This window comes from Undibacterium parvum (genome assembly GCF_003955735.1).
Taxonomy (GTDB): Bacteria; Pseudomonadota; Gammaproteobacteria; order Burkholderiales; family Burkholderiaceae_D; genus Undibacterium; species Undibacterium parvum.
In genome coordinates this window covers 2,878,944-2,994,286 of the sequence record NZ_CP034464.1, presented here as the reverse complement: position 1 = coordinate 2,994,286, position 115,343 = coordinate 2,878,944, and the positions used below count along the sequence as shown (strand labels likewise).

The 115,343-nt window shown below is 50.1% G+C and carries 99 protein-coding genes and 1 other RNA gene (1 of these 100 only partly in view); 26 read left to right on the top strand and 74 right to left on the bottom strand.

The window, feature by feature from the left end:
* Positions 1-50 precede the first annotated feature (50 nt).
* Positions 51-506, top strand: coding sequence for a DUF2147 domain-containing protein (locus EJN92_RS13095; protein ID WP_126128238.1), 456 nt, complete (start codon positions 51-53; stop codon positions 504-506).
* A 433-nt stretch (positions 507-939) separates the two neighbouring features.
* Positions 940-1,188, top strand: a complete 249-nt coding sequence (locus EJN92_RS13090; RefSeq protein ID WP_126128237.1) for a YdcH family protein — start codon at positions 940-942, stop codon at positions 1,186-1,188.
* 86 nt (positions 1,189-1,274) lie between these two features.
* Here the strand turns inward: EJN92_RS13090 and EJN92_RS13085 are convergent, their stop codons facing one another.
* The 11 genes from EJN92_RS13085 to EJN92_RS13035 form a co-directional block, all read right to left on the bottom strand.
* A complete protein-coding gene (locus EJN92_RS13085) occupies positions 1,275-2,075 on the bottom strand; it encodes a DUF3025 domain-containing protein (RefSeq protein WP_126128236.1) in 801 nt (266 codons plus the stop codon).
* Between the two features lie 7 nt (positions 2,076-2,082).
* Entirely contained in the window at positions 2,083-3,144 is a 1,062-nt protein-coding gene (gene pyrC / locus EJN92_RS13080) for a dihydroorotase (protein WP_126128235.1), read from the bottom strand.
* A gap of 213 nt (positions 3,145-3,357) precedes the next feature.
* Positions 3,358-4,083: an amino acid ABC transporter ATP-binding protein gene (locus EJN92_RS13075; RefSeq protein WP_126128234.1), complete on the bottom strand. Its 726-nt coding sequence runs from the start codon at positions 4,081-4,083 to the stop codon at positions 3,358-3,360.
* A gap of 39 nt (positions 4,084-4,122) precedes the next feature.
* Positions 4,123-4,815 (bottom strand): amino acid ABC transporter permease, encoded by a 693-nt coding sequence (locus tag EJN92_RS13070; protein WP_126128233.1) that lies wholly within the window; start codon positions 4,813-4,815, stop codon positions 4,123-4,125.
* 2 nt (positions 4,816-4,817) lie between these two features.
* The gene (locus tag EJN92_RS13065) at positions 4,818-5,570 is read right to left on the bottom strand and encodes an amino acid ABC transporter permease (protein WP_126128232.1); all 753 of its coding nucleotides are present in this window, start codon (positions 5,568-5,570) and stop codon (positions 4,818-4,820) included.
* 150 nt (positions 5,571-5,720) lie between these two features.
* Complete coding sequence (locus EJN92_RS13060) at positions 5,721-6,668, bottom strand: amino acid ABC transporter substrate-binding protein (RefSeq protein WP_126128231.1); 948 nt, start codon at positions 6,666-6,668, stop codon at positions 5,721-5,723.
* A 163-nt stretch (positions 6,669-6,831) separates the two neighbouring features.
* Entirely contained in the window at positions 6,832-7,737 is a 906-nt protein-coding gene (locus tag EJN92_RS13055) for an amino acid ABC transporter substrate-binding protein (protein ID WP_126128230.1), read from the bottom strand.
* 324 nt (positions 7,738-8,061) lie between these two features.
* The gene (locus tag EJN92_RS13050) at positions 8,062-12,834 is read right to left on the bottom strand and encodes an NAD-glutamate dehydrogenase (protein WP_126128229.1); all 4,773 of its coding nucleotides are present in this window, start codon (positions 12,832-12,834) and stop codon (positions 8,062-8,064) included.
* A gap of 363 nt (positions 12,835-13,197) precedes the next feature.
* Complete coding sequence (locus EJN92_RS13045; protein WP_126128228.1) at positions 13,198-14,160, bottom strand: LysR family transcriptional regulator; 963 nt, start codon at positions 14,158-14,160, stop codon at positions 13,198-13,200.
* Between the two features lie 118 nt (positions 14,161-14,278).
* Entirely contained in the window at positions 14,279-15,403 is a 1,125-nt protein-coding gene (locus tag EJN92_RS13040; RefSeq protein WP_126128227.1) for a branched-chain amino acid ABC transporter substrate-binding protein, read from the bottom strand.
* Positions 15,404-15,525: 122 nt separating this feature from the next.
* On the bottom strand, positions 15,526-17,427 hold the full coding sequence (locus tag EJN92_RS13035) for an ABCB family ABC transporter ATP-binding protein/permease (protein WP_126128226.1): 1,902 nt from the start codon (positions 17,425-17,427) through the stop codon (positions 15,526-15,528).
* A gap of 115 nt (positions 17,428-17,542) precedes the next feature.
* Between EJN92_RS13035 and EJN92_RS13030 the strand changes: the two genes are divergently transcribed.
* Complete coding sequence (locus EJN92_RS13030; protein WP_126128225.1) at positions 17,543-17,968, top strand: acyl-CoA thioesterase; 426 nt, start codon at positions 17,543-17,545, stop codon at positions 17,966-17,968.
* Positions 17,969-18,051: 83 nt separating this feature from the next.
* On the opposite strand, the gene EJN92_RS13025 is transcribed toward EJN92_RS13030, so the two are convergent.
* The 7 genes from EJN92_RS13025 to EJN92_RS12995 form a co-directional block, all read right to left on the bottom strand.
* Positions 18,052-18,423: a hypothetical protein gene (locus EJN92_RS13025; RefSeq protein ID WP_126128224.1), complete on the bottom strand. Its 372-nt coding sequence runs from the start codon at positions 18,421-18,423 to the stop codon at positions 18,052-18,054.
* A gap of 163 nt (positions 18,424-18,586) precedes the next feature.
* Complete coding sequence (locus EJN92_RS13020; RefSeq protein WP_407701520.1) at positions 18,587-19,951, bottom strand: sigma-54-dependent transcriptional regulator; 1,365 nt, start codon at positions 19,949-19,951, stop codon at positions 18,587-18,589.
* 174 nt (positions 19,952-20,125) lie between these two features.
* Positions 20,126-21,949 carry a sensor histidine kinase gene (locus EJN92_RS13015; RefSeq protein WP_126128222.1) on the bottom strand — a complete coding sequence of 608 codons (1,824 nt, stop codon included), beginning with the start codon at positions 21,947-21,949 and terminating at the stop codon, positions 20,126-20,128.
* A gap of 40 nt (positions 21,950-21,989) precedes the next feature.
* Complete coding sequence (locus tag EJN92_RS13010; protein ID WP_126128221.1) at positions 21,990-22,811, bottom strand: ABC transporter ATP-binding protein; 822 nt, start codon at positions 22,809-22,811, stop codon at positions 21,990-21,992.
* A gap of 1 nt (position 22,812) precedes the next feature.
* Entirely contained in the window at positions 22,813-23,631 is an 819-nt protein-coding gene (locus tag EJN92_RS13005; RefSeq protein WP_126128220.1) for an ABC transporter permease, read from the bottom strand.
* Positions 23,632-23,708: 77 nt separating this feature from the next.
* Complete coding sequence (locus EJN92_RS13000; protein WP_194074936.1) at positions 23,709-24,677, bottom strand: ABC transporter substrate-binding protein; 969 nt, start codon at positions 24,675-24,677, stop codon at positions 23,709-23,711.
* A 236-nt stretch (positions 24,678-24,913) separates the two neighbouring features.
* Positions 24,914-26,074 (bottom strand): ABC transporter substrate-binding protein, encoded by a 1,161-nt coding sequence (locus tag EJN92_RS12995; RefSeq protein WP_126128219.1) that lies wholly within the window; start codon positions 26,072-26,074, stop codon positions 24,914-24,916.
* Positions 26,075-26,465: 391 nt separating this feature from the next.
* On the opposite strand from EJN92_RS12995, the gene ffh reads away from it, so the two are divergent.
* From ffh to EJN92_RS12980, 3 genes are all read left to right on the top strand, one after another.
* Positions 26,466-27,833 carry a signal recognition particle protein gene (ffh, locus tag EJN92_RS12990; RefSeq protein ID WP_126128218.1) on the top strand — a complete coding sequence of 456 codons (1,368 nt, stop codon included), beginning with the start codon at positions 26,466-26,468 and terminating at the stop codon, positions 27,831-27,833.
* A 199-nt stretch (positions 27,834-28,032) separates the two neighbouring features.
* Positions 28,033-28,416: an SWIB/MDM2 domain-containing protein gene (locus EJN92_RS12985; RefSeq protein ID WP_126128217.1), complete on the top strand. Its 384-nt coding sequence runs from the start codon at positions 28,033-28,035 to the stop codon at positions 28,414-28,416.
* A 345-nt stretch (positions 28,417-28,761) separates the two neighbouring features.
* Positions 28,762-29,517, top strand: a complete 756-nt coding sequence (locus EJN92_RS12980) for a substrate-binding periplasmic protein (RefSeq protein ID WP_126128216.1) — start codon at positions 28,762-28,764, stop codon at positions 29,515-29,517.
* 320 nt (positions 29,518-29,837) lie between these two features.
* On the opposite strand, the gene EJN92_RS12975 is transcribed toward EJN92_RS12980, so the two are convergent.
* Positions 29,838-30,521 (bottom strand): lytic transglycosylase domain-containing protein, encoded by a 684-nt coding sequence (locus EJN92_RS12975; protein ID WP_407701519.1) that lies wholly within the window; start codon positions 30,519-30,521, stop codon positions 29,838-29,840.
* Between the two features lie 24 nt (positions 30,522-30,545).
* On the bottom strand, positions 30,546-32,282 hold the full coding sequence (locus EJN92_RS12970) for a proline--tRNA ligase (RefSeq protein ID WP_126128215.1): 1,737 nt from the start codon (positions 32,280-32,282) through the stop codon (positions 30,546-30,548).
* Positions 32,283-32,510: 228 nt separating this feature from the next.
* Here EJN92_RS12970 and EJN92_RS12965 point away from each other — a divergent pair, with 228 nt between their 5' ends.
* Together EJN92_RS12965 and EJN92_RS12960 are read left to right on the top strand one after the other, a co-directional pair.
* The gene (locus EJN92_RS12965) at positions 32,511-33,143 is read left to right on the top strand and encodes an RNA pyrophosphohydrolase (protein ID WP_126128214.1); all 633 of its coding nucleotides are present in this window, start codon (positions 32,511-32,513) and stop codon (positions 33,141-33,143) included.
* Entirely contained in the window at positions 33,130-33,681 is a 552-nt protein-coding gene (locus tag EJN92_RS12960) for a CNP1-like family protein (RefSeq protein WP_227869532.1), read from the top strand. The genes EJN92_RS12965 and EJN92_RS12960 overlap by 14 nt, the downstream gene beginning before the upstream one ends.
* 100 nt (positions 33,682-33,781) lie before the next feature.
* Here the strand turns inward: EJN92_RS12960 and EJN92_RS12955 are convergent, their stop codons facing one another.
* The 4 genes from EJN92_RS12955 to EJN92_RS12940 all read right to left on the bottom strand — a co-directional run bounded on the left by EJN92_RS12955 (position 33,782) and on the right by EJN92_RS12940 (position 37,138).
* Entirely contained in the window at positions 33,782-35,227 is a 1,446-nt protein-coding gene (locus EJN92_RS12955) for an NAD(P)(+) transhydrogenase (Re/Si-specific) subunit beta (RefSeq protein WP_126128212.1), read from the bottom strand.
* Positions 35,227-35,541, bottom strand: coding sequence for an NAD(P) transhydrogenase subunit alpha part 2 (locus EJN92_RS12950; protein WP_126128211.1), 315 nt, complete (start codon positions 35,539-35,541; stop codon positions 35,227-35,229). The genes EJN92_RS12955 and EJN92_RS12950 overlap by 1 nt, the downstream gene beginning before the upstream one ends.
* A gap of 85 nt (positions 35,542-35,626) precedes the next feature.
* Entirely contained in the window at positions 35,627-35,989 is a 363-nt protein-coding gene (gene panD / locus EJN92_RS12945; RefSeq protein ID WP_126128210.1) for an aspartate 1-decarboxylase, read from the bottom strand.
* 33 nt (positions 35,990-36,022) lie between these two features.
* Entirely contained in the window at positions 36,023-37,138 is a 1,116-nt protein-coding gene (locus tag EJN92_RS12940) for a Re/Si-specific NAD(P)(+) transhydrogenase subunit alpha (protein WP_126128209.1), read from the bottom strand.
* Positions 37,139-37,512: 374 nt separating this feature from the next.
* Between EJN92_RS12940 and EJN92_RS12935 the strand changes: the two genes are divergently transcribed.
* The 3 genes from EJN92_RS12935 to EJN92_RS12925 all read left to right on the top strand — a co-directional run bounded on the left by EJN92_RS12935 (position 37,513) and on the right by EJN92_RS12925 (position 40,529).
* Positions 37,513-38,001, top strand: coding sequence for an NUDIX hydrolase (locus EJN92_RS12935; RefSeq protein WP_126128208.1), 489 nt, complete (start codon positions 37,513-37,515; stop codon positions 37,999-38,001).
* Between the two features lies 1 nt (position 38,002).
* Entirely contained in the window at positions 38,003-39,100 is a 1,098-nt protein-coding gene (mnmA, locus tag EJN92_RS12930) for a tRNA 2-thiouridine(34) synthase MnmA (protein WP_126128207.1), read from the top strand.
* Between the two features lie 499 nt (positions 39,101-39,599).
* On the top strand, positions 39,600-40,529 hold the full coding sequence (locus EJN92_RS12925) for a MurR/RpiR family transcriptional regulator (RefSeq protein ID WP_126128206.1): 930 nt from the start codon (positions 39,600-39,602) through the stop codon (positions 40,527-40,529).
* Positions 40,530-40,602: 73 nt separating this feature from the next.
* Here the strand turns inward: EJN92_RS12925 and EJN92_RS12920 are convergent, their stop codons facing one another.
* From EJN92_RS12920 to EJN92_RS12905, 4 genes are all read right to left on the bottom strand, one after another.
* Positions 40,603-41,121 carry a carboxymuconolactone decarboxylase family protein gene (locus tag EJN92_RS12920; RefSeq protein ID WP_126128205.1) on the bottom strand — a complete coding sequence of 173 codons (519 nt, stop codon included), beginning with the start codon at positions 41,119-41,121 and terminating at the stop codon, positions 40,603-40,605.
* A 110-nt stretch (positions 41,122-41,231) separates the two neighbouring features.
* Positions 41,232-41,780 carry a peroxiredoxin gene (locus EJN92_RS12915; RefSeq protein ID WP_126128204.1) on the bottom strand — a complete coding sequence of 183 codons (549 nt, stop codon included), beginning with the start codon at positions 41,778-41,780 and terminating at the stop codon, positions 41,232-41,234.
* Positions 41,781-41,986: 206 nt separating this feature from the next.
* Complete coding sequence (locus tag EJN92_RS12910; RefSeq protein WP_126128203.1) at positions 41,987-43,915, bottom strand: PAS domain-containing sensor histidine kinase; 1,929 nt, start codon at positions 43,913-43,915, stop codon at positions 41,987-41,989.
* A 2-nt stretch (positions 43,916-43,917) separates the two neighbouring features.
* Positions 43,918-45,213: an HD-GYP domain-containing protein gene (locus tag EJN92_RS12905; protein ID WP_126128202.1), complete on the bottom strand. Its 1,296-nt coding sequence runs from the start codon at positions 45,211-45,213 to the stop codon at positions 43,918-43,920.
* Positions 45,214-45,413: 200 nt separating this feature from the next.
* On the opposite strand from EJN92_RS12905, the gene asd reads away from it, so the two are divergent.
* The 6 genes from asd (at position 45,414) to bfr (ending at position 48,709) form a co-directional block, all read left to right on the top strand.
* Entirely contained in the window at positions 45,414-46,271 is an 858-nt protein-coding gene (asd, locus tag EJN92_RS12900) for an archaetidylserine decarboxylase (RefSeq protein ID WP_126128201.1), read from the top strand.
* 248 nt (positions 46,272-46,519) lie between these two features.
* A complete protein-coding gene (gene hemP / locus EJN92_RS12895) occupies positions 46,520-46,726 on the top strand; it encodes a hemin uptake protein HemP (RefSeq protein WP_126128200.1) in 207 nt (68 codons plus the stop codon).
* A 137-nt stretch (positions 46,727-46,863) separates the two neighbouring features.
* Entirely contained in the window at positions 46,864-47,175 is a 312-nt protein-coding gene (locus EJN92_RS12890; protein WP_126128199.1) for a hypothetical protein, read from the top strand.
* Between the two features lie 25 nt (positions 47,176-47,200).
* Entirely contained in the window at positions 47,201-47,440 is a 240-nt protein-coding gene (locus EJN92_RS12885) for a (2Fe-2S)-binding protein (protein WP_126128198.1), read from the top strand.
* A 20-nt stretch (positions 47,441-47,460) separates the two neighbouring features.
* The gene (locus tag EJN92_RS12880) at positions 47,461-48,138 is read left to right on the top strand and encodes an energy transducer TonB (protein WP_126128197.1); all 678 of its coding nucleotides are present in this window, start codon (positions 47,461-47,463) and stop codon (positions 48,136-48,138) included.
* Positions 48,139-48,232: 94 nt separating this feature from the next.
* The gene (bfr, locus tag EJN92_RS12875; protein WP_126128196.1) at positions 48,233-48,709 is read left to right on the top strand and encodes a bacterioferritin; all 477 of its coding nucleotides are present in this window, start codon (positions 48,233-48,235) and stop codon (positions 48,707-48,709) included.
* Positions 48,710-48,765: 56 nt separating this feature from the next.
* Here the strand turns inward: bfr and EJN92_RS12870 are convergent, their stop codons facing one another.
* Entirely contained in the window at positions 48,766-49,374 is a 609-nt protein-coding gene (locus EJN92_RS12870) for a glutathione S-transferase N-terminal domain-containing protein (RefSeq protein WP_126128195.1), read from the bottom strand.
* Between the two features lie 289 nt (positions 49,375-49,663).
* Between EJN92_RS12870 and purB the strand changes: the two genes are divergently transcribed.
* From purB to EJN92_RS12840, 6 genes are all read left to right on the top strand, one after another.
* Positions 49,664-51,091 (top strand): adenylosuccinate lyase, encoded by a 1,428-nt coding sequence (purB, locus tag EJN92_RS12865; protein WP_126128194.1) that lies wholly within the window; start codon positions 49,664-49,666, stop codon positions 51,089-51,091.
* Positions 51,092-51,390: 299 nt separating this feature from the next.
* Positions 51,391-53,571, top strand: a complete 2,181-nt coding sequence (locus EJN92_RS12860) for a TonB-dependent receptor plug domain-containing protein (protein WP_126128193.1) — start codon at positions 51,391-51,393, stop codon at positions 53,569-53,571.
* A gap of 94 nt (positions 53,572-53,665) precedes the next feature.
* The gene (locus EJN92_RS12855) at positions 53,666-54,193 is read left to right on the top strand and encodes a cytochrome b (protein WP_126128192.1); all 528 of its coding nucleotides are present in this window, start codon (positions 53,666-53,668) and stop codon (positions 54,191-54,193) included.
* 52 nt (positions 54,194-54,245) lie between these two features.
* Positions 54,246-54,821: a YceI family protein gene (locus EJN92_RS12850; RefSeq protein WP_126128191.1), complete on the top strand. Its 576-nt coding sequence runs from the start codon at positions 54,246-54,248 to the stop codon at positions 54,819-54,821.
* A 94-nt stretch (positions 54,822-54,915) separates the two neighbouring features.
* Positions 54,916-55,485: a YceI family protein gene (locus tag EJN92_RS12845; protein WP_126128190.1), complete on the top strand. Its 570-nt coding sequence runs from the start codon at positions 54,916-54,918 to the stop codon at positions 55,483-55,485.
* A 167-nt stretch (positions 55,486-55,652) separates the two neighbouring features.
* Entirely contained in the window at positions 55,653-56,084 is a 432-nt protein-coding gene (locus EJN92_RS12840; RefSeq protein WP_126128189.1) for a MarR family winged helix-turn-helix transcriptional regulator, read from the top strand.
* 158 nt (positions 56,085-56,242) lie between these two features.
* Here EJN92_RS12840 and EJN92_RS12835 read toward each other — a convergent pair whose 3' ends face one another.
* The 4 genes from EJN92_RS12835 to EJN92_RS12820 form a co-directional block, all read right to left on the bottom strand.
* On the bottom strand, positions 56,243-57,811 hold the full coding sequence (locus EJN92_RS12835; protein ID WP_170174902.1) for a CHASE domain-containing protein: 1,569 nt from the start codon (positions 57,809-57,811) through the stop codon (positions 56,243-56,245).
* A 1-nt stretch (position 57,812) separates the two neighbouring features.
* A complete protein-coding gene (locus EJN92_RS12830; RefSeq protein ID WP_126128187.1) occupies positions 57,813-58,604 on the bottom strand; it encodes a substrate-binding periplasmic protein in 792 nt (263 codons plus the stop codon).
* Between the two features lie 279 nt (positions 58,605-58,883).
* Positions 58,884-61,649, bottom strand: coding sequence for a preprotein translocase subunit SecA (gene secA / locus EJN92_RS12825; RefSeq protein WP_126128186.1), 2,766 nt, complete (start codon positions 61,647-61,649; stop codon positions 58,884-58,886).
* A 226-nt stretch (positions 61,650-61,875) separates the two neighbouring features.
* Positions 61,876-62,841 (bottom strand): M23 family metallopeptidase, encoded by a 966-nt coding sequence (locus EJN92_RS12820; protein WP_126128185.1) that lies wholly within the window; start codon positions 62,839-62,841, stop codon positions 61,876-61,878.
* A gap of 52 nt (positions 62,842-62,893) precedes the next feature.
* On the opposite strand from EJN92_RS12820, the gene EJN92_RS12815 reads away from it, so the two are divergent.
* Positions 62,894-63,391: a DciA family protein gene (locus EJN92_RS12815; RefSeq protein WP_126128184.1), complete on the top strand. Its 498-nt coding sequence runs from the start codon at positions 62,894-62,896 to the stop codon at positions 63,389-63,391.
* Between the two features lie 25 nt (positions 63,392-63,416).
* Here EJN92_RS12815 and lpxC read toward each other — a convergent pair whose 3' ends face one another.
* The 19 genes from lpxC to rnpB form a co-directional block, all read right to left on the bottom strand.
* Positions 63,417-64,352, bottom strand: a complete 936-nt coding sequence (gene lpxC / locus EJN92_RS12810) for a UDP-3-O-acyl-N-acetylglucosamine deacetylase (protein ID WP_126128183.1) — start codon at positions 64,350-64,352, stop codon at positions 63,417-63,419.
* Between the two features lie 121 nt (positions 64,353-64,473).
* Positions 64,474-64,980 carry a peroxiredoxin gene (locus EJN92_RS12805; RefSeq protein ID WP_126128182.1) on the bottom strand — a complete coding sequence of 169 codons (507 nt, stop codon included), beginning with the start codon at positions 64,978-64,980 and terminating at the stop codon, positions 64,474-64,476.
* A gap of 203 nt (positions 64,981-65,183) precedes the next feature.
* Positions 65,184-66,377 carry a cell division protein FtsZ gene (gene ftsZ / locus EJN92_RS12800; RefSeq protein ID WP_126129910.1) on the bottom strand — a complete coding sequence of 398 codons (1,194 nt, stop codon included), beginning with the start codon at positions 66,375-66,377 and terminating at the stop codon, positions 65,184-65,186.
* 144 nt (positions 66,378-66,521) lie between these two features.
* Positions 66,522-67,754, bottom strand: coding sequence for a cell division protein FtsA (gene ftsA / locus EJN92_RS12795; protein ID WP_126128181.1), 1,233 nt, complete (start codon positions 67,752-67,754; stop codon positions 66,522-66,524).
* 10 nt (positions 67,755-67,764) lie between these two features.
* Entirely contained in the window at positions 67,765-68,532 is a 768-nt protein-coding gene (locus EJN92_RS12790) for a cell division protein FtsQ/DivIB (RefSeq protein ID WP_126128180.1), read from the bottom strand.
* Between the two features lie 5 nt (positions 68,533-68,537).
* Entirely contained in the window at positions 68,538-69,509 is a 972-nt protein-coding gene (locus tag EJN92_RS12785; RefSeq protein WP_126128179.1) for a D-alanine--D-alanine ligase, read from the bottom strand.
* A gap of 10 nt (positions 69,510-69,519) precedes the next feature.
* Entirely contained in the window at positions 69,520-70,911 is a 1,392-nt protein-coding gene (gene murC / locus EJN92_RS12780; RefSeq protein ID WP_126128178.1) for a UDP-N-acetylmuramate--L-alanine ligase, read from the bottom strand.
* Positions 70,908-71,996, bottom strand: a complete 1,089-nt coding sequence (gene murG, locus EJN92_RS12775) for an undecaprenyldiphospho-muramoylpentapeptide beta-N-acetylglucosaminyltransferase (RefSeq protein ID WP_227869531.1) — start codon at positions 71,994-71,996, stop codon at positions 70,908-70,910. The genes murC and murG overlap by 4 nt, the downstream gene beginning before the upstream one ends.
* The gene (ftsW, locus tag EJN92_RS12770; protein ID WP_126128176.1) at positions 71,993-73,213 is read right to left on the bottom strand and encodes a putative lipid II flippase FtsW; all 1,221 of its coding nucleotides are present in this window, start codon (positions 73,211-73,213) and stop codon (positions 71,993-71,995) included. The genes murG and ftsW overlap by 4 nt, the downstream gene beginning before the upstream one ends.
* A gap of 2 nt (positions 73,214-73,215) precedes the next feature.
* Positions 73,216-74,727: a UDP-N-acetylmuramoyl-L-alanine--D-glutamate ligase gene (murD, locus tag EJN92_RS12765; RefSeq protein WP_126128175.1), complete on the bottom strand. Its 1,512-nt coding sequence runs from the start codon at positions 74,725-74,727 to the stop codon at positions 73,216-73,218.
* Between the two features lie 18 nt (positions 74,728-74,745).
* Positions 74,746-75,915: a phospho-N-acetylmuramoyl-pentapeptide-transferase gene (gene mraY / locus EJN92_RS12760; protein WP_126128174.1), complete on the bottom strand. Its 1,170-nt coding sequence runs from the start codon at positions 75,913-75,915 to the stop codon at positions 74,746-74,748.
* 1 nt (position 75,916) lies between these two features.
* Positions 75,917-77,302: a UDP-N-acetylmuramoyl-tripeptide--D-alanyl-D-alanine ligase gene (locus EJN92_RS12755; protein WP_126128173.1), complete on the bottom strand. Its 1,386-nt coding sequence runs from the start codon at positions 77,300-77,302 to the stop codon at positions 75,917-75,919.
* On the bottom strand, positions 77,302-78,852 hold the full coding sequence (locus EJN92_RS12750) for a UDP-N-acetylmuramoyl-L-alanyl-D-glutamate--2,6-diaminopimelate ligase (protein ID WP_126128172.1): 1,551 nt from the start codon (positions 78,850-78,852) through the stop codon (positions 77,302-77,304). The genes EJN92_RS12755 and EJN92_RS12750 overlap by 1 nt, the downstream gene beginning before the upstream one ends.
* Entirely contained in the window at positions 78,852-80,591 is a 1,740-nt protein-coding gene (locus tag EJN92_RS12745) for a peptidoglycan D,D-transpeptidase FtsI family protein (RefSeq protein WP_126128171.1), read from the bottom strand. Before EJN92_RS12745 ends, EJN92_RS12750 begins: the two co-directional genes overlap by 1 nt.
* On the bottom strand, positions 80,588-80,863 hold the full coding sequence (gene ftsL, locus EJN92_RS12740; RefSeq protein WP_126128170.1) for a cell division protein FtsL: 276 nt from the start codon (positions 80,861-80,863) through the stop codon (positions 80,588-80,590). The genes EJN92_RS12745 and ftsL overlap by 4 nt, the downstream gene beginning before the upstream one ends.
* Positions 80,860-81,816, bottom strand: a complete 957-nt coding sequence (rsmH, locus tag EJN92_RS12735) for a 16S rRNA (cytosine(1402)-N(4))-methyltransferase RsmH (protein WP_227869530.1) — start codon at positions 81,814-81,816, stop codon at positions 80,860-80,862. The genes ftsL and rsmH overlap by 4 nt, the downstream gene beginning before the upstream one ends.
* A gap of 12 nt (positions 81,817-81,828) precedes the next feature.
* The gene (mraZ, locus tag EJN92_RS12730) at positions 81,829-82,257 is read right to left on the bottom strand and encodes a division/cell wall cluster transcriptional repressor MraZ (protein ID WP_126128168.1); all 429 of its coding nucleotides are present in this window, start codon (positions 82,255-82,257) and stop codon (positions 81,829-81,831) included.
* Positions 82,258-82,570: 313 nt separating this feature from the next.
* Positions 82,571-85,765 (bottom strand): EAL domain-containing protein, encoded by a 3,195-nt coding sequence (locus EJN92_RS12725; RefSeq protein ID WP_126128167.1) that lies wholly within the window; start codon positions 85,763-85,765, stop codon positions 82,571-82,573.
* 276 nt (positions 85,766-86,041) lie between these two features.
* An RNA gene (rnpB, locus tag EJN92_RS12720) (RNase P RNA component class A) lies at positions 86,042-86,392 on the bottom strand.
* A 143-nt stretch (positions 86,393-86,535) separates the two neighbouring features.
* Here rnpB and EJN92_RS12715 point away from each other — a divergent pair.
* Complete coding sequence (locus EJN92_RS12715) at positions 86,536-88,230, top strand: thiamine pyrophosphate-binding protein (protein ID WP_126128166.1); 1,695 nt, start codon at positions 86,536-86,538, stop codon at positions 88,228-88,230.
* Between the two features lie 241 nt (positions 88,231-88,471).
* Here the strand turns inward: EJN92_RS12715 and EJN92_RS12710 are convergent, their stop codons facing one another.
* The 7 genes from EJN92_RS12710 to EJN92_RS12680 form a co-directional block, all read right to left on the bottom strand.
* A complete protein-coding gene (locus tag EJN92_RS12710) occupies positions 88,472-89,248 on the bottom strand; it encodes an enoyl-CoA hydratase (protein ID WP_126128165.1) in 777 nt (258 codons plus the stop codon).
* Positions 89,249-89,351: 103 nt separating this feature from the next.
* Positions 89,352-90,230, bottom strand: coding sequence for an alpha/beta hydrolase family protein (locus tag EJN92_RS12705; protein ID WP_227869529.1), 879 nt, complete (start codon positions 90,228-90,230; stop codon positions 89,352-89,354).
* A gap of 81 nt (positions 90,231-90,311) precedes the next feature.
* The gene (locus EJN92_RS12700) at positions 90,312-91,508 is read right to left on the bottom strand and encodes an acetyl-CoA C-acyltransferase (RefSeq protein WP_126128163.1); all 1,197 of its coding nucleotides are present in this window, start codon (positions 91,506-91,508) and stop codon (positions 90,312-90,314) included.
* Positions 91,509-91,534: 26 nt separating this feature from the next.
* Positions 91,535-93,934, bottom strand: a complete 2,400-nt coding sequence (locus tag EJN92_RS12695; protein ID WP_126128162.1) for a 3-hydroxyacyl-CoA dehydrogenase/enoyl-CoA hydratase family protein — start codon at positions 93,932-93,934, stop codon at positions 91,535-91,537.
* A 211-nt stretch (positions 93,935-94,145) separates the two neighbouring features.
* Positions 94,146-95,936, bottom strand: a complete 1,791-nt coding sequence (locus EJN92_RS12690; RefSeq protein ID WP_126128161.1) for an acyl-CoA dehydrogenase C-terminal domain-containing protein — start codon at positions 95,934-95,936, stop codon at positions 94,146-94,148.
* Positions 95,937-96,042: 106 nt separating this feature from the next.
* Positions 96,043-96,639: a TetR/AcrR family transcriptional regulator gene (locus EJN92_RS12685; protein WP_126129909.1), complete on the bottom strand. Its 597-nt coding sequence runs from the start codon at positions 96,637-96,639 to the stop codon at positions 96,043-96,045.
* A gap of 190 nt (positions 96,640-96,829) precedes the next feature.
* Positions 96,830-97,207, bottom strand: a complete 378-nt coding sequence (locus EJN92_RS12680) for an RNA-binding S4 domain-containing protein (protein WP_126128160.1) — start codon at positions 97,205-97,207, stop codon at positions 96,830-96,832.
* Positions 97,208-97,512: 305 nt separating this feature from the next.
* On the opposite strand from EJN92_RS12680, the gene EJN92_RS12675 reads away from it, so the two are divergent.
* The gene (locus EJN92_RS12675; protein WP_126128159.1) at positions 97,513-99,618 is read left to right on the top strand and encodes an ATP-binding protein; all 2,106 of its coding nucleotides are present in this window, start codon (positions 97,513-97,515) and stop codon (positions 99,616-99,618) included.
* 62 nt (positions 99,619-99,680) lie between these two features.
* Here the strand turns inward: EJN92_RS12675 and clsB are convergent, their stop codons facing one another.
* The 15 genes from clsB to EJN92_RS12600 form a co-directional block, all read right to left on the bottom strand.
* Entirely contained in the window at positions 99,681-100,844 is a 1,164-nt protein-coding gene (gene clsB / locus EJN92_RS12670; RefSeq protein WP_126128158.1) for a cardiolipin synthase ClsB, read from the bottom strand.
* A complete protein-coding gene (locus tag EJN92_RS12665; RefSeq protein ID WP_126128157.1) occupies positions 100,845-101,684 on the bottom strand; it encodes an endonuclease/exonuclease/phosphatase family protein in 840 nt (279 codons plus the stop codon).
* A gap of 30 nt (positions 101,685-101,714) precedes the next feature.
* Positions 101,715-102,164, bottom strand: a complete 450-nt coding sequence (nudB, locus tag EJN92_RS12660; RefSeq protein ID WP_126128156.1) for a dihydroneopterin triphosphate diphosphatase — start codon at positions 102,162-102,164, stop codon at positions 101,715-101,717.
* A 238-nt stretch (positions 102,165-102,402) separates the two neighbouring features.
* Positions 102,403-104,208: an aspartate--tRNA ligase gene (gene aspS, locus EJN92_RS12655; RefSeq protein WP_126128155.1), complete on the bottom strand. Its 1,806-nt coding sequence runs from the start codon at positions 104,206-104,208 to the stop codon at positions 102,403-102,405.
* Between the two features lie 81 nt (positions 104,209-104,289).
* Positions 104,290-104,901: a DUF502 domain-containing protein gene (locus EJN92_RS12650; RefSeq protein ID WP_126128154.1), complete on the bottom strand. Its 612-nt coding sequence runs from the start codon at positions 104,899-104,901 to the stop codon at positions 104,290-104,292.
* A gap of 38 nt (positions 104,902-104,939) precedes the next feature.
* Positions 104,940-105,305 carry an FmdB family zinc ribbon protein gene (locus tag EJN92_RS12645; protein WP_126128153.1) on the bottom strand — a complete coding sequence of 122 codons (366 nt, stop codon included), beginning with the start codon at positions 105,303-105,305 and terminating at the stop codon, positions 104,940-104,942.
* A 96-nt stretch (positions 105,306-105,401) separates the two neighbouring features.
* Positions 105,402-106,844: a high affinity choline transporter 1 gene (locus EJN92_RS12640; RefSeq protein ID WP_126128152.1), complete on the bottom strand. Its 1,443-nt coding sequence runs from the start codon at positions 106,842-106,844 to the stop codon at positions 105,402-105,404.
* A 148-nt stretch (positions 106,845-106,992) separates the two neighbouring features.
* Positions 106,993-109,053: a sensor histidine kinase gene (locus EJN92_RS12635; protein ID WP_126128151.1), complete on the bottom strand. Its 2,061-nt coding sequence runs from the start codon at positions 109,051-109,053 to the stop codon at positions 106,993-106,995.
* A 227-nt stretch (positions 109,054-109,280) separates the two neighbouring features.
* A complete protein-coding gene (gene pcp / locus EJN92_RS12630; protein WP_126128150.1) occupies positions 109,281-109,931 on the bottom strand; it encodes a pyroglutamyl-peptidase I in 651 nt (216 codons plus the stop codon).
* Between the two features lie 12 nt (positions 109,932-109,943).
* A complete protein-coding gene (locus EJN92_RS12625) occupies positions 109,944-110,939 on the bottom strand; it encodes a DUF979 domain-containing protein (protein WP_126128149.1) in 996 nt (331 codons plus the stop codon).
* Positions 110,936-111,676 (bottom strand): DUF969 domain-containing protein, encoded by a 741-nt coding sequence (locus tag EJN92_RS12620; RefSeq protein ID WP_126128148.1) that lies wholly within the window; start codon positions 111,674-111,676, stop codon positions 110,936-110,938. Before EJN92_RS12620 ends, EJN92_RS12625 begins: the two co-directional genes overlap by 4 nt.
* A 71-nt stretch (positions 111,677-111,747) precedes the next feature.
* Positions 111,748-112,545 carry a 5-oxoprolinase subunit PxpA gene (locus EJN92_RS12615; protein WP_126128147.1) on the bottom strand — a complete coding sequence of 266 codons (798 nt, stop codon included), beginning with the start codon at positions 112,543-112,545 and terminating at the stop codon, positions 111,748-111,750.
* Positions 112,535-113,515: a 5-oxoprolinase subunit C family protein gene (locus tag EJN92_RS12610; protein ID WP_126128146.1), complete on the bottom strand. Its 981-nt coding sequence runs from the start codon at positions 113,513-113,515 to the stop codon at positions 112,535-112,537. The genes EJN92_RS12615 and EJN92_RS12610 overlap by 11 nt, the downstream gene beginning before the upstream one ends.
* A complete protein-coding gene (gene pxpB, locus EJN92_RS12605) occupies positions 113,512-114,168 on the bottom strand; it encodes a 5-oxoprolinase subunit PxpB (protein ID WP_227869528.1) in 657 nt (218 codons plus the stop codon). The genes EJN92_RS12610 and pxpB overlap by 4 nt, the downstream gene beginning before the upstream one ends.
* 113 nt (positions 114,169-114,281) lie before the next feature.
* Positions 114,282-115,343: the 3' portion of a S41 family peptidase gene (locus EJN92_RS12600; protein WP_126128145.1), read on the bottom strand. 519 nt of this gene lie beyond the right edge of the window; 1,062 of the gene's 1,581 nt are visible here — the last part of the coding sequence; its start codon lies off the right edge, out of view; the stop codon is at positions 114,282-114,284.

The window sequence follows — 115,343 nt, the reverse complement described above, 5'->3', positions numbered from 1 at the left end:
CGCCACGTACAATCATTTAAGAAGTTTAAAACTTAAATAATGGAGACCTCATGAAAAAATTAACTAGCATTAGCGCCTTACTCGCAGTTCTTTTATCCATCTCTATCAGCCCATTGGTAGCGGCGCAAGAAGGCCCTACCGGTCTGTGGAAAAGCATAGACGACAAAACCGGCAAGCCGAAATCCTTGATACGCATCACCGAAGTGGGTGGCGAACTGACGGGCAAGATAGAAAAACTGTTCCGCGATCCGGACACCGATCAAAATCCTAAGTGCGATAAATGCGAAGGCACGAATAAAGCCCAACCTATACTCGGCATGACGATATTGACAGGTCTGAAAAAAGACGGTGATGAATACAATGGCGGCAAAATTCTGGATCCGGAAAACGGCAAACTCTACAGCAGCAAATTGAGCGTGACCGACAACAACAAAAAACTCAATGTGCGCGGTTATATAGGCATGGCCTTCATAGGTCGCAGCCAAGTCTGGATACGCGAGCAATAAGCACGCACTGAGCAAGCGCTGAGTAAGCGCTAACAGCACACACAAACGGGAGCCTAGGTTCCCGTTTTCTTTTGGCGCCCCAGTCAGCGTAATGCTGTTCAGTTAAGCTCCAATCCGTCTAGACGTCATCCCTGCGTAGGCAGGGATCCAGTGTCTTTAGGCTTTTACGCCGCTAGATTCCCGCCTTCGCGGGAATAACGATACATAGAACAAAGTTTAACTGAACGATATTACCTAACCCAGCGCGCATATTCCATGCGCCTTTACTAGGCACCTGGCCTGTAGGCCGCGCCGGATATGCGCCTTGGCGCTGCCTCAATTTTGCCCCGTTCATCACATGTGCCTGAGCTTGATCTAGATCAGTATCAAGAAAATTGAAGCTCTTAGGATAGGAATCAGAAAGACACTTTCTTAATCCCCAACAGGAGCCAGCATGCAAGTAGAACATCATCCATTGTCCGTAGAATTTCCTGAATACAAAGACGCAATCCACGCATTAAAACTAGGTAATGCGCATTTCTCTAAGCTGTTTGAGGAATATCACGATACCGACAAGGCGATTAACCGCGCTGAAAATGGCGTAGAACATCTGGCCGACGCAGCGCTAGATAGCCTGAAAAAAATACGCATCGCTTTAAAAGATCAGTTATTTCAAATACTGCAAAGCACAGCCAGCGCTTAAACTTAGTAAGCAGCGAGTATGCAAACGGACAGCAAGCTGTCCGTTTTTTATTGGTGCATCTTATTCCTATTATTTCTCTTGCTTACTTACCTACTACGCTTAGCCCTAAACACGCTGGTGTCGGCGTAAAACGCGGCGTCCTGGGTTGGCCACCAGCCTGGTATGCCTAGTACTGGCAAGGGGGTGTAGTCGGCGGTGCTGAGGTCGTGGGTCAGCAGTTTTTCTGCGATTTGATGGTCCAGCCATGCCCTCTTAGCATCCCACTCCAGAGTGAAAAAAGGAGCGTCAGCCCAGACTACCCAGGTGTGGGCGGTGATCGCCTTGTAGGGTTTGACCAATTTTTCCATCAGGGCGTGACCGAAACCCCAGACTTCTGCCTTGCTGCCAAACAGCTCGGCTTGTGCTACGAAGGCGGCTTGCCATTGATGCTGACGGAGATTTTCTAACAGGCTACGCCCTTCTTCACTGTCTTCGAGCACCAAAATCGCAGCGTTTTCGTCAAAGATGGTGGCGGCGTCGCGCGCCGGGCCGCGTGATTTACCTATGCCTAGCGTGGCGATCTGGGCCGACTGCAAGGCATTGAGTTGACGTTTAATTTTTGGGAAAGTCAGCCACACCAGCGCGTTAAAAAAATCATGCAAATTCTCACGCGTAGGCACTTTGCCAGTGGCGCTGATATGCGCTTCGTAGGCTGAGCCTTCGGGCAGTTCTTCCTGCGGTATGAATTGCAAAGGCAGGCCGCTATGATTCTGCAAATGCATCTGGCTGGCGCACTGGTTCAGATGGGCGCGCCAGTCATCGGCGGCGATCAGACTGGCGGCCTGCGGCCCTACCGCGGCGTACCAGGCTTGCGGCCAGTCTATGCCGTCATAAAAACGCATTGTCATGCTGCGCCTAGGCCGCCAGCATTTTCCAGCCTATCGTTTCGCCGCTATTCAGGGGCACCACGACGCTATCGACAAACGGCAACTCGGCAGGCAAAGTCCAGCTCTCGCGCTTGAGCCTGATGTGGCCGGTATTGCGGGGCAGATTGTAGAAGTCTGGTCCATTAAAGCTGGCGAAGGCTTCGAGCTTATCTAAGGCACCGGCCTGATCGAAGGCTTGCGTGTACAACTCCATCGCATGCAAGGCGGTGTAGCAACCGGCGCAACCACAGGCGTTTTCTTTGACGCCCTTAGCATGCGGGGCAGAATCGGTACCGAGGAAGAAACGCGGATTACCCGAAGTGGCGGCCTGCAGCAGAGCTAAGCGATGCGATTCACGCTTCAAGACCGGCAGACAGTAGTAATGCGGACGTATCCCGCCCTTAAAAATCTCATTGCGGTTGTACAGTAAATGATGGGCGGTAATGGTGGCGGCGATAGGGCCACTGGCGTCGCGCACATAGGCGGCTGCGTCGCTGGTGGTGATGTGTTCAAACACCACTTTAAGTTCAGGCATGTCGTGGCGCAGCGGTTGCAATACACGCTCGATGAACACCGCTTCGCGGTCAAACAGATCGATCTCAGGGTCAGTCACTTCGCCATGCACCAGAAATGGCAGGCCGACTTCCTGCATCACTTCCAGGGTCTTGTAGCACAGGCGCAGATCGGTCACGCCGGCGTCTGAGTTGGTGGTGGCACCGGCCGGATACAGTTTCACTGCATGGACAAAGCCACTGTCTTTAGCGCGACGAATTTCATCCGGATCAGTGTTATTGGTCAGGTACAAAGTCATCAGAGGCTCGAAACTCATGCCCGCTGGCAGAGCTGCCAAAATACGTTCGCGGTAAGCAGCGGCTTGCGCGGTGGTGGTGACTGGCGGCTTCAGATTCGGCATCACGATGGCGCGCGCGAACTGGGCAGCGGTATGCGGCAACACGCTGGCTAGCGCTGCGCCATCGCGTAAATGCAGGTGCCAGTCGTCGGGGCGGGTGATTTGGATTTCTTGAACGGAGGATGGGGCAGAAGTTGTCATGGCAGCTCGCTATTACAGAATGCCAGCATTTTACCTTTTCTCACTAGCTAAGCGCTGAAATACCTATACTCCTACTGGGTATAATTTTACCGCGCATATTCTATGCGGGCAAGAGACTATATTTATTAAATTTATAGGGGAGTATATTTAAAAGTAGATAAAAAAACGCCAAGCAAAAATCACTTGGCGTTGAATTTATTCTAGCGACAAAACTTAGTGAATGATCTTGGCTAGGAAATCACGTGCGCGCTCAGAGCGGGCTGCGGTGAAGAACTCATCCTTGGCGCAGTCTTCTACGATCAAGCCTCTATCCATGAAGACGATGCGGTTTGCCACTTTTTTGGCGAAACCCATCTCATGCGTGACCACCATCATGGTCATGCCTTCTTGTGCCAGGCCAACCATGACGTCCAAGACTTCATTGATCATCTCTGGATCGAGCGCGGAAGTCGGCTCATCGAACAGCATGGCAATCGGGTCCATCGACAAAGCACGCGCAATCGCCACGCGCTGCTGCTGACCGCCTGAGAGTTGACCTGGGAATTTATCCTTGTGCGCCAGCAGACCGACGCGGTCTAGATATTTCAGGCCGCGCTCGGTGGCTTCGTCTTCACTACGCCCCAATACTTTGACTTGAGCGATGGTCAGATTCTCACGTATCGATAGATGCGGAAACAATTCAAAGTTCTGAAACACCATGCCGATGCGGGCGCGCAGTTTAGACAGATTGGTCTTAGGGTCGCCGACCGAAACACCATCGACGATGATCTCGCCTTTTTGGAAAGGCTCGAGACCATTGACCGTTTTAATCAAGGTCGATTTGCCGGAACCGGAAGGGCCGCACACCACCACCACTTCGCCCTTGCTGACCTGGGTAGTGCAATCGGTCAGCACTTGAAATTGACCATACCATTTACTGACGTTATTGAGTTTTATCATCATTTGCTCCAAATTTTTTACAAGTTTTTCAAGGGTCGCTTAGCGTATGATCGCTACTTTTTTCTGTATCTTGGTCACCAGTTTCGACAAAGCAAAACACATGATGAAATAGACCAGGGCGACGAAGGAATACATCTCTACCAAACGGCCATCACGTTGTGCAACCTTGGATGCGGCACCGACGAAATCGGTAATCGACAACACATACACCAGCGACACGTCTTGAAACAAGACGATGGTTTGGGTCAGCAAGACCGGGATCATATTGCGAAACGCCTGTGGCAGTACGATGTGCGCCATGGTTTGCCAATAGCTCATGCCCATCGCATAACCGGCCCAGATCTGGCCGCGCGGTATCGACTGGATACCCGAACGCATAATCTCGCAATAGTAAGCAGCTTCAAACATCACGAAGGTGATCAGGCAAGATGAAAAGGCGCCCACTTGCACCGGCGTATCCGAACCTATGACCCAGGCACCGATATACGGCATCAGAAAGTAGAACCAGAAAATCACCATCACCAGCGGAATCGAGCGCATGATGTTGACATAGGTAGTAGCGGCGAAAGCGATTGCCTTACTGCTAGACAAACGCATCATCGCCAGCATGGTGCCGAGTACGGTACCGCCCACCATGGCAAACAAGGTCAACTTCAGGGTGAACACCATACCGGTGGTAAACAGGTAGACCCAGGAACGTTGAATGACATCAAAATCGAAATTAGCAAACATACTTATTTACCTCCTGCAGTGGCCGAACCGGACGTGATGTAACCAGGTACGGCAGTGGCCTTCTCCAGTAGATTCGACAAGATAATCGCGATCACCGAGACGCCCAGATAAATCAGAGTGGCGACCGTGAAGGCTTCAAACACCTGAAACGAAAACTCTTGCATAGAGCGCGCACTGGCGGTCAGTTCCATCAGACCGATAGTTAAGGCCACCGAGCTGTTTTTAATAATCGCCGCCACCTCATTGGTCAACGATGGGATGATGATGCGAAACGCCATCGGCAACAAGACATAGCGATAAGTTTGCGGCAAGGTCAGACCGAGTGCGGTGCCGGCCATTCTTTGGCCGCTAGGCAAGGCATTGATACCGGCCGAAACCTGTACCGCCACCCGCGCCGAGGTAAAGAAACCCAGACTCAAGACGGCAGTGATGAAGGGCGCATTCGGTAAGCTCTTGAGCCAATTACCCATCTCGCTAGGGACCAATTCTGGCATCACAAAATACCAGAGAAACATCTGCACCAGCAGCGGGATGTTTCTGAATAATTCTACGTAGCCATTGGCCAGACGCGCCGCCCATTTATTTGGTGCGGTACGGATAGTGCCTATGATAGCGCCCAGCACTAAGGCAATAATCCATGCCAGACCGGCGGTTGCCAGGGTCCATAACATGCCTGAGATCAGGCTATCTAAATAGGTGCCGCCGCCATCCGGGGCTGCATCCCAAAAGATATTCCAGTTCCAGTGATAATTCATATTTCTCTCCTTTTATTACGCCATACTTAATTTTGCTTTTATCGCGATTATCTTGCCGCTCAGCAAATCTAACCTTGAGAAAAACAAAACGGGAGGCGCTGCGCTCCCGTTTTGTGATTCTGTACTACACGAACCTGAGGTTCGCCGTGCTTATTTCTTCTTTTTTAAGACCGCTTTTTGCGCTTCAGGTACTGCAGCGTAGGCAGATGGCTCACCAGAATCGGTAGGCTTAGCCGCCACGACTTTGAATTGATCCGACATAGGCCAGTTCAAATTGATGCCTTTTGGCGGGATCGCTTGCATAAACCATTTTGCGTAAATGCGATTGATGTCACCCGAGGTTAAGACATTCGAGATCGCGGTATCCACTGCTTTTTTGAATGCAGGATCGTCTTTACGCATCATGATGCCGTACGGCTCTACCGACAAAGCTTCTTTGCTGATTTCATAGTCAGCTGGCGCTTTGGAATTGGCAGCCAGCGAGGCCAGCAAAATATCATCCATGACGAAAGCCACGGCACGGCCAGTTTCCACCATCAGGAAGGCTTCCGCATGATCTTTGGCTGGCAAGACATTGATACCCAGATTTTGATCGGCATTTAACTGCGTCAGTTGTTTCAAGTTAGCGGTACCGGAAGTGGAGACTACCGACTTGCCGCGTAGATCAGCCAGCGATTTAACGTTGGCTGATTTTTTAGCGAGGATACGGGTTGCAGTCACAAAAGTAGTCGGTGCAAACGCGACTTGCTTCTGGCGCTCCATATTATTGGTAGTCGATCCGCATTCCATATCGATGGTGCCGTTTGCCATCAGCGGAATACGCGTAGCAGAAGTGACAGGATTAAGTTTCACGTTCAGACTAGTCATGCCCAATTGCTTTTGGACTGCCGTCACGACTTTCAGACACAAATCGATAGAGTAACCCTGATACGATTGCTTATCATCAAGGTAGGAGAAAGGGATGGAAGAGTCACGCACACCCAGAGTGATGGTGCCGGTTTCTTTGATTTTTTTTAATGTTCCTGTTTCTTGTGCTTGAGCAGCACTTGCAATCACACCTGCACCTGCCAGAACAACCATTAGCTTCAACAATTTCATACTGTCTCCTAAAATTTTATATCAAGAAAATCAAAAAAATAAAGTCCCTCAGTCTAACAAAAGCCAGCAGCAAGTCCGTATGTTTTTTGCGCAGCCACATACGTAATACTACTTAAAAACAGAAAAAAAGCAGGGAAAAATTTCTTTTCACTGCTGTTTATTCTTAATCCGCCACTTTATCTGAGGGGAAGCGCAAATTATCGCGCATTAATGAATTCATCCCCATGTTTAAATTAATATTTTTTGGCGGTATCGTCGATTTAAACCATTTATCGTAGAGTTTGGTAATTTCTCCCTCCAACATCAGACGCGCCATCTCTTTATCAATAAAACTCTTAAATGCTGGCTCATCTTTACGCAAAATAATCGCATACGGTTCGGTAGAAAGTGCATCGCCCAATATGCTGAATTTGGCCGGATCTTTGCTATTCGCACGTAAGCCATACAACAGCACATCGTCCATAGGAAAAGCGGCCGCCTTACCACTGTCTACCATTTCAAACGAATTTTGATGGTCATTACCTTCGATCAATTGCAAATCCAGGGCGCGCACTTTATCCCTGTCGTTCAATAATTTAACGGTAGTGGTACCTTTGGTCGTGACCACGGTTTTGGTTTTCAGGTCGGTCCAATTTTTAATTCCGGAATCACTCCGTACCACCATGCGCGTAGTGGCAAAAAAATGCGGAATAGTAAACGCCACTTGTTTGCGCCGCTCAGCGTTATTCGTGGTCGAACCACATTCCATATCAGCCTTGCCCTCGACGATAGCGGGGATGCGGGTACTTGGCGTGACCAGCAAATAATTGACCGTCAACTTAGGCAATTTCAATTCTTTTTTAATCGCATCGACTAGCTTCAGACAAACATCGACAGAATAGCCTATCGGTTTTTTATCCTCGGACAAATAAGAAAACGGCACCGATGCTTCGCGGTGCGCGATGGTGATGCTTTGGGTTTCTTTAATCCGCGCGAGGGTATCGGCGGCATAAGCAGAAGATAAGTTAGCCAATAGCAGGCAGATCGTGCCGCTAAGTGTGACTAGCTTGAGGGGGCTAGAGAATTTCATAAATTTCCTTAGGATATTTTTGCAAATAATAACGGAAAGAAAGAAATAACTTCAACTGACATAGCAATTGTTACATAGGGCTTACACAAAATTGTTCCAGCTAGGCGTACCGCCGAAGACAGCACTTTAGTGCGGCAAGGTGGATACAAAGACGCTGGGGCGGTTTTGCGTAAGTCCTGTTACATTTGAAGCTAGAAATCTCTAGTACATCTAAAGCAAGTACATTCTTCAAGAGAGGGGAATTTCGAAAATTCCCCTCTCTCTTGTACAGAGTAGCTGATGCGGCTTTCCTTTTCAAACAGAAACCCGCATCAAAGGTGCAATTTACGCTAGGTGGCGTAGTTCGCGCAAAGCAACCGATACCGGTGCCAGATCGGCGCCTTGCGTGCTGATGGTTGCTAGCAGTTTGCACAAACGTGCGATTGCCGCAGTGTGTTGCTCACGCCATGCGCTTACTTCCTCGTTTCTAGACAGCAGACCCTTAGTGATTTGGCTGGCGATAGAATACACATCATCACGTGCACTGCCGCGAGCCTGGGTCTGCCACAAAGTTTCAGTAGGCAGACGATTGATTTGAGTACGCCATCCAGTCAAGCCCAATTCGGCATCGACACCAAAATAGGCACGGGCAGCTTCTTCTAAATCGACCTTGCAACCCTCTGCCAAATCGACCAAATCTAAAGCTGGGAAGATGAATTCCAATGCCGTCAAATCTTGTGCCAGATCGGTTTCCACCCCTGCGCTACTCAATAACTCTGCCGCTTGCTGCCAATTATCATACGCAGCCAATGGTAACCATACCGCCAGATGCTCACGCATTTCACGTGCTGCAGGTTGGTAGTGCTGTATCAAGGTTGGCAGATCCGTGCTTTGTGCACGGACTCTCAGCATCCAACGCGAGGCACGCTGTGCGATCGCAGTAAGACGTGTCAACAGATCTAATTGCAGCTTGGAATCAACACGGTAATCGAGTGCATCGATCTGATCCCACAATGGCTCCAGATCAAAGATCTCACGCGCCAGAGTGAAGGCACGGATGACATCCGCTGCACTAGCACCCGCTTCGCTAGCGATAAAATTAACGAAAGTCGCACCAGTACGATTCACCACGGTATTGGTGATGAAGGTAGCGATGATCTCGCGCTTAAGAGGGTGAGCCGCGATCGCCGATCCAAATTTCTCACTCAGTACTTGCGGGAAGTAAGCCTTTAAAGCACCACTAAAATAAGGATCATCCGGCAGATTACTCGCTAACAGTTCGTCAAACACCGACATTTTTGCGTAGGCTAAAACGACGGCGCCTTCTGGTGCGGTCAAGCCTTGTTTGTGCGCCTTGCGACGGGCGATTTCTTCATCATTTGGCAAAAATTCTATCGCACGATTCAGACGTCCTTGACTCTCCAGACTTTGCATCAAACGCTGCTGTCCATCCAAAACGTACATAGGGCGATGAGTCGCAATATCCAGGGCCTGGCTTTGATAGTAGTTATCGGTCAACACCAGCAAACCGACTTCGTCCGTCATGGAAGCCAACAAATCATTGCGTTGCTTGAGAGTCAGATCGCCCGCTTCGACGATACTACCCAGCAAAATCTTGATGTTAACTTCATGATCGGAGCAATCGACACCCGCCGAATTATCAATCGCATCGGTATAGATACGACCACCATGCTGTGCAAATTCGACCCGGCCGTTTTGGGTGCAGCCGAGATTGCCGCCTTCGGCCAAGACCTTGCAGCGCAACTCATTGCCGTTGACACGGAAGGCGTCGCTGGATTTATCACCGACTTGGGCATGCGTCTCAAACGCCGCTTTGACATAGGTGCCAATACCACCGTTGTATAACAAATCGACTGGCGCTTGCAGAATAGCTTTCAGCAATTCTACCGGTGTGATGTCGGTATTTTCGATACCGATCACGGCGCGCGCTTCTGGACTCAGACTAATCGATTTTGCACTGCGTGGATACACCCCGCCACCTACTGAAATCAGACTCTTATCGTAGTCATCCCAGCTAGAACGCGGCAAGGCAAACAGACGCTGACGCTCGGCAAATGAGCTTGCCACATCCGGAGTCGGATCAATGAAAATATGGCGGTGATCAAATGCGACAACCAGCTTGATCTGCTCTGACAACAGCATGCCGTTACCAAACACGTCACCCGACATGTCACCGATACCGGCCACGGTAAATGGCGTAGTTTGGGTATTGATGGACAGTGAACGGAAATGGCGTTTGACCGACTCCCATGCGCCGCGTGCGGTGATCCCCATTTTCTTATGGTCGTAACCTACTGAACCACCGGATGCAAAGGCGTCACCCAACCAAAACCCATAATCAGCCGATACGCCATTGGCGATATCCGAGAAGGTCGCAGTGCCCTTATCAGCAGCCACCACCAGATACGGATCATCGACGTCATGTCGCACCACATTCAGCGGAGGCACCACATTGCCCTTCACCACATTATCGGTAAGGTCGAGTAAGCCAGACAGGAACAGCTTGTAGCAAGCGATGCCTTCGGCCTGATACGCTTCTCTATCGCTCGCGGCTGGTGCGTTTTTAAGTACGAAACCACCTTTGGAGCCGACTGGTACGATCACCGTGTTCTTGACTTGCTGCGCCTTCACCAGACCGAGTATCTCGGTACGGAAGTCTTCTCTGCGATCCGACCAGCGCAAACCACCGCGCGCCACTTTGCCACCGCGCAAATGTACGCCTTCCACTCTAGGTGAATAGACCCAGATTTCAAACAGTGGTTTCGGTTCCGGCACGCCAGGTACTTCACGTGGGTTCAGCTTGAAGCTCATGTAAGGCTTATCACCACCGGTGGTGGCGGACTGCCAGACATTAGTGCGCAAGGTGGCCAATACGCTAGCGAAAAATTGACGCAAGATCCTATCTTCGTCCAGACTGGCGACGTTACCGAGATGGCTTTCTATTTGCTGTTTGAGTCGCAGCTGCTCAGCATCTCTATCCACACGGAGAGTCGGATTGAAACGCGCATCAAATAATTCGGCAATCGCCTGGGCGATGCTGGCATTTTTATTCAGCGTCGCCTCGATATAGCTTTGGCTAAAGGCAAAACCCAATTGCTTGAAATAACGGGTATAAGCCCGCAATACCGCAATCGCCCGCGCATCTAAGGCCGTGCTCAACACCAAGCGATTCAGGTCATCGCTCTCGACTTGGGCGCCCCATGCCAGCGCGAACAAGGCTTCAAAGCGCGCTTTTACGGTGGACAAATCGGTACTCGGCGGTAGTTGTAGACCGAGATCATGGATCCATAGCGATTCGCCTGCGTTGCCATTCGCACTAGCGATATGGTAAGGATGTTCATCTAAGACTCTGGCCCCCATGCGCTCCAGCACCGGCAATGAATCTGACAAGGCCACTTTGGAGGTGTTGTAAATCTTAAAACGCAGCATGCCAGGTGCCGCATCTAGTGGACGATACAGCTTGACGGCTAAAGGTGAATTGGCAGTTAAATTGGCCAGCATGTCGGCATCTTCTGCGGCTACCAAGGCCGAAAAATCTTCGCGATACGCGGTCGAGAAGGCATTGGCGAAACGATGTGCCAAGGCCAAGCCCTGACCTTCACCATGCGCGCGCAATAACTCAGTACTGCAATCGTCTTCCCAACGCTGTGCCAGTTTAGCGATACGCGCTTCCAGGGCTTGCAGATTGACATTGTGCGGAGCATGTTCTTTGGCGCGCACCAGATAATGTATCCGCGCCAGAGGGCTATCGGTCAACATAGGGGTGAACTCGATCGACTGACCATTCAGAGCGGCCATTAATTCTGTGCTGATTTTAACGCGCAATTCGGTGTTATACCGATCACGTGGCACGAACACTTGGGCCGATGTAAAACGTCCGAAAGGGTCGCGGCGTAAAAATAGGCGAGTGCGTTGGCGCTCTTGCAAACGTAAAATCCCAACGGCATGTTCAGTCAGTGTGGCGGTATCAATCTGAAACAACTCATCACGTGGATAATCATCCAAAATCGATTGCAGAGATTTAGCAGCATGACTATCTGGAACCACACCGGCATTACTCATCACATCAGCGGCACGTTGGCGTACTTGCGGAATATCCTCCACATTGCAAGAATAGGCGGTCGAGGTGTACAAGCCTAAAAAGCGCGACTCACCGATTACTTGACCTGCCTCATCAAAACGTTTTACGCCTATATAGTCGAGCCAGGCCGGACGATGTACGGTGGCGCGTGTCATGGTTTTAGTCACCAGCACCAACTCATCCGAATCTACCAGTGCGACCGCTTCTGGCGACAAGACAGTTTCTATCGTTTGCACGGCACCACGTAATATACCCAGGCCAGTATCAGGTCTGGCTACCATCGTCACGCTGTCACCATCGCGCTTCAGATCGTAGTCACGCGCGCCCAGAAAAGTAAAATGACGCGCTTCCATCCAATGCAAGAAAGCGATGCCTTCTTCGCGATTGGCAGGTGACAGGGGTGATTTTTCAGCGGCTTGCGTGACACTTTGCACGCGTGCCAACATGGCAGGCCAATCATCGACTGCGCCACGCACATCTGCCAACACCCGGCTCAATTCGTCCGCCAATGCCTGTTGCTCAGTCACCGCCACTATGCGATCACATTCAACCAAAATCAGGGACTCTATCTTGTCTTGCTTACCAGCCGCATTGGCAGTGGCGACCGTACTAACGGCGGCGATACCGCCTTGAGCATCCCTTGCCACACTCATTAAAGGATGGACTATCCAATGCGCAGTACGTCCGCTGCGGTTGATCGCCATGGTGACCGAATCAACCAGAAACGGCATATTGTCGTTGACGATCTGTATGACGGTGTGTTCGCTGACGAAACCGTCTTCTGCCAAAGTTGGGTTAAACACCCGCAATTTTGCGCTGTTTGCAGCACGCGGCGCATCCAGCAAACGCCAGTGCGCATTGGCGACCGCAAAAAGTGTGGCAGAACCACGTGCCTGCACTTCATCCGGATCAGTATTCTCGAAATAGGCTGCGACGAAACCGGCTTGGCGGTCGGCTGCGGAGCCTGTATGTTCTTGTGCGTAGGCTAAAAGTTCGGCCAGGTGGGACGTAGTCATGCATACTCCTTCTAGTTTGAGGGTATCAAGTAATCGAAGATATCAAGGCTTGCTAGCGGATACCTAGGCAAACCGGTCAGTCCAAGCACCCTCCAAAAATAACTTGTTCTGACGCAATTACCGATAAGCTGACGCATGGTAGAGCACCTGTTCTAATGACTGCCAATGCTTTGTTTGCATACAACTATGCAAAAAAAACATACATATTAAGATACTTGATTTGGCGCAAGCGGCAGCAAAAAAATCAGGCTTTCCCATCCAAATATTTCTTGGTCTTTAACAAAAACATACGAATAAAATTTGCAGGAACGAGGTGTCATTAAGAAAACCGCAAAAAACATAAGCAATCAACAGAAGGCGTGATTATTTGAGCTTGCGTGGCTTCTGGCTAAGTTTAGTACTCGTTGTGTTTTTTTGCTCTAAATATTCCCATAATTTTGACACCACCGCCTTACCCGGGCGTTGCAGCGATGGACGCTCGCGGTACAGGCGGATTTCCATCTCGACCTCCCATTGCTTGAGCCCGCCGTCGGCACGTGCCAATTGTTTTTGCTTGATCTCGCGACTCACTGCCGACTCAGGCAAAAAAGCCACTCCACGACCTTCCAGCGCCATCATCTTCAAACCCTCGGCCATATCGGTTTCATAGCATTTATCAAAATGCAGAGGTATACGCGCATCGTTCAAAATCAAATCGACCATGCGTCCCAGGTAGGCATTATTTGCATACGCCAAAAACGGCAACGGCGCATCCAAACTACCGGGTAACACAAAATCTGGCACACCGGCTTTGTCGCACCGGGTGTAGGCGCGCAAAGCTTCTGACCCCATATTGATCATGTCGTATTGAGCCGGATCGAGTAGCAGAGGTTGGCGTGGATGGTGGTAACACAGCAAAAGATCGCAGCCACCTTCGACCAGAGTCATCACTGCATCATGCACATTGAGCGCCAGCAGGCGTGTGTGCATTTCGCCAAAAGCTTGCTCCAGCTTGGTCAACCACTTAGGCACATAGGTCAGCGATAAAGTATGTGGCACCGCAAAATCTATGGTGGTCTGAGTCGAGGTGCGTTTACCACGTAGCAGCGCTCGGGCATTATTTATTTGCCCCAACATGGCAATCGCCTGCTCAAAAAACACATCGCCAGCGTGAGTGAGGCGCGTAGGATAAGAGGTGCGATCAATCAGATCCGTTCCTAACCAGGCCTCTAAAGATTGTATGCGTCGAGAAAATGCCGGTTGCGTCACGTGACGCAGCTCAGCGGAACGGCTGAAACTATTGGTTTCAGCCAAAGAGACGAAGTCTTCTAGCCATTTTGTTTCCATATCAGCATCTTAGTATAACTAAGCAAGTAAGTAAGCAAGTAAAAGCAAAAAAAGCCGCAACCTTAATTTAGGTTGCGGCTTTTTTAGAGATCAACGGCCTATGTTGACCGTTAATGTATCAATACAGACCAGATTTCTCAGTCAAAACACCACCTATGGTTTCGTAGATCACGATAGAACCATCTTTCAGATCGCCTTTGGCATCAAATTCGACGCTGCCCTGAATCTTGCCATCAAAAGAATTTTTCTTCAGTTCAGTGACGATAGCAGCAGGCTCAGTGGAACCGGCTTTTTGCATAGCCTGAGCATATACATGAATACCATCATAGGCGATGGGCGCCATGGCACCTGGCTCACCAAATTTAGCCTTATATTTTCGCAAGAATGCAGCGCCACCCGACAACCAGGAAGGCGGCACGCCAGCCACAGTACAGAAGTAATCACGATCCGCGGTACCGGCTGCAGCTTTAATAATACCGGCATCGCACATAGAATCACCGGTAATAAATTTCACGTCCGAGCCGCTGGCACGCAAGGCTTTTAACAGCGCGACGCCGACCGGATCATCACCACCATACACCACGACACTGGCCTGACTATCCGCAATTTTCTTGACCACGGCAGCGTAGTCCACCGCATTCGGCTTGAGCGACTCAGCGGTGGCAGTGACATTTTTTGCGGCAAGAACTTTATTCACTTCCAATACTAAACCGGTGCCGAACAAGGAAGCATCATCCACCACAAAAACCGATTTTGCCTTGAGTTTTTCAACCGCAATCCGGCCTAAAGTCGCACCTTGCTCAATATCATCAGCACCTATACGAAATACCGAGGCAATTCCCATACGGGTGTATTTAGGGTTGGTGGAAGCCGACATTTGCGGTATCCCCGCCTTAGCGTAAATCGGCGCGGCAGGTATTGTCACACCAGAATTAAAGTGTCCATACACTGCGACCACACCGGCATCGAGCAAGCGCTGTGCGGCAGCCTTACCTTCTTCTGGCGAGGCTTTATCGTCTTCCACGACTAAAGTGAAATTGGCGCGTTTTCCCTTAATGAAGAAACCTTCTTCATTTAACTCATCAATTGCAATTTGCGCGCCCTGCGCCATGCTTTTACCGTTATGCGCCAATGCACCAGTCATAGGGCCAACCAAGCCAATTTTCACATCAACTTGTCGGCTACACGCAGTAGCCAATACCAGCGTAGACAACACCGCAACACTACGTATAAATTTCGTCATAATTATTCCCGGAAGAGGACACGCACAAATAAGAATCTTAAATAATTTTAGCGCGATATTAGATTAAAACCGCACAAATTAAATTTTGAATAGGCAGAATATACCTTCGTTTGCATTTATTTTCAGAGTAATTTCCACTCTGCGCCTAGTTCAGCTAGCTCATCAGCATCGCTAGCAGCCTCTTGCTTATGCTGCTGATGCTGCTGCTGATGTTGTTGACGTTGCCACATCTGGGCATACGCACCTGCCATCGCCAGCAAAGTTTGATGGGTGCCGCGCTCTATGATGCGCCCCTTATCCATCACCAAAATTTGCTCGGCATCAACAATCGTCGAGAGCCTATGCGCGATCACCAGACTGGTTCTACTCTTGGCGATTTCTTTGAGTTGCGCCTGTATTATTTGCTCGGATTTAGAATCGAGCGCCGAAGTGGCTTCATCAAAAATCAGGATAGCCGGGTTTTTCAGTATGGTGCGCGCGATCGCCACCCTTTGTTTTTCACCGCCCGACAATTTCAGTCCGCGCTCGCCAACCATGGTGGCGTAGCCATCCGGTAAAGTCTCGATAAACTCATGTATGTAGGCAGCCTTGGCCACCGCAATGATTTCCTCCTTAGTGGCACCGGGTTTGCCGTAGGCGATATTGTATTCAATCGTGTCATTAAACAACACCGTATCTTGCGGCACGATACCGATCGCATTGCGCAAGGAGTGCTGATTCACATCCATGATGTTCTGGCCATCGATCGTGATACTGCCAGACTGCACATCGTAAAACCTGAACAGTAAGCGCGACAAGGTCGACTTACCGGAACCGCTATGACCGACTACCGCGGTAGTGGTGCCCGCTGCGATACTAAAATCGACATCAAACAAGATCTGCCGCTTAGTTTCGTAACTAAAATCGACATGCGAAAAGCGTATCGCCCCGCCGGAATGACGCGCTGCATGCTGCTGAATCAGTAAATCGGGCGCATCAGGTTTATCGGCGATTTCACGATTCTGGTCTAGCAAAGAAAATAGTCTTTCCATATCGGCCAGACTTTGCTTGATCTCGCGGTACAAGACCCCTAGAAAATTGAGCGGTATATACAGTTGTATCATGAAGGCATTCACCAACACCAGGTCACCTATACTCATGCTCTTGTCGATCACGCCCTGCGTGGCGCGCCACAAGATCAAGGTCACGGCGGTCGCGATAATCAGAGATTGTCCGGTATTGAGCATGGACAAGGTGGTCTGTGATTTGACCGCGGCGACCTCATAATGTTGCAAGCCAGCGTCATAGCGTTTAGCCTCATAATCTTCATTGCCAAAATACTTCACTGTCTCGTAATTGAGCAAAGAATCGATGGCCTTGGTGCTGGCCTTGGAATCGAGATCATTCATGGTGCGTCGGAAATGCGTGCGCCACTCAGTCATGCTGATGGTGAAAATAATATAGCTAAGCAAAGCGATCACAGTAATCAGGCTAAACCAGATATCGTAATGAGTCGCCAGATAAATCAAGACCAGTGAAATTTCTAGCAATGTGGGAAAAATACTGAACAAGGCATACGAGACCAGCGAGGATATACCACGGGTACCGCGCTCGATGTCGCGCGTCATGCCGCCGGTCTGGCGATTCAGATGAAAGCGCAGCGACAAGGCATGCAGATGCCGAAACACCTTCAAGGCGATATTCCGCACCGCTCTTTGGGTGACCTTGGCAAACACAAATTCGCGCAATTCGGTAAACAAGGTGGTCGACACCCGCAACACGCCGTAGGCCACCAGCAAACTAAGCGGCAGCACCATTAAGGCCAGCGGATCACTGGGGGCGATGGTCAAACTATCGATCAGGCGCTTGAGTATCAAAGGCACGCCTACATTGGCCAGCTTAGCCCCGACCAGGAATAGCAAAGCCAGCAAGACACGCCATTTATACGCCCATAGATACGGCAATAGGGTCTTGACGGTAGACCAGTCGCCACGAGCCGAGCTAGCCGAGGGCGCAGGTGCGGAAGAAGAGGAATTACGGCGCATGAAGAGGCTTATTCAAATAGGGAGTAAAAAAGCAAGACGCGATACCAGGCGAAAAAATGCGGAGTATCAATTTAGTTTATTATTCCAGCAATTGTAACGTCTTAAAGGCACGCTCATGTCTAATCCCATCAAAAACACCCTTCCGCCCGGCATGCCGCAATTGCGCGTAATGCCTATGCCAGCCGATGCCAACGTGCATGGCGACGTCTTCGGCGGCTGGATCATGGCGCAAGTCGATATCGCCGGCGCGATACCGGCGGCGCGGCGCGCCAATGGTCGCGTGGCCACCATCGCAGTGAATTCCTTCTTATTTAAGCAACCGGTGTTTGTCGGCGATTTACTCTCGTTTTATGCCGAAGTGACGCGGGTAGGCAATACTTCACTCACCGTTACCGTCGAAGTGTACGCAGAACGTAATCGCCTGCAAGCTGACACCGTGAAGGTCACGGAAGCGACACTGACCTACGTCGCCACTGGCGACGACCGTAAGCCACGCCAAATCCCACCACTGGACGCGATCGCCAGTCTGAGCGTGCGCTAAGCCTAGTTAATCGACCTAGTTAGAGCTAGTTCGAAGCTAGGCCAGTCTAGAGCAGCGTCAAAATGACGCTACTCTAGACTAGCTCAAAGACTCATCTGACTCCACACATTCAAGCTCAGCAAGACCGTCACCGCGATCAATACCGAAGGCAATTTCCAACTCGCGGGGAACTGCGGCTGATCCAAATGGTGAGGATCGAGCACCATGCTGCATGCCTTGGGCAAACTACGATGTGCCGTCAAATCGCTACGCCAAGCCACGGTGTAGTGCTGCTCTTGATACCAGTATTCTAGATCGGCATGCAAGTATCCGGTGCTCCAATGCGCCTCTTGCCCTGTCACTTCTTCCCAGGTGCGTAACACACGCACTTGCACCCGCGGCCAGCGATTAATCCTCAGCAGCCACAGCGCCCAGCAAAACGAGAGGATGGCGATCAGGAGTAATAGGAAGTTCATATTTTTGAAGCCTCGTAAACATAGATTGATTGATGGCGCGCGCCCGAATAGGCCAGCATTTCGCGCATAGAATTTACCATCATCAAAGCTGCTGTCAAGAATTTGCGCAGACCTATCGGTGCGGCGCTTAATCCTGGCAACAGCAAATAACCAGCCTGTGTCGCTATTCCTCAGTCAGTTTGCCATTCAATAGTTGATATTTTTTTAGCTTATCGTACAAAGTTTTTTTGGGTATGCCCAGACTCTCGGCGGTCAGGGCGACATTCGATTGATGGCTATTTAAAGCGTAGGCGATCAGGGTCGCTTCGTAATTATCCAGGCGTTTCGGTAAGCTATCCTCATCATCGCGCGCCAAAGCTAACACCGGGAATCGAGCAAACTGCCGGCTCATGGCCTCCGATTCGCTCACCCCCAGCACTAACTGATCGGCGAAATTACGTAGTTCACGCACATTGCCCGGCCATTCACGCTGCTGCCAAGTCTGCATCTGTAGCGCACTCCATTCCGGGATTTCTTTTTGATAGCGATGCGCTGAGGCATGCACGAAAGCCGCCAGCAATAAGGGAATATCGGTGCTGCGTTGTTTCAGGCTAGGTAATTGCAGGCTGACCACGGCCAGACGATAATACAAATCTTCCCTAAATTTACCTTCCGCACTCAGGCTAAGCAGATCCGATTTACTCGCCGCGATGATGCGACAGTCTAGCGCGATCAAGCTATTGCCGCCCAGCCTTTCGAGGCGGCGCTCTTGCAACACCCGCAGTAATTTTACTTGCAAGGCCAGCGGCATACTTTCTATTTCATCGAGAAAGACGGTGCCGCCATTGGCGTACTCAAGCTTACCGATACGGCGTTTTTGCGCGCTGGTGAAGGCGCCGGCCTCATGCCCGAAAATTTCACTCTCGAACATAGACTCAGGCAAAGCACCGCAATTAATCGCAACGAATTCGCCCTTGCGCCCACTGGCCAGATGCAGTTGGCGCGCCACCACTTCTTTGCCGGTACCGGTGGCACCGTGGATCAGCACATCGGCCTGACTAGGGCCAATATTGCGTATGAATTGACGGATTTTCTCAATTGCCGGGGTTTGCCCTATCAGCTCAGGCATACCAGCATGCACAGTCAGACTTTGTTTAAGCTGACGGTTTTCCAGTATCAGCCTACGTTTTTCCTGCGCCCGCAAGCAGCTGGCAAGCAGGCGCTCGCTGGCATACGGTTTTTCTATAAAATCATAGGCCCCGGCACGCATCGCTGCCACCGCCATACTGACGTCGCCATGGCCGGTAATCACCAGCACCGGCAAGTCGCTATCGATCAGCATCACCTGCGCCAGCAACTCTAAGCCGGACAGGCCAGGCAGGCGCACATCGGTGACGATGATGCCAGCAAAGCCGGCATGCAAAGAGGCTTGCGCCTGCTCGGCGCTGGCAAAGGCCTGCACCGTAAAGCCGCCCAGCTCCAGCGCCTGCGTGGTCGCCAGACGCACCGCCTGCTCATCTTCAATTAATACCGCGCTCAAACTAGACATAGGTTTTCTCATCAACTTTTACTGAGGCGCTCTGCTCTCACGGCAGCGCTCAGCAGTAGGCTTAAAAAATGCGTAAAAATCATATACTCCCCTTATTTTAAAATCAAATCACTGCATTCGCGCATATACCATCTGCGTGATTAAAAAATACCCTGGAGGAGTATATTGAAACAACTAACTAGCATGGCGGGGAATGTGCAACACAAACTCGGCCCCCCCCTGCTCGCGATTACTGGCTAATAATTGCCCGTTCATGGCCTGTACTATGCTGGCAGAAATCGACAAACCCAAGCCCAGACCAGAACCCGATGGCTTGGTGGTAAAGAAGGGTTCAAACAAATGTTGCAGCACCTGATCGGCCAAACCTATCCCATTATCCATGATGCGTATGCTGACCGTGTCGGCATCTTGCGCCAATACCACCGTGACTTTTTTTAGCTCAGCTGGCTCGACAGCGTCCAGTGCATCGAGCGCATTATGGATAAGATTAATCAAGACTTGTTCTAGCCGTATGCTGTCACCCAGCACTTGTGCGCTCTCGCCGTTCAAGCATATTTCCAGTTGTGCGCCTTGCCTTTCAAATTCGCTACGCAAGATGGCGGCCGCCGCATGAATCGATTGCGCCACATCGACCACGCTGAGCAGCTCAGAACTTTTGCGCGAATAGGATTTTAGCTGGGCGATCAGGGCACCCATACGCGCACTGGCATCGCTAATATGCTGTAAATTAGCGCTCGCTTGCTGCGCATTACCGCGCGCCAAAAACACTCCGGCATTGTCGGCAAAGGCGCGAATCGCCGTCAAAGGTTGATTCAATTCATGCGTGATACCGGCTGCCATCTGTCCCAACATGGCCAGTTTGCCAGCCTGCAGCATCTCGTTTTGCGTACTGCGCAACAGGCTCTCGGTGACTCGCAATTTTTGCAACTGCGCTTCCAGCTGCTCATTGCCGGCAGTCAGCTCCACGGTGCGCAAGGCGATTTTTCGATCCAAATCATCTGCTGCATTTCTTAAGGCCGATTGTGCGAGCAACCCCTCTGCCAGACGTCGCTGCCGCTGATAAAAAGCCCCCGCGACAGCCAGCAGCACGCCTGCCATCAGCGCAGCGATCATGGCAGCTTGCAACGCCGACTTTTGCACCTTGGCCTGATTCGGAAACAGCATCAATTGCCAGCCCAAACGACCGATAGGGCGTGCTAGATATTCGCCAAAATCGGCATGCTCGGCTTTTGGCAAACTGCGTATAGGGCTGATCTGCTTGTCCGCATATTGCAGGGTTGCCAGCAGACTCTGTTGCACAGACTGATCCAGCGCTTGCAAACTATGATATTGCCAGGCCGCGCGATTACTTAAAAACACCACGCCATTGCGGTCGGCCAGCGCGATCGGCTCTTCACTACTACGCCAGGCTTGCTCGAAGCCCCGCAAACTGATTTTGACTGCGATCACGCCTAAGGGTTTTGCAGCTGCCCTTTGGCTGCCCACCGGGTAGACCGCCTGCGCGATAAAGTAGCCGGGAATATTCGTGCTATTGCCTATGGCATAAAAATGCCCAGTCGTGCCGCCCACGCCATTGGCCTTGATTGCCTCGCTAAAATAGGGTCGGAAACCAAAATTTTTCCCTATGTAGCTGCTGGCACTCTCCCAATTACTACTGGCAATCGTGGTGCCAGTAGTATCCATCAGATAAATCGCCTCGACCTTGGCCTGCAGCTGCAAGTCTTGCAGCATCAGATTAAGCTCGCGCTGCACAGCCAGATCTTGCGGCCTGTTCAGTGCCTGCGCCGCCAACGGCAAATACGCCACCGCATACGGCAAAGTTTCGTAGCGTTCCAGCACCGACTCCAGATCCAGCGCAATCATCTGTAACTGGCGCTCACCAGCCTGGCGACTCTCGTCAGCCGCCTTACGCGCCGCCAGCAGATAGGTGGCAAACACCAATGCCAGGGCGATCACGATCGTCGTCGCCAGCCAAATAATGCGTTTGCCACCGCTCATAGATTTCACCTCTGCGCTCTCACTGCGTCATCACCTTCAGTTAATCCACCGCGGCCATTTTCAACTCGTCATTGTGATGGCGCTGCTGCTCTTCCATCACCAATTGTCCCAGTTCGCGTTTCAGCGCATTGAACTCGGCCGACGACGGATCGCGCTGGCGCGGCAAGTCCACCATGATGTCGCGCTTGACGGTACCCGGGCGGTAAGTCATGACCACTATCCGGTCAGCCAGATAAATCGCCTCTTCTATGCTGTGCGTGACAAAGATGATGGTTTTTTTCAAATCGGACCAGATGCGCAATAATTCATCTTGCAGATTGCGGCGGGTTAAGGCATCGAGTGCACCGAAAGGCTCGTCCATCAGCATAATTGGAGAGTCGAGCGCCAGCACCCGCGCAATCGCAACGCGCTGGCGCATGCCGCCCGACAGGTCTTTCGGAAAGCGATTTTTAAAATCAGCCAGCCCCAGCATGCCCAACAAACTGGCCACGCGCGGGGCAATTTCGGCCTTGCCCATGCCCTTAATTTCCAGGCCGAAAGCGATATTTTGCTCTACCGTCATCCACGGAAACAGCGCGTACTCCTGAAACACCATGCCACGCTCCGGCCCTGGTGCGCTAACCAATTTTTCATCGGTAGTAATGCTGCCTGAACTAGGTAAAGCAAAACCGGCGATGGCGTTAAGCAGGGTAGATTTGCCGCAACCGGAAGGCCCCAGCAGGCAGACGAACTGACCCTGGTTAATCTCCAGATTGATATCCTTGAGCGCGACCACTTCTTTATCGGCAGTTTTAAAAATTTTATTTACGCCGCTGACCTTGATTTGCGCGGCATTGCCTAGGCCATGTACTTGATTTGTCATCTTAGTTCTCCAGTCCACGGTGCCAGCGCAGTAAATGATTATTCAGTTTATTCATCGCCAGATCGATCGCCAAACCCAGCATACCTATGCTGAACATACCGGCGATGATTTTGTCTGACCAGAAATACTCACGCGCTTCCAGTATCCGGAAACCCAGGCCGTTATTCACGGCGATCATTTCCGACACGATCACCACGATAAAAGCGGTACCGATACCGATACGCACGCCGGACAGAATATAAGGAACCGAAGCTGGCAGCATCACGCGCAAAAACATGGTGGTCTGGCTCGCCCCGAGATTACGGGCGGCACGAATATAGATGCTGTCAACATGACGCACACCGGCAATGGTATTCATCAGCACAGGGAAAAACGCCCCAATCGCGATGAGGAAAATCGCCGGGGGATTACCCAGACCGAACCACAGGATAGACAAAGGGATATACGCAATCGGTGGGATAGGACGCAATACCTGCATCAAAGGATTGAGCCAGGCATACACGCGCTGACTGGCCCCCATCGCCAAACCTAAAGGCAAAGCCAGGCCGGCACCGACAATAAAACCTACCGCAACTCTATACATACTGCCCATGGTGTCGCGTATCAATTCGCCCGAAAACACCCAGCTCAGCCAACTCATATTGGCCGCATCGTAGGGCTCATAAGGTGCTGCATATTCCAACCATTTGATCACCACCGCCCACGGCGAAGGTAATACCTGTGCATTTACCCAGCCCATGCTCGTCACCAGCTGCCACAGCAGGATGAGCAGCGTGGGTACGATCAGACCCGCGCCCATTTCACGCCAATTCAATTTCATAGTTTGTCCTTGATGTTTTGGCGCGCACAGCTGATCCATAGTGGATACAAAGCTGCGCGCAGCCGGAATAAGCGGAATTATTTGATGTTCATGCTCTTTTTAGCTTGCTCTAGCAAATCGGTCTTGACCCAGTCTTTGGCGACCGGTGGCTTGCTCATTTTGCCGACGCCATATTTCTGCATCAGATCGGTGGTGATCTGGATATGCTCGGCTGTCACGTCATACGAATACGGCGAGTTTTCTATGGCGTTGACGAAATCTTCATGGCTGACCTGTCCCTTGAACATGTTTTCACGCACGTATTTTTCAGCCAGATCGCGGTTATCAATAAACGTCTTGGTGGCTTCGACGAAACAACGCATGAATTTTTCTGCTACCGGTCTGCGCTCTTTGTAGAATTTTTCTGTCATTACCATGGTACGTACCGGCTCACCGATAGGGGTGTCATAGGGCTTGATAATTTCATTGCCAAAACCCTTGCTGATGGCCTGCGAAGAATAAGGCTCGGACTGCATGATGGCATCGAGATTTTTACCCAGTAAAGCCTGATTCAAATCCGGGAAACCCAAATAAATAATTTGCACGTCTTTTCCTGGCTGATCCGAATACGTCAAACCGTTTTGCGACAACTCTGCCGCCAGCAAAATTTCTTGGATGCCGCCGCGCGTCACGCCGACCTTTTTGCCTTTAAGGTCTTTGACTGTCTTCATACCCAGATCGGCACGCCCCATCAGGCGCGCCCCGCCCTTGGCAAATCCAGCCACCAGATAGATAGGTGTACCGCTGGCACGCGCCGAGATCACAGCCTCAGAGGAAACGGCCGCGACATCGAGTTCGCCGGCAATCACTGCCTGCATCGCATCGAGGCCTTTGGCGAACACTTTTTCTTCGACTTTGATACCGCACTTAGGCGCGATTTCTTTGATATACGAGACCGCGCCATAATGGGCGAATTTGAGATTACCCAGACGTATGGTTTCCTGAGCTTGTGCCGACATGGCAAGCAAGGGCAATAATAGACTGGCAATTTTGATTTTTTTTAACATAGAGGTCTCCTGTATTTTGGTATGCGCTAGCATTCATGCCGAGGAAAAATTCCCAAGACTGACATAAATTCTATTCGCCTTAGCTATATAGCATGCTTCGTGCCAGGGCGAATAGACCAGGTCACCACAGGCACCCACTATGAAGAGAGAAAAATCTAGACGTTTGCAGTCTGAAAATTCCGACTGCTATCTGATTGACAGTCTGAATTTTCAGATCAAAGCAGGCCTACTCGGCATCAGCGAATAAACTTGCCGCTCTTATTAATCATGGTGAGCTCGACAAACTCGCTACCATTATGATCGCGTTCGCTGTAACTAAGTATCAGACCACCTATGTCGACTTTACGCATAGACTCCAAACCGCTAATCAGACTCTCACGTGTCAGACTACGGCCAGCGCGCTTTAAGCCTTCGACCAAGACCTTGGCAGACACAAAACCCTCCATTGCCGCATACGAAGGATTCACCCCATTTGCTTGCGCCATACTCTTAAATTCTTGACCCAGACCAGTCGCGAGTGAAGAGGCATCTGGCATAATTTGCGACATCATCACACCCTGGCCGAATTTACCTAGCTCATCGACGAAGGATTGCGAAGCATTATTCGATAAAGTCATCAATTGAATTAAGGGGTTCTGTGCGCGCAGTTTTTTAATGAGCTCAGCCGTACTGGCTGCCGAAGCAACGATAAGTATGCCTTGTGGCTCGGCCTTGACCGCGCTAGCCACTACTGCATCGAGTTCGGGTTTGGCGCGCTCAAATTTATTGATGCTGATAGGTTTGAGTTTTTGCTGAGCCATGACTTTTTCAAAACCTGCCAAACCGTCTTTGCCAAAACTGTCATCGACGTACATCAAAGAGATTTTTTTTATCCCTATCGTCGAAAATTGCTGGACCGCCTTGGACACCTCATCCTGATATTTGGCACGCACATTAAATAGATAGCGATTGGTGGTCTGATGAAATACCGTGGCACCGGTGCTAGGCGCAATCAAAGGAATTTTATGGCTGGCAAGCAAGGGCAGGATAGCCTCGGTATGCGGGGTGCCGCGAGATTGAAACAACGCCAGCACATGCTCTTTTTTAATTAAAGTTTCGGCATTGGCCGCGGCTAAGGCAGGATCGAATTTATCATCCAAAGTGAGTAACTCAATTTTGCGGCCGTTGATACCACCATTTTTATTCGTCGCATTGAAATAGGCATTGGCACCCGCCATCATTTCTTTCACCGGTCCGGCGATCTGACCAGTCACGCCTACCGTCTGCCCGATTAGGATGGTGCTGTCGCTCACGCCCTCCTCTGCAGCTACCGGTGCAGTCAAGCTCAAAAAGCTAGCGCACAATGCCAGCGTGCTTATCGCTCTAAATTTTCTAAAAAACAGCGTATTTAACCTCATTTCATCTCCTTTATTTTTCAATATAATTTCCATCTGGCAATTATCATGCCATCTTAGCGGTCTGCCTACATGCTCTTGGATTCGCCCGATTTAAGCCTGATTTGCCGCTAAGAACATCGGTAGAACTACTAGTTGAATCCGAAAATCCAGAATTTTTGCATTACTTTTCTGAATTTCCAGACAAAAGCCTTGTTCATCACAGCCTTTCATCATGCCGCAGCATGGCTTTCATCTTGCCTTCAGTCAGGCAAACTAGCTGTAAGTAATGGTAAGCACTGGTCAGGGCTGATACATCGGTTAAAATGGCGGGTTAATTTATGCTAAGCGCCCTATTTGGCTTAGCTGGCTTAGCTGGCTAGAACCCCCTACTTATTAAGAATCCAAATTCACCATGCTAGATAACCTTACCCAACGCCTCGCCAAAGTGGTCAAGACCATGCGTGGCGAAGCGCGCTTGACCGAAACCAATACCGCAGAGATGCTGCGCGAAGTACGTATGGCACTATTAGAGGCCGACGTTGCGTTGCCCGCAGTGCGCGACCTGATCGCCCGCGTCAAAGAAAGAGCGCTAGGTGAGGAAGTCATCAGCTCGCTGACACCGGGCCAGGCACTGGTCGGGGTGGTGCAGAAAGAACTGGCATCCTTAATGGGCGCCGATCTGGGCGAAGAAGCCTATCAACTGAGCTTTGCCACCCAGCCGCCAGCCATCATCCTGATGGCCGGTTTGCAAGGTGCCGGTAAAACCACCACGGTCGGTAAGCTGGCCAAGTATTTAAAAGAGCAAAAGAAGAAAAAGGTCTTAACCGTTTCTGCCGACGTGTATCGCCCTGCCGCGATCGGTCAGCTGCAAACCGTCACGGCGCAAGTCGGTGCCGACTTCTTCCCTACCCTGCCGACTGACAAACCTGTCGATATCGCGCTGGCAGCTTTAGATTACGCAAAAAAACATCATCACGATGTCTTGATCATTGATACCGCCGGTCGCCTCGGTATCGACGAAGCCATGATGCTAGAGATTACTGCGGTGCACGCTGCGGTAAATCCTATAGAAACCCTGTTTGTGGTCGATGCCATGCTGGGGCAAGATGCGGTCAATACCGCCAAGGCGTTTAACGATGCCTTGCCACTGACTGGTGTGGTGCTGACTAAGTTAGACGGTGATGCACGCGGTGGTGCCGCCCTGTCGGTACGCCACATCACCGGCAAACCAATTAAATTTGCCGGTATCTCAGAAAAGCTCGACGGTCTGGAAGCCTTTGACCCTACCCGCATGGCCAATCGTATTTTGGGAATGGGCGATATTCTGGCACTGGTTGAGTCCGCCCAAAAAGGCATGGACGTCGCCGCTGCGCAAGATCTGGCGCAAAAGCTCAAGGTCGGCGGCAAGTTCGACATGAACGATTTCCAGCTGCAACTGAGCCAGATGAAAAAAATGGGCGGCATGGCCAATCTGATGGATAAACTGCCAGCCCAATTACAGCAAGCCGCGAATGGTGCCAACATGGGTCAGGCCGACAAGCAAGTACGCCGCATGGAAGGCATGATTAACTCGATGACGCCGCTAGAAAGAGCCAAGCCCGATCTGATCAAGGCCTCGCGCAAACGCCGCATCGCGGCCGGTGCCGGAGTCCAGATTCAAGAAGTCAATCGCATGCTGGCGCAATTCGATCAAATGCAAACCATGATGAAAAAACTCAAAGGCGGCGGCATGATGAAGATGTTACGCGGCATGAAAGGCATGATGCCAGGCAAACGCTAAGCAGCGCCTAGCCGCTACCGGATCTCGCGAAAATACGCCAGATCCGGTTTTTTTTCGTCTTGAAGGGCGTCACGCTGCTAAATCCGTCACATTTTCTACAAAAAGTGACAAAAAAGACTTGCATCGCCCTGCAAAGCCCACCACTATAAGAGATGCGTGAAATGGCGCATTTTCAACGAATTTGTGAAGGAGCCTCAATATGGCAACAGCACCAAAAAAAGCAGCAGCAAAACCAGCAGCCGCAGTTAAAAAACCAGCAGCAGCCCCTAAGGCCGCAGCGAAGCCAGCAGTTAAAGCCGCACCAAAAGCAGCTAAAGCAGACGCCCCAGCGCGTAAGCCAAACGCAGCCTTCATGAAGCCAATGACTATTTCCCCAACATTGGCAGCAGTGATCGGTACAGCAGCAATTCCACGTACTGAAGTCACTAAAAAAGTATGGGAATACATCAAAAAGCATGATTTGCAAGATGCCGCGAATCGTCGCAACATCAACGCAGATGACAAGCTGAAAGCCGTTTTCGGCGGTAAAGCACAAGTGTCTATGTTTGAGATGACTAAACTGATTTCTGGCCACCTGTCCTGATATTTAGTGTAGCCGCAGTTTTTTGGGAAACTATTGGGTGTGCTTAGCCCAATCCCAAACAAAAACGCCCGCATCGCGCGGGCTTTTTTGTGCCTGGATTTTTATCAGTGTAGAGTTTTCAAATCGCGTGTCGGCAATGCGCAATGTAGCTGCGCCTCACAGAGCAAAAAGCGGCTGCGAGGCGCATGGAATATGCGCGGCCGATTCGGCGCCATCCCTCCCCTCACTACTTGATACTGGCGACCTAAGATACTCGAATAGTTTTGTGCAAATCCTATATGATGTGAATTACTACACATCAACCAGCTTTCACTGAGCAAATAAAATAGATTAAGAGGCGCTCTTATGAAAAAAAATTGTATCGGTCTCTTCTGTTTCGGTTTGATGATTTACGCCGTAACTGCAAAGGCCGCAACACTAGAGCTGGTAACTCTACAATACCCACCCTATCAATATGAAGAAAAAGGCCAGACTAATGGAATGGTGGTGGAAATTGTGAAGGAAGTTTTTCGCCGAATGCAGCAACCAATCAACATCACATTAATGCCGTGGGCGCGCTCAATCAAAATGATAGAAGCAGGCACGGCCGACGCCATTTTTACCGCATACAAAACAGCCGAAAGAGAAACCTTTGCTGATTACTCTAGAGTCGTACTGATGCCACAGACCGTGTCCCTTTTTGTTTTGAAAGGCACAGAAATTAAATTTGATGGCGATTTACAGAAGCTCGCTGGTTATAGCTTTGGGGTGGTGAATAAAGTCAGTTACGGCGATGTTTTTGATAATGCAGTTAAAAACAAATTGATTAAAGCGCCTGACACCACCTATACCGGGGAGCAAAATGTCGATAAATTACTAGCTAAACGATTCGATATTTTAGTGAGTAACAGGTATGGGGCATTGGATATTTTAAAGCACAAAGATGCGATGGATAAAGTCAGAGAACTAACTCCTGAAGTCCAGGCGATTCCTAGTTATATCGCGTTTTCAAAGAAAAAAAACCTCGATCTAGTGCGCGATAAATTTGATGAGATTTTATTAGAACTAAAAAAAGATGGTACGTATGAAAAAATCATACATGAGCACGGTAAATCTAATTGAGCAAAGTGAACGCTAAAATCATCGAAGTCTGAATCTGCACGACGCATAGAAATGACTAAGCGACAGAAAGCCACAAGCAGTGAGCTGCTTAAATAATTTCAACCTCTACAAAGCAAAATACTTGGCTCTACTTGTAGGCAGCATACAGACAGCGACATACAAATAAGAAAACCGCACGCAATATCGCTGCGCCTCACAGAGCCAAAAACGGCTGTGAGGCGCATGGAATATGCGTATAGGTTTTGGTATCAATGAAAACACAGGGAAAATTTCAGTGCGAGGCTAAGCAGCTCAGCCGCGCATGCGAGGTTTTTGTAGCGCTACTTTTTGTATTCCCAATTCTTCCAGTTCGCCAAAACTGCATTTGGATACTCAGGCCGACCCCGACTGCCGTTGTAACGTCCTAAGGCCAGATACAGGTTGCCCGCTTCCATATCGATGTACATGCGTAAAATCGCGCAGCCATAACGCAGGTTCGATTGCATCTGAAATAGCTTTTGCGCATCACGGTCGCCGATCACGCGCGACCAGAATGGCATCACCTGCATATAGCCGCGCGCGCCGACCACTGAAGTTGCGTATTTACGAAAGCCCGACTCTACCTGTATCAGGCCCAGCACCATGGCCGGATCGAGTCCGGCGCGTTTCGATTCGTACCAGACGGCTTCTATGAATTCGAGTCGGGTTTGCTTATCGGTCAGACGTCGCTTCAAGCGATCCGACATCTCGGCCAGCCAATGCAGATATTTGATACGCTCTTCGATCTGATCAAAACTAGGCTTAGGGGGACGCGGATCACTGACCAATTTGGATAAGGCCAGCCGCACCGAATCGGCCATCGCCTCTTCTTTTTGATTCCCGGCCAAGGCCAAGGGCGAACTAAAAAGCGCGCAGAGAAATGCAGAAATACTGAGTAAGCGTAGCTGCTGCCTGAACCAGCAATTAAGCGAAAACCCGGGGGTATCGCTTAATTTAGGCTCAACTCGCACGAAAGACGTGCGCATTAAAATATACTCCATCCCTGTATATTATTTCCCAGCCAATTTCGCCAGGATGAAGGACAGCATATCTGGCACGGCGACGGCAGTAGCTTCGGTATCGCGACGACCCTGATATTCGAGCATGCCATCCTTCAAGCCACGGTCACCAATCACGATGCGATGCGGTACCCCGATCAATTCCCAATCGGCGAACATGGCACCCGGACGTTGACCTCTATCGTCCAGAATCACATCGACACCGGCCGCCAGCAATGCTGCGTACAAGCTCTCGACTTGTTCTTTGACTGCTTCGCTCTTATCCATCCCCATAGGGCAAAGCACGACTTCAAACGGCGCGATCGCGGTAGGCCAGATGATGCCCTTATCATCAAAATTCTGTTCTATCGCCGCGCCCAAGATGCGTGTCACGCCTATGCCGTAACAACCCATTTGCAAGAATTGTGGCTTGCCGTTTTCATCCAGGAAAGTAGCTTTCATGGACTCGGAATAGCTAGTGCCGAGCTGGAACACGTGACCAACTTCTATCCCACGCTGTATCGCCAAGACGCCTTTGCCATCGGGTGAGGCATCACCCGCCACCACATTACGCAGATCAGCGACTTGCGCTTCGGGAAGATCGCGACCCCAGTTGGCACCGGTAAAATGGAAATCGGCCTCATTCGCGCCACACACAAAATCGCTCATCATGGCAACCGTACGGTCCGCCACGATCTTGACTGGCAAGCTGGTATTGATAGGACCGAGGTAACCTGGACGGGTACCAAAATGTTCGACGATTTCGTCTTCGGTGGCGAAGCGGTTATTTGCCAGACCAGGGATTTTGCTGACCTTGATTTCATTGAGTTCATGATCACCGCGTAGCAGCAATAACCAGACTTGTTTATGTAGGGCGCCCTTCTCTTCAGTTTCTACCGTCAGCACGATAGACTTCACGGTGGATGTCAAAGGAATCGCCAACAACTCAGCCACATCTTCACATTTGGCTTTGCCTGGGGTCGCCGTTTTAGTTAGCGCAGCGCTGGCAGCAGCGCGCTCACCACTTGGTGCCACGGCCTCGGCCGCTTCCATATTCGCAGCGTAATCCGAACTTGGGCAATACACGATCGCATCTTCGCCGGTATCGGCGATCACGTGAAACTCGTGCGAACCGGAACCACCGATAGCGCCATTGTCAGCCGCCACGGCACGGAACTCCAGGCCAAAGCGTGTAAAAATACGCGTGTAAGCATCAAACATCACTTGATAAGACTGCTTCAGACCATCTACATTGCGATCGAAAGAATAAGCATCCTTCATGGTGAACTCGCGCCCACGCATCAAGCCAAAACGTGGCCGGCGCTCATCACGAAACTTGGTCTGGATATGATAAAAATTCAGTGGCAACTGACGATAAGATTTGATCTCGGAGCGTACTACGTCGGTAATCACCTCTTCTGAGGTAGGCTGGATCGCGTATTCACGCCCGTGGCGGTCTTTAACACGCATCAGCTCCGGGCCCATCTTGTCCCAGCGGCCAGTCTCTTGCCATAACTCGGCAGGCTGCACCACTGGCATCAACATCTCGATCGCATTCGAACGATTCATCTCTTCGCGCACGATATTTTCCACTTTGCGAATCACGCGCAAGCCCATAGGCATGTAGTTGTAGATACCGGAACCGAGACGCTTAATCATGCCGGCACGCATCATCAATTTATGGCTGACGATTTCTGCATCGGCAGGAGCTTCTTTCAAAGTGGAAATAAAAAACCTTGTAGCACGCATGACAATGATTCTTTTCAAAAATAGAGGGTTATAATCATCTCAATTTTAAAGGATTAGTTGGCTAATGCGCCTACTCTTTGCATATTTGATGATGGAAACTGCGCCTTATTTGCATTTTTATGTGATGAACACCGTGTTCCATAGTGAAAATACACGATAAATCACGCACGACATCATTTGACATTTCAGGAGCACGCCGTTTAGCCGCAGAAAGTATTGAGGTTGAACATGCTAGATCGTGAAGGCTTTCGGCCTAACGTAGGCATCATATTGCTCAATGCGAGCAATGAAGTTTGGTGGGGCAAGCGGGTACGCGAACATTCTTGGCAGTTTCCTCAAGGTGGTATCAAGTACGGCGAATCTCCGGAACAGGCCATGTTTCGCGAACTGGAAGAAGAAACCGGTTTGCGGCCTGAACACGTCAAGATCATAGGTAGAACCCGTGACTGGCTGCGCTATGAGGTGCCGGATCATTTCATCAAGCGTGAAATTCGCGGGCATTATCGTGGCCAAAAACAGATCTGGTTTCTGTTGCGCATGGTAGGACGCGATTGCGACGTCAATCTGCGTGCCAGCAATCACCCTGAATTTGACGCCTGGCGTTGGCATGATTATTGGGTACCTTTAGATGTGGTGATAGAGTTTAAGCGTGGCGTGTATCAACTCGCCCTGCAAGAATTATCGCGCTTCATCCACAGAACCGATCATCCGGGCGCACAACGCAAACCTGCGCGCAGCGTGGAGGCAAGCTTAGAAGATGCCGCCGCAACTAGCCTGCAGTCGATACAGACTAGTGTCAGCATAAGCATAGACATCACAACGAGTGCAAGCAATGAAGATGGCAAAGATGAAGCAAAATAGACGATCTGAACTCCACCTAGCGCTGCCACTGCCAAAACGTATTTTGGCAGCGCTGGCTCTTAGCGGCTTGACGCAACTAGCCTTGGCAGCGACTAGTCGCGACATAGAAGAGGAAGTCAACAAAGAATGGCAGGAAATTGCGCTCACTTTGCCGGCCGCACCGGTGGCAGAAAATTTGCTGGCGTTTTATGACAGTGGCAGTCAGGCCTTTTTTATCGATGCCAAATCCCTGAGCGTGAATAGCGATGGCAGCGTACGCTACACCCTGGTCTCAAATAGCAGTGGTGGTGCCAAGAACATCAGCTATGAAGGGATACGCTGCCAGACTGGTGAAAAAAAACTATACGCCTTTGGCCGCAGTGACGGTAGCTGGTCAAACTCGCGTCGAGATCAATGGGAGAGAATTTCCGACGCTGGCGCGAATAAGCAACACAACACCCTGTTCTACGATTATTTCTGCGAAGGCAAAAGCACCGCAGGAAAAGCCGAACAGATCATCACGCGCATCAAACACAAGCAAGTGCTGAAGTCATTTTAAGTTCCGATTTTAAGTTTCACTTCAGAGCGACGAAAAAAATGCCCAAGAAATAAAAAAGCCCTCTCAAAATTTGAGAGGGCTTTTTATTGGGGCTTAAGACTTAATCGATCGCCTTGACCATGTCTTCAATGACCTTCTTGGCATCGCCAAACACCATCATGGTTTTATCCATGTAAAACAATTCATTGTCCAAACCGGCATAACCGGAGGCCATAGAACGTTTGTTGACGATCACCGTCTTCGCTTTGTAGGCTTCCAGAATTGGCATACCGGCAATCGCTGATTTTGGATCTTTAGCGGCAGGATTCACCACGTCATTGGCACCCAGCACCAGCACTACGTCGGCTTGCGCGAACTCGTTATTGATGTCTTCCATCTCAAACACCTGATCGTAAGGTACTTCCGCTTCTGCCAACAAAACGTTCATGTGGCCAGGCATACGACCCGCCACAGGATGGATCGCATACTTAACCGTGATACCTTTATGTGTCAGCTTCTCAGTCAATTCTTTCAGAGAATGCTGAGCACGGGCCACGGCTAAGCCATAACCAGGAACGATGATGACGGTCTCGGCATTGCCCAGTAAGAAAGCGACGTCATCGGCCGAACCAGATTTTACCGGACGCTGTACCTGTCCACCTGCCGCTGCCTCTACCGGAGCACCACCAAAGCCACCCAGTAAGACATTGAAGAAGGAGCGGTTCATCGCCTTACACATGATGTAAGAGAGAATTGCACCGGAAGATCCGACCAGCGAACCGGCAATGATCAACATCGAGTTATTCAAAGAAAAACCGATACCGGCCGCAGCCCAACCAGAGTAACTATTGAGCATAGACACCACCACCGGCATATCAGCACCGCCGATAGGGATGATGATCAATACACCCAGTACAAAGGCGATCGCGGCCATCAAGACAAACGGCAACCAGGCTGGCGCAGTACCAGGAGCGAAGCAAAACATCAGGCCGAAACCCAGCATCGCCAAAGCCAGCAATAGGTTCAACATATGCTGACCGGCAAAACTAACTGGCGCCCCCTGGAACAGGCGGAATTTATATTTACCCGATAATTTACCGAAAGCGATGACCGAACCTGAGAAAGTAATCGCACCGACAAAGGTACCGATAAACAACTCAAGACGATTACCAAACGGGATCGCCGCATCGCGTGCCGTGATATTGAAAATCCAAGGCTCAGCCACCACTGCCACCGCGATACAGACCGCTGCCAGACCGATCAGGGAATGCATCGCTGCCACCAGTTCAGGCATCTTGGTCATCTCTACCCGTTTCGCCAGCGTGGCACCGATACCGCCACCGACCACCACGCCTAGGATTACCAGGCCATAACCGAGGCCAGAGCCAGATGCTTCTGATTTGAGCTTCACGATCAAAGCGATCGTGGTGAACGCCGCCAGCGCCATACCCGCCATACCGAAGGCGTTACCACGTCTTGCGGTAGATGGATGCGACAAGCCCTTAAGCGCCTGAATAAAACACACTGAGGCGATCAGGTACAACATTGTGACCAAATTCATACTCATTATTTGATCTCCTTGGCGGCAACTTTAGGTTCTTTTTTCTTAAACATTTCCAGCATGCGCTGGGTCACCAAAAATCCACCAAACACGTTCACTGCGGCCAAAGCCACGGCAACCGTGCCCATTACCTGCGCCAGCAAGCCTTCAGTCAGACCGGCGGCCAACATGGCGCCGACAATGATGATGGCAGAAATGGCATTGGTCACCGCCATTAAAGGCGTATGTAAAGCTGGGGTAACGGTCCAAACCACGTGGTAACCGACGTAAATCGCCAACACAAAAATGATGAGGTTGGTAAGGGTATGACTAACTTCCATGATGTCCTCTCTGTTAAATTTATTGATAAGGCTTAGACATGCAATTTTAATTAACCCGCATTAATCTCTGCGAACATCTGCGAGATTAATAGGCTTTCAGACTAGTGATCTGATTCTTGCCATCCACAAACACCACTTTCGGCTTGAAGCTACTTGCTTCTTCATCCGTCATCGGTGCGTAAGTACAAATAATCATCAGATCGCCCAGTTGTACACGACGTGCTGCTGCACCGTTTAAGGAGATTTCACCGCTACCGCGTTTGCCTTTGATGACATAGGTGGAGAAGCGTTCGCCATTGTTAACGTTGTACAGCTCAATTTGCTCATGTTCCTTGATGTCGGCGGCATCGAGCAGATTTTCATCGATACCACACGAACCTTCGTAGTGGAGATCGCACTGGGTGACAGTTGCGCGATGAATTTTGGCGCGTAGCATATTTCTTTGCATGGTAATTCCTAATTCCGTATTTCTATTTCAGTATTATTTTTTAAGTACTTCGCCGCCGGCACAGACCAGTGTGGCAGCGATGATTTCATCTTCTTTATTGATCACCAGCGCCGCATCCTTATCGATGATCAGCTTGAGGAAATCAAGTACGTTGCGGGCATACAAGGCTGAGGCGTCGGCCGCCAGCAGGGTCGCCAGATTTGGCTCACCTATGATATGCACGCCGTACTTGGTGACCGTCTTGCCTAGTTCAGAGAGTGGGCAATTGCCGCCCTGCTCGACCGCCATATCGACGATCACCGAACCTGGTTTCATGGCCTTGACGGTTTCTTCCGAGATCAGGATCGGTGCTTTGCGCCCTGGGATCAAGGCGGTGGTGATGATGATGTCGGCTTGTTTGGCGCGCTCATGCACCAAGGCCGCTTGACGTGCCATCCACGCTGCTGGCATAGAGCGGGCGTAACCGCCTGCGCCTTTGGCGATCTCGCGCTCTTCATCGGTTTCGTAAGGCACGTCGATAAATTTCGCACCTAATGATTCGACTTGCTCTTTGACCGGAGGTCTTACATCCGAGGCTTCAATCACGGCCCCCAGACGTTTGGCCGTTGCGATCGCCTGCAAACCAGCTACGCCTACGCCCATGATCAGGACACGCGCGGCTTTAACGGTGCCGGCGGCAGTCATCAGCATAGGCATGAAACGTTGATAGGTATTGGCCGCCATTAACACGGCTTTGTAACCGGCGATATTGGCTTGGGATGACAAGACGTCGAGCGACTGCGCACGGGTAATACGCGGTGCCGCTTCGAGTGCAAAAGCAGAGATGCCGTGTGCGGCCATCGCTGCGATATTCTCAGCATCAAAAGGATTGAGCATACCAACCAGTACCGTACCGGACTTGATCAGGGCACGCTCTTCTGCCGATGGCGCTCTGACCTTGAGGATCAGTTCTGCAGCAAAAGCTTCAGCCGCAGTGCCGATTTGGGCACCGGCAGCTTGATAAGCTTCATCGGTAATGCTGGCAGCAATACCTGCACCGGCTTGCACGATCACGCTGTGCTTAGCTGCAACATATTTTTTTATGGTTTCTGGGGTCGCCGCTACACGCGTCTCGCCCGGCCGGCTCTCGGCGGGAATGCCGATTCTCATAGACTTACTCCTTGGTTTGCAATTTGAAAATTCTTACCCGAATCTTACATTTGATATTCGACAACAATATTACACGCAAAATGTTTTTTAGCACAACCGTTCGAATTTTTACTCATTTACCAATGTTTACTAACTTAGCGAGTAAATATGACTTTGGCATTAACTAGGGAAAACATCCGAGAGCCAATAAGCATAAGGCTTTCCAGCCGATTAACTAGTTTGGCTAGGCTAGTATTCTACAAATTCATGTGCTTCAACAAGAATAAAATCATCCAATATACAAATTTAGCATTAGCTAATTTTTCGTCAAATTTGCTAGTTTCGCACATATTATTTGATGTCAAAGTAAAATGTCGCACTATTCGAAAGCAGCTATGTCAATAATCTGGAAGCCCTCCGTCACGGTCGCGGCCATCATTGCCCGCAAAAATGGCAATACCCATGAGTTTTTCATGATAGAAGAACAGACCCCCGACGGCCTACGTATCAATCAGCCGGCAGGTCATCTTGATCCGAATGAAACCCTGGAACAAGCGGTGATCCGCGAAACTCTGGAAGAGACCGCCCATGATTTCGCACCGACCGCCTTAATTGGTAGCTATCTGTCGCGTTATGTTTCGGCCAGCACCGGCGAGCAAAATACGTATCTGCGTTTTGCGTTTACCGGTCAGCTAGGCGCGGCACATGCGCGGCCACTGGACACCGGCATACTGCGTACCCTGTGGATGACGCAGGAAGAATTAATCGCGTCGCAAGAACGCCATCGCAGCCCCCTGGTGATGCAGTGTGTGAATGATTACCTGCAAGGCCAGCGCGCGCCGCTGTCGCTCTTGTTTACGCACGCTAGTGCACTTGGAGTTTAAATTGAGTAAAAAAAGAGTAGTGATAGGCATGTCGGGCGGGGTCGATTCTTCGGTCTCGGCCTGGCTATTGAAAGAGCAAGGCTACGAAGTCATCGGCCTGTTCATGAAAAACTGGGAAGATGATGACGATTCCGAATACTGCTCGACCCGCGAAGACTGGATCGATGCGGTCAGCGTGGCCGACGTCATCGGTGTCGATATCGAGGCGGTGAATTTTGCCGCCGAATACAAAGACCGGGTGTTTGCCGAATTCTTACGCGAATATCAGGCTGGCCGCACACCGAATCCCGATGTGCTGTGCAATGCCGAGATCAAATTCAAGGCCTTCCTGGATCACGCCATGAAGCTGGGCGCAGACTACATCGCCACCGGCCATTACGCCCGCGTGCGCGAAGTGCAAGGCCAATTTCAATTGCTCAAAGCGCTCGATGCCAGCAAGGATCAAAGTTATTTCCTGCACCGCTTAAATCAGGCGCAACTGGCCAATACCCTGTTCCCTTTAGGTGAAATTCAAAAAACCGAAGTGCGTAAAATTGCCGAACAATTGCAATTGCCAAACGCCAAAAAGAAAGACTCAACCGGCATCTGCTTCATCGGTGAACGTCCTTTCCGCGACTTCCTGAACCGCTATCTGTCCTACACGCCGGGCGACATGAAGACGCCAGAAGGTCTGGTCATCGGTCAGCATGTCGGTCTGAGTTTCTACACTTTGGGGCAGCGCAAGGGCATAGGCATAGGCGGCATCAAATCGCATCAAAATGCCGATGGCAGCAGCGATGCCTGGTATGTGGCGCGCAAAGACATAGTCAGCAATACTCTGTACGTGGTGCAGGGACACGATCATCCGTGGCTACTTTCCTCCTCCTTAGAGGCGGCGCAAGTGAGCTGGGTGGCTGGACACGCGCCTGAGATCAGCGATTTATCTGCCAAAACCCGCTATCGCCAAGCCGACATGGCTTGCAGCTTTAGCGGTAACCAGCAAGAATTTCAGCTCGCTTTTGCACAGCCACAATGGGCCGTCACCCCCGGCCAATCGGCCGTGCTCTATGATGGCGACGTCTGCCTAGGCGGCGGCATCATCAATAGCTCGGCTGTCTAAAGACCAGAGCAATTGCAAAAACTACCAGGCTCAGCGCGCATACTCCATGCGCCCTGGCTTGGGCTGCTTTTAAAAATCTTAGCGCTCAGCCAGCCGCCAGATCAACAGCATTTCGCTAAGCACGCCAAATTGATTCAATTTAGGCAAAAATACATACTCCCCCGTTATTTTGAATAACCATAGCGATCGCACATACATTACGCGGGCAAAAAAATATACCCACTGGGAGTATATATAGGCACTGCAATTCGACTGAGAAAAAGCAGAATTATTAGTGGAAATGCTTGAAAAATTCAGAAGAAAATTTCTCCATTTAGGTTTACTCTACGGTGTTTTCTGCTCGCACAGGTGCGTGACTTGCTTTGTTGGCTGATAGAGCAACAAATGCACACTTCCCAAGAAAAATAGCGCGCAGATCGATTTGATGTACTTCATTTCTTTACAATTAATAGAGATGAAATTATATTTACATTTCCAATTCCATCGGTGCTTGCTCCTCATGATACATTTAGACACACCCACACCCGGCGGTACCGTTAACGCCCGCATAGGCAAGGTCTATTTAAGCCTGTCCAAGGCGCATAGAAAAACCGCTGATTACGTCTTGTCGAATGCGTTTCGCTCCGCCACCATGTCGATTGATGAACTTGCCAATTCGGTCGGGATTTCTATCGCCACCGCGAATCGCTTCGCACGCGCTTTGGGCTTCGATGGCTATCCGCAATTTCGTGCCGAACTGGTCTGCGGTTTTGAAGCGATGCTAGCCCCTATCGACAATCTGCGCACAGAAGTACAGCGGCCGGCCACTAGCACCGAGATTATCGGTGACTCGCTCAGTGAAGACATGGCCAATCTGGAAGCGACCCGACGCGGATTATCGCCAGACCTTTGCAACCAGGCCGTGCGCATGATCTTGAACGCCGAGCGCATTTACATCGTCGGTTATGGTGCCAGCGCATTTTTGGGCGGTTTGATGGCGCATGGCCTAGACCCGTTTTGCGACACCATTCAATGCACAGTAGGCTCAGGCGGACCTTCGCATGTGGCGCGTCAGTTATTTAAATATACGCCGCGTGATCTGGTGATCGGTATCTCCTTCCCGCGCTACGCCGAAGACGTCATCACCATGCTGCGCCAGGTCAGAGAAAAAGGCGTGCCTGTGCTGGCACTGACCGATGTCCCTAGCTCACCACTGGCTTCGCATGCCAATGTCACGCTGTACGCACAAACCCGACGTCAATTTTCACCCAACTCTGAAGGTGCCGCACTGTGTCTGATAGAAGCGATTTGCAGTGCGGTTGCGCATCAAGCCAAGTCGCCGGTACATTCGGCCTCGGAAATGACTAAATTTGTCATGCCCTGGCTCTATCAAGGCAGCACGCCAGCATCGCGCAAAACGTCTCTGGTTGATACCACAGAGCCGGAATAAACGAACCGAATTAGCGCTGGCGATAACAAAAAAGCTGACTAAAAAGTCAGCTTTTTTTATTTTCCGAGTGCGCTTATTCGGCCGCAATCACTTGTGCCGCCGCGTTAATCACGGCAGCGATACGCCCCACATCGCGCAATTGCACGGTAGACATACCTTCTTTTTTCAATAGCTCAAAGTGCGATTTCACGCAAAAATGGCATTTGCCGACCACAGAAGCGGCCAGCGCATACATTTCAAAACGACGCTTATCGACGCCGCCATTGGTGGCGTAGGCATTCATGCGCAACTGCGCTGCCTGGGTTTTCATATCGGCGTCGTCCGTCATTTCGACGAATGGATACCAGATATTATTCATGCCCATCAGTGCAGAAGCGGTCAGCGCTGCATGGACTTCTTCCGGGCTCATCGCGCCACTGGCTTTGATGATGTCGATGATGGGCTTACTCTTGGCGGCGAAGGCTGACGCCAGCGCCACACCAACTGCATCACTGCCCTCTAAGCTGGAGCGGGCTATCGTGCCATCGATATTCAAACGGATATCCTTGGCATAATCGGGAATCAAATTTTTAATTAAAGTCAAGAATTCCATAGTATTTTCCTATCAATAAGAGATTTTAAAACCCGCCTCAGCGGGTTTCATCGTAGCGCTAAGCACATTGCTGAGCTTAGCTTACTTTTTCACCAGCACTAGTCTAGCGATTACAGCGTTGCGCCGCCTACTGTACGATTGCATGGGCACAGTTCGTCAGTTTGCAGACCATCCAAAATACGCAGGATTTCTGTAGGGTTACGGCCAACATTCAGGTTGTTGACAGAAACGTGCTGAATGACATTGTCTGGATCAACGATGAAAGTTGCGCGCAAAGCCACGCCAGCGTTCACATCACGGACGCCTAACATGTCAACCAAAGAACCGGTTGCATCACCAAAAGCGTAGTGATTCAATTTATCCAGATCTTTGTGTTCACGGCGCCATGCCAATTTGCAAAATTCATTGTCAGTAGAACCGCCCATCAAGACTGCATCGCGCTCAGCGAAATCATTCGCCAATTTAGCGAATTCTACGATTTCAGTTGGGCATACGAAAGTGAAGTCTTTTGGGTAGAAATAAATGATTTTCCATTTACCTGGGAAAGACGCTTCGGTGATGTCTTCAAATGCGGACACGCCGTTTTCTTCGTGATGATTAAAACCTGGCTTAGCAGCAGCAACTTTAAACGCGTCGAGTTTTTGACCTACAGTTTTCATAAAATTCTCCTGATTGGGTATTGCAATAAGTACTATAAATAAGTGCCACAAATAAGCGCTACAAAATGACCGTAAGGCTTACAACGGCGATAAGCATATCACTATGATTTTTAAATATCCAATAGATTATAACTAACAAGCCATTAGCTAAAAAATATCCCTATTCAGCTTTAGTTTTGCATTCTAGCTGTCGCTGGCAGACTGCCTTAATTGTCACTAAGCCGGTGTGCGCCAGCCACTAGCGTGAACCAAAAAAGTGTACCCCGCCCTTCTTCGCTCTCGAAACCGATTTCGCCTCCCATTTTTTCTATGAGCGTTTTAGAAATATTTAAGCCCAAACCAGTGCCGCCTTGCTGACGGGTATCGCCATCATCGGCCTGCGCAAATTTACTAAAGATACGCTCCCGAAACGCCAAGGGGATGCCACTGCCCCTATCTTCAACCTCGACCCGGAAAGTGGCGTCTTGCGGCATTATTCTTATCTCAACGAAATCACCGGAGGGTGCGAACTTGGCTGCATTCGAGAGTAAATTGGCAAATACTTGCATCAGTCGATTGCTGTCACCATTTACCCAGGCATGTTCAGGATGCACGCCAAGACGATATTCCACAGAAAAAGTCTGGGCATAGGCCGCATTGGCTTCCAGCGCCTGATGCGTGATCGCCATCAAATCCAATCTGTCGACGCTGATGGCCATATTGCCGGAGGCGAGTTTTTCCATATCCAGCAAATCATTGACCAAGACGCCCAGACGCTGGCTATTCTTATGCGCTATTTTGACCAGATCCATAATTTTTAGAGGCAGAACCCCGCCTATGCCATGCTCTAGCAAACTGAGCGCGCCGCGAATCGAGGTGAGCGGTGTGCGCAATTCATGGCTCACCATAGAAATAAAATCGGCTTTGAGACGGTCGGCCTTACGCTGCTCAGTCAGATCGAGCACAAAACCTACCCACTCGACGCGAGACCCCTCCAGCTGTGCCAGACCGACCATCACGGGCAGTGTGCTTCCATCCTGGCGCATGAGCTCTACTTCAAAAGGCTGCGCCTGACCATGCGCTCTTAGCTCTAACATGGCGGCCTGGTAGTCAGCATGACTATCAGGCGCGGTCAGCGCTAGCCAATCGAGACCAGTGGCGATGAATTCCTTACGACTTACTCCTAGTAATTGAAGTAAGACTTCATTGGCCTCAGTCAAGCGGCCATGGATCTCGCCCTGCATGATGCCGATCAGACTAGAGTTAAGCAATCTGCGCAAGCGCGACTCACTCACTTGCAGTGCCTCCAGCGTGCGGGTTTTTTCCAGGCTGGCCAATTCAGCGGCATCGCGCGCTGCCAGTAGATCGGTCTCCACTTTTTTCATGGCGGTAATATCGCGTACGCTAAAGACTCGCCCGATCAGACGATCACGTAAAAATTCAGGCTTGGAGACGCAGACAAAATAACGCCCATCACTGAGCGCCAGCAGATCTTCGGTTTCCATTTGCGGTGCTGATACGACCTGCTCCAGACTATCTGAAAAACCCTTGCCATCGATCAGACAAGAGCGCAAATAGGCCATGGTGGCCACGCTACTGCGCCCCACTAAAATATCTTCAGGCAGGCTCCACAGTGTCGCGAAACGTCGGTTTAAGTTGACCACCTTGCCGTCTAAATCCAGCGCCATGATGCCTTCGGCGGTGGCATCCATAGAGCTTTGTAATTGCGATGCCAATTGCACTTGCTGCTCTTCGATCAGACGCCGGCGGGTAATATCTTCGGCATGGATGATCCAAAAATTTTTGCCATTTTCAGAAAAGTGCGAAACCCGTTTTTCCACATGAAAAGAACTGCCATCACTACGCATCCATTCGGTCTCTGCGACGCGGCTCAGTTTAAGCGCAACAACCTGCTTTAAGTCCTCCCAAAAAAACACATCGAGCAAAGAGCATTCGACCTTCGCCAAGGCTTGCCCCAATAACTGATCACGGGTATAGCCCAGCATCTGACAAACATTTTGATCGACGTAGAGCAAGACTAATTGTTCAGCATCGACCACCATGATGGCATCTTTAGAATGCTCTATCACGTGGCGCATCAGGGCATCACTAAGATGTCCGGGATTGCTATTGAGCGCTAATTCAGCCTGGTCCATGTTTAGCCTACTTGAGCCGCAACACTGCTTTGCGATTTTTTCGATTGTGAATCCACATAGTAATTGACTCGTTTGCGCGGATTCAGATAGTCAAAGATAGCCCGTGGTAGTAAACCCGGGCGAATACTGGCGCTGATGCCCAGATCCTGATTTTCTACCGCCAAATCAAGAATAATTGCCTCGTCCTTAGGAATCTCTTCGTCGTACACCATAATGCGTGGACGTAGCGGCTTACCCACGTTCACATTCATCACCAGGCCAATCGCCTCATTCGATAGACGCACCAGGGTCCCGGGTGGGTACACGCCCAGGCTTTTTACCAGAGTAGCCATGGCCGTCGGATCAAATTGCGCGCGTCTATGCGCATACATAGACGACAAAGCTTCATGCGGCGTCAATGATTGATTTGGATCGACGTGATTGCACAAATTATCGTAGACATTCGCGATCGTCACGATGCGGGTAGGCAGGCGTATCGCCTCGCCTTTCAATTTTAATGGGTAACCACTGCCATCGAGGTATTCATGATGCGCCGCCATCACCTCCAGCACAATTTTAGGCATACCGGCTTTTTGTCCCACCTCTACCCCGTATTGGGTATGCAATTCAAAAAAATTCTGCTCGGGCTTAGTCAGTGGCGAGGTCTTATTTACGATATTGTCTGGCACATTAACCTTACCAAGATCATGAAACAAACCGGCCATCCCTACCGATTTTATTTGCGACTCAGTGCATTTCATCTCATGCGCCAGCATCATCGCCAGCACAGAAACATTGAGGGAGTGAAAATACAATTCTTCACTGCCCGCAGTTTGCTGTATCAGATGCATGACCGCGTCATTTCCATTTAAAAACACATCAGCAATACTATCGACCAATTTACCCGCCTCGAGTATGGTCTCGGCCGGCTGGGAAAATATCATTTTGTTGATGTTTTTGACCACGGTGGCTGCATGCACAAATTTTTCTTCGCAGCGGGCAATTTCGGCGCGCTGTGCTTGCAATTTTTCAAAACGCGCTTGTTTGGCCGCGATCATGCTATCGAAGACCTTAATATCGCTTTCTGATGCAGGTGCTTGCGTAATCGAAGCGCTAGGAGTCACCGAGACGGGGTCGGTTTTTGCTGGGATATAGCGTACTTGCTTAAGTTTAAGCGCACGTAAATCGAGGATTTGTTGCTCGTTAGTGATTTTAAATGAACTCATGGGAAAGGAATGCTGAAACCAGCTCAGATCGAGCTTGATGAACATACCTATCCGGACTTGGTCTATCGCGATGAGTTGGGTATCGTCCGCCATGACGCCTTCATTAAATTTAACGAGTCGAATGCAGTGCTAGGCAGAGAGCATACCTTTTTTATCCATGCTCAACTAGCAAGTCTGAATTTAATTGTAGGTGATATATCTTATTCTGGCTATTTTCTTAGTCTTGCGCTTTTCATGGACGGCAAGACTTCGCGGTTATAATCGCAACTTCCTCAGCTTAAAGGTCCTCTATCGTGTCTGATCGCCTTGCCGTATTGCCGCAGTATTTACTTCCAAAACGTGCTATTACCGAGTTACTCGGAACAGGTGCGAATGCCCAGGCGGGCCAACTGACGACACGCGTAATACGCTGGTTCGTCGCTCGATATAAAGTCAATATGGCAGAGGCGGCTAATCCAGACATCAGCAGCTACACCAGTTTCAATGAGTTTTTCACCCGACCTTTACGTGCCGATGCCCGTCCACTACACGCCAGTAAATTTGTCTGCCCTGTCGATGGTGCGATCAGCCAATTCGGTGCGATCAAACAGGGGCAGATTTTCCAGGCCAAGGGACACGATTACTCTGCCACGACCCTAGTCGGCGGCGATAGCGCCTTGGCTGATAAATTCAGCGATGGCAGTTTTGCCACTATCTATTTGAGCCCGCGTGATTACCATCGTATCCACATGCCTTGCGATGCCAAGCTAACGCGCATGATTTATGTGCCAGGTGACTTATTCTCAGTCAATCCCACCACCGCCCGTGGAGTACCCGGCTTATTTGCCCGCAATGAAAGGGTGGTATGCGTGTTCGATACCGAGCAAGGGCCTTTTGTACTCACTTTAGTCGGCGCCACCATCGTGGGCAGCATGGCAACCACCTGGCATGGCATAGTCAATCCACCACGTAGTAAGCAAGTGCGCGAATGGCGCTACGACGATCAAAATATACGCTTCAAAAAAGGCGATGAAATGGGCCGTTTTTTACTCGGCTCTACCGTGGTCATGCTATTTCCTAAGAATACCCTGGAATTTAATACCAGTTGGAGCGCCGCCGCTGCCGTGCGCTTAGGCGAGCAGATGGGTGATACGCCAAGCAAACTAGCTTAAGCAAGCACTCAGCATTACTCGCAGCGCAGCACGCAAACCGGGCAGAATTTTCTGCCCGGTTTTTTTACGCCTCAACTTAATTATTAAGCTAAGCATAAGTAACCCGCAATGCGCTAGTCCCACATTGCTATTTAACCAACAAATAAACACTCTTTTATGGTCTCTTTTCAAAAAAGTTCTTGCAAATCAGCGCTGCTTACATAATAATCTAAATAAGAATTGTTCTCGTTTAGATTAAGGAGTGGAAAATGGCCTCAGAAACATCCGCACTGAGCAAGCCCATACAGCTTAGCCAGACCAGCGTACGCCCCAGCCCGGCGACCTTGGGTAAAGATATTTTGCGATTGAAAAGCTGCGAACTGATGCAGCAAATGCGCGAAGTAGAGATAGACCACGAAGGCAGAATTTATCGCTTGCGTGTCACTCAGTTAAACAAACTGATTTTGACCGCTTAGTCTTTAGAAGAAAACTGTAACTCAACAGCCAGCCATCTCAGACTTCGAACTCAGATCATGCAAACGTCGCCACCTAGATTCGAAATTACTTCTGAAGCAAGAGCGCTAGCCAGACCATATTCCTTAAGGAGAGTTTGATGCTAAGCGCAAATCCAGATTTTTTCGTGGCAGGTCAACAGCCTGCGCAGCCCGAATTATTGCTCGCTGCTGTTTTGCATCTGATGTCGCATTACACCGCCAATAGCGCGCTGGAAGCAGGTTCCTGCGTCAAGCTGGCATCGGTGATAGAGCGCCATTTAAAGATACTGGCAGATTTACCTGAATTGGCACCGGTGTTAAGTGCTACTTGCCAGCAATTATCCGAACAATGGGCAGCCTTAGTTGAGCGCAGTTTGCCGCAGCAAAATAAATTGACACTGCTGGCACGTTTAGTCGGTGCCAGCCGCTAGTCCAGTATTTTTTGAGAGATTAAAAATGATAGTTTGTGTTTGCAACAACGTTTCTGAATCGAAAATTCGTCTCGCGGTAGAAGCCGGTATCTCTACCCTGGCCCAATTACGCAGCGATTTAGAGGTTGGTAGCTGCTGCGGAAAATGTCTAAGCTGTGCGCGCCAGGTCATGCGTGACTGCCAGCAACAGGCACTACCGCAAGCACTGGTGAGCCATCCTTTACATTTCCAAACGTCGCGCACTGCACTGAACATGGCGGCCTGATCAATTTTGTGAGAACCAGCATGACCCTAACTATGAATCCGCACGATCAGCCCGCTAGCAAAACACGGCACTTGGCCATGCTGGCAATTGTGCTTGGGCATTTACTATTACTCTATGCCTTGCAACAAGGCGCTTTTGTTAAAGTCGCGCAAGCCATCCCCAAAGAGATTTTCATTAATGTAGTGGAAATGGCGCAGGCAGAACCGCCCAGCGCCTTGCCACCACCGCCCTTGAGCAAGCCTCTGACACCACCACCTAGTTTTATCGCACCGCCTCCTGAAGTGCAGGTCTTGGCGCGCAGCACGCCCGACAATGCAATTACAGCCGCCCCGGCGCAGACCATCATCAGCAAGCCAAGTAGCGAAACCAGTAGCATCGTCGCCAATACTGCGACCAGCAACGCCACCGCAGCGCCACCAAAATTGGTCAGCGGTGTTGAATATTTACAAGCACCGCAAGCCGATTATCCAGCGCTCGCACGCCGCATGGGAGAGGAAGGTAAAGTAAGTTTGCTAGTCTTGGTCAATGAAAAAGGCCGCGCTGAAAAAGTGGAAATACAAAAATCTTCTGGCTCACATCGATTAGATGAAGCAGCTCGCGTCGCGCTGATGCGTGCCTTGTTCAAGCCGTATATTGAAGACGGCAAGGCGCTCATGATGTTGGCCACCGCAACGATAAGCTTCAGCCTCAACGGATAGTCGTTTCAACAAACACTGACTTGTTCATCCTGATGGTTTTGTACTAAGATGGTAGCTGCTAATTAGCTCAATCATCTTTTCCTCAGGAGTTCCCATGAAAGGCGACGCCAAAGTCATTAAACTGCTGAACGCTCAATTAACCAATGAGCTCAGTGCAGTTAATCAATATTTCCTACATGCACGTATGTACAAGCATTGGGGTTTGGCGAAAATAGCCAAGAAAGAATATCAAGAATCCATAGGCGAAATGAAGCATGCCGATAAGTTGATAGATCGTATCTTGATGCTAGGCGGTCTACCAAATCTGCAAGCCCTGCATAAATTGATGATAGGTGAAGATACGCCAGAGATGTTGCAGTGTGATCTGAAGCTAGAAATGGCCGCGCAGAAAACGGTCAAGGAAGGAATTGCCACCTGCGAACTAGCGGCGGATTATGTCTCGCGCGAGCTGTTCCAAATGATACTCGACGACACCGAAGAGCATATCGATTGGCTAGAAACGCAAATCGAATTAATCGAAAAAATCGGTCTACAAAATTATTTGCAGGCGCAAATCTTGGATGATGAGTAATCTAGGGTTCCAATAAAAAAGGGAGGCATCGCCTCCCTTTTGCTTTACCTGCTCAATTACTCAGGTAGGCTATCCTTGAACGAAGCGCGCTCAGACATCTTTTCAAATAGCTTCAGCAGATTCGGATAATCACCACGCCAGTCAATTTCCGGGAAGCGAAACGACAACCAGCCCAGAGTGCAAACCACGCTGATATCGGCCAGGGTCAGATGATTACCTGAACAAAATGGCGCCTCCCCTAATCCGCTGGACATGGATTTTAAACCTGCGTTGACCTTTTGCATCTGACGCGTAACCCATGCCTCACTTTGCAGTTCTGGCGGGCGTTGGGTACGTTCAAGACGGATCAAAATAGCGGCATCGGCGACGCCATCGGCCAGCGCTTCCCAGCATTTAATTTCGGCACGACCGCGACCGTTGGCGGGAATCAGCTTACCAACCGGGGTTAAGGTATCGAGATATTCTACAATCACGCGCGAATCAAACATCGAGCCGCCATCTTCCATCACCAGGCAAGGTACTTTACCCAGAGGATTTGATTCTTGTATCGCGGTATCTGCAGCCCAGACGTTTTCAAGTATCAGATCGCATTCAAGTTTTTTTTCCGCCAGCACAACACGGACTTTTCTAACGAAGGGGCTGGCGAGAGAACCAATTAGTTTCATAGTAGCTTTGATAATTATTTAATCATGATTATAGCATTGCAGCGCAGCATTCTCGTCCCTTAAGCGAGCCAATCACAGGCAAGCGCAGATGCCATAGTGGCTGGCTAATGGTAAAATCCCCTATTCTGCGTAAAAACTTAAAAAATCAGCTCGAATTAGTCGTTTTTGACCATTTTGGCAACAAATAGTATCTTAATCGATTTTAGGTTTTTGTGGTTTTTTACGCAATGCACGTAAGATTTTTTCGCTCTGCCGCTTTTCATTCATCCTTTACACCGAGTCCAAGATCATGTCCCTATCTACTCTTTCCGCCCTGTCCCCGCTCGACGGTCGTTATGCCAGCAAAGTCGACGCTCTGCGCGCCACCCTCTCGGAAGCGGGTTTCATGCGCCACCGTGTCAAGGTCGAGGTCTCTTGGTTGCAAGCCCTGTCGCTGGCTGGTTTTAGCGAAATCAAGCCGTTTTCGGCGGCTGCCTCAGCCCTGCTAGATCAAGTTGTGACTAACTTTTCAGAAGACGACGCTGCCCGCATTAAGTCTATCGAAGCGGTGACGAATCATGATGTCAAAGCGGTCGAGTATTGGCTAAAGGAGTCGGTAGGTCTGCCATTACCAGACAGCTATGCCCACTTGCCAGCACGCACGCTCAACATTGACGCCGCCATCACGCAAGAATTGAAAGCGGCCGCAGAATTCATCCATTTCGCCTGCACCTCCGAAGACATCAACAATACTTCGCACGGCATGATGTTGAAATCTTCGCGTGACGAAGTGATGCTGCCAGCCCTGCAAAAACTCATCGCACGTCTGAGCGAAATCGCCCGTGACAATGCCGACGTCCCTATGCTGTCGCGCACGCACGGCCAGACCGCCAGCCCAACCACTTTGGGCAAAGAAATGGCTAACGTAGTAGCGCGTCTGCAACGTGCTATCAAGCGCATAGAACAAGTAGAAATTCTGGGCAAGATGAACGGCGCCGTGGGTAATTACAATGCCCATCTGGCGGCCTACCCTGGCTATGACTGGGAAGGTTTCTCCAAGAACGTGATCGAGCAGCGTTTGGGCTTGACCTATAACCCTTACACCATCCAGATCGAGCCACACGATTACATGGCCGAAATGTTCGATGCCTTTGCCCGCGTCAACACCATCTTGCTCGATTTAAATCGCGATATCTGGGGTTATATTTCAGTCGGTTATTTCAAACAAAAAACCAAGGCCGGCGAAATTGGCTCTTCCACCATGCCGCATAAAGTTAACCCTATCGACTTCGAAAACTCCGAAGGCAATCTGGGCTTGGCCAATGCTTTGCTCAAGCATCTGTCGGAAAAACTGCCTATCTCTCGCTGGCAACGTGACCTGACCGATTCTACGGTCTTGCGCAATATCGGCGTCGCTTTCGGTTACACCCTACTGGCCTACGACAGTTGCGTACGCGGTCTGAACAAGTTGGAAACCAATCCTGTACGTCTGGCCGAAGATCTGGACAATACCTGGGAAGTGCTGGCTGAACCAGTGCAAACTGTGATGCGTCGTTATGGCGTAGAAAACCCTTACGAACAATTGAAAGAACTGACACGCGGCAAGGGCATCTCGAAAGACGCTTTACGTGAATTTGTTTTAGGTCTGTCGATTCCGCAAGACGCCAAAGACTTGCTGCTGGCAATGACACCGGCCAACTACATAGGGATTGCGGCGCAATTGGCAAAAGCCATTTAAGTCGTTTTAGATCGATTGCGCTTTAGCGCAAAACGGGGTTCCGGTCACGCGACCGGAACCCCGTTTTTATTCTGCGCAACAATCGGATCAAGGGCCAATCCCGACATATTTGTAGTGGCAAGCCAAGACGCAAGCCCCATGCGGCTTAGCGGCCATGCAGGCTGGCGAGCCGCATGGACTATGCGCGAGCGCCCAGGTGTTTTTGAACTTTTCGCCGCTTCTTGCATCCTATACATCAGGCCTTGCCCTACGTGGCACACCTGATTAACTCTACGTTACTTCTTACTACCGACTCACCCATGCCTCCAGTCTTGAATTTTACCTCACCTGCCTTTTACAGCCTCCTCAGCCTACTTCCGCTCTCTTGTTTTGCTGCCGAATTACTGCCAGAAAATCCTCTGCCCCAGAGCGTAGAAATCAAGGGCGGCAATAGCGCCAACAATGAGCGCCAGCGGGCTAGCGCCAGCAAGAGCGTGCTGAGCCGCGAGGAGATCACGCGTTACGGCGACAGCAATCTGAGTGAAGTATTAAAGCGCGTGCCCGGCATCACCATCAGCAATTCCAGCGCACGCGGCAGCGAGGTACAGATGCGTGGACTAGGCAATGGCTACACCCAGATTTTGCTCAACGGCGAGACTACACCGAATGGTTTTTCCATCGATAGTATCGCCCCCGATCTGATCGAACGCATAGAAGTGATGCGCACCGCGACCGCAGAATTTAGCACGCAGGCGATCGCCGGTGCCATCAATATCATCTTAAAAAAATCGATACTATCCGCGCAGCATGAAATTAAATTGGGCTTGGCTGAAACACGTGATCAAGTCTCGCCGAATCTCTCTTTACTCCTCTCGGATCGTAACGGCAGCTTGTCGTATACGGTCGCGGCGAATCTACAGAGGCAATTGCGCGCCAACACCGAAATTCTCGATGAGACCGGTTTTGACCAGGCTGGTCAACTCTATCTGCAAAGACATACGGTGATGGAAGAGCGCATGACACGCGATGAAATCAGTCTGGCTCCGCGTCTGATCTGGAAGCTGGAAAATGGCGATAGCTTAACGTCGCAAAGTTTGCTCAGCAGCGGCCACATCAATGACATTAAAGACCGGCTAGAGAGCAGCGCCTTGAATACGCCTTCAGAGTTCCCGCTCAATCACAGCAATTGGAATGCCTACACCAAGACCCTGCGCAGCGATCTGAACTGGTTGCGCAAATTAGACGACAGCGCCAAACTCGATAGCAAATTCGGCATTAATCTTAGCCATCGCGACACCGACTTTGATTTCCAGGGTTTTAATCTGGCAAAGGCTTTAGTCGGACGCCATCTGGTCACCTCTGCTATCGAGGATCAAGCACTGACGCTCAGCGGCAAATATACTGCCCCCTTCATCCCCAATCATGCGCTGATACTGGGCTGGGATGGCAGCCTGATACAGCGCAGCGAAGACCGGGTAGAGCGCATGCTTGATGGCCTAGGCCAAACCAGCTCCAATAGCAATGAAGACTACCGTGCCAACGTCAAGCGACTCGCCTTATTTGTTCAGGATGAATGGGACATCAGTCGTACCTGGAGCGCATCATTAGGGATGCGCTGGGAAGGCCTGCAGACCAACACCAGCGGCAACGTACTGAGCCAAGTGGAAAACCGCTCCAGCGTGCTTAGCCCACTACTGCAGACAGTCTGGAAACTCTCTGAACTAGAAAATCAGCAACAACAAGTACGGCTGGCATTGACGCGTACCTACAAGGCGCCCACCACCACCAGCTTAATCCCACGACGCTACACCAGCGACAATAATAATAACCCCACCAATCCGGATACTCAGGGCAATCCGCAACTACGTCCAGAATTGGCCTGGGGCCTGGACGCCGCCTTTGAACAATATTTCGGTGCTGGCGGCTTTTTCAGCGCCAGCGCCTATCTGCGCAAAATTGATGACGTGATCCTCGATCATTTATCACAACAGAACGGCACCTGGATCAGTACGCCTGCCAACAGCGGTCAGGCGCATATTCGCGGCCTTGAACTTGAACTAAAATGGCCCTTGCAAAGCAGCTTCGCCAGCGCCCCAGCGATTACCGTCAGCGCCAATCTGAACCGCAACTGGTCGCGCGTAGAACAAGTGCCTGGTCCCGACAACCGACTGGAGCGACAAACCCCGTTCAGCGCCAATCTAGCCGTAGATTATAAAGCGAGTGCGCAATTGAGTATGGGCGGCACCCTCAGCTATACCCAGGGCGGTCAGCTACGCGTCTCGGCGCAGCAGCAAGCCTATACCAATCAACGCAGCCAACTGGACGCCTATGCGGCATGGAATCTGGATCAACAAAGTCTGCTCAGACTCAGTCTCAACAACCTGCTAGCACAGGATAAATTAAGCCTAGACCAGTATCAAGATCAGCAAGGCGGGCGCACATTAAGCACCACTGCGCCTAGTTACCGAACGCTGAGGCTGCTACTCGAGCACAAATTTTAGTCGCATCCCCAAAAACCAAGTTCCAACACGAGGGAACTTTTTTTGTTATTATTAGTCCTACCTCGAACTAATTATGCTTTTACTAGGAGCTTTTATGCAAAGTTATAGTCGTTTGACGATGTTACTACACTGGCTAGTCGCCCTCCTGATCGTGGCCGCCTTTGCGCTTGGAAGTGTCATGACCGACATGAAAATCAGTCCGAGCAAATTGCAATATTATTCCTGGCATAAATGGCTGGGGGTGACCGTCTTGGGCTTGGTTGCACTACGTCTCATTACCCGTCTGTTGACTGGCGCACCGGACTATCCAAACAGCATGAAAAAATGGGAGCGGCAATTGGCTGCTGCCACTCACGGTTTTTTATATGCGCTGATGTTCGCGGTGCCACTGTCTGGCTATTTGTACACCTATGCCGCCGGTTTTCCTGTGGTGTATCTCGGCCTATTTGAATTACCCGCTTTGATAGGTCCCAACCCAGAGCTCAAACCCCTGCTCAAAGAAGTGCATGAGGCACTCACCAGCGTGATGCTGGTGGTGGTCGGCTTACATTTCGCTGCTGCTTTAAAACACCACTTCATCGATAAAGACGCTATTTTTCGACGCATCTTGCCGCTGCAATAAAGTCGCAAGTTTCTCTATTTTCAGAATTCTCCCCATAAAACCAGGACAACTCATGCTCACATTTTCCTCTATTTCTAAACGCAGCCAGTTAGGCATTGCCGCTATCGGCCTGGCATTCGCCATTCCTGCGTTGGCGGCGATTGCCAAAATCGACGAGACCAAAAGTAGTGTAGGCATAGTGTTCAAACAAATGAATGTGGCGGTGGATGCTAAATTTAAAAAATTTAACGCCAACATCGATTACAACGCCGCAAAACCAGAAAGCTCAAAAGCAAGCGTCGAGATCGATCTCCATAGCTTTGATTTAGGCGACCCGCAATACAATGCCGAAGTGCTGAAAAAAGAATGGTTTAACGCCGCCCAATTCCCTAAAGCCAGTTTCGTCTCGACCAGCATGAAAGCCGGCGCCAATGGCCAACTAGAGGTCGTCGGCAATCTCAGTATCAAAGGAAAAACTCTACCGACCCGCTTCTCTTTGAGCGTGAAGAATGTCGGTGCGACTCAAGTGTTCGACGGCAGTTTGCCTATCAAACGTCTGGCCTTCAATATCGGTGAAGGCGAATGGAAAGACACCTCTATGGTGGCAGATGAAGTACTGATTAAATTTCACGTAGTAACAACGCAGTAAGCATGCAACAAGCATGCAGTAACAAGCACGCATTAACAACGCAGCACTGATTATTCCCCTCGATTTCTTACCAGCTACTCCAAGGATATTTAACATGAAACTAAACCAATTTTTCGCCGCAGCCTTAGTCCTCGCCGCCGCTCCTGCCTTTGCGCAGACCTACTCCATCGATCCTAGCCATACCTATCCTAGTTTCGAAGCCGATCACATGGGCATCTCTTTCTGGCGCGGAAAATTCAATAAGAGCAGTGGAAAAATCACCCTCGATCGCGCCGCAAAAACCGGTACGGTTGACATCACTATCGACATCAATTCGATTAATTTTGGAATGGCGGACATGGATAAGCATGCAAAATCCAAAGATATTTTCAATGCTGAAAAATTCCCGACTGCGGTCTACAAAGGCACGTCTATACAATTTAACGGCGACACCCCAGTGGCGGTGCAGGGCGAATTTACTTTGATGGGCGTCACAAAACCACTGACGCTGACCATCAATAAATTCAAGTGCATCATGCATCCTATGCATAAGAAAGAAGCTTGCGGCGCAGACGCCACGGCAGAATTCAAACGCAGTGACTTCGGTCTCGACTATGGCATCGCCTACGGTTTCTCACCTGATGTTAAATTATCGATACAAGTAGAAGCAATTAAGGCGAACTAATAGGTTCAGTATCTGACCTAATATCAGACCTAATATCAGACCTAATATCAGACCTAATATCAGACTCAATGTCAGCCTCAATACCGTCTCAACAATAGTATTCAGATTAATCGCTACTTGGGCCCACGCCCAAGTAGCGCAAGACATACCAATCACCACGTTTGAGCATGAATAAACGCTATCTACGCAGCATACGTCTACTCGCCGAATGTATGCAATTGTTTGAAAAAACCTCCTCGGTACGCGTGCGTGCGCATGGTTTTACCGAGTCGCAATTCGATATTATTGCTACGCTAGGCAACACTCAGGGCATGAGCTGCAAAGAGTTAGGCGAGAAAACCCTGATCACCAAAGGCACCTTAACCGGGGTGCTCAAGCGTCTGGAGCAAAAAGGTTTTTTGCAACGTAGCGCGAGTAGCGAGGACCGTCGTCAGCAATTAATACAACTCACGCCCCTCGGCGAACAAAGCTTTGCAGATATTTTCCCGCAAGTGGTAGCGCAAGGCAGTGAGTGCTTCAGCGACTACCGTGAAGCCGATTTTCTGGCATTGGAACAGGAATTACTCAAGCTAAAGGGCAAGCTGCAGCAGCACCCCTAACTGAACTTAAAATAATACTCCCCATGAGTATTATTTATTTGCGCACATACTGTATGCGCAAAGAGCCCATTTATATAAATTTTCTGGGGAGTATGCTTTAAATCTGAAAAATAATGGCAACTTGCAAACGACAAATTCATCACTAGCTAATCACGAATTCATAGCAAGGCATCATACATGCATACCTGATTCCGGCCCTTTTCCTTGGCTTTATACATCGCAATATCGGCATTTTTGGCCAAAGTGACATCACTCTCGCCATGCTCAGGATAAATCGCAATGCCTATGCTGACACTGAGCGTAAGGACATGCCCGCCCGCCACCGCAAAGGATTCAGCCAGCGCACACCGGATTTTCTCAGCAACCCGCAGCGCATCGTAATCGGTCTCTATCAGCGGCAGCAGGATCACAAACTCATCACCGCCGATGCGCGCCACCGTATCGGACTCTCGCACACAAAGCTGCATTCTTTCGGCCGCGGCTCGCAACAAAATGTCGCCAACGTGATGACCCAGTTGATCATTGATCGGTTTAAATTTATCCAAATCGAGATACATCAAAGCCAGACGCGCTTTATCGCGCTTGGCCTGCGCGATGGCTTGCTGCAGGCGATCTCGAAACATGGCGCGATTCGGTAGACCGGACAACTCATCGTATTGCGCTAGATAGCGAAACCTCGCTTCACTCTCCCGCAGGTCACGTGTCATAGCGCGCGCCAGCGTCAGCGCACGCTCGCGTCCAGAAACCAATTGCCATGTCATCAATGCCAGCAATATGCTCAATACGCTACCGCCGAAGGCGATCAGGGTCGACTGATCGCGTCCCAAGTGGCTAGCAAATCCTGGCAGAGGATGCATCACAACGGCCCAGGTATGACCGCCACTGACGATATATTCAGTCAACTGCAATGGTGTTGGATGCATCGCTTGGGACGGTGCAGAGTCGTACATCAAGTTATCGGCGCGAACATCAACACCATCATAAATTTGCAGATGAATCAGGGGCGGGGTTTCGCCATACAAAGTAGCGAGTACCGCATTGACTTTATATTCTGCAAACACCCAGCCATCAAGATTGGCCCTGCGTTGAGCGATCGTTTCCAGTGGGCGGTCTTTTTTATAAACTGGTAAATACATCATAAAGCAGCTTTGTGGGTTGGCATGACCAGACATCGCCGATTCAAGTTTGCCCGAGACCGCCATCACTCCGCTATCTCTGGCGCGTTCCATCGCAGCCTGCAAGGTCGAATCAAGCGACATATCAAGTCCTAACATACGCGCACTCTCCTCTGTGCCAGGTTCGATACGCTGCACCAGCGCATAACTGGGCCGCAGTCCTTCAGGGTGAATATGGAAATCCTTAGCCACTTCAAGCTGCGCAGTTTGTATAAAACTATTCTCCTGTTGCGCCGTGACCTGCCACACCACGCCCAGCGCCTCCATGCTGGAAAAATTCGCGCCTAACTGCAAATTTTTCACATATTCAGAAAAATCATTCTGCGGCACAGCGATGGATGTCGCAAATAGACTCTGCACGCCATGCATTAGCTGTTCGTAGCTCACCAGGCGCTGTTCGATGCGCGCACTGAAATCTCGCACATGAAAATCGAGTGCCGCCCTTAGCTCGTGATTTGCATTGGCTTTTTCATGCTGCCATAGCAGTGCCGTCACACTCAAAGCGCATGTTAAAACGATGATAACCAGACGCTGTCGCAACAACCAATTCACGTTAATCCTTAAAAGTGGTGATCGCATCGGCCAATTCAGGCTTCATGTATTTTCTGAAAATCTTGGCGACACTGCCATCCCTGCGCATGCTTTGCACCAGGGCTCGCCATTTTTCTTGCTCCAGCGCTGAAAGCGATTTTTTCGACATAATCAGCCCATGCGGAACCGCCGCATCTTCAGTATCAATGATCACACTCTGTTCACGTAGCGCTGTATTTTCTATCTGCGGATAATCGAAGGGCTCGATGATCATTGCCTGGATTTGCCCGCTCTGAAATATTTTAAAGAGAGGGTCGAAGCCGGTCGCGTAGACTACGCGATTTTCTGGGCGCAACTGATCGATGAGCAGGTTGGCATTATTGCTGTACCAAAAAGAGCGGATCGCGCCTAGTTTCAAATCCGGATTTTTTTTAAATTCGGTTAGAGTCTTCAACTTCAGACCATCCCTTAACAACAGATAATATTTATTTGAAAAATACCAGGCAAATCCGGCATAACGTTCGCGCTCAGCATTGCTGATGCCAGACAAACTAAAATCGAGGGCACCAGATTCGATTAACTGCCAAATTCGAGCTCTAGGCAAGACACTGACACTGAGCTTGCAACCGCTACGACGCATCAACTCATCAGAAAAATCTTTGTCTATGCCTGCGCCTGTCTGGCTAGAACACAATAAGCCATGCTCATGCAAAGCCAAGGTAAATGTACGAGAACAATCAGGACCATCGGCTGCGGCAACAACACTGGAAGCAAGAGCAATTGCCATAGAAATCACATAGAGTGCAACGCGCATAGTGATCCTCGACTCATAGTCATTAGTAAAAAAACGTCGGACGTTTGTACAAAATAGCACACACATTTTTTCTTTGCACTTATTCACGGCGAGGTAGTTAAATAATCACGCGGATATAGCAAAGAAGCTTTATTTTTCAATATCAAAAATACGAAATCGACTCAACACCGCCCACATTCGACGCTTTTTTTCTGCCTATTTAACAACAAAAATTAGAGTCAGGGAATAAAAAAGGGGCAGAAAATTCCGCCCCTTTCTGTATTAATTTACAAACTATTCCTAGGCCAATTTACCATGGCATTGCTTGTATTTTTTACCGCTACCGCAAGGACAGGCATCGTTGCGTCCGACTTTAAAGCCATGATCGACTTGAGGCTGATTCGCACTGTGCTCAGGATTTGCAGTCGGTGCCAACATTTCTTCCGGTGTCGCATTCGCATCGAAGTCTGCATGTTGATAATGCACATTTTCGATTTGCGCTGCGGCCATTTGCTGCTCGGCTGCTTCGATTTCTTCACGCGATTGTATGCGCACCGTGACCACGGTCTTGACCACTTCGTTCTTGATCAAATCTAGCATCTGCGCAAATAATTCAAAAGCTTCGCGTTTGTATTCCTGCTTAGGATTTTTCTGGGCGTAGCCGCGCAGATGTATGCCCTGACGCAAGTGATCCAAAGCTGCCAGATGTTCACGCCAATGGCTATCGATACTCTGCAACATGACGCTGCGCTCGAAGCCGGCGAACGCATCCTTACCGACGATAGTCAGCTTAGACTCATAAGCAGCATTGGCGGCAGCCTGGACCCGTTCCAGAATATCTTCGTCGCTCAGATTTGGTTCAGCCGCAAGCATTTTTGCGATAGGCAGATCGAGTGACCATTCGGCCGCCAGCGTGGCTTCCAAAGCGGCGACATTCCATTGCTCTTCTACTGATTCTTCAGGCACGTAAGTACGCACTACTTCTTCAAACATACCGCTACGCAGAGAAGTAATCATCTCAGACATATCGTGCGCTTCGAGTAATTCGTTACGTTGCTGGTAGATGACTTTACGCTGATCATTGGCGACGTCATCGTATTCCAGCAATTGCTTACGAATATCGAAGTTACGCGCTTCCACTTTGCGTTGCGCCGACTCAATCGAGCGACTCACAATACCGGCTTCGATAGGCTCGCCTTCCGGCATTTTCAATCTATCCATGATGGCACGCACGCGGTCACCGGCGAAGATACGCAACAAGGCATCATCGAGCGACAGATAAAAACGAGAAGATCCAGGATCACCTTGGCGACTAGAACGGCCACGCAATTGATTATCAACGCGACGTGATTCGTGGCGTTCAGTACCGATGATATGCAGACCACCAGCGCTGACTACATGCTCGTGCAAAGATTTCCACTCATCGCGCAATTTTTGCGACTGAGTTTGCTTGTCGGCATCCGACAATTTGCTATCGGCTTCTATCAATTGCACCTGCTTGGCGACGTTACCACCGAGCACAATATCGGTACCACGACCGGCCATATTGGTAGCGATGGTAATGCCCTTAGGACGACCCGCCTGCGCAATAATTTCCGCTTCGCGCGCATGCTGTTTCGCATTAAGGACGTTATGCGGGAGTTTGGCTTTAGTCAAAATCTCCGACAACATCTCAGAGTTTTCGATCGAGGTGGTTCCCACCAAAACTGGCTGACCGCGCTCATAACAATCTTTAATATCGACCAACATCGCATTGTATTTTTCTTGCGCTGTCTTATACACCTGATCTTGTCTATCTTTACGCTGCGAAGGACGATTCGGTGGGATCACCACAGTTTCCAGACCGTAGATTTCCTGGAATTCGTAGGCTTCGGTATCAGCCGTTCCTGTCATGCCTGACAAGCGCACATACATACGGAAATAATTTTGGAAAGTGATCGAGGCTAAAGTTTGATTCTCGTTCTGAATCTTTACGCCTTCTTTCGCTTCCACCGCCTGATGCAGACCATCCGACCAACGACGCCCTGTCATCATACGACCAGTAAATTCATCGACGATCACGATTTCATCGTTCAGCACCACATAGTGCTGATCTTTAAAATACAGAGCATGCGCGCGCAAGGCTGCATACAAATGATGGATCAAAGAGATATTTGCGGCATCATACAAAGATGCGCCTTCTGGCAACAAGCCCATTTGCGTCAGCAGACGCTCGGCATGCTCATGGCCATCTTCAGTCAACAAGACTTGATGTGCTTTTTCGTCTTTGGTGTAGTCGCCCGCCACCTCGATATGACCTTTACCATCGGGAGTTTCCTCACCGATCTGTAACGTCAGCATCTTCGGTACTTCATTAATTTTGTAGTACAGCTCGGTATGACTCTCGGCCTGACCAGAAATGATCAAAGGTGTGCGTGCCTCATCGATCAGAATGGAATCGACTTCATCGACCACGGCGAAGTTAAGTGCGCGTTGCACTCTGTCTTTGGCTTCATACACCATGTTATCGCGCAGATAATCGAAACCGAATTCATTATTGGTGCCGTAAGTAATATCGGCGGCATATGCAGCTTGCTTGGCGTCGTGCTCCAACTGCGAGAGGTTGATACCGGTTGTGAGCCCTAACCAGCCGTACAAAGTACCCATCCACTCGGCATCGCGCTGCGCCAGATAATCATTGACGGTGACCACGTGCACGCCTTTACCAGACAAGGCATTGAGGTAAGTCGGCAAGGTGGCCATCAAGGTTTTACCTTCGCCTGTGCCCATCTCCGCGATTTTGCCAAAATGCAAAACCATACCGCCTATCAATTGCACGTCAAAATGGCGCATTTTCAAGACGCGTTTACTGGCCTCACGACACACCGCAAACGCTTCAGGTAAGATCGCGTCTAGAGTTTCTCCCTTGGCGATACGCTCTTTAAATTCGCCTGTCTTTGCTTGCAACTGCTCATCCGACAAGGCTTCCAGCGTGGGTTCCAGGGCGTTGATATCACGCACCGTTTTTTGGTATTGTTTCAAGAGCCGTTGATTACGGCTGCCGAATATCTTGGTCAGGAATGACATGCTATGAATGAGTAAGTAGATTCTTGAAAAAAGCTGCCAGCAAACTTAACTTGGCAGCAACATAGACTAACTCGCGATTTTACCACGGAGCCAGCCATTAACCAGAAAATGCCTGGTCAGGCCCACGCAACTAAGTAAAATTGGTGACAAAAAAGGGAATATCAATAGGCGCAACAGAAAATTCTTACTCACTCGCCCCGCAATGGCAGCAAATCGGCAGAGCAAGCTATTTTTGGTTCAGCGCCGCCATGCTGGCTTGATTGATACCCGCATTGAGAAATTTATGTGGATTTTGCGGCACGCCTTTGACATGCACCTCAAAGTGTAAATGCGCGCCGGTAGAGCGTCCGGTCGAGCCTATATCGGCGATATGCTGGCCGCGTTTGACGATGTCACCGACTTTGACGTAAATTTTAGAAGCATGTGCGTAGCGCGTCATGATTTCACCACCATGATCGATTTCCAGCATATTGCCAAATTGTGGATGAAACTCTGCGGCAATGATGACGCCGCCAGCGGCTGCAATTATCGGCGTGCCGGTAGGACTAGAAAAATCTATGCCTTCGTGAAAAGCACTGCGACCTGAGAATGGATCTAAGCGCCAGCCGAAACCCGAAGCGTTATAACTGACATTGACAGGCTGTATGGTTGGCAATAGTTTGGATTGCAACTTAAAACCCATCAGCTTGGTCTCGACCACACTCATAAAATCTGAGCGATGTTCAAGGTCACTAGCCATGGCATCTAAGGCGACTTGAAACTGCGAGAGACTTAATTCTTTGGGGGGCAACAAGGTCGAAGTTTCGGCACCACCACGTCCGGGCGCGTCTTTAAAATTAAACTCTTCCGGCTTTACGCCGGCCAAACCCTGAACTCGTTCGCCCAAGGCATCCAGGCGGATTAATTGCGCTTGCATCTCCCCCAACTTAATTGCCATCGCTGCTAGGTTTTCTTTTAGATAGCGATCTTTGGCATTCGGATCATTGCTTGGTAAGCTAGCCAGATTGGCAGGCACCAAGTTTTTCAGCAGAGGCAGATCGCTACTTGCCAAGCGTAGTATCAGAGCTGCCATGACGGCGGAGCACAACATCGTGAGAGTTAAAAAGCCCAGGACGGACAATAGAATATGGGTAGAACTGAGAGTAATCGACTTCGCTTGCGTGAAGCGGGAATGCATGAAAATGATTTGCATTAGTGAGCGTCCCTATGACAGGTAAACCGGCAGCTGTGGTAAGGTGCTATCCATGCAATCATTAACGCCACCTCCATTTAAACTCAATATCAAACGCGGTAGAAAATTACCCGATGCCAGCGGTATCGCCAACTATTTAGCCCGCAATGACAAAATTTCGCCTTTACTACCAAGTATCAAGCGCAATGCCTCATTGCAGAAAGAATGTGCCGCCATACTGCCGGGCGTATTTGATAGTTGTGAAGTACTGCAACTGGCCGATGAGCAATTAAGTTTGGCCGCTCCGAATGCCTCACTGGCAAGCAAGTTGAAACAAACTTTGCCTAAATTGCTCGCACAATTGCAGTTGCGCGGTTGGCAGATTAACGCAATACGGATCAAAGTACAAGTTAGGAAAACCATAGAAAAACCTAGCCCAGTGAAGCAACTAGTTTTCACTAGCAGTGCGATTAACGCTTTTGACGCACTGGAACATAGTTTAGACGACACCCCCCAAAATGCCGAACTGAGGGCGGCATTACATAGATTAGTACAGCGCAACCAAGTCTAGAAATATCCGCTGCGGCTAAATACAATCAAGATAGCGCCCACTCACGACGCTCTTGCTCGGCATACGACGCTGGCGCCAGTGTCTCCTGGTCAAAGGTCACGATTTCATAGGCATCAGGCTGCGCCAGCAAGGCGCGCAATAACTGATTATTCAGTCCATGACCGGATTTATGCGCACTATAACTTGCCAATAAGGGATGCCCGATCAGGTACAAATCACCGATAGCATCGAGAATTTTATGCCGCACAAACTCGTCATCAAAGCGCAGTCCATCGGCGTTTAAGATACGAAATTCATCCATCACGATAGCATTTTCCATAGATCCGCCGCGCGCCAATCCTATGCCGCGCAACATCTCTACATCCTGCATGAAGCCGAAGGTGCGGGCTCTAGCCACGTCCTTGACGTAGGACACTTTAGAGAAATCCACCTCGGCGGTCTGAGTCGTACCATCCACCGCGGGATGGTTAAACTCTATGAAAAAATGTAACTTATACCCATCAAAAGGCTCCAACCTCGCCCATTTTTCGGATTTGCCACTACCCTCACGTATTTCTACCGGCTTTAAAACGCGTATGAATTTTTTCGCTGCGTTTTGCTCTTGCATTTCCGCTTGCTGCAGCAGATACACGAAAGAAGATGCTGATCCATCCATGATAGGGATTTCTTCAGCACTGACATCGACATATAAATTATCGATGCCCAAGCCAGCACAAGCAGACAACAGATGTTCAACGGTAGACACTTTCGCACCTTGATTGGTCAAGGTCGATGCCATGCGAGTATCCCCGACGTTCAAGGCTTGCGCTTCAAATACCACGGGCGGGTTTAAATCAATACGGGTAAACACGATGCCAGTATCGATAGGCGCTGGACGCAGTATCAAATCCACCTTAGTACCGGAGTGAACTCCCACACCTATGGTTTTGACCTGTTTTTTGATTGTTCTTTGTTTTAACATCTGAGTATTATATCTGCTTGCCAAAATCGATACCCGTAAGTAGCTTGCGACTAGCAATTAAAAGCTGGCATCAAAAATAAAAAAGCGCACAAATTTGTGCGCTTTTTTACGAGGAAAAAAATTAGGACAATTGCGCCAGCATCGTTTCTGCATTCGATACTTCGAAATTTCCGCCTTCTTCAATATTCAATTGCTTCACTACGCCATCAACTGCGAGTAAAGAATAACGCTGGGAACGCGTGCCCATACCGAATTTACTAAAATCAGCATCCAAACCCAAAGCCTTACTGAATGCGCCATTACCGTCGGCCATCATACGCACGATGCCAGTCGCTTTCAGATCACGCCCCCATGCGCCCATCACAAACGCATCATTGACCGAGATACACCAGATTTCATCGACGCCCTTGGCTTTCAAAGCCGCAGCGTGTTCCACATAACCTGGTACATGTTTAGCCGAGCAAGTTGGTGTATAGGCGCCTGGCAAACCAAAAATTGCGATGGTCTTACCTTTGCTCAGATCGGCTACGCTAAAAGTATTTGGTCCGAGTGAGCAACCCTCAGATTCGACTTCGATGAATTCGGCTAAACTGCCTTCGGGTAATTTTTCTGCGATCTTGATAGTCATATCTGGCTCCAGTAATAGATGAAAGTACACCGCCTCATAACAAACATCAACTTTGTGTATTGTTAAAAAACGGGCTGAGCGCAAGTATGCCTTAGTCTTAATTTTCTTGCAGAAAGCAAAACGCCAGCGATTGCCGGCGTTTTGCTTCGAGCTATTTTTCAACTATTTCAAACTACATCGCACGATATTTTGGCGAAGCAAGATCAATCAGCTTGTTTGCGTAAAAAAGCCGGAATATCATAAGTTTCCATTCCATTTTTTTCCAAAGCACGCACCTGATCAGAGGCTGATTCACGTCGCCATACCGCTGGCTTACTCAGGCTTTCGAAGCCGGCCGACGATGTCATCCCCATATTTGCTGTAGTGCTGGCGGTAGTCGCCATCATCATAGGCTCATTGTGAGTACCGGTACGCAGCATAGGTGTTTGCACCAGCTGAATATTTTTCTTGCCACGGCCCAAACCTGTTGCCACTACAGTGACGCGGATATCGTCACCCATGCTATCGTCATACGCAATCCCTTGGGCGATCGAGGCATCATCGGCAGCAAATGCACGTACCGCTGCCATGACTTCTTTGATCTCTTTACCCTTCAGACTACGACTAGCGGTAACGTTAACCAAGACACCACGCGCACCAGACAAATCGATACCGTCTAGCAGTGGAGAGGCCACTGCCTGCTCCGCTGCAATACGGGCGCGGTCTACGCCAGAAGCGGTTGCCGTTCCCATCATGGCCTTACCCTGCTCGCCCATAATCGTTTTCACGTCGTTAAAATCGACGTTGATATGGCCTGGTACATTGATGATTTCAGCGATACCCGCAACCGCATTATTGAGTACATTGTCGGCGTGTTGCAGCCACTCTATCATGCTGTCATCTTCGTAAATCTCTTCCAGCTTTTCATTGAGAATGATGATGAGAGAATCGACATGCTTGGACAGCGCTTCCAAACCTTCGTCAGCGATATCCATACATTTCTTACCTTCGTAAGAAAATGGCTTGGAAACCACCGCAACGGTCAATGCACCTAATTCCTTGGCGATCTGCGCAACGACAGGCGCAGCTCCGGTACCAGTTCCACCGCCCATACCTGCGGCGATAAAAACCATATGCGAACCTCGCAAGGCATCTTCAATTCGCGCGCGTGACTCTTCAGCCAACTGACGACCAACCTCAGGCTTCATCCCTGCGCCCAAACCAGTTTCACCGATTTGTATCACATTGTGTGCTTTGGATTGCGTCAGCGCCTGAGCGTCAGTATTGGCGCAAATGAACTCGACGCCAGAGACACCCTTGTTAATCATATGCTGTACTGCATTGCCACCGGCACCACCAACACCGACCACCTTGATTACGGTGCCTTGCGTAGCGTTATCGACCATATCGAACTCCATCATGCATCCTCCAAGTAGGCAGTTTTCAGTCGCTAGTCATCACCCTATGTCACGACTAGCGAATGCAAACTGCAGATAACAACATTATAAAATGATTACTACAATTTATGCTTACTTTATACGCGATTTATACGTATAAATAATCTAAAAATTCCCCAAAAACCACTCTTTCATGCGTTGCCAGACCGCTTTTGCCGAACCTTCTTGTTTGGTCACGATATGCCCGCGCATATACTGCTTCTTTGCTTCCAACAACAACCCCAAAACTGTCGCATAACGTGGGCTGCGCACCACGTCCGCCAACTGACCAGAATAGACCGGCATTCCCAATCTAGTTGGCTTTAAAAATATGTCTTCAGCCATCTCTACCATCCCCGGCATGATGGCTGAGCCGCCCGTCAAAACGATACCGGAAGAGAGCACATCTTCGTAGCCTGATTCGCGCACCACTTGATGCACCAAGGCGAATAGTTCTTCAACACGCGGCTCTATCACCGCCGCCAAAGCCTGACGTGATAGCGATCTTGGACCGCGGTCACCCAAACCAGGAACATCTAGCGTATCGGATGGATCAGCCAGAACCTGTTTAGCAACACCGAATCTGATTTTAATTTCTTCAGCCTCCGAGGTCGGTGTGCGTAGTGCCATCGCGATATCGTTGGTGATCTGATCGCCGGCAATCGGTATCACCGCAGTATGCCGAATCGCACCCTCACTAAATACCGCAACATCAGTAGTGCCACCACCAATGTCAATCAGGACCACGCCCAATTCTTTTTCGTCTTTGGTGAGAACTGCTTCAGCCGAGGCCATAGGTTGCAAGATCAAATCAGAAACTTCGAGGCCGCAACGGCGCACGCATTTGACGATATTTTGTACCGCAGAAACCGCACCGGTAACGATGTGAACCTTCACCTCAAGACGGATGCCGCTCATCCCTATTGGTTCGCGCACATCGTCCTGACTATCCACGATGAACTCTTGTGGCAAGGTATGCAGCAGTTGCTGGTCAGTAGGAATATTCACCGCTTTAGCGGTTTCTATGACGCGCGAGACATCGGCCGCGGTGACTTCTTTATCCTTAATCGCAACCATACCGCTAGAGTTGAAGCTACGGATATGGCTGCCGGCGATTCCCGTGTAGACGTGCCGAATTTTACAGTCGGCCATCAACTCTGCTTCTTCCAATGCGCGTCGTATCGATTCCACGGTTGCCTCAATATTGACGACCACGCCCTTTTTGAGTCCCTTGGATTCGTGTTGTCCCAAGCCGATTACTTCATGCCGTCCATCCGGCATGACTTCGGCTACCACCGCAACGATTTTTGAAGTGCCAATATCGAGACCGACTATCAGGTTTTTTGCATCTTTTGTCATGTCATTCCACTTACTTAAGTTTGCTTTTCAATCCCAAGGAACTCTTACTCGATTTCAGAGCTAGTCCATTCGGATACCGCATATCCACACTTTCAATACTATCTCGCAAACTCGTGAGCAACTGCGGATATACCGCCAATAACTGATCCACTCGTTTCTTCAAACTCGACTCGTCTTGCATACGCCCCAACTCAACCTTCATACCATTGCTCAACTTCAAACTCCAAGCATAACGATTAGAGTATTGCACCGCATCTGGCTCCAGATTTATCACCGCGAACCACTTCTTAAAATCGAAGTAGCGCGCCAACACTTCTTTCTCGCTTCCTTGCGGGCCAACAAATTCGATCAGGTCGGCATCTTCTTCCGCCTCCGCCAAATTCGCAGTAAACACGTCCCCTTTGGCTGAGATGAGTCGCCCCTCATCTCCCCAGGTACCAAGCACCTCGTGCTCTTCAAGCACCACAATAAGTTTGTTCGGCCACTCTCTTTGTACGCTGGCTTTACGCACCCAAGGCACCGTTTCAAAAGCACTTCTAACCAAATCTAAATTACTGGTAAAAAAATTCCCTTTGATTTTCGGTATCGCGGCATTTCTAATCGTCAAGGCATTCACATGTCGCAAATTGCCCTTATCCACAGCTTCGATTCGTATTGCAGTCAAAGTAAACATCGGACGCTGAATTACCCACCAGATTCCGGACATCAAAAGTGCGAGTAACAAGATGCCGATCAAAGCATTTGCCGCTGCATTCAAGATTTTGATGTCTTGCCACATGTGTTTTAACTACTTTCCTTTTTTGTGTCTGGCTTTATTTTCAGACTTGCGGTCTTCAAAATCGTCAGGCAGACTTCTTCATAACTCATCCCAGCTGCGCGCGCCGCCATAGGCACCAAGGAGTGCCCAGTCATACCTGGCGAGGTATTAATTTCTATCAAAAATGGTTTATTGTCGGAAGCTCTTAGCAACACGTCTACCCTTGCCCAGCCTTCGCAATTAATCGCACGATACGACTCGACACACATCGCTTGTATCTCAGCAGTCAAAGCGGCATCCATAGGCGCCGGACAAAGATACTTGGTGTCGTCAGTAAAATATTTATTTTGATAATCGTAATTACCTTCAGGTGCGACTATCTCTATGATAGGAAGTGCGTAAGCATTAGCACCCTTTCCGAGCACAGCGACCGTTAACTCGCGCCCTTGAATAAACTCTTCAGCCAATACTTCGTCATCAAACTCGGCCGCCAAAGTGTAAGCTGCAGCCATCTCAGCTGTGACATTGACCTTGGTAATTCCTATGGTCGAGCCTTCATGCGGTGGTTTAATGATTAAAGGCAAACCCAACTCCGCACTAACCAGATCCAGATCACTACCTAGTGTCAACACCGCATAGTTAGGCGTAGTCAGTTGATGACTCTGCCAAATTTTCTTGGTGAAAATTTTATCCATCGCTATCGAGGATGCCATCACACCACTGCCGGTATATGGAATCGCCAACTGCTCCAAGACACCTTGCAGACTACCGTCTTCACCGTAGCGACCATGCAAGGCTATAAAAACCCGATCAAATTTTTCTGACTCTAAATCAGCCAAACTACGCTGAGCGGGATCAAAAGCATGCGCGTCCACACCAAAACTTTTTAGTGCCGACAAGACCCCATTGCCAGACATGATGGACACTTCCCGTTCGGCAGAGCGTCCGCCGAACAAAACACCGACTTTTCCTAAGTTTTCCATTTTCATTTCGCTCATAATTTCTGACTTATTTCGATATGGCTTGCGCCATTTTTGCTGGCACAGCACTGATAGAACCTGCGCCCATCACGATCAATACGTCATCAGCTTTCAACACATGCATTAAATTTTCTGGCATATCCAAAATATCCTCAACGAATACTGGCTCAAGCTTTCCTGCCACGCGCAATGCGCGCGAAAGAGCACGGCCATCGGCAGCAACGATAGGCGCTTCGCCAGCGGCGTACACCTCAGCGAGCACCACGGCATCAGCAGTTGAAATGACTTTAACAAAGTCTTCAAATAGATCACGGGTACGGGTGTACCGATGCGGCTGAAATGCCAATACCAGTCTACGTCCAGGGTAAGCACCACGGGCGGCGGCGATGGTTGCAGCCATCTCAACCGGATGGTGTCCATAATCATCGACCAACGCAAAACTACCTGCTTGCGGTAAAGCGATTTCACCATAACGAGTAAATCTGCGGCCAACACCATTAAATTCACTCAAGGCTTTTTGCGTGGCGCTATCAGCGACGCCTACTTCGCGCGCAATCGCAATCGCGGCGCAAGCATTTTGGACATTATGCATACCTGGTTGATTCAGGCTCACTGGCATCGCCTCGTAACCATCTTGAATCACGGTAAATTGCATTTTCCCGCCCACCGCAATCGCATCTATGGCTCTGACCTCGGCATCCTCATGAAAACCATAAGTCACGATAGGCTTGGAGACAAAGGGCATGATCTCTCTAACGTGTACATCATCAAGACAAAGTATCGCTACACCATAAAATGGCAATCTCTGAGTGAACTCTATAAAAGCTTGCTTGAGTTTGGAAAAATCGTGCTCATAGGTTTCCATATGATCGGCATCGATATTCGTGATCACTTCTATCACCGGCAATAAATTCAAAAATGAGGCATCTGATTCATCCGCTTCGGCCACAATAAAATCACCGCTTCCCAATTTAGCGTTGGCACCGGCACTATTGAGTCGGCCACCAATTACAAACGTTGGGTCGAAACCGCCTTCGGCCAAGATGCTCGCGACCAAACTGGTGGTCGTGGTTTTTCCGTGAGTTCCCGCAATCGCGATACCACTCTTTAAACGCATCAATTCTGCCAACATCAAAGCTCTGGGTACGATAGGAATATGTTTTTCTCTTGCCGCAATCACCTCAGGATTGTCTGCCTTAACTGCGGTCGAGGTAACAATTGCATCGGCGCCGACAATGTTTTCAGCCGCATGCCCGAGCATCACATTGGCACCTAGACTGGCTAATCTTTGTGAGGCCGCATTACTACTCAGATCGGAACCAGAGATCACGTATCCAAGATTGAGCAATACTTCGGCGATGCCGCTCATCCCTGAGCCGCCGATACCGACGAAATGCAAATGTTTGACTTTATGTTTCATACTAAATTTTCCAAAATTTTTGCGATTACCTGATTCGCCTCGCGTTGACCTAAGAGGTAAGCTGTTTGTGCCATTTCCTGACATTGCGCCCGACTCATCTGCGATAAAGTGTAGGCTAGCGTCTTTGCATTGAGTTCCGCCTGAGGCAAATAGATCGCCGCTTTTTTCTCGGCCATCCACAGCGCATTGTCTTTTTGATGCGAGGTACTCGACGCCACAAAAGGGATCAAAATGCTGGCCACACCAGCTGCCGTCAACTCCGAAATAGTGATCGCCCCAGCCCGGCAAATCACCAGATCCGCCTCAGCATAGCGCCTAGGCATGTCATCAATAAAATCCAATACTTCGGCTTTTACTTCACAATCTGCGTAGCGTTTTTTTAGAGTCTCGATATGCTGTTTGCCTGATTGATGCGTCACTATTGGGCGCATTTCGACAGGCATCAATGCCAGCGCATCAGGGATACTTTCATTCAATACTTTGGCACCCAAGCTACCGCCCACGACCAGTATCCGCAATGCCCCACGACGTTCCGCATAACGTACATGTGGCGATCGCAACTGACAAATTTCTTTACGAATAGGATTGCCAGTTACCACCATTTTTCCATCACTATTCGGCAAACTCGAAGGCAGTCCGAATAACAGTTTTTTTGCGATCGGCCTTAAAGCCTTGTTCGACAAAAGCAAAGCGGCGTCAGCGTTCATCAAAACCACGGGCTTACCCCGTAAAGCTGCCATTAAACCGCCTGGAACCGTAACGTAACCGCCCATACCGAGTACAACATCGGGTTTTCGTTTTCCTAAAATACGCATGCATGTGAAAAAACTTGCTATCAACTTGTAGGCGCCGCTAAGGCTATGCACCCAACCTTTTCCACGCAGACCAGAGAAATCGATATTGTCCATCGCTATCTGATGCTTGGGTACTATTTGGTTCTCCATACCTTTGCTAGTCCCTAGCCAGGTCACGCTCCAGCCGCGCTCCTGCATCGTTTCCGCAATTGCCAGGCCAGGGAAAATATGACCGCCAGTTCCAGCCGCCATGATGAGCAAATTTTTGCTTTTTTTAGTAGAGGAATTCAAGCTCGGCCTCCACGCATCAACATCCGATTTTCGTAATCTATTCTTAACAATATCGCTAAACCCACACAATTAATCAATACCCCCGAGCCACCGTAACTCATCAATGGCAGAGTTAAACCCTTAGTCGGCAATAGGCCAAGATTTACACCCATGTTGATAAAAGTTTGCACGCCTATCCAGATACCTATGCCCTTTGCCGTCAATCCAGCAAAAGTCAAATCAAGCACGATGGCTTGCCGACCAATCTCAAAGGCACGTTTGACTATCCAGTAGAACAGAAGAACTACGGTCATGACACCAACAAAACCTAATTCTTCACCGATGACGGCTAACAAAAAATCCGTATGCGCCTCTGGTAAGTAATGTAATTTTTCTACACTGGCACCCAAACCGACACCGAATAATTCACCTCGTCCGAACGCGATGAGCGAGTGCGATAATTGATAGGCCTTGCCCAAGGCATGTTCTTCTACCCAGGGATCTAAATACGCAAAAATACGCTCACGGCGGAACGGTGAAAATATGATCACCATGCTAAAAATACCAACCAAGGTGGCAGCGATTCCTGCGAACCAAACACCATTTATTCCACCTAAGAACAGGATACCCATCGCGATACAAACAATCACACCGAATGCGCCTAAATCTGGCTCCAACAGCAACAGCAAACCCAATAGCGCAACTGCCGCCATCATGGGGAAAAAGCCTTTGGTCAGCTTATGCATGTACTCCTGCTTGCGTACCGTGTAGTCAGCCGCATACAAAACCATAAACAATTTCATCAATTCTGATGGCTGAATATTGAACACTTTAAATGACAGCCAACGTTTCGCACCATTGACCCCCTTACCTAGCCCTGGTATCAAAACGGCGACCAATAATAGCAAGGTCAGTACGAACAAATACGGTGCGGCACGCTGCCAAGCAGAAATTTTTATCCGAAACACGAACAATCCAACCAGCACTGAGAGCGCAACAAAAATCGCCTGACGTATCAAAAAATGCGCATTCTTGTAGTTGGCATACTTGGGTGAGTCAGGCAAAGAAATCGAAGCCGAATACACCATCACCATGCCGAACAACATTAAAATCATGGTGACCCAAACTAGCGCCTGATCGTACTCCATCATCTTTGAGCGTTTTGCCAGATGCGACGCGGCCACAGGCTCGGCAGCAAATGGCAACCACTTATTAAATGAGAAGAGTAACTGCTTCATTATTAAGCGATTTCTCCACGTGCCAGCGCTACTTCACGAACCGTATCGACAAAAACCTGTGCTCTGTGCGCATAATTTCGGAACATATCAAGGCTGGCACAAGCCGGTGAAAGCAGGACGATATCGCCCTCTTGCGCTATCTCCGCAGCGGCCCATACGGCCTGCTCTAAAGTAGAAAAATCTCGTAACTCTATCTGACATTCTTGAAAGGTCTGACGCATCTCAGCCGCAGCCTTTCCTATCAAGAAAATAACCTTTGCATAGCGCGTCAAGGGCGCAGTTAAGGGAGAGAAATCCTGTCCCTTGCCTTCACCACCGGCGATTAAAATGATACGTTTGCCCTTGGCATGTGATTCAGCACCTAGGCCGTTTAATGCGGCAACCGTGGCGCCTACATTAGTGCCTTTACTGTCGTCGATAAAATCGACTCCAGCGATGTTAGCGACCAGCTCAACCCGATGTGGTTCGCCGGTATATTCGCGCAGGCCATGCAAAAGTGGCGCCAAGGGCAAGCCTATGGCACGGCAAAGTGCTAATGCGGCCAAGGCATTGGCGGCATTGTGTTGCCCTCGAATTTTAAGCGCATCGGCCGGCATCAAGCGCGAGATAATGATAGGGACTTCTTCTAGATTTTTCTTTTTTCTACGGCTTGCAGCCTGCTCTTCTTCCGCGCTATTCGCAGCGGCCAACCAGATCATGCCGTGTTCGTTCAGCAAGCCTACGTCACCGTCGGCCAAAGGCGCGTGAATACCGAAAGTCACCCGTTTATTTTCAGACTGTGGATTTGAGATCTGCATCGCCATGACCAGGGCATCGTCACGGTTTAATACTTGTGTGGTTTTGGTTCCGAATATGCGCGCCTTATCAGCACAATATGATTTCAAATTGCCGTGCCAGTCCAGATGATCTTGGCTAATATTCAAAACAGTCGCAACATCCGCCTCTAGGCTATAACTGGTATGCAATTGAAAACTAGACAATTCCAACACCCACACTTGAGGAAGTGCGTCGGCATCGATCGCTTCACACAATACATCGAGCATCGCGGGGCTAATATTCCCGGCAAGCTTAACGCTTAAACCAGCACGTTCGCACAGCAAACCAACCAAGTTAGTTACGGTAGTTTTGCCATTGGTGCCAGTAATCGCAATTAGCTTCGGTTGGTATCCGTGTGTAGACTTCAATGCGAGCAAGGCGTGCGCAAAAATTTCAACTTCACCCCAAAACGGAATATTATTTTTCTGTATTTCCGGCAATAAAATTGCCAGCTCGTTCAAAGGTGACAATCCTGGGCTCACCGCGACTAGATCGATACCGTTTAACAAGTCTACCGAAAAATCGGCGCCGATGAATTCGATTTCCGAAGACAGGGATCTAAGTATCGCTAATCGATCAGGCGCTATACGTGTATCGGCCACACGCAGCTTGGCACCGCAGCGCAGCAACCAACGCGACATCGCCAGCCCCGACTCGCCGAGACCAAGTACCAATACATGTTTACCTGAAAATTCCATACTCACAATTTGCTCTAATTAACGTAGTTTTAATGAGGACAGTCCAACCAACACCAACAGCATCGTAATGATCCAGAAACGTACAACTACCTGAGTTTCTTTCCAGCCTTTTTGCTCAAAATGATGATGCAGAGGTGCCATTAAAAAAAGACGTTTTCCGGTGCCATAGCGTTTTTTAGTAAATTTAAAATACGTGACTTGCAAAATCACTGAAACAGTTTCAGCCACAAAAATACCGCCCATGATGAAGAGCACGATTTCTTGACGAACGATAACGGCAACCGTACCTAGTGCACCGCCCAAAGCCAGAGCACCTACGTCACCCATGAATACCTGCGCCGGATGGGCATTAAACCAAAGAAAAGCTAGGCCAGCCCCAGCCATCGCACCGCAAAAAATCAGCAATTCACCGGCGCCTGGAATATGCGGTATTAACAGATATTTTGAATACCCAACATGTCCGGCCAGATAGGCAAACAGGCCCAAAGCAGAACCGACCATGATGGTCGGCATGATCGCCAAGCCGTCCAGACCGTCTGTGAAATTTACGGCGTTACTGGTCCCAACGATGACGCAATAGGTCAGGCCAATAAATCCCCAAACACCCAAGGGGTAACTAAATGCCTTAAAAAACGGTACGATCAAATCCGCTTTTGGTGGGAGATCCATACTAAAACCCGATTGCACCCAAGCGACAAACAATTCCCATACCTTGGTGTTGGTAGGTGCAGAAACTGAAAATGCCAAATAAACGGCGGCAACAATTCCAATCAGGGATTGCCAAAAATATTTTTCACGCGAGCGCATCCCATTCGGATCTTGGTACACCACCTTACGATAGTCATCCACCCAACCAACCGCGCCAAAACCTAGGGTCACAATGAGCACGACCCAAATAAAACGATTACTCAGATCCGCCCACAACAGGGTCGAGACACCGATAGAAATCAAGACCAGTACACCGCCCATAGTCGGTGTTCCAGATTTAATTAAATGGGTTTTTGGGCCATCCGTGCGAACTGCCTGCCCAACCTTCAAACGCGTCAGCATTCTTATGACAGCAGGACCGGCAAACAAGCCGATAGAAATCGCAGTCATGGTGGCGAACACAGCCCGGAAGGTAATAAATCCAAAAACCCGCAACAGGCCAAGATCTTGTTTGAAAAATTGTACTAACCACAGCAACATGTCAGTGATTCCCTAGAGTTTTTTGTTGAGTAAGATGGGCTACCACACGTTCCATTTTCATAAAACGAGAGCCTTTTACCAGTACGGTGCTGGTAGACGAAATGCTGGCATCGAGTGCGGCCAACAGATTTTCAATCGTGTCAAAGTGTTTGGCCGCCTCACCAAAGGCCGATGTGGCATGCTGTGCCAGGACACCCATGGTCAGCATGTGCTTGATACCGCGCGCGCGCGCATAAGTACCAATTTCTTCATGAAAGGCTATCCCATCCTCGCCCACTTCGCCCATATCGCCCAAGACCAATAAGGCAGAGCCACCGATTTGCGCTAACACATCAATCGCCGCACGAACCGAATCAGGATTCGCGTTATAGGTATCGTCGATAATACTGGCGCCATTGACGGCTGTTTTGCGCTGCAAACGTCCATTAACTGGTTGAAATGCCTCGAGACCACGGGCGATAACATCGTTTGGCACACCGATACTGTGACAACATGCGGCAGCGGCCAAGGCATTTAAGACGTTATGACTACCTGCCGCGGACAAATTCACTAAAAATGCCTCGTCGCCTATATTAATTTTTATATCGCTGCCAAATGCATGAGCCTGATAGCTGCCGCGAACATCCGAATTTGCCGTCAATCCAAAAGTAAATACGCTGCGTTGACCAGACTCAGCAGCATAAGAACGCCACAAAGCAGTATAAGTATCATCGGCCGGAAATACGGCGATCCCGTCTGCGGGCAAAGCACGCAATACACTGCCATTTTCCTCAGCTACCGCATCGACGCTTTGCATAAACTCCTGGTGCTCACGCTGCGCATTGTTCACTAGGCCCACTGTCGGCAACGCAACCGATGTCAGCAAAGCGATTTCACCGGGATGATTCATCCCCAATTCAATTACCGCGCACCGATGCTGCGACTGGAGTCGAAGTACCGTGAGCGGCACTCCTATCTCATTATTTAAATTACCCGTTGTAGACAGGTAGTGATCGGCTCCGGCATAGGCATGAAGGATAGCGGCGATCATTTCCTTAACCGTGGTCTTACCGTTACTGCCAGTAACACCGATGACCGGTATCGAGAACTGACGACGCCAATGGCGCGCTATCTCCGCCAATGCGACTTGGGTATCAGGCACGGTCAAAGCAGGTAATTTATAGCCATCAGGAACATGCTCCGCCACTACTGCGGCAGCCCCCGAGCTGGCAACTGACTCCAAAAAATCATGCGCATCAAACTGTTCACCACGTAAAGCCAGAAAGAGATTGCCTTGATGGATACGGCGACTATCAGTCGTCAATCCATTCACATGTAGGTCAAGCGTTTCGTTCAATAGCTGAGCCGAGGTCAGCACGGCTTGAAGTTCTTTTAAAGATACATGCATCAGGCACCTCGCTTTGAGCTGGTCGCCACAGTAGCGAGCGCCAGGGAAGCGTGCGCTTCGTCCGAGAACGGCCATTTCTTGCCATTGATATCTTGATAGGTCTCATGCCCTTTACCGGCCAATAAAACCACATCATTGTTGGCCGCATGTCGTATTGCATACAATATGGCGTTCGCTCTATCTTCAATCACAAGAGGCGCCCCGTTCATGCCCTTGAGAATATCTTGTATGATCAGCGCAGGATCTTCTGTCCTAGGATTATCACTAGTCACCACCACGTGTTGCGCCAGCTCGGAAAATTTTCCCATTTGCGGACGTTTCCCCGGATCCCGATCACCGCCACAGCCAAACACGCACCACAATGCGCCCTGACGCTCTTGCGCCACCTGCTGTAGTGTGATTAGCGTTTTCTCCAGGGCGTCCGGAGTATGCGCGTAATCGATCACCACCATCACATGCCCCGGCGTTCCCAATTGTTGCATGCGGCCGGGCACAGATGCGAGTTTTTCAATCGCACTAACCGCCTTGTTCCAGGCCACACCACTCGCCAACAAGACACTCAGGACACCGAGCACATTGCTGACATTGAAGCGACCTATCATATGTGTTTTGACGCTACCGCTACCATACGGTGAATCGACATGGAAGCTGGTCCCCGTATGCAAAGTGCGCACATTGCTAGCAAATATAATCGAAGTATCAGGATACTCTTTTTGCTCCAGACTATACGCCAGCAACAAAGGCGGCACGGATACAGAGGTCGCTGCTTTCCGCTTCATTTGCGCCAACAATTGCCGACCATAAGCATCATCCAAATTTACAATTGCCGTTTTCAGTTGCGGCCAATCGAACAAGATCTGTTTAGCGGCAGCGTAGGCATCCATATCACCGTGATAATCAAGATGGTCACGGGTTAAATTGGTGAACAAGGCCACATCGACATGCATGCCACTCATACGTCCCTGATGCAAACCTATAGAGGAAGCCTCGATAGCCAATGCGCCAGTACCAGTCTTGCGCAAATCCGCAAGGCTGCGTTGCAACTGAATTGCGTCCGGTGTGGTAAATCCAGTTTCGATTAAATTTTCTACGCTGCCATCTCGATAAGTGCCAACCCCAAGAGTGCCAATGACAGCACACGGCGCGTAGGTTTGGGACAAAGCTTTTGCTATCCATTGCGAACAAGAAGTTTTGCCATTGGTACCTGTCACTGCAACGGTTAACAGCTCTTTATCCGGCTGACCATACCAGGTGTTTGCGATATCGCCTACATGTGACTGCAGCTCGGAAAAAGCATGGTGTGGAACGCTTGCATCCACATCCCAGTCATAGCCAACAGGATCATAAACGATTGCTGCGGCACCGTTATTTATCGCGCTTTGGATATGTCTACGACCATCGCCCGCACTGCCGGCAATAGGAAAAGCAAAAAACACGTCACCTTCTGCGATAGCACGCGAATCGGAACTCAGTTGCGCATTTGGTGCGCAGCTCTTAAGCCAATTTATTAATTCTTGCATAGTAATTTGGATGTGGTTAACGTCAGACATCACATACTCTCCTGCACACTGGTGTCAGGAATAAGATTAGTCACCGCGGTATCTGGCGGGACGTTTAATGAACGCAAGACGTTCGCGGTAATCGCGGAAAATACTGGGCCCGCCACAGTGCCACCATAATAACCACCACTACTAGGCTCATCGATCATTACCGCGACGATTACACGGGGATTAGAAACAGGGGCAAAGCCGACAAAATCGCCTACATATTTATTCACATAGCGACCATGCTCCAATTTATGCGCAGTACCAGTCTTGCCTCCGACTCGATATCCAGCGATCCTGGCCTGAGTACCAGTACCGCCCAGTTCCGTTGCAGATTCCAGCATCAAACGCATTTGTAGTGCCGTTTTTTCTGAAATAACACGATGTCCTGCGGGCATTTCTGCTGACTTTTGAAAGGTAAGCGGGATGGTGTCGCCATTCCGGGCAAAGATCATATAGGCACGCGCGATTTGTATCAGCGAAACAGAAATACCATGGCCGTAGCTCATGGTCGCTTGCTCGATAGGACGCCAGGTTTTAAAGTTACGCAGACGTCCCGCTACCGCACCGGGAAAGCCAAACTTTGGTTGCTGCCCAAAACCCAAAGTCGTAAACATTTCCCACATTTCTTGCGGAGGCATCTGCAGCGCCATTTTTACCGTGCCGATATTTGAAGATTTTTGTATCACTTGCGCTACCGTCAAAGCGCCTTGTTTGTGTGCATCATGTATCGTTGCCGTGCCTATCGTCATACTTCCCGGTGCTGTTTGTATGATCGTGTCAGGTGTCACCCGCCCTGTTTCCAAAGCCAAAGCAACCGTAAACGGTTTCATGGTAGAACCAGGCTCGAAAGTATCGGTCATGACGCGGTTGCGCAACTGCGCACCAGTCAATACAGATCTTTCATTCGGGTTGAAACTCGGTAAATTGACCAGTGCCAGTACTTCCCCCGTCTGCACATCCAGTACCACGGCACCACCAGCTTTGGCCTTGTGTTTTTCTAGTGCTTCTTTCAGGTGGGTGTAAGCGATGTATTGAATTTTGCTATCAATTGACAAGGTCAATTCTTTACCATCATGCGGTTCACGAATCGACTCTATATCTTCGACAATACGCCCCAACCTGTCTTTGATAACTCTGCGGCTACCAGTCTTCCCGGCCAAGTTATTTTGCGAGGCCAGCTCTATCCCCTCTTGCCCGACGTCTTCAACATTAGTGAATCCAACCACATGCGCCATCACCTCGCCTTCAGGATAAAAGCGCTTATACTCTTTACGGGTTTCGATACCAGCAATTCCCAGCGCCACCACCTTATCCGCCACATCTTGCTCAACCTGACGTCGCAGGTATACAAATTGTCGATCAGAATCGAGTTTTTTGCGCAACTCAGCTTCGCTCATTTCCAACAAGCCGGCCAGTTCACGCAACTTTTCTTTCGGGGCGTCCAGAACATCGTCTGGGATGGCCCAGATCGCCTTTACTGGAACCGATGAAGCCAACACTTCACCATTTCTATCGGTGATCTTGCCACGCGTGGCTGGCAACTCCAAAGTGCGCGTGTACCTTGAGGCGCCTTGCTTCTGCAAGAACTCAGTGGTCATCCCTTGCAACCATAAAGCTCTCACCAGCAATGCAAAAAACGCGACAAACAAAAAGAACAAGACCAGCTTAGAGCGCCACACCGGCAGCTTCACCGCAAGGACAGGGCTAGATGAAAATGAGACGGTTTTAGCAGCGCGGCTCATTTGGCATTTACCGCAGTAAGATATTGTGTACGCTCTGGCGTTACCGCGAGCATATTGAGCTCTTTAGTCGCAACCGATTCAATCCGGGCATGTTTGCCATAGGTGGATTGATCCAATTTCAACTGCGTCCATTGCAGCTCAAATTGCTTACTCACGGTCTGCGCGCGCTCTAACTCGATGAACAAACGACGCGCCTGATATTGCGAGTTCACCATGGACAAGGCGCAAGCGATCAAGGCAATCGCAAAAAAAACGTTTAAGCGCCCGCTCAAGATACCGCCCCTGGCAAGCGCTCTGCGACCCGCATGATGGCCGAGCGTGCTCTAGGATTTCCTGTCACTTCTTGCTCGGATGGTTTGATCTTTGCGATCAGTTTCATTTGCGCCTTAGGCAAATCCACCGTGCGTATAGGCAAACGTCGATCCGGCTGCAAGACATTGACCTTGGATGCGAAAAACTGTTTGACGATTCTATCTTCCAAGGAATGGAAACTAATCACGGTCATGCGCCCAAACGGAGCCAGGCAAGCGTAAGCAGCGGCCAAGCCTATTTCGAGATCTTCCAATTCCTTATTGATGAAAATCCGTATAGCCTGAAAGGTGCGAGTTGCCGGGTCCTTGCCCTTCTCGCGAGTTTTGACGGCGTGTGCGACAATCTCGGCGAGCTGTCGAGTACTTGAAATGGGCTCGATCTGCCTGCGAGCAACAATCGCCTTTGCAATCTGAAAAGCAAACCGTTCTTCCCCATAATTTTTTATTACCTCTCTAATAATCTGCTCATCTTCTGTTGCCAACCACTCCGCGGCAGAAATCCCACGAGTAGTATCCATACGCATATCCAGCGGCCCGTCAGCTCTAAAACTAAAGCCTCGCCCAGCCTCATCCACTTGTGGAGAGGAAATTCCCAAGTCCATCAAAATACCGTCAACCTGAGTAATCCCACGAGCACTTAACTCTTCATTCATCGTAGCAAAACTATCGTGAACGATCTCGAAGCGCGTGTCATTGATCTGCTGGGCGTTAGCGATTGCCTGCAAATCTTTGTCGAAAGCGATTAAGCGCCCCGATGAGCTGAGGTTTTCCAATATGAGACGACTATGACCGCCGCGCCCAAATGTACCGTCGACATAAATACCACCCGCACGCTCACCAGTAAGCGCGAGGGCATCGACTGCCTCGGCCAGCAACACCGTTTGATGGATGTATTCGTCTGATTGTTTGACCATCATCATTCTCAATCAGAAAGAAAAATTACTTAAAGTTTCGGGCATGCCGCCAGCCAAAGCTTGCGCTTCATTCTCAGCCAATTTTGCAGCATCCCATATTTCAAAATGTGTACCCATGCCCAGCAACATGACATCGCGCTGTAAGCCCACGGCATGCCGCAACTCCGGCGCGATAAGAATGCGACCTGCGCCATCCATATCGACATCTGAGGCATTACCGAGAAAGATTCTTTGCCAGGCACGTGCATTCATAGGCCAGCCAGCGATTTGCTCGCGGTGCGACTCCCACACCGGACGCGGAAAAAGCAAGATGCATCCATGGGGGTGGCGGGTAAGTGTAATACGCCCTTCGCATTGCAAAACGAGCGCGTCCCTATGCCTGGCAGGAATTGACATTCTGCCTTTCGCATCGAGATTGAGTGCTGCCGCCCCTTGAAACACGATATCGCCTTTTCTTCTAAACTTGCCCCTATTTTTTAAGGGAAAGAAAATAATTTTGCACCACAAATATACACTTTTTCACACTATCACCCACTTTAGAGGATGACTTGCGCTCGGTCAAGCGAATTCATGTGAGTAAATGTGAAATTACTGAATAAAGTCAATGACTTAGCGTATTTACTTAAATCAACACAAAAGTAGAATGTCCCAATAAATTAGGGACTTACGATTAAGTGTGAAAGTGCCACATCACATATACCCATGTGTTTATTGGCAAAAGGAATGGCAGGGAGATGTGTCTTAGATAGACACTTTAGGGATGTGGGAGGTCTATTTGCCGACTCAGTAATTGCAAAAACTCATGCTCAGGAACCGCCTTGCTAAAGTAAAAGCCCTGATACTCATCGCAACAAGAATCGACCAAAGTTTGCAACTGCATTGGCGTCTCTACACCTTCGGCGATAACCTTCAAGCCCAAAGTATGCGCCATGGCGACAATTGCAAGCACGATCGCCGTGTCATTAGGGTCATCAGGAATGTCTTTAATGAAGGATCTATCCACCTTGACACTATCGACCGGGAAGCGCTTCAAATACGCCAAAGAGGAATAACCAGTGCCAAAATCATCGATGGAAAGCGTAAAGCCAGCCTTCTTCAAACCATCCATGAGTACTATAGCTTGGTCACGATTATGCATGACCATGCTTTCGGTAATTTCAAACTCTATACAAGCACTATCGACACGCCAGAAATCGACCACACTCTGTACATCTTCCAACAAGCGCTGGTCATTAAACTGAGCGCCAGAGAGATTAATGGCGACCCTGCCGAAATCTTTGTCTACCGCTCTAAATGCCAGAATATCGCGGCAAGCCATATCCAAAACCAGCATGCCCATGCGTCCGACCAAACCAGCTTCTTCCGCCAGAGCAATGAATTCACCCGGCAATAGAATTCCCCGCTCAGGATGGTTCCAGCGCACCAAGGCTTCAGCACCAACGATTAAGCCAGTCGCAACCGATACTTTAGGCTGGTAGTAGACCACGAATTCGCGCCGCTCTAAAGCCCTTCTCAATCTTGCCTCAAACGCCAAACGCTCTATGGTATGAACATTCATTTCTGAAGCATAAAACTGATAGTTGTCCTTCCCTTTGTTTTTGGCCCTATACATGGCGATGTCGGCGTTTTTCATGAGGGTCTGCGCATCGCCACCATCATCAGGGTAGGTGGCAATTCCTATACTCGCGCTTAACTGACACTCCTGCCCGTGTATATCAAAAGGCAAGGCAGCCGCAACCAAAAGCTTGTCCGCGATATCCCCCAGATCTCTAGGCTCGGCATATTGATCCACCAACAAAATAAATTCGTCACCGCCGACTCTGGCTATCGTGTCTGAGACCCGCAGGCATTGCCGAAAGCGCTGCGCGACGTTGCGCAAGACTGTGTCACCCTCATTGTGGCCAAACGTGTCATTGATATTCTTAAACCTATCCAAATCAAGAAATAGCACCGCCAATTTAGAACGATTTCTATCTGCGTAAGCGAGTGATTTACTTAAATGCTGATTGTATAAAAACCGGTTAGGCAAACCAGTCAACTCATCATAATGCGCCAGCTTCAAGACCTTCTCTTCCGAGCGCTTTCCCTCGATCGCGATACTTGCGATATCCGTGGTAATGCTGATAAAGCCAAGATCATCAGCACTCAAAGGGACGCTAGACTCGATAAATAGAGTAAACGTTCCTTGCAACTGACCATTTTTCCCCATAATAGGCCATGATCCGCACGCTGAAAAATTCTTCAAGTCTTCCAGTTGATTGACGAATTGCATAGAGGGTGAGTGCTGAATGTCATTGATCCAGATCGGCACCGCGCTCAGCACCGCCTCACTCCAGACCCCGCTCCCATAGCTAACCGGCATATCCATCAATTGCTGCGACAAGGCAGCAGGGAACTGATGCCCGATTGCCTGCTTAAAACACCGCTGATTTTCATCCAAAAGTTGTATTCCGCAACGCCAATGCGGCATCATTTTTTCGACAAAATGACAAGTCTCTTCCAAAATCAATGTGAGGTTTTCACTACCGCCTATCAACTGTAATAATTGATTTTGCCCCTCCAATAAATGTTCCACATATTTGGTGGCATTGACGTCGCGCATCACACAAAAAACCAGCATCTCTCGGCCAATTTCTACCTGAGTCAAACTCACATCGCTGTACTGCAAGATTCCCTTGCGCTTGACTATCCACTCGAATCTTTGTGGCTCGCCATTAAAAGTAGCATCAATATATTGTTTAATCAGCTCGGTTTTTTTTAAGTGTGTTTGCAGGCTGCCGGGCTGATTTTCAGGCGAGTAGTTTCCAACTTTAGTCCCCAGCAAATCTTTTGCATCTTGCAAGCCGAGCAGATTTAAGGCTCCGTTATTGCAGTCTACGTACACGTAGTCGCGATTGATCAGCATAATCGCGTCTTGTGCATCCAGGAACAATAAGCGATAGCGACTTTCACTGTCGGCCAACTTGGCACGAGAGCTGCGTAAGTGCTTAATTTTTTTAAGTAGCAAGAAGGCTAAGGCGATGATAAACAAGACTGTCAATGCTGTAAAAAATAGCTTTTGCTTCACCCTTTGCACCCACTCGGCCAGAATATCCTCGACGCTTCGGCCATATACCAGCGTCAAAGGGAAGTCAGACATTTTCCTAAAGGTGTAAATAAGACTGCTAGCACCACCGATCAAAGGCGCATCCGTTACGGACGCTTCGACAGAATCCGATTTAAGTCCAGCCACCAGAGCTGACCAGGTGATATTCGCAGTTTCATAACGTTCATCGTAAGGTGCACGCAGATATAAGGCGCCCTCTTTGTTATGTAAAGAGATCACCGCTGCGCCATCGCGGGCAATCCGCTCATAGAAATCTTTGAAATAATTGAGGTTAATATCAGTCTGAATTAAGCCCAGATGTAGGCCTTGCGCGTTGAAGATATTTTTTGCCACTGGCAATACCCAGCGTTTGCTACGCTGAAATTGTACGGGCCGACCGACCACGACGCTACGGTCGTTTGGATGCTCCAACAAATACAATACATGCTGTTGCAAACTTAGATCAATCGGCTCAGCAGGGAATTGAAAAGAACTTGCCCAAAGTATGCCCTGAGGGTTAACAATCGCAATAGATTGCAAAAATTGCGAATCTTGTCGCTGATTAATTAAGATCTGACGGATCAAGGTCTCGTCATGCAGAACCGTCTCGCCCTCAAGCTGTATCTCTTCGGCGGCGGCACCAATGGCGCGCGCTGCATCATGCAAGATGCGATTGGCGTGCTCTTCCAAAATACGCACTGCCAAAAAACTATTTTCCTGCGCGGCTGCCAGTGTGATTTTTTTATCCTGAGCAATAGACCACCAAGTCTGCCCCGTGATCGCGACAACGATTACAGCGACACACAAGGCAAAACCTATGGAGGACAGATCCCAAGGCTCCTGAATACGGAAGCCCTTTTTCATGCACGGCCTTTAGTCGCGAGAATAGCGCATGCGCGCTCTGGGTTCAGCAAAGACATATTCTCATCACCGATCGTGAATAAAAATCAAGGAATTTGTCAGTACACATGTTTGAGAATTATTAATCCAGGTAGGAGAAAATGAGACTCAGTGTAACATTGGAGAAAGCAAAATTTCCTTAGCAAAAACAGAATAATGCCATCCAGATACGAAAAATTGCGTAAAAATGCTTTAAAGCATTTAATTGTGGTGATTTTATGCGCTAGTGAGCGGCATAAAAAGTGAAGCAGGCCGGTAGGCCGGATTCTGTTACGGCACTTAACATTGCTGCCTCGTGCTATGACAATCATTCCTCTAGGCCGGGGATTACTCCCAGGCTCAAGCTTTCTACCCGCACGCTCCGCGAGCCGCCTCAACGCGTGCCTATTTGAAATTGCTCCGGGTGGAGGTTACCGCGTTTCACCGTAACTTAATACGCTCGTCTCTGTGGCCCTATTCCTCGTCTTATACCTGGGCTTGCGCTTTGGCTTTCAACGTACGGCCGTTAGCCGTCACCCTGCTCTATGGAGTCCGGACCTTCCTCCCGTCACCATGCAGAACATGGAAACCAGCGATTGTCTGGCCTGCTTCGGGCGCTATTGTAACAGCATGAGGGCTAGCCTGCTGAGCAATCCCGCGGCTAGATTAGGCTTAATACCACTAATGCCGAAGAATTAGCACGAAGCGTGCACTTTCTGGTAGCGTAGCGCTTTCTTTAATTTTCATTTCTTGTCATGTCTATATCTCGTTCTGGTGGTCAATTGGTCGTGGACGCACTGCAAGTACACGGCGTCGAACTTATTTTTGGAGTGCCTGGCGAGAGTTATTTGCCGGTACTCGATGCCCTGCACGATAGCAAAATACGCTTCATCATCAATCGTCAGGAAGGCGGCGCGGCCTTCATGGCGGACGCCTACGGCAAGCTGACCGGCCAACCCGGCATTTGCTTTGTCACACGCGGACCGGGCGCCACCAATGCCTCTATCGGTGTGCATACCGCGTATCAAGATTCGACTCCGATGATTTTATTTATCGGTCAGGTTGGCAACGACTTCGTCGAACGCGAAGCATTTCAAGAGATCGATTATCGCCGTATGTTTGGCCCTATGGCGAAATGGGTGGCGCAGATAGACCGTGCCGAACGCATTCCTGAATACATAGCACGCGCCTTTCAAGTGGCAACCAGCGGGCGCCCTGGCCCGGTCGTATTGGCCTTACCAGAAGATTGTCTGGCCGCCATGTCTGAGGTGGCCGACACCCGCCATTACACGCCGGTGCAAGCCTCGCCATCGGCGACACAATTGAGCCAACTGCGTCAGCATTTAGCCGCAGCACAAAGACCTATCGTATTACTTGGCGGCACCAGTTGGGATACCTTGGCCTGCCAGCGTATCGCCGACTTCGCAAAAATTAACCATCTGCCTTTGGCATGCGCTTTCCGCTTCCAGGATTTGATCGACAATGCCCATCCGAATTACATAGGCGATGTAGGGATAGGGATAAACCCGAAATTAGCACAACGCATCAAAGACGCCGATCTGGTGATCGCGATCGGACCGCGTCTCGGCGAAATGACGACCGGCGGCTACACCGTACTGGAAGCACCGATTGCCAAACAAAAACTGATACACATACACAGTGATGCCTTAGAGTTGGGACGCGTGTATCAGGCCGATATGATGATCAATAGCGGCATGAAAGAAATCGCTGAAGCATTGTCGACGATGACCCCGTTAGACGTCAGCGCCTGGCAACCGACAGTGGCGGCCGCCAAAGCCGATCTGCTGGCATGGCAACAAGAGCCAGCGATTTTTGCACAAGAACAGGCGCCACTCAATCTGTGGCAAGTGGTGCAAACTATTCAGACCAACACCCCGGACGATACCATCATCACCAATGGTGCCGGCAATTACGCCACCTGGGCACACCGCTACTATCGCTACGGCGGTTTCCGTACGCAGTTAGCGCCCACTTCGGGCGCTATGGGCTATAGCGTGCCGTCCGGTGTTGCGGCAAAAATCGTTCATCCTGAGCGTACCGTGATCACCTTCGCTGGCGATGGCGAATACATGATGAATGGTCAGGAACTGGCCACCGCGGTGCAATACAAAGCAGGTCTGATCATCATCGTATTTAACAACGGTATGTTCGGCACCATACGCATGCATCAGGAAAAAGAATTCCCGGGACGTGTCTCTGGAACGGAATTACACAATCCGGATTTCGCGGCACTGGCGCACGCCTATGGTGCCAGCGGCGAAGTGGTCAACAGCACAGAAGAGTTCGCCCCGGCACTGGCTAGGGCGCTGGCCCATACACGCGAGCATCAGCTACCGGCCTTGATAGAATTGCGTTACGACGGCAACCTGATCACACCGGGAGCTAGCTTACAAACTTTGCGCAAAATGGCACAGGACTCAGGAAAATAAAGCGGCCATATCGTCTCAATGCAGGATGGCCGATATGTATTTAGTGTCGGTCATGCCTGCAATGTCGCTAGCAGAAAAGTCGACAAATGGCACCCGCTGGCGCAGACCGATAATCACCACAACACCCATAAAAATATTTTAGAGCACACCCCTGCCAGCGCGCATATCCCATGCGGGCTACGGGCCAGATAGGCTGGAAACCCGCATGGATATTGCGCAGTGGCAGGGTGCCACATTCAAATTAATTAAATTGCGAAAAGTCTGGCTTACGTTTTTGAAAGAAAGCAATGAAAGCCTCTTTAGCTTCCGGTGCGTTGAGCATGGCCGCGAAGTGTTGATTTTCTTCCGCCATTTTACTGGTCACTGCGGCAGGTTGCGCGCCCTTCATGAGGCGTTTGGTAATACGCACTGATGCCGCTGGCAAGGCCACCAATTTGGCCGCTTGCTGTAAGGCATACGGTAGCAACTCTTCTAAAGGCAAGACCTTATTCACGAAGCCCATCTGGTACGCCTCTTGCGCATTAAACGCTTCGCCCAACATCAGCTTTTCAGCGGCACGCTGGTAACCCACGATATTCTGGAAGATCATGCTGGAGGCGAACTCCGGGCACAGGCCCAGTTGCGTGAAAGGCATAGATAATTTGGCGTTATCGGCCAGATAGATCAGGTCGCAATGCATCAACAAAGTGGTGCCGATACCAACTGCCGCACCACTGACGGCAGCGATCACTGGCTTGCCAGAATTATTCAAGGCATGCATGAATTGATACACCGGCGGCACGGCACTTGCTGACGCCAGGCTGGCAGCGTTTTTCATGAAGTCTTCAAGATCATTACCAGCGGTAAAAATCTCTGGCTTGCCAGTGATCAAAATCGCCCGCACTGCGCTATCAGTTTCAGCCTCAGTCAAGGCATCTGCCATGGCTTGATACATGGCTGAAGTAATCGCATTTTTCTTTTCAGGGCGATTAAAACTGATCGTTAAAATGCCATTTTCTGTGTGCGTCAAAATATCCATATTTATTGCTCCGCTGTTTATCATGCTTAAAAAATTCGAGAGAGTTTAATGCCAGACTCTGACGAAATAATATTAGGAAAAAATATTAGCCCAAAGTGGCAATTTAAATTGACCGCTTTAAGGCTGGGTTAGTCATCCAGTGTAAAGCCTGTAGCCACAAGCTGTTACGAAATTGCGTACGAAAGAAGCCGAAATGCCCTATGCGTTTGGCATCGACTTCACTAGGATGTATATGCCTGCGCTCAATTACCGCATTGCTGTAAAAACTGTGCATGCTTTCTATGTTGCGCAGGCTCATCAACTCGTCATCGGTAAAACTCATAGAGAGTATCGGTCGCCGAATTGCGGCGTGTCCAGTTTGCATCGCCGCGCCGTTCTCATCGACAAAATAAGCGGGGTGCTTACACCAGCGCGCCCACTGATAAATCACTCCTTTGGGTAAGTCACCCACCATGCGCAAGCGTTTACCTGGGAAATAACCGCACAAGCGGGTCGCCAATGGCACCACAAAATACCACATCAACCAGACTATGCGCTTTAGTTGCGGTGCATTTTCGCGCCAGTAACCGCTGCCGGAGGCAATCGTAATGACCGCATCAATCAGGTTCGCATCGGGGAGCATGCCCAGCAGTTGCCCGCCCAAAGAATGGCCAACTACGATCAATGGCACTTCGCTTTGCCAAGCCTTAGTTGCCAGCAAGGCGGCATTGTAATCTTGCTCGGCCCACTGCGTCACACTGGTATCAAAGCCGCGTAAGGAATGGCGAAATTTTGCAGGTATTGAGGCCCCCATACCGCGATAATCAAAGCAGACCACTGCGATCCCATTTTCTGCTAAAAATTCAGCAAACGGGGTATAGAAACTTTGCGGCACGCCCATCGCGGACGGCAGCAAGACCACGGCTTTGAGCGCGGTTTGCGGCATAAATCGACTCGCCGCCAACAGCGTGCCGTCGGCAGTCTGTATCTGAAATAATTCCACGCACCCTCCTTTACAAAAAAGCCGCATGGAGTTTAATTTCCATGCGGCTTTTTTATTGATTACGTCGACTGAACTAGAAAATTACATACGCTCAAAAATACCTGCAGCGCCCATACCAGTGCCAACACACATAGTCACCATACCGTATTTCAGGTTATTACGATGCAAAGCGTGGATAGTGGTAGCGGAACGGATCGCACCAGTTGCGCCCAAAGGATGACCCAGAGCAATCGCGCCGCCCATAGGATTGACTTTAGCCGGATCCAGACCCAGATCCTGCACTACTGCCAGGGATTGCGCTGCGAAGGCTTCGTTGAGTTCAAACCAGTCAATCTGATCTTGAGTAATACCAGCCGCGCGGCAAGCCGCAGGGATCGCTTCTTTAGGACCAATACCCATGATTTCTGGTGGTACGCCACGCACCGCGAAGGAAGCGAAACGCGCCAATGGCGTCAGGTTGAACAGCTTCAGGATTTTTTCGCTGACCAGGATCACGGCACCAGCGCCATCCGAAGTTTGCGAACTATTACCAGCAGTCACACTGCCTTTGTTGGCAAACACTGGACGTAATTTTGCCAAGCCTTCCAGCGATGTATCTGGACGTGCGCCTTCGTCGCGGCTGACGGTGCGTGTCTTCAATTCGATTTGGCCAGTCGCCAGATTCGGGATGCGTTCGATGATTTCAACCGAAGTTGTTTCAGCATCGAAGTAACCAGCGTTTTGCGCGGCGATAGCACGTTGATGTGATTGCAAAGCGAAAGCATCTTGTGCTTCGCGCGAGATATTCCATTGCTGGGCAACCTTCTCGGCAGTCAGACCCATACCGTAGGCCATACCGATATTTTCGTCTTTAAAAATACCCATGTTCATGGATGGATGGTGACCCATCATAGGCACCATGGACATCGATTCTGCACCAGCGGCGATCATCACATCGGATTCACCGACACGAATCCGGTCTGCCGCCATCGCGATAGCACTGATACCTGAAGCACAGAAGCGATTGACGGTAATGCCGCCCACCGTTTTTGGCAAACCAGCCAGCAACACGGCCATACGGGCCAGGTTACTACCTTGCTCGGCTTCTGGGAAAGAGCAGCCAACGATGGCATCTTCGATCAGTTTAGGATCGAGGTTAGGCACTTGCGCCAAGGCCGATTGCAATACACGTACCAGCAAATCATCCGGACGTGTGTTCTTGAACATACCGCGACCAGATTTACCGATCGGTGTGCGGGTGGCGGCTACGATGTAGGCGTCTTGAAGTTGTTTAGTCATTTTGATTACCTCAATTATTTTGTGAACTAGTTGCGTACTGGTTTGCCGGTCTGCATCATGCCCATGATCCGCTCTTGCGTCTTAGGGTGATTCAGCAATTCCATGAATGCTTTGCGTTCCAGATCCAGCAACCATTGTTCATTCACAATCGCGCCGTTTTCGATTTCACCACCAGAAACGATTTCAGCAATCATCGCGCCCAATTTGTAATCATGCGCAGAGATGAAACCGCCATCACGCATGTTGACCAACTGTGCCGTGATAGTGGCCATACCGTAGCGACCAGCCACTGGTACTGGCGTCTTCATTGGTGCACGATAGCCAGCGTCGAACATGGCGCGCGCTTCTACCTTAGCCACATGCAACAACTCGTAGGCATTGAAAACGATCACGTCGTCAGCCGACAAATAACCCATCTTCTGCGCTTCCAGAGCTGATTTGGATACCGCTGCAGTCGCTGCATTAGTGAAGTAGTTCTTCAGGAACTGCAACAAATCAGTGCCTTTAGCGTCTTTAGCGGCACGTACTGCTGCCTCTTTCAGACCACCACCGGCAGGGATCAGGCCAACACCGACTTCAACCAGACCGATATACGATTCGATAGAAGCGACGCGTTTAGCTGCGTGCATCATCAGTTCGCAACCACCGCCCAGTGCCAGACCGGCAACTGCTGCGACCACCGGTACGTTGGCATATTTCAGGCCTTGATGGGCTTGCTGCAAACGTGCGATTGCTGGTTCGATTGCTTTAACGCCACCGGACATAAACAAAGGCAACATCGCTTGCAAATCAGCGCCAGCGGAGAAGGCACCGCCTTCAGCTGCATCGGCACTCCAGATCACCAAGCCTTTGAAGTTCTTCTCGGCTTCGGCAACTGCTTTTTCCATACCGTCGATGACGCCAGGGCCAATCACGCGCATCTTAGTTTTCAGCGACAAGATCAGGACGTCGTCATTCTGGTGCCAGATGCGCACTGATTCATCTTCAAAGAAAGTCGTGCCAGCAGTCGCGCCAGTTTCTACGCCAGTACCAAAGACGGTAGCGCGGAAAGCTTGACGATCGTACACAGGCAAAGTCGAGCGAGGTACAAAAGTACTGGTTGCAGCAGACCATGAACCTTGTGGTGTATGTACGCCCTTATTTTCAGCGACCTGGCCTTCAAATACCCAGGCTGGCATAGGTGCATTGCACAGCGCCTTACCTGCATCGATATCTTCTTTGACCCAACCCGCGACTTCTGCCCAACCAGCAGCTTGCCATGTTTCGAAAGGACCGACGTTCCAGCCAAAGCCCCAACGCATTGCGAAATCGATGTCGCGCGCATTGTCTGCAATAGTCGCGCCATGCACGGCGATGTAATGGAAAGCATCGCGGAAAATCGCCCACAGGAACTGCGCCTGTACATTGCTCGATTCACGCAAGGTCTTCATCTTCTTGACCGGATCTTTTTCTTTCAGCATGCGAGCCACAACTTCATCCGCCTTGGCGCCGCCAGTCACATATTCTGCCGTCGCGAAATCCAGACGTTGAATATCTTTACCTACTTTTTTGTAGAAACCAGCACCGGCTTTTTGACCCAGTGCACCAGCGGCGACCAATTTAGCCAGCACTTCAGGTGTCTTGTAGACGGCGAAGAAAGGATCGTCGGTCAGATTGTCTTGCATGGTCTTGATCACATGACCCATGGTATCCAGACCGACCACGTCAGCAGTGCGGAAAGTACCGGAAGAAGCACGACCGAGTTTTTTACCTGTCAGATCATCGACAACGTCAACTGTCAGGCCAAATTTTTCTGCTTCATAAATCGTCGCCAGCATGCCGAAGATACCGACGCGGTTAGCGATGAAGTTAGGTGTATCTTTAGCGCGCACAACGCCCTTGCCCAATGTGGTGGTCAGGAAGCCTTCGAGTTGATCGATGATTTCAGGGCGAGTTGCCACGGTAGGGATCAACTCAACCAAATGCATATAACGTGGTGGGTTGAAGAAATGCACGCCGCAATAGCGACCTTTCAATTCAGCATCAAAACCTTCGGACAATGCTGTAATCGACAAGCCCGAAGTGTTGGATGCAAAGATCGCATTAGGAGCGATATGCGGAGCGACTTTCTTGTACAGATCATGCTTCCAATCCATACGCTCGGCAATCGCTTCGATGATCAGATCGCAACCAGCCAGCAAATCGAGATTGTCTTCGTAGTTGGCTACTTCGATCAGGGCCGCATCATCCTTGTTGCCCAAAGGCGCAGGATTGAGCTTCTTCAGATTTTCGATAGCGCGCAACACGATACCGTTCTTAGGACCTTCTTTAGCTGGCAGGTCGAACAAAACTACCGGTACTTTGGCATTGATGCAATGGGCGGCAATTTGCGCGCCCATCACGCCTGCGCCAAGAACGGCGACTTTTTTAACGATGAAATTGGACATTTTTAACCTCATGTGAAATTCGAACAACGGCGAAAAGCAAACTCTTTTTTCTACGAATTCAGGCAATTTACAAAAAATCTTAAGTCACTGCGCAATAAAGACGCGGCTTCTGGAGCATTTTCGCCCTGCAAGCCGCAGCCATACTGCGCCATCTCTTTTAAAATTTTCTGCGTATCGGTTTCCTGTCATTCGTTGACCAGCTGTTTAAGCTTTAAAACAAATCCGCATCTAAGGACAACAAGTTGGCAGAACCAGAACGCGCCTGACGTATCAACATCGCTGTCTCTGGGTACAAACGCGCAAAGTAGAAACGCGTAGTTGCCAGTTTGGCGGTGTAGAAAGTATCGCCGGAATCTTTTTTCTCCAGAGCGATCTTGGCCATTTGTGCGAAGAAATAGCTGTACACCAGATGACCAACCACGCGCAGGTAAGGAACCGCAGCGGCACCAACTTCATCTGCATTCTGGAAAGCTTTCATACCGACTTCCATGGTCAGCTTAGTCACTTTGTCGCCCAATTCACCCAAAGGTGTGATGAACTCGGACAGCTCTTCGTTGGTACCATTGGCTTCCACAAAGGCTTGTACTTTAGCGCCAAACTTACGCAATTTCGCGCCGTTGTCACCCAGGATTTTACGACCCAACAAATCCAAAGACTGGATGGTGTTAGTACCTTCGTAAATCATGTTGATACGAGCGTCGCGCACGTATTGCTCCATGCCCCATTCGGAGATGAAACCGTGGCCACCGTAGACTTGCATACATTCAGAAGTCGCAACCCAAGCATTATCAGTAATGAAGGCTTTGATGATCGGTGTCAGCAAGGCGACTTCATCGGCGCAATCTTTACGCACTGTTTCGTCAGGATGATTGAGTTCTTTATCGAGTTGCAAAGCCACGTAAGAACAGAATGCGCGCGCGCCTTCTGCGTAGGCCTTAGCCGTGAACAACATACGGCGTACGTCGGCGTGTACGATAATTGGATCAGCTTGTTTGTCCGGTGCTTTAACACCTGACAAGCTACGCATCTGGATACGGTCTTTCGCGTAGACCAAAGCATTTTGGTAAGCGATTTCGGTCAAGCCCAAACCTTGCATACCAACGCCCAAACGTGCCGCGTTCATGAACACGAACATCGCGTTCAGACCCTTGTTCGGGCCGCCGATCAACCAACCAGTGGCTTCGTCCATGTTCATCTGGCAAGTTGAATTGCCGTGTATGCCCATTTTCTCTTCAATCGCGCCGCAGAAAATCGGATTGCGTGCACCGACAGTGCCATCAGCATTTGGCAAGAATTTAGGAACGATGAACAGTGAGATTCCTTTAGAGCCTTCTGGTGCGCCCGGCAAACGTGCCAAGACCAGATGGACAATATTGCTGACCATATCGTGTTCACCAGCGGAGATGAAAATCTTCGCGCCGGAAATTTTGTAGGAACCATCCGCCTGCGGATCCGCCTTAGAGCGCAACATACCCAGATCAGTACCGCAATGTGGCTCGGTCAAGCACATAGTGCCTGTCCATTCGCCAGAAATCAGTTTGGTCAGGTAAGTATCTTTTTGCTCTTGTGTACCGTGTTCATGGATACACTCGTAAGCGCCGTGTGACAAGCCAGGATACATAGTCCAGGCTTGATTGGCGGAGTTCATCATTTCGTAGAATGAATTATTCAATACCAAAGGCAAGCCTTGGCCGCCGAACTCTGGATCGCAAGACAGTGCTGGCCAACCGGCAGCAACATATTGCTGGTAGGCTTCTTTAAAGCCTTTTGGCGTAGTCACTTCTTTTGTGACTTTGTCGTGGTGGCAGCCTTCGCGATCACCAGAATGGTTCAACGGGAACAAAATCTCGGAGGTAAATTTACCGCCTTCTTCCAACACTTGATTGATGATATCGGCATCAATTTCTTCGTATTTTGGCAAATGTTTTAGTTCGCCTTCAACGGCTAACAGCTCATGCAAAACGAATTGCATATCACGCAAGGGAGCGACGTATTGACCCATAATTTTCTCCTGAAGACAAAGTAAAAACAGCTAATTTAAACAATTACAATTTACAATTCAAAATCTCATGCTGCACATGCTCACATCAAAGCTGAAATTTAATTTTTCAGCTTTTAGCAGGTGCATAACAATCAATCATTCTTTCAAAACCAATTTCTGCCCGATTAACACTACCCGGCTTGCGCAGAAAACGCGCATCATGATGCAGCGCCAGTATTAATCCATACATCTCATACACAATCTGATCAGGATCGACATCCGCATTCAAATGTCCCAGAGCGATCGCCTGGCTTGCCGCACGTTGCAAAGCGCCTTGCCATGCATGCACCATGCCGACTAACTCTTCCCTTATCGGCCCCTGACGATCGTCGTACTCGGCAGCACCGCTAATATAAATGCATCCGGAAGCAATCTCTACCGTCACCCGCTTCACCCACAAGGCGAACATCGCCTGTAGACGCGGTAAGCCACGCTCTTCCTTCATGCTGGGATAAAACACTTCCTGCTCAAAGTGATGGTGGTACAGCTTCAACACTTCTATTTGCAAATCCTCACGCGATCCAAAATGTGCGAACACGCCAGACTTACTCATATTCATCTTATCGGCCAGCAGACCAATAGTCAGACCTTCGATACCATCGCGACTGGCAGCATCCAAGGCAACGTCTAGGATGGCTGCGCGGGTGAGTTCCCCCTTACGCATGAATTTCGATGTCATATTCATATTACATTGTACTTATTAAGTTGATTCGTGAATGCATTTAATCAATGCAAAAAGTAAAATTAATCGAACGCTCGTACTATTAATCACAGCGCACTAAAAGTCAAACCAGAAAGATGCTTTAGAGGAGAGTATCTACTTATGCATAGGCGATTCTTCTGTAAAAACAACGTCAACTCTTGGCAAAATCAAGCTGACGGCGTTCACGCTTGGTAGGTCGGCGCGCCAGAACAGCTCCTGGTTCTTGATAGAGTTTCTTGTTTTGCGCTACCAGTGCACGTTTTTCTATGCTCACTGCAGTTTCCTGATACATGGTTTGCGCAACGCTGGCCGAACCGCGTACTTCTAAGAGTTTAAGCACCTCGATTTGCCAGACTTGATCGGCATGCTGTATCTCTAGCAAGTCACCAAGTTTGACCGCATGCGAAGGCTTTACCCTTTCCTGATTTTGCAAGACCCGCCCCAGATCGATCGCATGTGTGGCCAAACTACGGGTCTTAAAGAATCTTGCGGCCCAACACCACTTATCAATTCGTACAGTCTCACTCATAAAAAAGCACGCTCCTTCAATTTAAAAACGATCATACTATTTTCTGCGAGGTATTTCACTCTATTCACGTTTACGCAGCATTTTCGGCGGCATAAGAAGCCTATCTGAAGCAAACCATGGTATATAAAACCACATGACATATTTTCTAAGTCATCCGCTTTAGTATCCTTAAACCCTTAAGCAATCAAGCTCGCTTTGCAAATGCTAAAAAATGCACGATACTCGGCTAGAATAGACTAGGCATAGCTTGCTCCAACCGCCAATTTTTCAGTTCGCTCTGTGATTAGCTTCGATTGGGATAACGGATGAAACGCATCAACATCAGCAATGTAGCGATCATTTTTGGTCTGTTTCTTAGCCTGGTTATCGCTTTAGGTACCGGCATATCGATCAAAGTATCACGCGACAAGGCCATCAACGACTGGCGTCAACAGGCTAGCAACATTGCCCTGATACTGGCAGAAAATACAGCACAGCAAATGACCACGGCCTATCTCGCCTTGGACGACATCACCGAACGCATCAAAGCAAAAGCACCTAACGATGATAAAACGCTGCGAGCGCTGATAGGGAGCGAGGATTTTTTCCAGATCATGGCAGCCAAGGCCGCCAATTCTCCGCAAATAGATGTGGCGACCGTGGTTGCTCAAAATGGCGACGTCATCAATTTCACACGCAAATGGCCAGCGCCAAAAATTAATTTAGCCGAACGTGATTATTTCAAGGCACATCACGATGATGCAAAATTAGGCGTATTAGTGAGCGATCCAGTACGTAACAAAGGCAATGGAAAATGGACCTTTTACATTAGCCGCCGCCTCAACGATACGCAAGGGCAATTTATAGGTATGGTTTTATTGGGTATTTCTACCGATTACTATTCCGATTTTTATCAACGCGTCAGTATCGCTGGTAAAGCAGTCATCACACTGCTACGCGACGACTTTACGATTCTGGCGCGCTGGCCTGCAACAGAAGACCTGCTAGGCAAAAAAAATCTTACCGGCTCCAGCTATCTAATCGTTCACGATCAAAAACGTAGTGATGGCGTGTTGATTAGCGATGGTCCACGACTGGCGAACAATAATGCATCAGGCCAGCCACGCATGGGTGCTGTGCGCACCGTCAAAAAATACCCTCTCATCGTCAATTACACGATAGAAGAAGATATCTATCTTGGGGCCTGGCGCGGTACTACCCGTTTGATCTTAACGGTTGCCGCCGGCAGCATCATTGCTCTTTGCTTGGCATTTACCTGGCTAGTGCGTGCTTTGCGCAGAAATGAAGAGGATCTGCTGCTCACCAAACGTCTAAAGCATGAGGCGGAACTAGCGAATAACGAAAAAACCGTTTTACTGGAAAATCTTTCGCGTAATCAGCAGGCACTGACAGATTCATCCGAGCATATGGCGGCCATCCTTGATAATGCCCCAGATGCGATCCTCATCACAGATGCATCAGGACTGATCATCTCGTGTAATCGGGCTGCAGAGCAGATCTTCGCATTGCCAGCACAGGCGATCAACGCTCATTTGATCGATACATTGATCCTAGAAATAGGTCAGGTTGCCCTGCTCGATGCCAAAATTAAGCATGAGCATATCGCTAAACGCGCAAATGAAATTGAATTCCCATGCGAACTCTCTATCGCCAGTTTTCAGATTTCCGGACAGCAACGTCAGGTCATTATTCTCAGAGATATTAGCGTTCGCAAAAAAATGGAGAAAGCCAAAACCGAATTTATCTCGACAGTTAGCCATGAATTACGCACTCCGCTCACCGCTATGCGTGGCTCTTTGGGTTTATTGCGAGGTGGCGTGGCTGGCACATTACCAAAAATCGGTACCGACATGCTGGAGATGGCCTACAAAAATACCGAAGTTTTGACACGCCTGATCAACGATTTGCTCGACATCCAGAAAATGGAAGCAGGTCAAATGGAATTTAATTTTAGCGTTATCAGACTTGATGACTTACTCGACTATGCCTGCAAATCGAATCAAGCCTTTGCCAGCCAGTTCGGGGTCAATATCCTTATTGACGGCATAATTCCTGAGGTTAAACTCTCCCTTGACGAAGGTCGCTTCCAGCAAATCATGGCAAACATTTTATCTAATGCTTGCAAGTTCTCGCCTGCCAATAGTTGCGTGAGCGTCAGCGCGCATCAAATTGACCAGCAGATATGCATAAGCATCCGCGATCAGGGACAAGGTATTCCCTTAGATTTTCAGGACAAGATGTTTCAACGATTTGCACAGGCGGATTCATCCGACACTCGCAAAGTAAGTGGTACCGGACTGGGCTTATCGATTACCCGAGATTTGGTCACTCTCATGCATGGCAACATACGCTATGAAACTAGCGTAGGGCAAGGGACTTGTTTTTTCATTAGCTTCCCGATCGCAACTTAAACTCTGGAACGTCAATGTTTTTATTCGAGTAATTTGCTCAGAAAGTTTGCGACTTGCGCGCCCTAAGTATACCCACCCAGGGTCGCGATACGCATCAAGCCGCGATATATCAGGTAGGCGGTGCCATACCAGAGACGTCGATACCAGGGATGATTGGCATAGTCCGCCGCAGCCACTGCCACCCCGTCTGCGATGCCCTGCTCCAGATGTAGGCTTAAATCACGGGCAAAGCCATGATCCCGGATTACGACATTGGCTTCCTGATTCACAAATAAGCTCAGTCCATCGAAATTGCTCGACCCTACCGTGGCCCATTCATCATCTATCACTGCCACTTTGGCATGCAACTGGGTCTTTCTGTACTCGACAATTTTGACTCCGTGCTGCAATAGCTTGGGATAGAAAGAATGGGTGATCGCATCCTGCAAGGCAAACTGCCCGACGCCTATGATGAGCGTAACATCGACCCCGCGCGCGGCGGCTGAGATCAGGGCGTTGCGCAGCTTACGCCCAGGCGCAAAATACGGATTGGCGAGAATTGCACGCTTTCTTGCCATCCCCAAAGCTTGCAAATAGGCGCGCTGTATGGTGCTGCGATTGCGTAGATTATCCCGCACCACCAAGGCTGCCAACATCGGTTGATGGGATTTCACCACCAGTTGTTTGCGCAACTCGCGTATCAGTTTAACCCGCGTCGTCAAGGCCAGCTTACCCAAACGCAACCATTGTGCCTCGACCTCCAGATGAATATGCGGCAACAAGGCACCTTGTACCGTGACCGCAAAATCCCAGCGTGGAAATGCCAGTATCAGGCCAGAGCCATCATCGGCCACATAGTCGTCGATGATATTGATACCGCCGAGTAAGGCGATGCGCTGATCGATCACCACAATTTTTCTATGGGTGCGCGCCAAACCGCGTTTAAACCAGGGATTAAAGCTACGGCATTCCACACCGCCCTCAGCAAACTCCCGCTGCAGCAATTCTGAGCGCGTATCGCCACTGCCTACCCAGTCGATAATGACGCGTACTTGCACGCCACGCGTGGCCGCTGCGATCAGGGCGTCACGTACTTGCAACGCGACTGCATCATCAGAAAAAATATAAGTCTCGAGGTAAATTTCGCTGTGAGCCTGCGCAATTTCCGCTAGTAGACAGGCAAAATAATCACTACCGCAATGCAATAAACGCAGTGCATTTCCGGGGATTAAATTAAGTTTGCGCATTTAAGCCGAGCTTGCCTTGGCTGCCATGGCGGCAGCAATTGCAGATGAAAAATCCAGAGTCACCAGGATAGGTAAATGATCCGATAAAGTAGTCCAGGGCGCGCCGCGCAATACTTTGGCTTGCTCCACCTCAAAACCACGCAGATACACTCTATCTAGACATAGACAAGGCATTTCAACCGGAAAGGTATGGGCATGCTTAAAACGCGGCTGCGGCATCAAACCGCGCATGCCGCTCAGACTGAGTAAAGAGCCGCTCTGAGCACGCTCGCCATCAAAGGCTTCGCGCACGCCCAATTCCTGATACAAGGTTTGGCTCAGGCCCTTGCTCCAGTCATTGAAATCACCGGCAATAATCAGTGGCGCATCGGCCGGTAAATTGCTCTGTATCTCTTTAATCAAGGCCTGGACCTGACGCCGTCGACTGGTGGCGAATAGGCCCAGATGGATCACAAAACAATGCACGTCTAGACTACCCAAGCGTATCACCACATGCAAAATACCACGCTGCTCATAGGCATGATCGGAAACATCATGATTGTAGGATGAGCTGATCGCAAAGCGACTCAGCAAGGCATTGCCGTGGTGGCCATGCTGATACACCGCATTCATGCCATACGCGACTTCATGGGTATCACCGGCGATAAAGGCATCCTGTCCCATCTCAGGCCAACGCGTATGGTTTTCGGCGTGATAATCATGCTGCCCCTGCACTTCTTGCAAAAACACCAGATCGGCATCGAGTAGACTGATCGCTTCTTTTAGGCCATGGATGCGCGCTTTTCGACCGAAAGCGCTGACGCCTTTATGAATATTGTAAGTGGCAATCTTTAGCTTCATTCTCACTCTCCGTTTGCTGCCTATGTTTTTTTAAGCGCCGTGACGGTAATGCGGCAATTGCAAAATCGCTTCGGCGTTGGAGGCGGAAAAACACAGATCAGCCGCCTCTCTATGCGGCAACCACTGATACTGTAAATGCTCACGCGGCGCCAAAGTAATGGCGACATCGCGTGGCACACAGAGCCCAAATACATGTTCGGTATTGCGCGTCACGCCAGGCGCATAACGATGCCGCCAGACCGGATAAATTTCATACACATTAGAAATTTTCCAATCGGCTAGCGCGAATAAAGCCGTATCAATACCCGTCTCTTCGGCCACTTCACGCTGAGCGGTATCGCGCATCACTTCATCCAAACTGTCCTGCGAGCCAGTCACCGATTGCCAGAACCCGGGCTTATCGGCACGTTCTATCAACAACACCTCTAAGTTTTCAGTATAGATGACGACCAGCACAGAGACGGGGATTTTAAAATTCATACTTGTTAGCACTTCGCTTTATCCGATCAACACACTATGCAGCTTTTTGCTACAATTTTTGCTTCAATTCTTATGCCCAGTTTGGCTCTTACAAAAAACGGTAGGCGCAATAAACACGGGCATCGCAGGCCGAAAAGCCCTGAAGAAGCGCATGGATAGTGTGGAGTCAAAATTACAGAAAATCAAGTTAAAAAAAAGGCACAGAAAACTGTGCCTTTTTCGTTTTTAGCGTATGCGCTTAGCCTTTAATCACAGGCTCTACAGCACGCAAACGGATATGCAATTCACGCAATTGCTTCTCGTCCACCGCCGACGGCGCTTGTGTCAGCAGACACTGGGCGCGCTGGGTTTTCGGGAAAGCGATCACGTCACGGATAGACTCGGCACCGGTCATCATGGTAACGATGCGATCCAAACCGAAGGCCAGACCACCATGCGGAGGCGCGCCGTATTGCAATGCGTCCAGCAAGAAACCAAACTTCAATTGCGCTTCTTCGGCATCGATCTTCAGGGCGCGGAATACCTTGCTCTGTACATCGGCACGGTGGATACGCACAGAACCACCACCGAGCTCCCAACCATTCAAGACCATGTCGTAGGCTTTCGAGATGCAATTGCCCGGATCGCTTTCCATCAAATCTTCATGACCGTCTTTTGGCGCAGTGAAAGGATGGTGCGTAGCCGACCAGCGGTCATTGGCTTCATCGTATTCAAACATAGGGAAGTCGATTACCCAGAGTGGCTTCCAGACATTCTCGAACAAGCCGTTGTTCTTACCGAATTCGCTGTGACCGACTTTAACCCGCAAAGCACCGATAGCGTCATTAACGATCTTGGCCTTATCCGCGCCGAAGAAAATCAGATCGCCGTCTTGCGCGCCGGTCAATGCCAGGATTTGTGTCAGTGCTGCATCGTGCAGGTTCTTGACGATAGGCGATTGCAAACCATCACGACCTTTGGCAACTTCATTGACCTTGATATAAGCCAAACCCTTAGCACCGTAGATCGCCACGAACTGGGTGTAAGCATCGATCTCAGAACGTGGCATGTTGGCGCCACCTGGTACACGCATACCAACCACGCGGCCATTTGGCATATTCGCGGCACCGCTAAAGACTTTGAAATCAACGTCTTTCATCACCTCGGTGAGGTCAGTAAATTGCAGCTTGACGCGCATGTCTGGCTTATCCGAACCATACAGCCCCATGGCTTCGAAGTAATCCATGACAGGGAAAGGATTTGGCAAATCGATGTCTAGCGTATTCTTGAAAATCAGGCGCATCATGTTTTCAAACATGTCGCGGATTTCTTGCTCGGACATGAAAGAAGTTTCGCAATCGATCTGGGTAAATTCTGGCTGACGGTCAGCGCGCAGATCTTCATCGCGGAAACATTTGGTGATCTGATAGTAACGATCAAAGTTAGCCACCATCAGCAGTTGCTTGAACAATTGCGGCGATTGTGGCAGCGCGAAAAATTCACCAGCGTTGACACGCGAAGGCACCAGGTAATCGCGCGCGCCTTCTGGCGTCGACTTGGTCAGCATAGGGGTTTCGATATCGATGAAACCGTTAGCGTCCAAGAACTTACGCACTTCCATTGTGACCTTGTAACGCAGACGCAAATTGTTTTGCATTTGCGGACGGCGCAAATCGAGTACGCGATGCGTCAGACGTGTGGTTTCAGACAGATTGTCGTCATCCAACTGGAACGGTGGAGTGACCGAAGCGTTCAACACTTCCAGCATATCGCAGACCACTTCAATTTTGCCGGATTTCAGATTGTTATTCACTGTGCCATCTGGGCGCGGGCGTACTACACCGGTGACACGCAGACAGAATTCATTACGCACCGATTCGGCCGCCTTGAACACTTCCACTGCATCTGGATTGCAGACGATCTGAACCAGACCTTCGCGGTCGCGCAAGTCGATAAAAATCACACCGCCATGGTCGCGGCGACGATGTACCCAGCCGCACAGGCTAACGGTTTGACCGAGTAATTCCTCATTGGTGAGGCCACAGTAATTGGTACGCATGGACATAGTTTCTACCTGTCTTTATTTAAATATGGAATTTGATGTTACGTGATTCTGTCTTACTTATTCTGTCTTACTTATTCTGTCTTACTTAGTTTTTACTTGCGGCAAAGTGTCTGGTGCCACCACGCCCATAGACACCACATATTTCAAGGCAGCATCGACCGACATATCAAGTTCTATGGTGTCCGCCTTAGGTACCATCAGAAAAAAACCTGAAGTCGGATTCGGTGTAGTCGGCACATAGATACTGATGTACTCGCCCTTCAAATGCTTAGCCACCGCGCCACCCGGCACCCCGGTCAGGAAGGCAATGGTCCAACTACCTTCACGCGGATACTGCACCAGCAAGGCCTTGCTAAAGGCATTGCCACTCGATGAAAACAAGGTATCAGAAACCTGCTTGACGCTAGAGTAAATCGAGTTGACGATAGGGATGCGTTTAAGCAGTGCTTCCCATGCCTCCACCACATAATTACCGATGAAATTTTGCGCCAATAAGCCGGTCACAAACACGATCAGCAAGGTCAGGATGGTGCCTATGCCCAAAACTTTAAATCCAAACAATTGCTCAGGCCGCCATTGCGCAGGCAATAGCAACAAGGATTGATCCATGGTGCTAATGACCGAATGCAGTACCCACAGGGTAATGGCCAACGGCACTAAAATCAGTAAGCCTGTAATAAAATATTTACGCATGATTTCTTATTTGCCCTGATTTGGAGTTGGCTCACACATCAAGCCGCTTTATTCTCACTACCCGTCGTTGCCGGAGCGCTCGCTGCGGGCGCTGTGCTGGCCGCCGGCGCTGCTGTAGTCGCTGAACTTGCAGCGGATGAACTGGCAACAGCATCGCTGCTCGACGAGGACTCAGCAGTCGCCGCCACCGCACCACCGGTTGCTGCAGGCGCAGCGCCCTTAGCATCCCGAAAATCGGTCACATACCAACCAGATCCCTTCAATTGGAAACCAGCTGCGGTCACTTGTTTTTTAAAGCTAGGCTTGCCACAGGACAGACAAACGCTCAAAGGCTCGTCAGACATTTTTTGCAACACGTCCTTGGCAAATCCACATTCTTCGCAGCGGTAAGCATAAATAGGCATTTTATCAATCCGAAAAAAATCTTGTAAAACCCTGAATTATAAAGCTTTTTTAGTGCTTTTCACAGCCGTCCGCGCCAGCACAGCTCCCCGTCTAGGCTAATTTAAGCTTGAATGCGCGGTGACTAGCTGTTTTTTACCTATTTGAGGCAGCCAGGAACCCAGCAACATGCCCGTCAAACTCATCAAGACACCGACCAGTTGCGGTGGCCATAAGCCCTCTGGGGCTTGATATTCTAATAATATCCAGGAAGATAAGCCCAAGAATATCGACAGCAAGGCGCCCTGGCTGTTCGCACGTTTCCAATACAGGCCAAACGCCAGCGGCACGAAAGCGGCCACCAAAGTTACTTTATAGGCATTTTCTACCATTTTATAAATGCTGGCCTCGGTGTTCATTGCAAACAGCGTCACGACAGCCGTAAACAGCAGCACCACCACCCGCATCAGCATTAAAAATTGGCGATCGCTATGCGCCGGCAACATAGGTCTGAGTATATTTTCAGAAAAAGTAATCGACGGCGCCAGTAAAGTCGCGCTGGCGCAGCTCTTGATCGCCGACAGCAAGGCACCGAAAAACATCACCTGCGCCAACATCGGCACCTTGGTCATGATCAGGGTAGGCAAGATCATTTGCGGATCCTTATCGATCAAATTTGCCACCATGGCAGGATCAATCAGGGTGGCAGAATACGCCAGAAACATGGGAATGAAGGCAAAGCAAAAATACATGACCCCGCCCAAGATAGAGGCATTGCGTGCGATATTTTCGTTTTTAGACGCGGCCACCCGCTGAAACACATCTTGCTGCGGGATCGAGCCTAGCATCATGGTGATCCAGGCAGCGAAGAACCAGAGCGACTCGCGCGCGGTCGGTGCCGGCCAGAAAGCCAGTTTGCCGGCCTCTGAGGCATGCGTAATCACCGCCGCAGCGCCCCCTACCATATCGGACACTTCCCAACCTATGTAAAACATACCGAGCACGATGATGATCATCTGTAAAAAATCGGTAATCGCCACCGACCACATGCCGCCCATCAGGGTATAGATCAAGACGCTGGCAGCACCGATCAGCATGCCAATCTCCATAGACAGATAACCACCGGAGACCACATTGAACACCAGGCCTAGCGCCTTGATCTGCGCTGCCACCCAGCCTAGGTAAGAAATCACGATACACAGGCTGACCAGCACTTCGACCTTGCGTCCAAATTTATTTTTATAGTAATCGCCTATGGTTAGCAGATTCATGCGGTACAGCGGGCGCGCAAAAAAAATGCCGACCAAGATCAGACACAGGGACGAGCCGAAAGGGTCAGCCACTACACCGCGCAAGCCTTCCTTGACGAAGGTGGAAGAAATCCCCAGCACCGCTTCCGAGCCAAACCAGGTGGCAAACACGGTAGCGGTCACCACCGACATCGGCAAAGAGCGCCCAGCCAAGGCAAAGTCTTTAGAGTTTTTTACATAGCGGGCGGCGTATAGGCCTATGCCTACCGAAATTGCCCAATATAAGACGACAAACCAGAGTAAGGTATTCATGCGAGCGCCAACAATATTCAAAAAATGCGAAAAAAAAGCGAAAAAAAATCGCCGGACAATTTATTGCGGGCATTATAGCGAAATATCTTGAGGATATAGACTGGCATCAGCGACGGGCAATCACCCGCGCCTATCACGCGCGAGGAAATTAAGTCAGGCGCGTCAAATGTTGAACCGGGAAGTTCAGGCGTATCAAGGTGCCCAGAGCAGGCTTACTTTCTATCTGCACGCGCCCGCCCATCAAATCGCAGACCAGGCTAGAGACGATACTCAGGCCCAGACCGGCACCGCTCTGCCCCATTTGGGTAGTGAAAAACGGCTCGAAGACATGCGGTAAATTAGCGTCGCTGATGCCGCAGCCATTGTCGCGCAACTGTATCGTCAATTGCTCTTCCTGTACTTGGATGTCTAGACTAATCCGTCCGTGTTCGGCATTAAGAAAAGCATGCGCCAGACTATTTTCAAATAATTGATCCAAGACCTGAAACAAGGCATTCGGGTAAGCAATCACGCACAAATGCTCAGGCATCTGTAGCTCCAAATGCACACGCTCAATTGCGAGTCGGGTCTGCCAACTCGCGACCAACTGATTTATCAATGCCACCACATCAAATTCCACACTGGTCTCGGTATGCTGGCCGATTGCCAAGGCCTTAAAGCGCTGCACCAGATCGGAGGCGCGCACCAGTGAGCGATCCACAATACTGCCACATTGCGCCAGGCTCTCCAGCGATGTCAGCAATTCGCTGCGGCGCAAATTGGCAGCCTGCAAATCGGCGATCAATTGCTGACATTGCTCATAGATAGTGCTGGCGGCCATGCGGGCATTGCCTAACGGGGTATTCATCTCATGCGCGATGCCAACCACCATACGTCCCAGCGCCAATTGCTTTTCCTGACGCATGACTAAGCTCATGGCTTGCTCTAATTCAGCAGTGCGCACTTTGACCTTATGTTCCAGCTCATCATGTGCTTGTTGTAGCGCGACTTCCGCCGCCAGCCTCACTTTCGCCTCGGCTTGCAAATTATCAAGTGCATTACGCAACTCGCTATTGCGCTGTTGCAAAGAATTTTCCAGTTGCTCACCGTGCGCAGTGAGCTCTCTATTTTGGCTTTGCAACTGTGGTAGAGCCAGCACGTCATCGACGCTCTCCCCCAATTGCTTGGAAAGCACCCGTCTCTGCCTTTGCTGCAGGCTCAAGTGCAACTCACTAGCGAGCAAGGCCGCTTCAAATCGGCCCGCTTGCCGCCCGATCAGGACGATCATACTCAATACCGCTTCTTGTACCGGCAAATGATCGGCGTGTAACTCTGTATTCATTTCGGCCAAGTCCTGCGCCAGGCGCAGCAAGGCGATCCAGCCCCGCTCGGATTGCGCACTTTGGCACAACAACAGCGCCTCACACAAGCGTGCCCAATACGGCCAGGGCGTATGACTATTCACAAAAGGAATTTGCTCCAATGCCTGCAGATGACGCTGCACGCTTTCATGTCGCCCCAGTAAGGCACTCAGGATGGCGATATTCGCATTGCTATAAAACAGCAATTTAGTCAGCCCGGCGCGCTGCGCCAATTGCAGACATTCCTGATGCAAGAGCAGCGCTGCTTCCCAGGCTTGTGCCCCCAAAGGCACCCCGGCTTCCAGTGCCAAAAAATAACGCGACGACGCGCCATTGCTCATGACCTGGCAGAGCCGGGCCGCGCTTAAGTGCGCTCTATCCGCCAAAATCGTATCGCTCAGTTGCACCACGGCCGGATACATCTCGCACAGCATCATGATGCGGCAACGGCTGGCGCGCATACTGGCAACATCCTTATCCCGACCGCAACGCGCATAGGCCTCAGCCGCCATGGCAGTGCTGTGCAACGCGGGGTGATACAGATTGACAGCAATTTGCAAAGACTGCATCAGTTCCCAGACCCAGGCTTGCGCCAGCGCTGACTCCACTGCGATGGGGTTTTCTAGTTGGGCAGTGGCGCGTTGTAACAACAGGGTATTGGAGAGTTTTTCGCGCAGCACGCCCGGGTACAGCGTCAGCAAGTCGGCCAAAAATGCGTGTAAGGGAGTCAAAGGGCTTTTCCGCAAACTTTGCAACTGCAAGGCCAATGCGCTGAAATTCTCATCCAAGCACAGCTCGCGACAAGTCTCCAGCTGCGCCAAGCTGGCCGCCTCCTCGGCACTTCCCTGGGCTAGACCGACTGCCGGCATGTGTGCTCCCGATTAAAAATCTGGAATGCGATGTATAAGTTTAAGAATAGCGCAGATTTACGGCGCAATCGCGCTAATTTAAAAAAACCTGTAGTACGCAACAGTAAGACGCCCTTAGATCGTCAAAGCATCCCAAAAATTCAGATACTCCCCCTATTTTCAACAAAATCAAGCGGTTTGTCCGCATAAACATTGCGCATTAAAAATATACTAGAGAGGGGTATTTGTTAATGCGTAGTACCGCCACTGATCTGGCTGTCGTGTTTTACGCTGATGCTGGTTTCCAGCAAAATCATTAAAGCCTCCATCATCATGCTAAGCGACATACTCGGTGCACCCGGATGCGCTGCCGCTTGCTCCGGCAAAAATGGAATGTGGACGAAGCCTGCCTGCTGTATCGCGTGGCGACTACTGGCCATATGCATCAGACCATAAAATACATGATTGCAGACGTAGGTGCCGGCCGTTTGCGAGACCGAAGCCGGTATCCCTTTGGCATGTAAAGCCTGGACGATGGCTTTGATCGGCAGGCTAGAAAAATAGCCGACCGGACCAGCGGCCACGATAGGGGCATCGATAGGCTGGTAGCCCAGATTATCCGCGATGGGCGCGTCATCGACATTGATGGCGACCCGTTCTATCGTCAGATCAGCGCGACCACCGGCCTGACCAACACACACCACCACCTCAGGCGCGACTAGCCGGATTTTGGCGGACAAGCTATCGAGCGCAGCACCAAAAGCGCAGGGTAACAGCGCCGTCACGATGCGGCTACCGTCATGTAAATGTTTGCCCTCCAAACGCCGCACCGCTTCCCACGAGGGATTACTATGTTCGCCGCCGAAAGGCTCAAAACCGGTGAGTAAAATAGTCTTCATGCGCCCCTACCTTTAAGGAAAAACCAAAAAATACATCAATAATATATTGCAGCCTAACACCGCCAGGGCGGTCGGGATTTGTATCTTGATGACCTGATATTTGTCTTTCAGCTCCAGCAAGGCGGCTGGAACGATATTAAAATTGGCCGCCATGGGTGTCATTAAGGTGCCGCAATAACCGCAGAACATGCCTATCGCCACTAGCGGTGCAGGATTAGCGTGCTGCTGAACAATTAAAAAGGGCAAAGCGATACCGGCTGTCATCACCGGAAACGCCGCGAAGGCATTCCCCATGATCATGGTAAACAAGGCCATGCCCACGCAGTAAATCGCGACCAGCGCCAGGCGATTATCTGGATCAATAAACAGATTGACGATAGTCTGTATCGAGCGCCCGGTCTGCGCTGCCACAAACACCCCGCCCAGCATCGCCAACATCTGCGGTAGCAGTAGCGCCCAGCCTATGGCATCGACCAGACGACGCGATTCGCGCACCGCCAGTAAGGGCGAACCACCGGTGAGCTTACTGCCCAGTAGCAGTGCGCCCAGGCAAGCGATAGTCAGCGCGGCCAAAGTCAGATTTTTTTGATCCAGTAAAAACCAGCTACCAAACTTGAGCTCTTTGGCAAACAGCGTCAACAACACGGTGATCACAGGTATCGCCAGCGCCGGCAAAAACAGACGATTGCCCAAACGCTGCGCAGAGCGCTGACGCTCCGCCTCATCCTCAGGCGGCGGCACACCGACGCCTAAGAGTTTGGCACCGGCCAGCGCGGCAATCAGCAAGACCATCACGCCGACAATACGGTAAGTGACTTGCTTGCCCAAGAGGCTCAGCATCAAGTCGCCAAACAGAAAACTAAAGCCAAATAAAAACCAGAATAAGGCAGTGCTATAGCGCTTAGGATTGCTGGCATCGCGCCAGCTCAAGCCAGCCACTAGCATGGCGATCGCGCCGATCAGATAGAACACCAGATTGATACTGATAATGCTGTCTACGCTGCTCATACTGCCACCTGCGCTTTGGCTGAAGTGGCCAGCGCGCTTTGCGCCAACTGCCAGTCTTGCACCTCTCTGGCGATACGCGCATCCAGTCGCGACAAGCGAAATAAATGGATCACTAGCGCGCACAAGGCGGTGGGAATCGCCCACAAACCTATCATCAGTGGTTCTACCCCATTAATCCCATTTTCTTTCAGAAAAGCAGTCATCAACAAGACCGCGCCGAAAGCAATAAAAATATCCTCGCCAAAAAACAAGGCAACGTTATCGCAAGCGGCGGCGTGCGCGGCGATACGATCACGGATAGATTGCGGCAATTCGCCATATTGATTACTGGCGGCCGCAATCGCCATCGGTGCCAACAAGGGGCGCACGGTTTGTGCTTGCCCACCGAGGCTAAGCAAACCCAGCGCCGCGCTGACCTCTCTCACGACAAAATACAGCATCAGGATACGCCCGGTGGTGGCACTGCGTATGCTGGCCACCCAACTCTGGGCGCGCTGCTTTAAACCATAGCGCTCCAGCAAACCTATCACCGGCAAGATCAATAAAGCGCTGGCCAACTGACGGCTACTCATAAATTTTTCACCGAAGGTTTCCAGTAGACTTAGACCATCCATGCCGACCGCTAAACCAGTCGCCACACCCGCCACCGTCACCACCATCAGGGGATTAAATCGCAAGGCAAATCCCAGCACCACGATAGGGATACCAAGCAAGGGCAGCCACAGAGCAAGATCCATGCAAAACTCCTCAATTAGAAATAAGTAGAACTTTGTTGCTCGCGACCAGGCGCGAGCATGTTTTTTCAGATTTATGCAGCGCGTCCTAAGGCGCGCACTGCTATTCCTTGCTGCTGCAAAGTGAGCTTTAGCAATTGCGCCAGGATCATCGCATGGCTGCCATCGCCATGCAGGCAGACTGTATCGACGTGCAGACTCAAGTCGTGACCATCTAGCGCCAGCACCCTACCTTGTCTGACCAGACGCATGGCTTGCGCCAGCGCCAGTGGCTGCTCCTCTATCGTCGCGCCTGGTAAATTGCGCGAGGCCAGACTGCCATCTCGTTGATAACGTCTATCGGCAAACACCTCAGCAGCCACCGCCAAACCGGCCTGCTGTGCCGCAGCGATCAGCGCGCCGCCAGACAAGCCAAAGATGCGCAGACCAGGATCAAGCGCCGCCACCGCTTGCACGATGGCTTGCGCCAATTCTGGGTCGCGGGCGGCCTGGTTGTACAGCGCACCATGCGGCTTCACATGCGTCAAGACCGCGCCTTCTTCCCGCACAATAAGGCGCAGCGCCTCGATCTGTACACTGATCATGTCGACCACCTGATCCAGCGGCAAATGCATCTCGCTGCGGCCGAAATTTTCTCTGTCTACAAAGCTAGGATGCGCCCCTATCGCCACGCCATGCTGCAGCGCCAGCCACACCGCTGTGCGCATACTTTCGGCATCACCGGCATGGCCACCGCAAGCGATATTGGCAGAGCTGACGCAGGCCAAGATAGCAGCATCGCAGTCCATCCCCTCGCCTAAATCAGCATTCAGATCGATAGCATCAGGATGCGGCGGCGCACCTGGCAAACCTGCGACAAAGTCAGCGCCCATATAAACTCCATTCCAAACGATATTGTTCTTGCTGCCATTTTTTTTGCGCAGCCTGCGCTTGCGCCAGATCACTCTGGATAAAGCAAAAACGCGTACCCGGCCGCGCCTGCGCCAACTTCCACAAATCGGCGGCAATCACCACGCCTATACGCGGATAACCGCCAGTGGCCTGGGCGTCGGCTAGCAAGACGATAGGCAAGCCATTCGGCGGAACTTGTATTACGCCCGGCATTACCGCATGCGACAACAAATCACCAGACGCTGCCCGCATGAGTGGCGTGCCCTCCAGTCTATACCCCATGCGATTACTCTGGTGGCTGACACCCCAGGCTTGCTGCCAGAATGCCTGCTGCGCCTGCGCGCCAAACTCTGCATATTCCGGCCCCGGCAAAACCCTTAACTCTGGCGTCCACAGTCTTTGCAGGCAACCAACGCTTCTCTCGCAGCGCGCAGCAGCGGCCACAACATCGATCGGCAACTGATCGCCATGCTGCAAAGCGCGTCCCATAAAGCCACCGAACTGCGCCGCGATATCGGTGCTGCGCGAACCCAAGACTTCCGGCACCGCAATCCCTCCCGCTACCGCCAGATAAGCGCGCATGCCCTGTCTGGCACCGCGCCAAGTGAGCACTTGACCTGGCTGTGCATACACACGCCAGCCGCTGCGCAGCGCCACGCCATCCAGATCGGCATCAAAATCTGCCCCGCAAATTGCCAGGCAACTGGCATCCGAAAAACGCAAAGCGATAGGCCCGACCACCATTTCCAGACCAGCAAAATGCCCAGGATTATTCACCAGACGATTCGCCAACAGCAGCGCCGGTGCATCCAGAGCACCGCTCTGCGCCACGCCTAAATGCCGATAGCCGCTACGCCCCTGATCCTGTACCGTGGTTTGTATCCCGGCGCGTAGCACCTCTAAAGTGGCTGGCTTGCGCTTGGGTTTGGATTTGGCTTGACGCTGATTCATAGCGAGACAAACCTGACCAAATCACCGGGCTGCAACAAACTAGGCTGCGCCAGTTCAGGATCAAACAGCGTCAGCGAGCTGCGCCCTATCAACTGCCAACCACCGGGACTGGCCGCCGGATAAATACCAGTCTGCGCGCCGCCTATGCCCACAGATCCGGCTGGCACCGACAAGCGCGGCGTAGCACGGCGCGGTGTCGCCAAGGCTGGCGGTAAGCCGCCCAGATACGCGAAGCCAGGTTGAAAGCCCAAGAAATACACCAGATATTCGGCCGCAGTATGTGCGGCGATTACTTGTTCGGGGCTGAGCCCGGCATGGGCGGCAACCAGTTCCAGATCAGGCCCGAATTCACCGCCGTAATTCACTTGTATAGGCACGGTGCGCGAAGTGAAATCTTGCGCCTCGCTGCGATCCCATAAATCAGCCAGCAGCGCCAATTGCGCCGCCCCGTTAGTAAGTTCAGGATCAAACACCAGCGTCAGATTATTCATGCCAGGCACTACCTCACGATAGCCTCCCAGCACGCGCAATTGCTGTGCCAGCGACCACAGGCGGCGCTGACAGATTAGACTAGCTGGCGCGCAGCCCTGTATCACGGCAGCGTTCTCGCCCAACAAATAAAACGACATAGGCTTGGACAATAATGCGGTCATACGGGGCTGCCTGCATAAAAAAATTCAGAACAAAAAATAACACGCTAGCAAATTAATTACCAGACTAGTACATGCTGCACAGCGATAAGGCGCCCTCAGCAAGGCTCTAGAACTCACTGCTTGCGTCGTATTAAATCAGCTTCCACCGTCTTCAATAAATTGGCGTTTGACCACTCTAGATCCTTGATATAGATCGCAGGTAAATACACCTGGCCATTCTTTCTAGGGCGATTCACGTAGACCTTATTGGGGATGATCACCTCGGCCAATCCCGAAGTCAGTAATTGCGTGCGCACATCCATGTAAGTAGAGTCGGCCGAGCTAGGCGCACCGATCAAGCTGGTGTTAGAAAACAGACTAAACACGTCGATCGCATCGAGACAAGCGCTGGCGCATTGACCGGGCACGATCACATACACCGGCACCTTAAAAGCCGGCGGATCGCCAAACACATCGGCCTTCACGTCAAGCTTAACATCAAGCTTAGCGTCGGCAGCGCCAGGCAGCGCAGGCTCAACCTCAACAAAAAATTTATCCCCACGCGCCAGCGCAGCCTGCATGCCCTCGCTTTGGATTTTCGCCCATTGCGCGCCTTCGATTTGTTTTTGCTGCGTCAGTACCTCGACCAAACCCGTCACAAAATCAGTATTCCCTGGCGACGCACGCCACCAGACTTCAGTCTTGGCACCATATGCGGCCACACGCCTATCGACCCTGCTCTTACCCCACAGAGCTTGTGCAAATGACTGACTCCACTCAGACGAGCCGCCCTGATTCTGGCGCAGATCGAGCACCACCGCATCGGCCTCAAGAAACTTCTGCCTATGCTCGCTCAGGCCTTTGAGCATCAGGCGATACGCCTCGCGCTGTTTTTCATCCGGCGCAAAAGTGGGCATAGCCAGCCAAAATAATTTTTTGCGCGGCTCACTCATACCAACCTCGAGTTGCTCACCGTTATAGCTTTCCGTCCTCCATTTACTCGCTTGTTGGCTCAACGCTTTCCAGACTAAACTATCCTGCGAGCGCTTGCCATTCAAACTAAATTGGCAGCGTTTCGGCAACACCAGAAAAGGATTTCCTCTATCTAAAAATACCCGCGGTGCCCGCACCCACCAGTGACCAGCCTCATCACTACGGCCCTGAAAGCCGAACACATTGGTACTGATAATTTGCTT

Coding starts and splice junctions, on each gene's coding strand:
- EJN92_RS12790 (WP_126128180.1), bottom strand. CDS start 68,532: ATGTGGCAAGACATCAAAATCTTGAATGCAGCGGCAAATGCTTTGATC.
- EJN92_RS12715 (WP_126128166.1), top strand. CDS start 86,536: ATGTCTATATCTCGTTCTGGTGGTCAATTGGTCGTGGACGCACTGCAA.
- EJN92_RS13035 (WP_126128226.1), bottom strand. CDS start 17,427: ATGCGCCGTAATTCCTCTTCTTCCGCACCTGCGCCCTCGGCTAGCTCG.
- EJN92_RS12985 (WP_126128217.1), top strand. CDS start 28,033: ATGGCAACAGCACCAAAAAAAGCAGCAGCAAAACCAGCAGCCGCAGTT.
- EJN92_RS12920 (WP_126128205.1), bottom strand. CDS start 41,121: ATGGAATTCTTGACTTTAATTAAAAATTTGATTCCCGATTATGCCAAG.
- EJN92_RS12640 (WP_126128152.1), bottom strand. CDS start 106,844: ATGAATACCTTACTCTGGTTTGTCGTCTTATATTGGGCAATTTCGGTA.
- EJN92_RS12955 (WP_126128212.1), bottom strand. CDS start 35,227: ATGAGTATGAATTTGGTCACAATGTTGTACCTGATCGCCTCAGTGTGT.
- aspS (WP_126128155.1), bottom strand. CDS start 104,208: ATGTCCATGCGTACCAATTACTGTGGCCTCACCAATGAGGAATTACTC.
- EJN92_RS12855 (WP_126128192.1), top strand. CDS start 53,666: ATGCAAAGTTATAGTCGTTTGACGATGTTACTACACTGGCTAGTCGCC.
- ftsZ (WP_126129910.1), bottom strand. CDS start 66,377: ATGGAGTTCGATATGGTCGATAACGCTACGCAAGGCACCGTAATCAAG.
- EJN92_RS12870 (WP_126128195.1), bottom strand. CDS start 49,374: ATGAAACTAATTGGTTCTCTCGCCAGCCCCTTCGTTAGAAAAGTCCGT.
- EJN92_RS12710 (WP_126128165.1), bottom strand. CDS start 89,248: ATGGATATTTTGACGCACACAGAAAATGGCATTTTAACGATCAGTTTT.
- ffh (WP_126128218.1), top strand. CDS start 26,466: ATGCTAGATAACCTTACCCAACGCCTCGCCAAAGTGGTCAAGACCATG.
- EJN92_RS13050 (WP_126128229.1), bottom strand. CDS start 12,834: ATGACTACGTCCCACCTGGCCGAACTTTTAGCCTACGCACAAGAACAT.
- EJN92_RS13015 (WP_126128222.1), bottom strand. CDS start 21,949: ATGAGCGGTGGCAAACGCATTATTTGGCTGGCGACGACGATCGTGATC.
- EJN92_RS12925 (WP_126128206.1), top strand. CDS start 39,600: ATGATACATTTAGACACACCCACACCCGGCGGTACCGTTAACGCCCGC.
- EJN92_RS13065 (WP_126128232.1), bottom strand. CDS start 5,570: ATGAATTATCACTGGAACTGGAATATCTTTTGGGATGCAGCCCCGGAT.
- EJN92_RS12850 (WP_126128191.1), top strand. CDS start 54,246: ATGCTCACATTTTCCTCTATTTCTAAACGCAGCCAGTTAGGCATTGCC.
- EJN92_RS12635 (WP_126128151.1), bottom strand. CDS start 109,053: ATGCCGGCAGTCGGTCTAGCCCAGGGAAGTGCCGAGGAGGCGGCCAGC.
- EJN92_RS12995 (WP_126128219.1), bottom strand. CDS start 26,074: ATGAGGTTAAATACGCTGTTTTTTAGAAAATTTAGAGCGATAAGCACG.
- EJN92_RS12890 (WP_126128199.1), top strand. CDS start 46,864: ATGCTAAGCGCAAATCCAGATTTTTTCGTGGCAGGTCAACAGCCTGCG.
- EJN92_RS12805 (WP_126128182.1), bottom strand. CDS start 64,980: ATGACTATCAAGATCGCAGAAAAATTACCCGAAGGCAGTTTAGCCGAA.
- EJN92_RS13030 (WP_126128225.1), top strand. CDS start 17,543: ATGTCTAATCCCATCAAAAACACCCTTCCGCCCGGCATGCCGCAATTG.
- EJN92_RS12845 (WP_126128190.1), top strand. CDS start 54,916: ATGAAACTAAACCAATTTTTCGCCGCAGCCTTAGTCCTCGCCGCCGCT.
- EJN92_RS12675 (WP_126128159.1), top strand. CDS start 97,513: ATGAAACGCATCAACATCAGCAATGTAGCGATCATTTTTGGTCTGTTT.
- mraY (WP_126128174.1), bottom strand. CDS start 75,915: ATGTTGCTGTGGTTAGTACAATTTTTCAAACAAGATCTTGGCCTGTTG.
- EJN92_RS12905 (WP_126128202.1), bottom strand. CDS start 45,213: ATGGCGGACGATACCCAACTCATCGCGATAGACCAAGTCCGGATAGGT.
- EJN92_RS12695 (WP_126128162.1), bottom strand. CDS start 93,934: ATGTCCAATTTCATCGTTAAAAAAGTCGCCGTTCTTGGCGCAGGCGTG.
- EJN92_RS12750 (WP_126128172.1), bottom strand. CDS start 78,852: ATGTCTGACGTTAACCACATCCAAATTACTATGCAAGAATTAATAAAT.
- EJN92_RS12975 (WP_407701519.1), bottom strand. CDS start 30,521: ATGCGCACGTCTTTCGTGCGAGTTGAGCCTAAATTAAGCGATACCCCC.
- EJN92_RS12860 (WP_126128193.1), top strand. CDS start 51,391: ATGCCTCCAGTCTTGAATTTTACCTCACCTGCCTTTTACAGCCTCCTC.
- EJN92_RS12725 (WP_126128167.1), bottom strand. CDS start 85,765: ATGAAAAAGGGCTTCCGTATTCAGGAGCCTTGGGATCTGTCCTCCATA.
- EJN92_RS13075 (WP_126128234.1), bottom strand. CDS start 4,083: ATGATAAAACTCAATAACGTCAGTAAATGGTATGGTCAATTTCAAGTG.
- EJN92_RS13070 (WP_126128233.1), bottom strand. CDS start 4,815: ATGTTTGCTAATTTCGATTTTGATGTCATTCAACGTTCCTGGGTCTAC.
- EJN92_RS13025 (WP_126128224.1), bottom strand. CDS start 18,423: ATGAACTTCCTATTACTCCTGATCGCCATCCTCTCGTTTTGCTGGGCG.
- EJN92_RS12910 (WP_126128203.1), bottom strand. CDS start 43,915: ATGGACCAGGCTGAATTAGCGCTCAATAGCAATCCCGGACATCTTAGT.
- bfr (WP_126128196.1), top strand. CDS start 48,233: ATGAAAGGCGACGCCAAAGTCATTAAACTGCTGAACGCTCAATTAACC.
- EJN92_RS12935 (WP_126128208.1), top strand. CDS start 37,513: ATGTCAATAATCTGGAAGCCCTCCGTCACGGTCGCGGCCATCATTGCC.
- EJN92_RS12885 (WP_126128198.1), top strand. CDS start 47,201: ATGATAGTTTGTGTTTGCAACAACGTTTCTGAATCGAAAATTCGTCTC.
- EJN92_RS12690 (WP_126128161.1), bottom strand. CDS start 95,936: ATGGGTCAATACGTCGCTCCCTTGCGTGATATGCAATTCGTTTTGCAT.
- EJN92_RS12840 (WP_126128189.1), top strand. CDS start 55,653: ATGAATAAACGCTATCTACGCAGCATACGTCTACTCGCCGAATGTATG.
- EJN92_RS12785 (WP_126128179.1), bottom strand. CDS start 69,509: ATGAGCGAAATGAAAATGGAAAACTTAGGAAAAGTCGGTGTTTTGTTC.
- pxpB (WP_227869528.1), bottom strand. CDS start 114,168: ATGACCGCATTATTGTCCAAGCCTATGTCGTTTTATTTGTTGGGCGAG.
- EJN92_RS13090 (WP_126128237.1), top strand. CDS start 940: ATGCAAGTAGAACATCATCCATTGTCCGTAGAATTTCCTGAATACAAA.
- murD (WP_126128175.1), bottom strand. CDS start 74,727: ATGGAATTTTCAGGTAAACATGTATTGGTACTTGGTCTCGGCGAGTCG.
- EJN92_RS12960 (WP_227869532.1), top strand. CDS start 33,130: ATGAAGCAAAATAGACGATCTGAACTCCACCTAGCGCTGCCACTGCCA.
- EJN92_RS13000 (WP_194074936.1), bottom strand. CDS start 24,677: ATGTTAAAAAAAATCAAAATTGCCAGTCTATTATTGCCCTTGCTTGCC.
- EJN92_RS12620 (WP_126128148.1), bottom strand. CDS start 111,676: ATGGATCTTGCTCTGTGGCTGCCCTTGCTTGGTATCCCTATCGTGGTG.
- EJN92_RS12880 (WP_126128197.1), top strand. CDS start 47,461: ATGACCCTAACTATGAATCCGCACGATCAGCCCGCTAGCAAAACACGG.
- EJN92_RS13060 (WP_126128231.1), bottom strand. CDS start 6,668: ATGAAATTGTTGAAGCTAATGGTTGTTCTGGCAGGTGCAGGTGTGATT.
- EJN92_RS12665 (WP_126128157.1), bottom strand. CDS start 101,684: ATGAAGCTAAAGATTGCCACTTACAATATTCATAAAGGCGTCAGCGCT.
- purB (WP_126128194.1), top strand. CDS start 49,664: ATGTCCCTATCTACTCTTTCCGCCCTGTCCCCGCTCGACGGTCGTTAT.
- EJN92_RS13005 (WP_126128220.1), bottom strand. CDS start 23,631: ATGAAATTGAATTGGCGTGAAATGGGCGCGGGTCTGATCGTACCCACG.
- EJN92_RS13045 (WP_126128228.1), bottom strand. CDS start 14,160: ATGGAAACAAAATGGCTAGAAGACTTCGTCTCTTTGGCTGAAACCAAT.
- EJN92_RS12970 (WP_126128215.1), bottom strand. CDS start 32,282: ATGCGTGCTACAAGGTTTTTTATTTCCACTTTGAAAGAAGCTCCTGCC.
- EJN92_RS12830 (WP_126128187.1), bottom strand. CDS start 58,604: ATGCGCGTTGCACTCTATGTGATTTCTATGGCAATTGCTCTTGCTTCC.
- EJN92_RS12610 (WP_126128146.1), bottom strand. CDS start 113,515: ATGAATCAGCGTCAAGCCAAATCCAAACCCAAGCGCAAGCCAGCCACT.
- EJN92_RS12755 (WP_126128173.1), bottom strand. CDS start 77,302: ATGCATGTATCTTTAAAAGAACTTCAAGCCGTGCTGACCTCGGCTCAG.
- murC (WP_126128178.1), bottom strand. CDS start 70,911: ATGAAACATAAAGTCAAACATTTGCATTTCGTCGGTATCGGCGGCTCA.
- nudB (WP_126128156.1), bottom strand. CDS start 102,164: ATGAATTTTAAAATCCCCGTCTCTGTGCTGGTCGTCATCTATACTGAA.
- EJN92_RS12700 (WP_126128163.1), bottom strand. CDS start 91,508: ATGACTAAACAACTTCAAGACGCCTACATCGTAGCCGCCACCCGCACA.
- EJN92_RS13040 (WP_126128227.1), bottom strand. CDS start 15,403: ATGACGAAATTTATACGTAGTGTTGCGGTGTTGTCTACGCTGGTATTG.
- panD (WP_126128210.1), bottom strand. CDS start 35,989: ATGCAAAGAAATATGCTACGCGCCAAAATTCATCGCGCAACTGTCACC.
- EJN92_RS13055 (WP_126128230.1), bottom strand. CDS start 7,737: ATGAAATTCTCTAGCCCCCTCAAGCTAGTCACACTTAGCGGCACGATC.
- hemP (WP_126128200.1), top strand. CDS start 46,520: ATGGCCTCAGAAACATCCGCACTGAGCAAGCCCATACAGCTTAGCCAG.
- EJN92_RS12965 (WP_126128214.1), top strand. CDS start 32,511: ATGCTAGATCGTGAAGGCTTTCGGCCTAACGTAGGCATCATATTGCTC.
- EJN92_RS12815 (WP_126128184.1), top strand. CDS start 62,894: ATGCAATCATTAACGCCACCTCCATTTAAACTCAATATCAAACGCGGT.
- secA (WP_126128186.1), bottom strand. CDS start 61,649: ATGTCATTCCTGACCAAGATATTCGGCAGCCGTAATCAACGGCTCTTG.
- EJN92_RS12915 (WP_126128204.1), bottom strand. CDS start 41,780: ATGAAAACTGTAGGTCAAAAACTCGACGCGTTTAAAGTTGCTGCTGCT.
- EJN92_RS13010 (WP_126128221.1), bottom strand. CDS start 22,811: ATGACAAATCAAGTACATGGCCTAGGCAATGCCGCGCAAATCAAGGTC.
- clsB (WP_126128158.1), bottom strand. CDS start 100,844: ATGCGCAAACTTAATTTAATCCCCGGAAATGCACTGCGTTTATTGCAT.
- EJN92_RS13020 (WP_407701520.1), bottom strand. CDS start 19,951: ATGTCTAGTTTGAGCGCGGTATTAATTGAAGATGAGCAGGCGGTGCGT.
- EJN92_RS12980 (WP_126128216.1), top strand. CDS start 28,762: ATGAAAAAAAATTGTATCGGTCTCTTCTGTTTCGGTTTGATGATTTAC.
- lpxC (WP_126128183.1), bottom strand. CDS start 64,352: ATGTTAAAACAAAGAACAATCAAAAAACAGGTCAAAACCATAGGTGTG.
- EJN92_RS13095 (WP_126128238.1), top strand. CDS start 51: ATGAAAAAATTAACTAGCATTAGCGCCTTACTCGCAGTTCTTTTATCC.
- rsmH (WP_227869530.1), bottom strand. CDS start 81,816: ATGGTCAAACAATCAGACGAATACATCCATCAAACGGTGTTGCTGGCC.
- EJN92_RS12650 (WP_126128154.1), bottom strand. CDS start 104,901: ATGCGTAAATATTTTATTACAGGCTTACTGATTTTAGTGCCGTTGGCC.
- EJN92_RS12950 (WP_126128211.1), bottom strand. CDS start 35,541: ATGGAAGTTAGTCATACCCTTACCAACCTCATCATTTTTGTGTTGGCG.
- EJN92_RS12645 (WP_126128153.1), bottom strand. CDS start 105,305: ATGCCTATTTATGCTTACCGCTGCGAAGAATGTGGATTTGCCAAGGAC.
- ftsW (WP_126128176.1), bottom strand. CDS start 73,213: ATGAAGCAGTTACTCTTCTCATTTAATAAGTGGTTGCCATTTGCTGCC.
- EJN92_RS13085 (WP_126128236.1), bottom strand. CDS start 2,075: ATGACAATGCGTTTTTATGACGGCATAGACTGGCCGCAAGCCTGGTAC.
- EJN92_RS12680 (WP_126128160.1), bottom strand. CDS start 97,207: ATGAGTGAGACTGTACGAATTGATAAGTGGTGTTGGGCCGCAAGATTC.
- EJN92_RS12685 (WP_126129909.1), bottom strand. CDS start 96,639: ATGCGTAAGGGGGAACTCACCCGCGCAGCCATCCTAGACGTTGCCTTG.
- pcp (WP_126128150.1), bottom strand. CDS start 109,931: ATGAAGACTATTTTACTCACCGGTTTTGAGCCTTTCGGCGGCGAACAT.
- pyrC (WP_126128235.1), bottom strand. CDS start 3,144: ATGACAACTTCTGCCCCATCCTCCGTTCAAGAAATCCAAATCACCCGC.
- ftsA (WP_126128181.1), bottom strand. CDS start 67,754: ATGACAAAAGATGCAAAAAACCTGATAGTCGGTCTCGATATTGGCACT.
- EJN92_RS12940 (WP_126128209.1), bottom strand. CDS start 37,138: ATGAGAATCGGCATTCCCGCCGAGAGCCGGCCGGGCGAGACGCGTGTA.
- EJN92_RS12820 (WP_126128185.1), bottom strand. CDS start 62,841: ATGCAAATCATTTTCATGCATTCCCGCTTCACGCAAGCGAAGTCGATT.
- EJN92_RS12625 (WP_126128149.1), bottom strand. CDS start 110,939: ATGAGCAGCGTAGACAGCATTATCAGTATCAATCTGGTGTTCTATCTG.
- EJN92_RS12615 (WP_126128147.1), bottom strand. CDS start 112,545: ATGGGCGCTGACTTTGTCGCAGGTTTGCCAGGTGCGCCGCCGCATCCT.
- EJN92_RS12745 (WP_126128171.1), bottom strand. CDS start 80,591: ATGAGCCGCGCTGCTAAAACCGTCTCATTTTCATCTAGCCCTGTCCTT.